111 protein-coding genes, 1 tRNA gene and 2 pseudogenes (1 of these 114 running past the window's edge) are annotated in these 115,343 nt (G+C 58.2%); 30 read left to right on the top strand and 84 right to left on the bottom strand.

Going from position 1 to position 115,343, the window contains the following annotated elements; translation table 11 throughout:
* The 11 genes from crcB to rplO form a co-directional block, all read right to left on the bottom strand.
* Positions 1 to 214 carry the 5' portion of a fluoride efflux transporter CrcB gene (crcB, locus tag BMY36_RS06730; protein ID WP_050521193.1) on the bottom strand. The gene continues 164 nt to the left of window position 1, outside the view, so the window shows 214 of its 378 coding nt (coding positions 1-214); the start codon lies at positions 212 to 214; its stop codon lies off the left edge, out of view.
* A gap of 55 nt (positions 215 to 269) precedes the next feature.
* Positions 270 to 1,577, bottom strand: coding sequence for a replication-associated recombination protein A (locus tag BMY36_RS06725; RefSeq protein WP_050521192.1), 1,308 nt, complete (start codon positions 1,575 to 1,577; stop codon positions 270 to 272).
* A 105-nt stretch (positions 1,578 to 1,682) separates the two neighbouring features.
* A complete protein-coding gene (locus tag BMY36_RS06720; protein WP_050521191.1) occupies positions 1,683 to 2,270 on the bottom strand; it encodes an acyl-homoserine-lactone synthase in 588 nt (195 codons plus the stop codon).
* A 52-nt stretch (positions 2,271 to 2,322) separates the two neighbouring features.
* Positions 2,323 to 2,934, bottom strand: a complete 612-nt coding sequence (locus BMY36_RS06715; protein WP_050521190.1) for an autoinducer binding domain-containing protein — start codon at positions 2,932 to 2,934, stop codon at positions 2,323 to 2,325.
* Between the two features lie 182 nt (positions 2,935 to 3,116).
* Entirely contained in the window at positions 3,117 to 3,536 is a 420-nt protein-coding gene (gene rplQ, locus BMY36_RS06710; protein ID WP_050521189.1) for a 50S ribosomal protein L17, read from the bottom strand.
* A 132-nt stretch (positions 3,537 to 3,668) separates the two neighbouring features.
* Positions 3,669 to 4,685 (bottom strand): DNA-directed RNA polymerase subunit alpha, encoded by a 1,017-nt coding sequence (locus BMY36_RS06705; RefSeq protein WP_050521188.1) that lies wholly within the window; start codon positions 4,683 to 4,685, stop codon positions 3,669 to 3,671.
* Between the two features lie 121 nt (positions 4,686 to 4,806).
* Positions 4,807 to 5,196 carry a 30S ribosomal protein S11 gene (rpsK, locus tag BMY36_RS06700; protein ID WP_022704897.1) on the bottom strand — a complete coding sequence of 130 codons (390 nt, stop codon included), beginning with the start codon at positions 5,194 to 5,196 and terminating at the stop codon, positions 4,807 to 4,809.
* Between the two features lie 14 nt (positions 5,197 to 5,210).
* Positions 5,211 to 5,579 carry a 30S ribosomal protein S13 gene (rpsM, locus tag BMY36_RS06695; RefSeq protein WP_028914100.1) on the bottom strand — a complete coding sequence of 123 codons (369 nt, stop codon included), beginning with the start codon at positions 5,577 to 5,579 and terminating at the stop codon, positions 5,211 to 5,213.
* Positions 5,580 to 5,756: 177 nt separating this feature from the next.
* Positions 5,757 to 6,410 carry an adenylate kinase gene (locus tag BMY36_RS06690; RefSeq protein WP_050521187.1) on the bottom strand — a complete coding sequence of 218 codons (654 nt, stop codon included), beginning with the start codon at positions 6,408 to 6,410 and terminating at the stop codon, positions 5,757 to 5,759.
* A 9-nt stretch (positions 6,411 to 6,419) separates the two neighbouring features.
* A complete protein-coding gene (secY, locus tag BMY36_RS06685; RefSeq protein WP_050521186.1) occupies positions 6,420 to 7,775 on the bottom strand; it encodes a preprotein translocase subunit SecY in 1,356 nt (451 codons plus the stop codon).
* Between the two features lie 110 nt (positions 7,776 to 7,885).
* The gene (gene rplO, locus BMY36_RS06680; protein WP_050521185.1) at positions 7,886 to 8,365 is read right to left on the bottom strand and encodes a 50S ribosomal protein L15; all 480 of its coding nucleotides are present in this window, start codon (positions 8,363 to 8,365) and stop codon (positions 7,886 to 7,888) included.
* A 158-nt stretch (positions 8,366 to 8,523) separates the two neighbouring features.
* Between rplO and BMY36_RS19425 the strand changes: the two genes are divergently transcribed.
* Positions 8,524 to 8,826, top strand: coding sequence for a hypothetical protein (locus BMY36_RS19425; protein ID WP_139193956.1), 303 nt, complete (start codon positions 8,524 to 8,526; stop codon positions 8,824 to 8,826).
* Positions 8,827 to 9,206: 380 nt separating this feature from the next.
* Here the strand turns inward: BMY36_RS19425 and rpmD are convergent, their stop codons facing one another.
* From rpmD to rplB, 16 genes are all read right to left on the bottom strand, one after another.
* The gene (gene rpmD / locus BMY36_RS06675) at positions 9,207 to 9,404 is read right to left on the bottom strand and encodes a 50S ribosomal protein L30 (protein ID WP_050521184.1); all 198 of its coding nucleotides are present in this window, start codon (positions 9,402 to 9,404) and stop codon (positions 9,207 to 9,209) included.
* A gap of 2 nt (positions 9,405 to 9,406) precedes the next feature.
* Positions 9,407 to 9,970 (bottom strand): 30S ribosomal protein S5, encoded by a 564-nt coding sequence (rpsE, locus tag BMY36_RS06670; protein ID WP_050521183.1) that lies wholly within the window; start codon positions 9,968 to 9,970, stop codon positions 9,407 to 9,409.
* 102 nt (positions 9,971 to 10,072) lie between these two features.
* The gene (gene rplR / locus BMY36_RS06665; RefSeq protein WP_050521182.1) at positions 10,073 to 10,432 is read right to left on the bottom strand and encodes a 50S ribosomal protein L18; all 360 of its coding nucleotides are present in this window, start codon (positions 10,430 to 10,432) and stop codon (positions 10,073 to 10,075) included.
* Between the two features lie 11 nt (positions 10,433 to 10,443).
* Positions 10,444 to 10,977 carry a 50S ribosomal protein L6 gene (gene rplF / locus BMY36_RS06660; RefSeq protein WP_050521181.1) on the bottom strand — a complete coding sequence of 178 codons (534 nt, stop codon included), beginning with the start codon at positions 10,975 to 10,977 and terminating at the stop codon, positions 10,444 to 10,446.
* A gap of 10 nt (positions 10,978 to 10,987) precedes the next feature.
* The gene (gene rpsH, locus BMY36_RS06655) at positions 10,988 to 11,386 is read right to left on the bottom strand and encodes a 30S ribosomal protein S8 (protein ID WP_022705620.1); all 399 of its coding nucleotides are present in this window, start codon (positions 11,384 to 11,386) and stop codon (positions 10,988 to 10,990) included.
* A gap of 12 nt (positions 11,387 to 11,398) precedes the next feature.
* The gene (gene rpsN, locus BMY36_RS06650) at positions 11,399 to 11,704 is read right to left on the bottom strand and encodes a 30S ribosomal protein S14 (protein ID WP_050521180.1); all 306 of its coding nucleotides are present in this window, start codon (positions 11,702 to 11,704) and stop codon (positions 11,399 to 11,401) included.
* A gap of 17 nt (positions 11,705 to 11,721) precedes the next feature.
* Positions 11,722 to 12,282, bottom strand: a complete 561-nt coding sequence (gene rplE, locus BMY36_RS06645) for a 50S ribosomal protein L5 (protein ID WP_050521179.1) — start codon at positions 12,280 to 12,282, stop codon at positions 11,722 to 11,724.
* Positions 12,282 to 12,587: a 50S ribosomal protein L24 gene (gene rplX, locus BMY36_RS06640; protein ID WP_050521178.1), complete on the bottom strand. Its 306-nt coding sequence runs from the start codon at positions 12,585 to 12,587 to the stop codon at positions 12,282 to 12,284. Before rplX ends, rplE begins: the two co-directional genes overlap by 1 nt.
* Before the next feature lies 1 nt (position 12,588).
* Positions 12,589 to 12,957: a 50S ribosomal protein L14 gene (gene rplN, locus BMY36_RS06635; protein WP_038073566.1), complete on the bottom strand. Its 369-nt coding sequence runs from the start codon at positions 12,955 to 12,957 to the stop codon at positions 12,589 to 12,591.
* Positions 12,958 to 13,027: 70 nt separating this feature from the next.
* The gene (gene rpsQ / locus BMY36_RS06630; protein WP_050521177.1) at positions 13,028 to 13,261 is read right to left on the bottom strand and encodes a 30S ribosomal protein S17; all 234 of its coding nucleotides are present in this window, start codon (positions 13,259 to 13,261) and stop codon (positions 13,028 to 13,030) included.
* A 13-nt stretch (positions 13,262 to 13,274) separates the two neighbouring features.
* Positions 13,275 to 13,526 (bottom strand): 50S ribosomal protein L29, encoded by a 252-nt coding sequence (rpmC, locus tag BMY36_RS06625; RefSeq protein ID WP_050521176.1) that lies wholly within the window; start codon positions 13,524 to 13,526, stop codon positions 13,275 to 13,277.
* Between the two features lie 676 nt (positions 13,527 to 14,202).
* Complete coding sequence (gene rplP / locus BMY36_RS06620; RefSeq protein WP_050521175.1) at positions 14,203 to 14,616, bottom strand: 50S ribosomal protein L16; 414 nt, start codon at positions 14,614 to 14,616, stop codon at positions 14,203 to 14,205.
* Positions 14,617 to 14,628: 12 nt separating this feature from the next.
* Positions 14,629 to 15,339 carry a 30S ribosomal protein S3 gene (gene rpsC / locus BMY36_RS06615; RefSeq protein WP_050521174.1) on the bottom strand — a complete coding sequence of 237 codons (711 nt, stop codon included), beginning with the start codon at positions 15,337 to 15,339 and terminating at the stop codon, positions 14,629 to 14,631.
* Entirely contained in the window at positions 15,339 to 15,719 is a 381-nt protein-coding gene (rplV, locus tag BMY36_RS06610) for a 50S ribosomal protein L22 (RefSeq protein WP_050521173.1), read from the bottom strand. The genes rpsC and rplV overlap by 1 nt, the downstream gene beginning before the upstream one ends.
* 3 nt (positions 15,720 to 15,722) lie before the next feature.
* Positions 15,723 to 16,001 carry a 30S ribosomal protein S19 gene (gene rpsS, locus BMY36_RS06605; RefSeq protein WP_050521172.1) on the bottom strand — a complete coding sequence of 93 codons (279 nt, stop codon included), beginning with the start codon at positions 15,999 to 16,001 and terminating at the stop codon, positions 15,723 to 15,725.
* Positions 16,002 to 16,004: 3 nt separating this feature from the next.
* Positions 16,005 to 16,844, bottom strand: coding sequence for a 50S ribosomal protein L2 (gene rplB / locus BMY36_RS06600; protein WP_050521171.1), 840 nt, complete (start codon positions 16,842 to 16,844; stop codon positions 16,005 to 16,007).
* A gap of 268 nt (positions 16,845 to 17,112) precedes the next feature.
* Here rplB and BMY36_RS06595 point away from each other — a divergent pair, with 268 nt between their 5' ends.
* On the top strand, positions 17,113 to 17,826 hold the full coding sequence (locus BMY36_RS06595; RefSeq protein WP_074818516.1) for a hypothetical protein: 714 nt from the start codon (positions 17,113 to 17,115) through the stop codon (positions 17,824 to 17,826).
* Positions 17,827 to 18,142: 316 nt separating this feature from the next.
* Here BMY36_RS06595 and BMY36_RS06585 read toward each other — a convergent pair whose 3' ends face one another.
* The 26 genes from BMY36_RS06585 to BMY36_RS06460 all read right to left on the bottom strand — a co-directional run bounded on the left by BMY36_RS06585 (position 18,143) and on the right by BMY36_RS06460 (position 49,849).
* Complete coding sequence (locus BMY36_RS06585) at positions 18,143 to 18,439, bottom strand: 50S ribosomal protein L23 (protein WP_050521169.1); 297 nt, start codon at positions 18,437 to 18,439, stop codon at positions 18,143 to 18,145.
* Positions 18,436 to 19,056 carry a 50S ribosomal protein L4 gene (gene rplD / locus BMY36_RS06580; RefSeq protein ID WP_050521168.1) on the bottom strand — a complete coding sequence of 207 codons (621 nt, stop codon included), beginning with the start codon at positions 19,054 to 19,056 and terminating at the stop codon, positions 18,436 to 18,438. The genes BMY36_RS06585 and rplD overlap by 4 nt, the downstream gene beginning before the upstream one ends.
* A complete protein-coding gene (gene rplC, locus BMY36_RS06575; protein WP_074818513.1) occupies positions 19,046 to 19,897 on the bottom strand; it encodes a 50S ribosomal protein L3 in 852 nt (283 codons plus the stop codon). Before rplC ends, rplD begins: the two co-directional genes overlap by 11 nt.
* A gap of 11 nt (positions 19,898 to 19,908) precedes the next feature.
* Complete coding sequence (gene rpsJ, locus BMY36_RS06570; protein WP_050521166.1) at positions 19,909 to 20,217, bottom strand: 30S ribosomal protein S10; 309 nt, start codon at positions 20,215 to 20,217, stop codon at positions 19,909 to 19,911.
* Positions 20,218 to 20,295: 78 nt separating this feature from the next.
* A complete protein-coding gene (tuf, locus tag BMY36_RS06565; RefSeq protein ID WP_050521165.1) occupies positions 20,296 to 21,471 on the bottom strand; it encodes an elongation factor Tu in 1,176 nt (391 codons plus the stop codon).
* Between the two features lie 82 nt (positions 21,472 to 21,553).
* Entirely contained in the window at positions 21,554 to 23,677 is a 2,124-nt protein-coding gene (gene fusA, locus BMY36_RS06560; RefSeq protein ID WP_050521164.1) for an elongation factor G, read from the bottom strand.
* Positions 23,678 to 23,686: 9 nt separating this feature from the next.
* Positions 23,687 to 24,157, bottom strand: a complete 471-nt coding sequence (rpsG, locus tag BMY36_RS06555; RefSeq protein WP_050521163.1) for a 30S ribosomal protein S7 — start codon at positions 24,155 to 24,157, stop codon at positions 23,687 to 23,689.
* A gap of 11 nt (positions 24,158 to 24,168) precedes the next feature.
* Positions 24,169 to 24,540 (bottom strand): 30S ribosomal protein S12, encoded by a 372-nt coding sequence (gene rpsL, locus BMY36_RS06550; RefSeq protein ID WP_050521162.1) that lies wholly within the window; start codon positions 24,538 to 24,540, stop codon positions 24,169 to 24,171.
* 266 nt (positions 24,541 to 24,806) lie between these two features.
* Positions 24,807 to 25,727 (bottom strand): DMT family transporter, encoded by a 921-nt coding sequence (locus BMY36_RS06545; RefSeq protein ID WP_050521224.1) that lies wholly within the window; start codon positions 25,725 to 25,727, stop codon positions 24,807 to 24,809.
* Between the two features lie 146 nt (positions 25,728 to 25,873).
* On the bottom strand, positions 25,874 to 30,085 hold the full coding sequence (gene rpoC / locus BMY36_RS06540) for a DNA-directed RNA polymerase subunit beta' (protein WP_050521161.1): 4,212 nt from the start codon (positions 30,083 to 30,085) through the stop codon (positions 25,874 to 25,876).
* A gap of 71 nt (positions 30,086 to 30,156) precedes the next feature.
* Positions 30,157 to 34,290 (bottom strand): DNA-directed RNA polymerase subunit beta, encoded by a 4,134-nt coding sequence (gene rpoB, locus BMY36_RS06535; RefSeq protein WP_050521160.1) that lies wholly within the window; start codon positions 34,288 to 34,290, stop codon positions 30,157 to 30,159.
* A 253-nt stretch (positions 34,291 to 34,543) separates the two neighbouring features.
* Positions 34,544 to 34,915 (bottom strand): 50S ribosomal protein L7/L12, encoded by a 372-nt coding sequence (gene rplL / locus BMY36_RS06530; protein ID WP_050521159.1) that lies wholly within the window; start codon positions 34,913 to 34,915, stop codon positions 34,544 to 34,546.
* A gap of 71 nt (positions 34,916 to 34,986) precedes the next feature.
* Positions 34,987 to 35,502, bottom strand: coding sequence for a 50S ribosomal protein L10 (rplJ, locus tag BMY36_RS06525; RefSeq protein WP_050521158.1), 516 nt, complete (start codon positions 35,500 to 35,502; stop codon positions 34,987 to 34,989).
* A gap of 311 nt (positions 35,503 to 35,813) precedes the next feature.
* The gene (gene rplA, locus BMY36_RS06520) at positions 35,814 to 36,512 is read right to left on the bottom strand and encodes a 50S ribosomal protein L1 (RefSeq protein ID WP_050521157.1); all 699 of its coding nucleotides are present in this window, start codon (positions 36,510 to 36,512) and stop codon (positions 35,814 to 35,816) included.
* A 3-nt stretch (positions 36,513 to 36,515) separates the two neighbouring features.
* Entirely contained in the window at positions 36,516 to 36,968 is a 453-nt protein-coding gene (rplK, locus tag BMY36_RS06515) for a 50S ribosomal protein L11 (protein WP_050521156.1), read from the bottom strand.
* Positions 36,969 to 37,073: 105 nt separating this feature from the next.
* Complete coding sequence (gene nusG / locus BMY36_RS06510) at positions 37,074 to 37,607, bottom strand: transcription termination/antitermination protein NusG (RefSeq protein WP_050521155.1); 534 nt, start codon at positions 37,605 to 37,607, stop codon at positions 37,074 to 37,076.
* 210 nt (positions 37,608 to 37,817) lie between these two features.
* The gene (gene secE / locus BMY36_RS06505) at positions 37,818 to 38,015 is read right to left on the bottom strand and encodes a preprotein translocase subunit SecE (protein WP_050521223.1); all 198 of its coding nucleotides are present in this window, start codon (positions 38,013 to 38,015) and stop codon (positions 37,818 to 37,820) included.
* Positions 38,016 to 38,126: 111 nt separating this feature from the next.
* The gene (locus tag BMY36_RS06500) at positions 38,127 to 40,247 is read right to left on the bottom strand and encodes a 3'-5' exonuclease (protein WP_050521154.1); all 2,121 of its coding nucleotides are present in this window, start codon (positions 40,245 to 40,247) and stop codon (positions 38,127 to 38,129) included.
* A gap of 24 nt (positions 40,248 to 40,271) precedes the next feature.
* The gene (locus tag BMY36_RS06495; RefSeq protein WP_050521222.1) at positions 40,272 to 40,652 is read right to left on the bottom strand and encodes a response regulator transcription factor; all 381 of its coding nucleotides are present in this window, start codon (positions 40,650 to 40,652) and stop codon (positions 40,272 to 40,274) included.
* 10 nt (positions 40,653 to 40,662) lie between these two features.
* On the bottom strand, positions 40,663 to 41,184 hold the full coding sequence (locus BMY36_RS06490) for a hypothetical protein (protein WP_050521153.1): 522 nt from the start codon (positions 41,182 to 41,184) through the stop codon (positions 40,663 to 40,665).
* 13 nt (positions 41,185 to 41,197) lie between these two features.
* Positions 41,198 to 43,015 (bottom strand): DUF294 nucleotidyltransferase-like domain-containing protein, encoded by a 1,818-nt coding sequence (locus BMY36_RS06485; RefSeq protein WP_050521152.1) that lies wholly within the window; start codon positions 43,013 to 43,015, stop codon positions 41,198 to 41,200.
* A 67-nt stretch (positions 43,016 to 43,082) separates the two neighbouring features.
* Complete coding sequence (locus BMY36_RS06480) at positions 43,083 to 44,852, bottom strand: sodium:solute symporter family protein (protein WP_050521151.1); 1,770 nt, start codon at positions 44,850 to 44,852, stop codon at positions 43,083 to 43,085.
* 13 nt (positions 44,853 to 44,865) lie between these two features.
* Positions 44,866 to 45,123 carry a DUF4212 domain-containing protein gene (locus BMY36_RS06475; RefSeq protein WP_050521150.1) on the bottom strand — a complete coding sequence of 86 codons (258 nt, stop codon included), beginning with the start codon at positions 45,121 to 45,123 and terminating at the stop codon, positions 44,866 to 44,868.
* 65 nt (positions 45,124 to 45,188) lie between these two features.
* Positions 45,189 to 45,872: an adenylate kinase gene (locus BMY36_RS06470; RefSeq protein ID WP_050521149.1), complete on the bottom strand. Its 684-nt coding sequence runs from the start codon at positions 45,870 to 45,872 to the stop codon at positions 45,189 to 45,191.
* Position 45,873: 1 nt separating this feature from the next.
* Positions 45,874 to 47,838, bottom strand: coding sequence for an acetate--CoA ligase (gene acs / locus BMY36_RS06465; RefSeq protein WP_050521148.1), 1,965 nt, complete (start codon positions 47,836 to 47,838; stop codon positions 45,874 to 45,876).
* Between the two features lie 337 nt (positions 47,839 to 48,175).
* Positions 48,176 to 49,849, bottom strand: coding sequence for a SulP family inorganic anion transporter (locus BMY36_RS06460; RefSeq protein ID WP_050521147.1), 1,674 nt, complete (start codon positions 49,847 to 49,849; stop codon positions 48,176 to 48,178).
* An 85-nt stretch (positions 49,850 to 49,934) separates the two neighbouring features.
* Between BMY36_RS06460 and BMY36_RS06455 the strand changes: the two genes are divergently transcribed.
* Both BMY36_RS06455 and BMY36_RS06450 read left to right on the top strand, forming a co-directional pair.
* A complete protein-coding gene (locus BMY36_RS06455; protein WP_050521146.1) occupies positions 49,935 to 50,414 on the top strand; it encodes a HugZ family pyridoxamine 5'-phosphate oxidase in 480 nt (159 codons plus the stop codon).
* 51 nt (positions 50,415 to 50,465) lie between these two features.
* The gene (locus BMY36_RS06450; RefSeq protein ID WP_050521145.1) at positions 50,466 to 50,771 is read left to right on the top strand and encodes a hypothetical protein; all 306 of its coding nucleotides are present in this window, start codon (positions 50,466 to 50,468) and stop codon (positions 50,769 to 50,771) included.
* Between the two features lie 63 nt (positions 50,772 to 50,834).
* On the opposite strand, the gene BMY36_RS06445 is transcribed toward BMY36_RS06450, so the two are convergent.
* Positions 50,835 to 51,458, bottom strand: a complete 624-nt coding sequence (locus BMY36_RS06445) for a GcrA family cell cycle regulator (RefSeq protein ID WP_050521144.1) — start codon at positions 51,456 to 51,458, stop codon at positions 50,835 to 50,837.
* Between the two features lie 355 nt (positions 51,459 to 51,813).
* On the opposite strand from BMY36_RS06445, the gene BMY36_RS06435 reads away from it, so the two are divergent.
* The 5 genes from BMY36_RS06435 to BMY36_RS06415 all read left to right on the top strand — a co-directional run bounded on the left by BMY36_RS06435 (position 51,814) and on the right by BMY36_RS06415 (position 55,986).
* On the top strand, positions 51,814 to 52,986 hold the full coding sequence (locus tag BMY36_RS06435; RefSeq protein ID WP_050521142.1) for an aspartate aminotransferase family protein: 1,173 nt from the start codon (positions 51,814 to 51,816) through the stop codon (positions 52,984 to 52,986).
* 74 nt (positions 52,987 to 53,060) lie between these two features.
* Complete coding sequence (gene argF, locus BMY36_RS06430; protein ID WP_050521141.1) at positions 53,061 to 53,987, top strand: ornithine carbamoyltransferase; 927 nt, start codon at positions 53,061 to 53,063, stop codon at positions 53,985 to 53,987.
* Between the two features lie 3 nt (positions 53,988 to 53,990).
* Complete coding sequence (locus BMY36_RS06425; protein ID WP_050521140.1) at positions 53,991 to 54,539, top strand: isochorismatase family protein; 549 nt, start codon at positions 53,991 to 53,993, stop codon at positions 54,537 to 54,539.
* A 178-nt stretch (positions 54,540 to 54,717) separates the two neighbouring features.
* Positions 54,718 to 54,990 (top strand): NIDO-like domain-containing protein, encoded by a 273-nt coding sequence (locus BMY36_RS06420; RefSeq protein ID WP_050521139.1) that lies wholly within the window; start codon positions 54,718 to 54,720, stop codon positions 54,988 to 54,990.
* A gap of 6 nt (positions 54,991 to 54,996) precedes the next feature.
* The gene (locus tag BMY36_RS06415; RefSeq protein WP_331458151.1) at positions 54,997 to 55,986 is read left to right on the top strand and encodes a Hint domain-containing protein; all 990 of its coding nucleotides are present in this window, start codon (positions 54,997 to 54,999) and stop codon (positions 55,984 to 55,986) included.
* On the opposite strand, the gene hrpB is transcribed toward BMY36_RS06415, so the two are convergent.
* Entirely contained in the window at positions 55,960 to 58,413 is a 2,454-nt protein-coding gene (hrpB, locus tag BMY36_RS06410; protein WP_050521137.1) for an ATP-dependent helicase HrpB, read from the bottom strand. The genes BMY36_RS06415 and hrpB overlap by 27 nt on opposite strands.
* 7 nt (positions 58,414 to 58,420) lie before the next feature.
* Positions 58,421 to 59,152 carry a DUF3108 domain-containing protein gene (locus BMY36_RS06405; RefSeq protein ID WP_050521136.1) on the bottom strand — a complete coding sequence of 244 codons (732 nt, stop codon included), beginning with the start codon at positions 59,150 to 59,152 and terminating at the stop codon, positions 58,421 to 58,423.
* Between the two features lie 146 nt (positions 59,153 to 59,298).
* Between BMY36_RS06405 and meaB the strand changes: the two genes are divergently transcribed.
* A complete protein-coding gene (gene meaB / locus BMY36_RS06400) occupies positions 59,299 to 60,282 on the top strand; it encodes a methylmalonyl Co-A mutase-associated GTPase MeaB (protein WP_050521135.1) in 984 nt (327 codons plus the stop codon).
* A gap of 134 nt (positions 60,283 to 60,416) precedes the next feature.
* The gene (locus BMY36_RS06395) at positions 60,417 to 62,714 is read left to right on the top strand and encodes a glycosyl hydrolase family 28-related protein (RefSeq protein WP_050521134.1); all 2,298 of its coding nucleotides are present in this window, start codon (positions 60,417 to 60,419) and stop codon (positions 62,712 to 62,714) included.
* A 37-nt stretch (positions 62,715 to 62,751) separates the two neighbouring features.
* Here BMY36_RS06395 and lepA read toward each other — a convergent pair whose 3' ends face one another.
* From lepA to BMY36_RS06355, 8 genes are all read right to left on the bottom strand, one after another.
* A complete protein-coding gene (gene lepA / locus BMY36_RS06390; RefSeq protein ID WP_050521133.1) occupies positions 62,752 to 64,551 on the bottom strand; it encodes a translation elongation factor 4 in 1,800 nt (599 codons plus the stop codon).
* 366 nt (positions 64,552 to 64,917) lie between these two features.
* The gene (locus BMY36_RS06385) at positions 64,918 to 66,114 is read right to left on the bottom strand and encodes an SPOR domain-containing protein (protein WP_050521132.1); all 1,197 of its coding nucleotides are present in this window, start codon (positions 66,112 to 66,114) and stop codon (positions 64,918 to 64,920) included.
* Between the two features lie 69 nt (positions 66,115 to 66,183).
* Entirely contained in the window at positions 66,184 to 66,816 is a 633-nt protein-coding gene (upp, locus tag BMY36_RS06380) for a uracil phosphoribosyltransferase (RefSeq protein ID WP_050521131.1), read from the bottom strand.
* Positions 66,809 to 67,810: an adenosine deaminase gene (locus tag BMY36_RS06375; RefSeq protein WP_050521130.1), complete on the bottom strand. Its 1,002-nt coding sequence runs from the start codon at positions 67,808 to 67,810 to the stop codon at positions 66,809 to 66,811. The genes upp and BMY36_RS06375 overlap by 8 nt, the downstream gene beginning before the upstream one ends.
* Complete coding sequence (locus BMY36_RS06370; RefSeq protein ID WP_050521129.1) at positions 67,807 to 69,003, bottom strand: phosphopentomutase; 1,197 nt, start codon at positions 69,001 to 69,003, stop codon at positions 67,807 to 67,809. The genes BMY36_RS06375 and BMY36_RS06370 overlap by 4 nt, the downstream gene beginning before the upstream one ends.
* On the bottom strand, positions 69,000 to 70,319 hold the full coding sequence (locus tag BMY36_RS06365) for a thymidine phosphorylase (protein ID WP_050521128.1): 1,320 nt from the start codon (positions 70,317 to 70,319) through the stop codon (positions 69,000 to 69,002). Before BMY36_RS06365 ends, BMY36_RS06370 begins: the two co-directional genes overlap by 4 nt.
* A complete protein-coding gene (cdd, locus tag BMY36_RS06360; protein ID WP_050521127.1) occupies positions 70,309 to 70,710 on the bottom strand; it encodes a cytidine deaminase in 402 nt (133 codons plus the stop codon). The genes BMY36_RS06365 and cdd overlap by 11 nt, the downstream gene beginning before the upstream one ends.
* A gap of 138 nt (positions 70,711 to 70,848) precedes the next feature.
* A complete protein-coding gene (locus tag BMY36_RS06355) occupies positions 70,849 to 71,925 on the bottom strand; it encodes a cupin domain-containing protein (protein WP_050521221.1) in 1,077 nt (358 codons plus the stop codon).
* A 170-nt stretch (positions 71,926 to 72,095) separates the two neighbouring features.
* Between BMY36_RS06355 and BMY36_RS06350 the strand changes: the two genes are divergently transcribed.
* From BMY36_RS06350 to BMY36_RS06330, 5 genes are all read left to right on the top strand, one after another.
* Entirely contained in the window at positions 72,096 to 74,375 is a 2,280-nt protein-coding gene (locus BMY36_RS06350; protein WP_050521126.1) for an NADP-dependent malic enzyme, read from the top strand.
* Positions 74,359 to 75,093: a hypothetical protein gene (locus BMY36_RS06345; protein WP_050521125.1), complete on the top strand. Its 735-nt coding sequence runs from the start codon at positions 74,359 to 74,361 to the stop codon at positions 75,091 to 75,093. Before BMY36_RS06350 ends, BMY36_RS06345 begins: the two co-directional genes overlap by 17 nt.
* 129 nt (positions 75,094 to 75,222) lie before the next feature.
* On the top strand, positions 75,223 to 77,121 hold the full coding sequence (locus BMY36_RS06340) for a propionyl-CoA synthetase (protein WP_050521124.1): 1,899 nt from the start codon (positions 75,223 to 75,225) through the stop codon (positions 77,119 to 77,121).
* A gap of 130 nt (positions 77,122 to 77,251) precedes the next feature.
* Positions 77,252 to 77,680, top strand: a complete 429-nt coding sequence (locus BMY36_RS19420; protein WP_074818510.1) for a hypothetical protein — start codon at positions 77,252 to 77,254, stop codon at positions 77,678 to 77,680.
* A complete protein-coding gene (locus tag BMY36_RS06330) occupies positions 77,677 to 79,164 on the top strand; it encodes a sigma-54-dependent transcriptional regulator (RefSeq protein ID WP_074818507.1) in 1,488 nt (495 codons plus the stop codon). Before BMY36_RS19420 ends, BMY36_RS06330 begins: the two co-directional genes overlap by 4 nt.
* A 57-nt stretch (positions 79,165 to 79,221) precedes the next feature.
* On the opposite strand, the gene BMY36_RS06325 is transcribed toward BMY36_RS06330, so the two are convergent.
* Positions 79,222 to 79,992: an alpha/beta fold hydrolase gene (locus BMY36_RS06325; RefSeq protein WP_050521123.1), complete on the bottom strand. Its 771-nt coding sequence runs from the start codon at positions 79,990 to 79,992 to the stop codon at positions 79,222 to 79,224.
* A 99-nt stretch (positions 79,993 to 80,091) separates the two neighbouring features.
* On the opposite strand from BMY36_RS06325, the gene BMY36_RS06320 reads away from it, so the two are divergent.
* Complete coding sequence (locus tag BMY36_RS06320) at positions 80,092 to 80,463, top strand: hypothetical protein (protein WP_050521122.1); 372 nt, start codon at positions 80,092 to 80,094, stop codon at positions 80,461 to 80,463.
* Here the strand turns inward: BMY36_RS06320 and BMY36_RS06315 are convergent.
* Positions 80,460 to 81,299, bottom strand: coding sequence for a DUF817 domain-containing protein (locus BMY36_RS06315; protein ID WP_050521121.1), 840 nt, complete (start codon positions 81,297 to 81,299; stop codon positions 80,460 to 80,462). The two genes, BMY36_RS06320 and BMY36_RS06315, sit on opposite strands and share 4 nt — an antisense overlap.
* Before the next feature lie 42 nt (positions 81,300 to 81,341).
* A complete protein-coding gene (gene glyA / locus BMY36_RS06310) occupies positions 81,342 to 82,649 on the bottom strand; it encodes a serine hydroxymethyltransferase (RefSeq protein WP_050521120.1) in 1,308 nt (435 codons plus the stop codon).
* 217 nt (positions 82,650 to 82,866) lie between these two features.
* Between glyA and BMY36_RS06305 the strand changes: the two genes are divergently transcribed.
* Entirely contained in the window at positions 82,867 to 83,628 is a 762-nt protein-coding gene (locus BMY36_RS06305) for an NAD kinase (protein WP_074818504.1), read from the top strand.
* 11 nt (positions 83,629 to 83,639) lie between these two features.
* On the opposite strand, the gene BMY36_RS06300 is transcribed toward BMY36_RS06305, so the two are convergent.
* From BMY36_RS06300 to BMY36_RS06240, 14 genes are all read right to left on the bottom strand, one after another.
* Positions 83,640 to 83,819, bottom strand: a complete 180-nt coding sequence (locus BMY36_RS06300; RefSeq protein WP_050521220.1) for a hypothetical protein — start codon at positions 83,817 to 83,819, stop codon at positions 83,640 to 83,642.
* Between the two features lie 73 nt (positions 83,820 to 83,892).
* The gene (locus BMY36_RS06295) at positions 83,893 to 84,762 is read right to left on the bottom strand and encodes a dimethyl sulfoxide reductase anchor subunit family protein (protein WP_050521118.1); all 870 of its coding nucleotides are present in this window, start codon (positions 84,760 to 84,762) and stop codon (positions 83,893 to 83,895) included.
* On the bottom strand, positions 84,762 to 85,496 hold the full coding sequence (locus BMY36_RS06290; RefSeq protein ID WP_050521117.1) for a 4Fe-4S dicluster domain-containing protein: 735 nt from the start codon (positions 85,494 to 85,496) through the stop codon (positions 84,762 to 84,764). The genes BMY36_RS06295 and BMY36_RS06290 overlap by 1 nt, the downstream gene beginning before the upstream one ends.
* The gene (locus BMY36_RS06285; protein ID WP_050521116.1) at positions 85,493 to 88,255 is read right to left on the bottom strand and encodes a molybdopterin oxidoreductase family protein; all 2,763 of its coding nucleotides are present in this window, start codon (positions 88,253 to 88,255) and stop codon (positions 85,493 to 85,495) included. The genes BMY36_RS06290 and BMY36_RS06285 overlap by 4 nt, the downstream gene beginning before the upstream one ends.
* Positions 88,252 to 89,379, bottom strand: a complete 1,128-nt coding sequence (locus BMY36_RS06280; protein WP_050521115.1) for an acetate/propionate family kinase — start codon at positions 89,377 to 89,379, stop codon at positions 88,252 to 88,254. Before BMY36_RS06280 ends, BMY36_RS06285 begins: the two co-directional genes overlap by 4 nt.
* Entirely contained in the window at positions 89,379 to 90,125 is a 747-nt protein-coding gene (locus BMY36_RS06275; RefSeq protein WP_050521114.1) for a sulfite exporter TauE/SafE family protein, read from the bottom strand. Before BMY36_RS06275 ends, BMY36_RS06280 begins: the two co-directional genes overlap by 1 nt.
* Positions 90,122 to 91,612, bottom strand: coding sequence for an aminotransferase-like domain-containing protein (locus BMY36_RS06270; RefSeq protein ID WP_050521113.1), 1,491 nt, complete (start codon positions 91,610 to 91,612; stop codon positions 90,122 to 90,124). Before BMY36_RS06270 ends, BMY36_RS06275 begins: the two co-directional genes overlap by 4 nt.
* 66 nt (positions 91,613 to 91,678) lie before the next feature.
* Positions 91,679 to 91,855 carry a hypothetical protein gene (locus BMY36_RS19865; protein WP_156215297.1) on the bottom strand — a complete coding sequence of 59 codons (177 nt, stop codon included), beginning with the start codon at positions 91,853 to 91,855 and terminating at the stop codon, positions 91,679 to 91,681.
* Positions 91,845 to 92,210, bottom strand: a complete 366-nt coding sequence (locus tag BMY36_RS06265; RefSeq protein WP_050521112.1) for a hypothetical protein — start codon at positions 92,208 to 92,210, stop codon at positions 91,845 to 91,847. Before BMY36_RS06265 ends, BMY36_RS19865 begins: the two co-directional genes overlap by 11 nt.
* Entirely contained in the window at positions 92,207 to 92,404 is a 198-nt protein-coding gene (locus tag BMY36_RS06260) for a hypothetical protein (RefSeq protein ID WP_139193955.1), read from the bottom strand. The genes BMY36_RS06265 and BMY36_RS06260 overlap by 4 nt, the downstream gene beginning before the upstream one ends.
* A gap of 356 nt (positions 92,405 to 92,760) precedes the next feature.
* Positions 92,761 to 94,143, bottom strand: coding sequence for an aminotransferase family protein (locus tag BMY36_RS06255; protein ID WP_244888658.1), 1,383 nt, complete (start codon positions 94,141 to 94,143; stop codon positions 92,761 to 92,763).
* A 144-nt stretch (positions 94,144 to 94,287) separates the two neighbouring features.
* Positions 94,288 to 95,784 (bottom strand): TRAP transporter large permease, encoded by a 1,497-nt coding sequence (locus tag BMY36_RS06250; protein WP_050521218.1) that lies wholly within the window; start codon positions 95,782 to 95,784, stop codon positions 94,288 to 94,290.
* Positions 95,781 to 96,356: a TRAP transporter small permease gene (locus tag BMY36_RS06245; protein ID WP_050521110.1), complete on the bottom strand. Its 576-nt coding sequence runs from the start codon at positions 96,354 to 96,356 to the stop codon at positions 95,781 to 95,783. Before BMY36_RS06245 ends, BMY36_RS06250 begins: the two co-directional genes overlap by 4 nt.
* Positions 96,357 to 96,427: 71 nt before the next feature.
* Positions 96,428 to 97,462 carry a TRAP transporter substrate-binding protein gene (locus BMY36_RS06240; protein ID WP_050521217.1) on the bottom strand — a complete coding sequence of 345 codons (1,035 nt, stop codon included), beginning with the start codon at positions 97,460 to 97,462 and terminating at the stop codon, positions 96,428 to 96,430.
* A 166-nt stretch (positions 97,463 to 97,628) separates the two neighbouring features.
* Here BMY36_RS06240 and hmgA point away from each other — a divergent pair, with 166 nt between their 5' ends.
* The 4 genes from hmgA to BMY36_RS06220 all read left to right on the top strand — a co-directional run bounded on the left by hmgA (position 97,629) and on the right by BMY36_RS06220 (position 102,209).
* Positions 97,629 to 98,942: a homogentisate 1,2-dioxygenase gene (hmgA, locus tag BMY36_RS06235; protein ID WP_050521216.1), complete on the top strand. Its 1,314-nt coding sequence runs from the start codon at positions 97,629 to 97,631 to the stop codon at positions 98,940 to 98,942.
* Positions 98,943 to 99,009: 67 nt separating this feature from the next.
* Complete coding sequence (gene msrB / locus BMY36_RS06230) at positions 99,010 to 99,450, top strand: peptide-methionine (R)-S-oxide reductase MsrB (RefSeq protein WP_050521109.1); 441 nt, start codon at positions 99,010 to 99,012, stop codon at positions 99,448 to 99,450.
* A gap of 105 nt (positions 99,451 to 99,555) precedes the next feature.
* A complete protein-coding gene (locus tag BMY36_RS06225; RefSeq protein WP_050521108.1) occupies positions 99,556 to 100,905 on the top strand; it encodes a glutamine synthetase family protein in 1,350 nt (449 codons plus the stop codon).
* A complete protein-coding gene (locus BMY36_RS06220; RefSeq protein ID WP_050521107.1) occupies positions 100,905 to 102,209 on the top strand; it encodes an NAD(P)/FAD-dependent oxidoreductase in 1,305 nt (434 codons plus the stop codon). Before BMY36_RS06225 ends, BMY36_RS06220 begins: the two co-directional genes overlap by 1 nt.
* Before the next feature lie 63 nt (positions 102,210 to 102,272).
* Here BMY36_RS06220 and BMY36_RS06215 read toward each other — a convergent pair whose 3' ends face one another.
* Complete coding sequence (locus BMY36_RS06215; RefSeq protein WP_050521106.1) at positions 102,273 to 104,564, bottom strand: arginine/lysine/ornithine decarboxylase; 2,292 nt, start codon at positions 104,562 to 104,564, stop codon at positions 102,273 to 102,275.
* 256 nt (positions 104,565 to 104,820) lie between these two features.
* Here BMY36_RS06215 and BMY36_RS06210 point away from each other — a divergent pair, with 256 nt between their 5' ends.
* The 6 genes and pseudogenes from BMY36_RS06210 to BMY36_RS06185 all read left to right on the top strand — a co-directional run bounded on the left by BMY36_RS06210 (position 104,821) and on the right by BMY36_RS06185 (position 112,259).
* A complete protein-coding gene (locus tag BMY36_RS06210; protein ID WP_050521105.1) occupies positions 104,821 to 105,777 on the top strand; it encodes a carbon-nitrogen hydrolase family protein in 957 nt (318 codons plus the stop codon).
* Positions 105,778 to 105,858: 81 nt separating this feature from the next.
* Positions 105,859 to 108,585: an aminotransferase class I/II-fold pyridoxal phosphate-dependent enzyme gene (locus tag BMY36_RS06205; protein ID WP_050521104.1), complete on the top strand. Its 2,727-nt coding sequence runs from the start codon at positions 105,859 to 105,861 to the stop codon at positions 108,583 to 108,585.
* A gap of 15 nt (positions 108,586 to 108,600) precedes the next feature.
* A complete protein-coding gene (locus tag BMY36_RS06200) occupies positions 108,601 to 110,058 on the top strand; it encodes a biotin carboxylase (protein WP_050521103.1) in 1,458 nt (485 codons plus the stop codon).
* A 4-nt stretch (positions 110,059 to 110,062) separates the two neighbouring features.
* Entirely contained in the window at positions 110,063 to 111,034 is a 972-nt protein-coding gene (locus BMY36_RS06195) for a C45 family autoproteolytic acyltransferase/hydrolase (protein ID WP_050521102.1), read from the top strand.
* Positions 111,035 to 111,117: 83 nt separating this feature from the next.
* A tRNA-Ser gene (locus BMY36_RS06190) sits at positions 111,118 to 111,207 on the top strand.
* A gap of 344 nt (positions 111,208 to 111,551) precedes the next feature.
* Positions 111,552 to 112,259 (top strand): annotated as a pseudogene (locus BMY36_RS06185) (IS6 family transposase).
* Between the two features lie 134 nt (positions 112,260 to 112,393).
* Here BMY36_RS06185 and BMY36_RS06180 read toward each other — a convergent pair.
* Together BMY36_RS06180 and BMY36_RS06175 are read right to left on the bottom strand one after the other, a co-directional pair.
* Positions 112,394 to 114,037, bottom strand: coding sequence for a BCCT family transporter (locus tag BMY36_RS06180; RefSeq protein WP_050521100.1), 1,644 nt, complete (start codon positions 114,035 to 114,037; stop codon positions 112,394 to 112,396).
* Between the two features lie 42 nt (positions 114,038 to 114,079).
* Complete coding sequence (locus BMY36_RS06175) at positions 114,080 to 114,532, bottom strand: universal stress protein (RefSeq protein WP_231579786.1); 453 nt, start codon at positions 114,530 to 114,532, stop codon at positions 114,080 to 114,082.
* Between the two features lie 296 nt (positions 114,533 to 114,828).
* Between BMY36_RS06175 and BMY36_RS20420 the strand changes: the two genes are divergently transcribed.
* Positions 114,829 to 115,137, top strand: coding sequence for an IS3 family transposase (locus BMY36_RS20420; RefSeq protein ID WP_050520777.1), 309 nt, complete (start codon positions 114,829 to 114,831; stop codon positions 115,135 to 115,137).
* A pseudogene (locus BMY36_RS20220) lies at positions 115,134 to 115,343 on the top strand (hypothetical protein); the annotation flags it as partial. The gene BMY36_RS20420 and the pseudogene BMY36_RS20220, both read left to right, overlap by 4 nt.

Genomic DNA, 115,343 nt, shown 5'->3' with positions numbered 1-115,343 from the left:
CGCCCGTCATCAGAAAGGGCGCAAACCGTGTGCCACTTTTATACGCCAAGACGACGACCAGCACACCCACCAGGAATGACCCGGCCACGTTGACCAGCATCGTGCCATAGGGAAACCCCGGCCCGATCCAGCGCATCACCGCTGCATTGGTCAAAAAACGGGCCGAAGCCCCGATTGCGCCGCCAAGCGCCACTTGGAAAAGGGTTGGTATCATGGGCGCTATCTGTGCCCGCCACGCGGTTTTGTCAACCTTGCAAGGGGTGGGTGCGTTACGGCTGCCGTTTGGCGCGCAGTTTGGCAAAATAATCAATCCGCTTTTTCAATTCGCGTTCGAACCCACGTTCGGGGGGGGCGTACCAAACCGGGCGCTTCATACCGTCGGGAAAGTAGTTTTGGCCAGAAAACCCATCCTCGGCGTTGTGATCATAGGCGTAATCGGCACCATAGCCGATATCTTTCATCAGCTTGGTGGGGGCGTTCAGGATATGCTTGGGGGGTGGTTCGGACCCGGTTTGTTTTGCTGCTGCCCGCGCCGCTTTATAGGCGACATAAACCCCGTTGGATTTTGGGGCAAGCGCGAGATAGACCACGGCCTGCGCCAAAGCCAATTCGCCTTCGGGGCTGCCCAGACGTTCATAGGTTTGCCAGCTTTGCAGGCACACATCTTGTGCTTGCGGGTCGGCAAGCCCGATATCCTCTACGGCCATGCGGGTGATGCGGCGGGCAAGGAAACGCGGATCCTCGCCGCCTTCAAGCATGCGGGCGAACCAATACAGCGCTGCGTCGGGGTCAGAGCCACGGACGGATTTGTGCAAGGCAGAGATAAGGTTGTAATGCTCCTCTCCCGACTTGTCGTATTTGGCGGCGCGGCGCATCAGGCGGGTGGAAAGCTGATCGCGGGTCAGGCTTTCGGTGGTTTTCCACGCAGCAACCTGTTCGATCAGATTGAGAAGCGCGCGCCCGTCCCCATCTGCCATTTCCAGCATCGCCTCGCGCGCTTCGCCTTTTAAGGGCAGCGCGCGGCCAAGGTCCATTTCGGCGCGTTGCGCGAGCAGTTCGAGTTCGACCAGCGACAGACGTTGAAGGATGATCACTTGGGAGCGCGACAAAAGCGCAGCGTTCAATTCAAAGCTGGGGTTTTCGGTGGTGGCGCCGACCAAAAGGATGGTGCCATCCTCCATATAGGGCAAAAAACCGTCTTGCTGCGCCTTGTTGAAACGGTGGATTTCATCCACGAACAGCAGGGTGCCTTGGCCATTTTGCCGACGGATTTTGGCGGATTCGAACACTTTGCGCAGGTCTGGGACGCCGGTAAAAATGGCGGAGATTTGGACGAAGCTGAGGTCGGTTTCATCCGCCAAAAGGCGGGCGATGGTGGTTTTGCCAACCCCGGGCGGGCCCCAAAAGATGAGCGACGACAGCGACCCGGCCGCCAGCATCGCGCCCAAAGGACCGTCGGGGGAAAGGACTGCTGTCTGCCCGATCACCTGATCCAATTTGCGCGGGCGCAAGCGGTCGGCCAGCGGGCGCGGGCCTGTGGGTGTTTGTAACGGGGTTTGATCAAACAGGTCGGTCATGGCGGGTATGTTACGCGCCCTTGGGTGGGTTAGGAAGGGATTTGAAGGCGCCGCCGACCCCACACGGTCGACGGCAGCACAATGACCACTCACCCCTAAGTATGTTTAGTGCAGTTTTGCCGACATGTTAATGGCAACACAGACGCAGTCCACGCCGTCAATATCCATGATCGGGCCTGCGGGTTCACAATCCAGCCCCACGCGGCGGCCCAAACGGCGCGAATTTTCCGGGATAAGACCCAAGACCGAGGTCGCACCCACATTGCGCGCCGCAATCACCATTTCATGGCGCAGCTGCAACTGGACCCGCAGGCGCAGATTGGCCGGGACCAAATCCGACACGAACACCCGGCTGCTTTCCCAGATATGATCTGCGACTGGCGCATCTTCATACAGCAAAGTGGGCGGGATGGAGGCCAAAAGCCCCATCTGCGCATCACGAATCATGTAGGAATAAATCCCACAGCGGTGCGTCGTCGGCGTCAAACGGATACCCGCCAAAACCTGCCCCCCTTCATGCACCGCCACCCAGCGGCTTGCGGGGGTATCATACTGGTCGAATTCCATGCCATTCGCTTGCGGCAAATCCCATTTGTTTTGCAAGATGAACGACCGATGCCGCGCGCGAAACATATTCGCGAACAATTCACCATGGTTATGAAGATTCTCGTAAGAGAGTGTAGTAACTTCCATTTTAGTGCTCCTTCTGGGGTTTAGAACCGGTCAGAGGGGGCGTCCTACACTCTTAAAGCAATCGGTACTCTCGCGCTATGCGCAACGCCTCGGACGTGGTTCGTGCCTCAAGGCGCAATCGCGCAGATGTTAAGCGCGCCTTAAAGGCACTTTCCGAAATCCCAAGTTTAGCGGCGGCAGCAGTGTGACGGTCCCCATCGGCGATGCATTGCAACGCCTCTATCTGTGCTTTTGTCAGTTCAGAGGACGGCTTTGCCTCTATGTGCAAACGGGCTGTAATTTCAGCCAAACGTGCCATCTCTTCATCTGAAAACTCACGATCAGACCGGCAAATCCCAGCCATCGAACGTGAGGTTATGGGCCCGTAAGACGACACAACCCCGAAGTTCATCCCATGCGCCGCAGCTTTTTTCAGCACATTGAACGGGTCAGGCAGCGGAATCTCGCTCCACCGGGCCGTTCCTGCGGTTCCTATGCCCCAAAAAACAAGCGGATCGCGCAGGTAGTATGAATTTGCGTTGTAGTAAGCCACCCAATCAGACGGGTAGCAGCTGTGATAAATCAAAGGTGATGCGAATCGAATATGCAGCCCAACTGCATAGCCTTCGGGTGCCAAATGATCCAATTCTTTGTACAATTCACCCAACCGCTTTTCTACTGACATCAACTTTAACAGAGCCCTTTTAGAATCTACTCAACTCTAAATATACCTCTTCCCCTATTCCAGCACCTTTGTTAAGATTCCATTAACTAGGGGACATATTTTTGCCACATTCACACGGAGGGGCGCATGGAAAAGGCCCGCCTGTGACAGCGGGCCTTTGAAATTACAAAGAAAAATTGGGATTATTCGTCAGCGACTTCGAATGCTGCGACGCGGGCCTTGTCGGCGGCGCCTTTTGCGTTCGGATCGCGGTCCACAAATTCGATGATCGCCATTGGCGCCATGTCACCATAACGGAAACCAGCCTTCAACACGCGGACGTAACCGCCCTGACGCTCTTTATAGCGGGGACCAAGAATTTCGAACAGGCGGGCCACATACTGGTCCTGCTTCAACTGCGCCGCAGCCTGACGGCGGGCGTGCAAATCGCCGCGCTTTGCCAGTGTGATCAGCTTTTCGATGATCGGACGCAATTCTTTTGCTTTTGGCAAAGTGGTCTTGATCTGCTCATGTTCAATAAGCGAGCCGCACATGTTGGCAAACAGCGCTTTGCGGTGTTCATGTGTACGGTTTAGACGGCGGTAACCACGGGCGTGACGCATTTTATATCTCCTAAAGTCGCGTTTTGCTTTGTCCGGCAGCCCTACGATTGGGCCGCTCACCTTGGGGCGTTTTGCCCATATCTTCCCCGGCAGATCCGGGCATTTCGGGGGGCATTGCTGCCCCCCTAAGTCTTAGAACTGGTCTTCGAACCGCTTAGCCAAATCTTCGATGTTTTCTGGCGGCCAATCTTCGACGTCCATCCCCAAATGTAAGCCCATACCCGACAGCACTTCCTTGATTTCGTTCAAGGACTTGCGACCAAAGTTTGGTGTGCGCAGCATTTCGGCTTCGGTTTTCTGGATCAAATCGCCGATGTAAACGATATTGTCGTTCTTCAGGCAGTTTGCCGAACGCACCGACAATTCCAACTCGTCGACCTTCTTCAGCAGCAGCGGGTTGAATTCCAGCCCGTCATCTACGTCCGAACGTGTCGCCGATTCCGGCTCATCAAAGTTCACAAAGATCGACAGCTGGTCTTGCAAAATACGCGCGGCATAGGCCACGGCGTCATCTGGCGTCAACGAACCATCGGTTTCGATTTTCATGGTCAGCTTGTCATAATCCAGAACCTGCCCCTCACGGGTTGGCTGCACTTCATAGCTGACTTTTTTCACTGGCGAATAGATCGCATCAATCGGAATCAAACCGATCGGCGCATCTTCGGGGCGGTTTTTGTCAGCAGAGACATAGCCTTTGCCGGTGTTTACGGTCAGTTCCATGAACACGTCTGCGCCATCATCAAGGTGACAGATCACATGGTCCTTGTTCAAAACCTCAATCCCGGAGGATTCGGAGATGTCGCCAGCGGTCACAACGCCCGGTCCTTTGGCAGAAATCGACAAGCGCTTTGGCCCTTCAACTTCCATCCGCAGGCTGACGCCTTTCAGGTTCAACACGATGTCGGTGACGTCTTCACGCACACCAGAAACGCTAGAAAATTCGTGCAATACATTGTCGATCTGCACCGCAGTGATGGCCCCGCCCTGCAGCGACGACATCAAAACGCGGCGCAGCGCGTTGCCGAGCGTCAGGCCAAAGCCACGCTCCAGCGGTTCTGCAATCACGGTTGCGGTGCGCTGTGCGTCCGGGCCGGGGTGAACCACCAGCTGCGTCGGTTTGATCAGCTCGGCCCAATTTTTGTGGATCATGCGTGTAGCCTCCATACTAGTCTTCTGCTCATGTCCCTAAGCAGTCGACGCCCGAGGATGTAGAAATACCCAAAACCGGGCCATGCGCAAAACGCGCGCGGCCCGGCTGGAAAGAATAATTTTAAACGCGGCGGCGCTTTGGTGGGCGGCAACCGTTATGCGCCATTGGGGTCACATCACGGATAGAGGTGATGTTCAAACCAGCAGCAGCCAACGCGCGCAATGCGGATTCACGGCCCGAACCGGGGCCCTGCACTTCGACTTCCAGCGTTTTCACGCCGTGTTCTTGTGCTTTGCGCGCGGCATCTTCGGCTGCCATCTGGGCTGCATAAGGGGTCGATTTGCGCGAACCCTTAAAGCCCATGGTGCCCGAGGAGGACCATGAAATTGCGTTGCCCTGAACGTCAGAAATCAGGATTTTGGTGTTGTTGAACGAGGAATTCACATGCGCAACGCCAGCGGCGATGTTTTTGCGTTCCTTTTTCTTCATACGAGTCTTATCGCGTGCCATATCTCAACGCCCCCTTATTTCTTCTTGCCAGCAATGGCCTTTGCGGGGCCTTTGCGGGTACGAGCGTTGGTGTGCGTGCGCTGACCGCGCACTGGCAGACCGCGACGGTGACGCAGGCCACGATAGCAACCCAAATCCATCAAACGCTTGATGTTCATGGATGTTTCACGACGCAGATCGCCTTCAACGGTGAAGTTTGCGTCAATATGTTCGCGGATCGCAAGCACTTCGGCATCCGAAAGCTCGTTCACGCGGCGGGCCCGGTCGATGCCGACAGCCTCACAGATCAACTCAGCGGTGTGGGAACCAATCCCAGTGATATAGGTCAATGCGATGGGGACACGTTTCCCCGTCGGAATGTTTACGCCAGCAATACGAGCCACGCGCGCTTCCTTTCGTTGCGGTTCCGTTGTGCCAGAACCTTTTTTCACAACCCAAAGACGGCGTCTCCGCCTTTGATGTTTTCGTTCACGTTTCAGAAACCCAAAATGCAGAACGATTCCCATGCGGGACGCCGTGCAATATGGGGTTTTAACCTGCCCGTCAAGGGCGCAGGCGCTTTATTCGCTATGGTCCAGCACCGCAGCAATTTCTGCCGCAACCACATCCATTTCGGCAAGCCCGTCCACCACAGACAACGCCCCTTTGGCATAGTAATACCCAATCAGCGGCGAGGTCTTTTTGTAATATTCCATCAGACGCGTGCGCAGCGCCTCGGCAGTATCATCGACGCGGCGCATCATCTTGTCCGATCCGCAATCGTCACACACCCCGCCCACCTCGGTCGGATGTGTCTTGTCGTGATAGACCGCACCACAGCCACCGCAAGTGTAACGCCCCGTGATCCGCGCAACCAATGCGGCGTCATCCACCTGCATTTCAATGACCGCATCAAGGCGCATGCCCATATCGGCCATCAACGCGCCCAAAGCATCTGCTTGGCCCAGCGTGCGGGGGAAGCCGTCAAAGATGAACCCGCCGCCTGCATCGCTTGACAGTTTTTCGCGGATCAGGCCGATTACGATCTCATCCGTGACCAACTGCCCCCGCGCCATCACGCCCGCCACCATCCGGCCCATTTCAGAGCCGGAGGTTTTCGCCTCGCGCAGCATATCGCCGGTGGAAAGCTGCACCATGGCGCGTCCCTCCACCAACCGCTTTGCTTGTGTGCCTTTTCCTGCGCCGGGTGGTCCCAGTAAAATGATATTCGCCATGATCCCCCCTTAGCGGCGCGCAGGTGCGGGCTTGCCGCGCTTTTTGCCCCGAAGATTCGATTTCTCAATCAGCCCTTCATACTGATGAGCCAACAAATGCGATTGCACTTGGTTGATCGTGTCCATCGTGACCGAAACCACGATCAGCACCGACGTACCACCAAAATAGAAGGGGATTCCCAACTGGTGGCGCAGGATTTCCGGCAACAGGCAAACCAAGGCCAAATAGCCAGAGCCCAAAACCAACACGCGGTTAACCACATATTCCAGATATTCCTCGGTCTTTTTGCCAGGACGAATGCCGGGCACAAAGCCGTTCTGATTTTTCAGGTTATCGGCTACATCCTCTACCTTGAATGCCACGTTCGCAGTGTAGAAATAGGCAAAGAACACAATCATCCCAACAAAAAACAACAGATACAGCGGCTGCCCGGGGCCGAAATAGGCCAGAATTGTTGACATGATCGGTCCCGTTTGCGCGCCCGAGAATGTCGAAACCGTAACGGGCAACAAGAGCAACGAGGAGGCAAAGATCGCGGGGATCACGCCAGCGGGGTTGACCTTGACGGGCAAATGGCTGGAGCCACCGTCATAAACCTTCATGCCGACTTGGCGGCGGGGATATTGGATATGGATCTTGCGCAGGGCGCGTTCCATGAACACCACAAAGGCGATCACGACAATCACCATGATGATCACGCCGATGATCACCGCAGGTGACAAAGCGCCCGAACGGCCCTGGCTAAAGAACTGAGCCAATGCGGCGGGAATTTCGGCCACAATGCCGACGAATATGATCAACGAAATGCCGTTGCCGATGCCGCGCGCAGTGATCTGTTCACCCAGCCACATCAGGAACATGGTGCCGCCCACAAGCGTGATCACGCAAGCGCCGATAAAGAACCAACCCGGCGTCGTCACCAACCCGCCACTTTGCAGACTGACCGCGATGCCGTAAGCCTGAAACGTCGCCAAAACCACAGTGCCATAGCGCGTGTATTGGTTGATTTTCTTTTGGCCCTGCTGGCCTTCCTTTTTCAACTGCTCCAATTTCGGCACCATGGCCGTCATCAGCTGCACAATGATCGACGCGGAGATATAGGGCATGATCCCAAGCGCAAAAATCCCCATCCGGGAAATTGCGCCCCCGGTGAACATGTTCAGCATGCCACCGATGCCGGTGGACAGATCGGCCATAAATTCACGCAGTGCTGTGCCATCAATGCCCGGCACAGGGATATATGTCCCGACGCGGTACACGATCAGCAAGCCGATGGTGAAAAAGATCCGTTGGCGCAGGTCGGTCGCCTTACCCAGCGCCCCCCAGCTCAGATTGGCCGCCATTTGTTCCGCAGCTGAAGCCATGGTTAAATTTCTCCGCAGGCGCTAAAGGAAGCGCCGCCAAACCGTTTTCCGGTCGGCGGCGCGAGAAAACTTATAGGGATGTAAGCCGCTTTGGCGCGGCTCACAACCTCTTATTCAGCCGCAGCCGCGTGTGGTGCCGCAACCGTGAGGCTGCCACCCAACTGCGCCACCGCTTCAATCGCGGATGCAGATGCGCCCGTGACGATCAAAGTGACCTTGGAGGTCAGCGCACCCTTGGACAAGACGCGGATACCGTCCAGCTTGCCCTTGGTCAGACCAGCGGCGATGATCGCATCTTCGGTGATGTCGGCTTTGATGTCCAACTTGCCGGCGTCGATGAACTTTTGGATCAGGCCCAGGTTCACAACGGCGTAATGCTTTTGGTTCGGCTTGGTAAAGCCGCGCTTTGGCAAACGACGATAAAGAGGCATCTGGCCGCCTTCGTAGCCGCCAATCGAGACACCCGAACGCGATTTCTGGCCCTTGATACCACGGCCAGCAGTTTTACCCTTGCCCGAACCCGGACCACGCGCTTTGCGCTTTTGCTTTTTCGCCGCACCGGCGTTGTCGGAAAGTTCATTCAGTTTCATGTCGCTTCTCCTATTGCCGGATGTGACCCCCAGCGACGGGAGCGGCCAAACGCGGCGTTTCTTGATTCTTTGCGAGCCGGAAGGACCACTCGCGGCATGTATTTGCAATACCGTCTTGTTTCAAGTCTAATCGAACTTAATCGAGGAAAGAGCATGAAATGAACCCCCCTGAACACTGGGGCAATTTGGTACCAGCGCATCTTAACCTTGCTAAAGATTTTTTGCAAAGCGCCGAATTGCTTGAAAAAAGGAGATCAAAGCAAGAGCCGCTCTCACTTCATGCGCCCCAACTTGTACTCTTGGCGCACTCCCTAGAATTGACGCTAAAGGCTATTTCTCTTTGGCAAGGGAAGTCGCAGGAAGATGTTCGGGCCAATGGACACAACCTGCGTGGGCCATACAGTCGCGCTAAAGGCCATGTTAAATCAAAACTTCTAATAGCCGCACCGAAAAAACTGTAAAAGGTCATTGGAAAGTTCAACTCCGTGATGATCGGGAACTATACCTTGCGAACACCCACGGGGCATTCGCAGACCAAACGCCCAGCAACTATGATATAGGCCAGGCCATCCCAAAACTCTCTGACGCGGTAGATTGGTTAGACGATCATCACGCACATGATGGCGGAGCATTACGTTACTACGAAACAAGGCTAATTCGATTGCCCGTAGTTTCGTGCTCCGGAATGAATCGTTTGGTCGTTCAACAAACTACGCATTGGGCTTGCAACTTTATTCTCTTTGAGTTGGAAAAGGAAATGAGAAAGCAAAACCAAAACGCCCCACGGTTTCCCGCAGGGCGCTCTCATCTAACGTAGCGTGCGTTTCAACGCACCGCCACTTCAACCACGCTCTTCGATGATCTCAACAAGATGCGAGATCTTGTTGACCATGCCGCGCACGGAAGGAGTATCTTCCAATTCGCGGGTGCGGTTCATTTTGTTAAGGCCAAGACCCTTGAGGGTCGCGGTCTGGATTGCAGGGCGGCGTGCAGCAGATTTAACCTGCTTCACAACGATTGTTTTTTTGCCATCAGTCATAATCAAGCCTCCACAGTTTCTGCAGCTTCAGGCTTGGTGCCCAAAATCTCAGCCACTTTCTTGCCGCGACGCTGCGCGACCTGACGGGGGCTGGCTTCTTGCTTCAAGCCATCAATCGTAGCGCGGATCATGTTGTAGGGGTTCTGCGACCCGATGGATTTCGCCACTACGTCCTGCAAACCCAACATTTCAAATACCGCACGCATTGGACCACCAGCGATGATCCCTGTACCGGCAACAGCAGTCCGCATGACCACCTTACCTGCGCCATGACGGCCTTCCATGTCGTGGTGAAGCGTGCGGCTGTCCTTCAACGGCACACGAATCATCTGACGCTTGGCCTGCTCGGTGGCCTTGCGAATGGCCTCAGGCACTTCTTTGGCTTTGCCTTTGCCGAAACCGACACGGCCACGCTGATCGCCCACAACCACGAGGGCTGCGAAACCAAAGCGCTTACCACCTTTTACGGTTTTGGAAACACGGTTGATCGCAACCAAACGATCTGCAAACTCCGGGGTTTCTTCGCGGCCACCGCGATTGTCCCGACGGTTATCTTCTCTTGCCATTAGGCATTCCTCGTATCATGCGCGGGGTTCGCGCCAAATGAACCAATCCTAGTGGGCAAGGCCCCCGGATCATCGGGGTGGCGCGAACGCCACCCGCTGGTATCAGAACTTCAGGCCACCTTCACGGGCAGCGTCGGCCAAAGCCTTGATCTTACCGTGAAAAAGGAAACCACCACGGTCGAAGTAAACATCTTCGACCCCAGCCTTTTTAGCCCGCTCGGCAATCGTCGCACCAACTTTCGTCGCCGCTTCGATGTTGTTTTTGCCCACAAAGCCCAAACCCTTTTCGAGGGTAGAAGCGGCGGCCAAAGTCACACCGTTGAGGTCGTCGATCAGCTGGACGCTGATATTCTTGCTAGAACGATGGACAGACAGACGCGCGCGCCCATTTGCCATCGCCTTGATTTTGTTCCGTGTGCGCAAGCGGCGCTTGAGGAACAACTCGCGTTTTGTGTTCGCCATTTTTACGCCCCTTACTTCTTCTTGCCTTCTTTGCGGAATACGAATTCACCCTTATAACGGATGCCTTTGCCCTTGTAGGGCTCAGGCTTGCGCCATTCGCGGATGTTCGCAGCGACTTGGCCAACAACTTGCTGGTCAATGCCTTCCACAATGATTTCGGTCTGCTTTGGAACCACAACGGTTACGCCGTCAGGAACCTCAAAGTTCACATCATGGCTGTAGCCCAGAGACAGTTTCAAGATGTTGCCGGTGATCGCAGCACGATAACCAACACCCTGAATTTCCAACTCTTTTTTGAAGCCAGTGGTCACGCCAGTCACCAGATTTTCGATCTGGTTGCGGGTCATGCCCCACTGCGAACGGGCACGCTTGGACAGGCCGCGCGGTTTTACCGTCACAACATTGCCGTCAATCGTGATCGTCACATCATCCGTTGCAGCAAAAGTGCGGGTGCCTTTCGGCCCCTTCACTTCGATGGTCTGGCCGGACAGCGACGCCGAAACGCCTGCTGGCAGGTCAACCGGTTTTTTACCAATACGAGACATCTTGCCCTCCTTAGAACACGGTGCAGAGCACTTCGCCGCCAACATTGGCGGATCGTGCAGCTGCATCGGACATGACGCCCTTAGGCGTGGAGACAATTGAAACACCAAGGCCATTGCGCACCGAAGGGATATCCTTCGACGCCATATAGACCCGGCGGCCTGGCTTGGAGACGCGCTTGAGGTCACGAATGACCGGCGTGCCTTCAAAATACTTCAGGCTGATTGTGATTTCGCCCTGACCGTCTGCGGTCTCAGCTTTTTCATAACCACGGATGTAGCCTTCGGAGGCCAGCACATCCAAAACCCAAGCGCGCAATTTGGACGCTGGTGTTTTAACGGTCGATTTGCCACGCATCTGCGCATTGCGGATTCGTGTCAGCATATCGCCGATAGGATCATTCATCATCATCGTTCGATCTCCTTACCAGCTGGATTTGACCATGCCGGGGATCTGGCCAAACGAGGCCAAATCACGCAGCATGATGCGCGAAAGTTTAAGCTTGCGGTAATACGCATGCGGGCGACCCGTCAGCTGGCAACGATTGTGCAAACGCACGGCCGAGCCATTGCGGGGAAGTTCTGCCAATTTGATGGTCGCCTTAAAGCGCTCTTCCATCGGCAGCTCTTGGTTCTTGATCACCGTTTTCAGTGCAGCACGCTTGGCAGCATCGCGTGCCACCAATTTTGCGCGCTTCACTTCGCGGTTTACCATGGATTTTTTAGCCATATCTCTATTCCTCCCGCTTACGACGTGAAGGGCATGTTGAAATTCTTCAACAGTGCCTTCGCTTCCGCGTCTGTTTTCGCGGTGGTGCAGATGATGATGTCCATACCCAAGACTTCATCGACTTGGTCGAAGTTGATCTCTGGGAACACGAGCTGTTCTTTCAGACCCATGGCATAGTTGCCACGGCCATCAAACGATGTCGGCTTCACACCCCGAAAGTCGCGCACGCGCGGCAATGCGATGGTGATCAGACGGTCCAAAAATTCGTACATCTTGTCGCCGCGCAAAGTCACCTTGCAGCCAAGCGGCATCTCTTCGCGCACTCGAAAACCCGCGATGGATTTCTTGGCGTGGGTGATGACAGCCTTTTGGCCAGCGATCAGGGTCAGCTCGTCTGCTGCCTTTTTCACTTTTTTGGTGTCCTTGACAGCTTCGCCAACGCCCATGTTGATCACGATCTTGTCCAGACGCGGGATCTGCATGTCGTTCTTGTAACCGAATTCTTCTTTCAAGGCCGCACGGATGGTGTCCTTGAAAACGCCCTTCAAACGCGGGGTGTATGTTGCTTGGTCCAGCATCAGATAACATCCCCCGTGGTCTTGGCGAAACGCACCTTTTTGTCGTCTTCCATGCGGAAGCCAACGCGGGTGGCCTTACCATTGGTATCAATCAGCGACAGGTTCGACAGTTGGATCGGCATCGCTTTCGAGATGCGCCCTCCCTGTGTGCCCTGGCTTTGCTTGGTGTGACGGATGGCCATGTTGATGCCATCCACGATTGCCTTGCCAGCATCAGGGTTCACGGACGAGATTTCGCCCTCTTTACCCTTGTCTTTGCCAGTCAGCACGACGACTTTATCGCCTTTTTTCAATTTAGCAGCCATATCACAGCACCTCCGGTGCGAGCGAAATGATTTTCATGAAGTTTTTTGCGCGCAATTCGCGGACCACTGGCCCAAAAATACGCGTGCCAACAGGCTCGCCCGCGTTGTTCAGAATGACAGCAGCGTTGCGATCAAAACGAATGGCGGTGCCGTCTTCGCGACGGACTTCTTTGGCGGTACGAACAACGACGGCTTTGCGCACGTCACCCTTCTTCACGCGACCGCGCGGAATGGCTTCTTTTACCGACACTACAATAATGTCGCCAACCGAAGCATACCGACGGTGCGAACCGCCCAAAACCTTGATGCACTGTACACGGCGCGCGCCGCTGTTGTCAGCAACATCCAGGTTGGTCTGCATCTGGATCATTTGGTTTCTCCCGACCTTTGGGGGACCATCCCCCAGGGTTTCGTAAAATGGCTAAAGATGGCAGGCTGCGTTATGCAGTCAAAACCACCGTCCAGCGTTTGGTTTTCGAAATTGGCGCGCACTCTTCAATACGAACAGTGTCACCAACTTTGAATTGGTTTTGTGCGTCATGCGCGCGGTACTTCTTGGACTTACGAACAGTCTTGTGAAGCAGCGGGTGCTTGAAGCGGCGCTCAACAGACACAGTGATGGTCTGGTTGTTTTGGTCGCCAGTTACGGTGCCTTGCAGGATGCGTTTGGGCATATTTCAGGCTCCCTTAATTCGCGATGGCGGCTTCGGCCGCCTTGAGGTTCAACACAGTCATGATGCGTGCCACGTCACGACGGACGGTGCGCATACGCGATGTGTTTTCAAGCTGACCAGTCGCTTGTTGAAAGCGCAGGTTGAAGGCTTCTTTCTTCAAAGCCACCAAGCTGTCACGCAATTGGTCAGGTGTTTTTGTCTTAAGCTCGGAGGCAGAGTGCGACGACACTGCCTTCGTTACTTTTGCGGTGGCTTTTTTGGCCATGAGCGATCTTCCCTTTTTCACATCACCGGAAGGCCCGCGAGGGTTACCCTTTGCCCAGTGGAGTCAATGATAGACCAACGAATCCGGTCACCCGGAATCGATAGATAGGGCCGTATAGGTGGATGGGAGTGGAAGGGCAAGGGGGAAGTTGACATAGGCGAGTATCGCGTTTGCCTCAATGCACCAAATGCCTGATATACTGACGTTGGTGCCAATATATAGAAAAAGAGGCCGCCCCAAAGGGCTGCCTTTTTCAGTCTTAAAGCCCGAAGGACCCTAGAAGCCATCCAAAGAACACAAGTCCCAAGGAAAACTCAAAACGGTACTTCGTACCGCAGGGTTTCGTGGCTTCGAGGATGAATGATGCACGCATAACGTACCCCTACATCTCGTGTGTGCGTACCCTTATAGAAGCCACATAGCACACTTGCCAACATTTCCTCTTTTTCAGTCAGATGCCGTCGGCCAGCGTGACTTTGTCGGTGCCCCATTTGAGCGCTAGTTTTCAGCTGGTAATTGATCACTGAAAATTCAAAGGGGCGCTATCAGTTGGCACCAAATTTTAGGCAGGGACCCTCCGTCAAGTCAGTTAAACCCACTCATAGCAATACAAAACAAAAAGCCCCGCCGTTTCCAGCGGGGCCTTCTAAGTAGGGTGGGTTTCAACCCACCGCCCTTACCAATCTTCGCGTTGAACAACGCGCGTCAGGACGGGAAGCTTCATCGCACCAAGGCGCAGGGCCTCGCGCGCAATCACTTCCGAAACGCCGTCGATTTCAAACATCACGCGGCCAGGTTTCACCTTGGCTGCCCAATAATCAACGGAACCTTTACCTTTACCCATCCGCACTTCAGTCGGCTTAGACGTGACAGGAACATCCGGGAAAATCCGGATCCAGACACGGCCTTGACGCTTCATGTGGCGGGTGATGGCGCGGCGTGCCGCTTCGATCTGGCGCGCGGTGACACGCTCCGGCTCGGTGGCTTTCAGGCCGTAGGTACCAAAATTCAACAGAAAGCCGCCTTTGGCCTCGCCGCTGATCTTGCCTTTGAACTGTTTGCGGAACTTAGTCCGTTTAGGTTGCAACATGTTTATGCTCCCTTACGTGCGTTCGCGGCGCGGTTGGCGCGGAACAGCGCCTTCCTGTGCCTCGGCGTGGCGACGATCATGTGCTTGTGGGTCATGCTCAAGGATTTCGCCCTTAAAGATCCACACTTTCACACCAATGATACCATAGGCGGTGGTCGCCTCGTGGTGTGCATAGTCGATGTCAGCGCGCAATGTGTGCAAAGGCACGCGGCCTTCACGGTACCATTCGGTCCGCGCAATTTCTGCGCCGCCCAGACGGCCCGCCACGTTCACACGGATGCCCAAGGCCCCCATGCGCATCGCGTTCTGTACGCCACGCTTCATGGCGCGACGGAAAGACACCCGGCGTTCCATTTGCTGTGCGATCGATTCTGCCACCAGCTTGGCATCCATTTCCGGCTTGCGGATCTCAACGATGTTGAGGTGCAACTCGGAAGCAGTGAACACCGACAGCTTCTTGCGAAGCGTTTCGATATCCGCGCCTTTTTTGCCGATGATGACGCCCGGACGCGCTGTGTGAATGGTCACACGGCACTTTTTGTGCGGACGTTCAATGATGACTTTGGAAATACCAGCCTGCATACATTCTTTGTGAATGTATTTGCGCATGCGCAGATCTTCCAGCAACAGGTTGCCGTAATCTTTGCTTTCCGCAAACCAGCGGCTGTCCCAGGTCCGGTTGACCTGGAGGCGCATACCGATCGGATTGACCTTCTGACCCATTATGCGGACTCCCCTTTTTGACGTACCAGAATCGTCAGCTGGCTGAACGGCTTCATGATCTTGCCGAACCGGCCACGCGCACGCGGGCGGCCGCGCTTCAGTGTCAGGTTCTTGCCGCAATACGCTTCGGCAACGATCAATTCATCCACATCAAGACCGTGGTTGTTTTCGGCGTTGGCGATTGCGGACTGCAAGCATTTCTTTACGTCCTTTGCGATCCGCTTTTTGGAGAAAGTGAGGTCAGCCAGAGCCTTGTCCACCTTCTTGCCGCGGATCAAACCAGCAACGAGGTTAAGTTTTTGCGGCGAGGTGCGAAGCATTTTAGCAAGCGCCATTGCTTCGTTATCGGCCACGCGGCGCGGATTTTTTGCCTTGCCCATGACTTATTTCCTCTTGGCTTTTTTATCGGCAGAGTGACCATAGTAGGTCCGTGTTGGCGAATATTCGCCAAACTTCTGGCCGATCATTTCTTCGGTCACGTTGACGGGAACGTGCTTTTTGCCGTTATAGACACCAAACATCAAACCCACGAACTGTGGCAGAATGGTGGAACGACGCGACCAAATCTTGATCACTTCGTTTTTGCCACCTTCGCGCGACTTCTCGGCCTTTTTCAGGACGTAGCCATCGACGAACGGGCCTTTCCAGATTGAACGTGCCATCTATCAGCGGCCCTTCTTCTTAGCGTGACGCGACCGCAGGATGTATTTATCCGTGGTCTTGTTCGAACGGGTACGATTGCCCTTGGTGCCCTTGCCCCATGGCGTAACCGGGTGACGGCCGCCCGAGGTACGGCCTTCGCCGCCGCCATGCGGGTGGTCGATTGGGTTCATCGCCACACCGCGAACGGTTGGGCGGATGCCCTTGTGACGCATGCGGCCCGCTTTGCCGAAGTTCTGGTTCGAATGGTCTGCGTTGGACACGGCACCAACCGTTGCCATGCATTCTTGACGCACCAGACGCAGTTCGCCCGAAGACAAACGGATCTGTGCGTAACCACCATCACGACCCACGAACTGTGCATATGTGCCCGCCGCGCGTGCAATCTGCCCGCCCTTGCCTGGCTTCATTTCCACGTTGTGAACGATCGTACCGATCGGCATACCCGAAAACGGCATCGCATTGCCCGGCTTTACGTCAGTCTTGGCGCCAGCGATAACGCTGTCCCCAATGGCCAAACGCTGCGGCGCAAGGATGTAGTTCAGGGTGCCATCTTCGTATTTGATCAAGGCGATAAACGCAGTGCGGTTGGGATCGTATTCGATCCGCTCTACCACAGCCGCCATATCACGCTTTGTGCGTTTGAAATCAACGATACGGTACAGGCGCTTTGCCCCACCGCCGTGATGCCACATTGTAATACGCCCGGTGTTGTTCCGGCCACCCGATTTGCTCAAACCCTCAGTAAGGGCTTTGACCGGACGGCCTTTCCACAGCTCCGAACGGTCGATCAGAACCAACCCTCGTTGGCCAGGCGTCGTCGGTTTGTACGACTTGAGTGCCATGCTCTCTGTCTTCCGCTAGCTTGAGGACCGCAGTTTGCGGCCCTAGGTTACAGGGCCCCGAAGGTCCCCAACATAAATTCCAAAGCCCCGGAACGAATCCGGGGCCATTGGAATAACGGGGAAGTAACAGGAATGGTTGGGGCTGTCCATGCGGGGCAACGCTTTTTCCGTGCAATGCTTCAGAAATCAGCGAGGGCGGATTGTCCATGATTGGCAACTCGCCCCGCACCTGCCAATCTGACGCTTCACCCCCTCTGGAGGCCCTAAAATGCACGATGCCGCCAAGGCGATGTTTCAAAAGGTCTGTCTGGCCAATATCGACCATATCCCAACCCTTCCGCGTGTCCTGCCTGAAATGGGTTTCGTTGAAACCCACAGGCTTGGCCATAACACTGGCCCCGAAGATACATCAACCCTGTTTCAGAACCCCTATATGCCCTTTGCTTTTAGTTGCTTTGAGGGCCGCAAGGATTGGCCGCGTGTCGTCAATCTTGTTGTTTCCGATACGTCAGAGGCGCGCGAGGGGCTTCTCACTTTCGTAAAGTCCCAATCCGCTTTGACGGAAACCACCCAACAAGTTTGGAAAAAAAACGGCGTGGTTTCCTCCGCCGCGCCACAGCCCGTTATACAAAGGTCGGTTCTGGTCGGCCAAGCCGATTGGCGGGCGCGGGATGGATTTAGGGATCCTGCCCTCCCTGTTCACGTTGAATGGCGGCCCTGCGGTAGAGTTGAGCCTCGAGCAAAACATCTGGCTAAAAGATCGCCCCCCCCAGCCGAACAGGCGGCGCTTATCGCCGAAGGCACCCCTTTGCAAAAAATGGTCAGTCTGTTCATGGAGGTCGCGGTCGACAACGCACCGGACCTGTGTGCCATCGCAAATGCGGCGCGCGCGGGGGTTTGCGGCCGAAACCAAAGATGCCACCTCTGGCTTGTTCTGCGGCGGACAAGGCGCAGAGTCCAAACTTATGGACATCTTTGTTAAATTTGAAATCAATCACTATAATTCAGAAAACAAAAGAAAATTTGAGTGTAAAGTGACCTTTAACTTTCTATGAAACAATTATGTCCTGCGAAACGAAGGCGTTTCCAATACGCAAATTCGCGGGGCCTTGTTCCGCGCGATTGGCATCAGTCACAACGATAGGGAAGACCGCGCCACCCTCATCCTGAAAGGTGAGACATACCGCGTCAAACACTGGGCTGTCAGCGAATTGCTTGGAAACCATTATTTCCTGTTGCAGAAATAACGAAAAAGGCCCCCGCACTCGCAGGGGCCTTCCTTTGCAGCTATGTGCCGATCAGAGCCCGGTGGACACGTCGATCGTATTGCCTTCTTCAAGCGTCACATAGGCTTTCTTCTTGTCGGAACGAACGCCGGGGCGCCCTTTGAACCGCTTTACCTTGCCTTTGGTGATGGTCGTGTTCACGGCCTTCACCTTGACGCCAAAGACAGCTTCAACAGCTTCTTTGATCATCGGCTTGGTTGCATCCATCGCCACTTGGAACACAACAGCGTTGTGTTCAGAGGCCATAGTGGCCTTTTCAGTGATGATCGGCTTGCGGATCACATCGTAATGGTTTGCTTTAACGCTCATTTCAAACGAGCCTCCAGTGCTTCGATCCCTGCTTTGGTGATCACAAGTTGATCCCGCTTCAAGATATCATAAACGTTTGCACCCATGCCTGGCAGAACATCGATGGTGTCGATGTTGCGCGCGGCCAGAACGAAGTTTCCGTCCAGCTCAGCACCGTCGATGATCAGCACGCGCTTCCAACCCAATTCCTTTGCCATCTTGGCAAGGGTAGAGGTTTTCGCATCGGCCATCATGGCGGTGTCCAAGATGATCAGCTCACCCGCTTTGGCCTTGGCCGACAGCGCGTGACGCAACCCAAGGGCGCGGAACTTCTTTGGCAGATCATGGGCGTGGCTGCGTGGAACCGGGCCTTTGTAGATACCACCGTGACGGAAGATCGGCGCGCCTTTGTCACCATGGCGTGCGCCACCGGTGCCTTTTTGGCGATAAATCTTCTTGGTCGAGTAGCTTACATCGGAACGGCCCAGTGTCGAATGTGTGCCAGCTTGGGCTTTCGCCCGCTGCCAACGCACAACGCGGTGCAGAATGTCGGCGCGTGGCTCAAGGCCAAAAAGCGCGTCATTCAGGTCGATGGAACCGGCTTTGCCGCCGTCCAGGGTGATGACATCAGCCTTCATTCTTTTCGCCTCCATCGGTCGTCGCCGGGGCATCTACTGCCGCTGCTGCTTCTGCTGCTTCTTCGGCTGCTGCCGCTTCTGCTGCCATCGCCGCTGCGCGGATCGCTTCTTCCTCAGCTGCCGCTGCTGCTGCTGCTTCAGCTGCCTTCTTGGCCGCTTCACCCGCCGAACGCAGGGCCGCAGGCATGATCACGTTATCCGGAACGGCTTTCTTTACCGCGTCCTTCATCGTCACCCAGCCACCTTTGGAACCGGGCACTGCGCCCCGTACCATGATGATCCCGCGCTCGCTGTCGGTCTTTACGACCTGCAGGTTTTGCGTGGTAATGCGTGTCGAACCCATGTGGCCCGCCATCTTCTTGCCTTTGAACACTTTGCCCGGATCCTGACACTGGCCCGTGGACCCGTGCGAGCGGTGCGACACCGACACACCATGCGACGCCCGAAGGCCCCGGAAGTTGTGACGCTTCATCGCCCCTTGGAAACCTTTACCGATCGAAGTGCCGGCGATGTCCACAAACTGACCTTCAAAGTAATGGTCAGCGGTGATTTCTTCGCCCACATCAATCATGCAATCGGCAGTCACGCGGAACTCAGCGATCTTGCGCTTTGGTTCTACGTTTGCCTTGGCAAAATGGCCGCGCATTGCGGCGGTGGTCCGCTTGGCTTTGGCCAAACCAGCACCCAGCTGCACGGCGGTATAACCGTCGCGATCAGCGGTGCGCTGTGCCACAACCTGCAAGTTGTCGAGTTGAAGAACGGTTACAGGAATCTGCTTACCATCTTCGAGAAACAGCCGGGTCATGCCCAACTTCTTTGCAATAACGCCAGAGCGCATAATCTGATGCCCCCTTATACTTTGATTTCGACGTCAACACCGGCAGCGAGGTCGAGCTTCATCAGCGCGTCCACGGTCTGGGGTGTTGGATCGACGATATCGAGAAGACGCTTGTGCGTGCGGATTTCCCACTGGTCGCGCGACTTCTTGTCGATGTGCGGACCACGGAGAACCGTGAATTTCTCAATTTTGTTGGGAAGCGGAATCGGGCCGCGCACGGTAGCGCCGGTACGTTTCGCGGTGTTTACGATTTCCTGTGTGGACGCATCCAACACCCGGTAATCGAAGGCTTTCAGCCTGATACGGATCGTTTGACTTGACATATTTGGTGCCCTTTAGGCTTGGCGGGAAATCAGGCCCGATGGTTTGCACCACCGGACCCGACCCCTCTGCCAGAAAAATTAAGCAAGAATTTTCGAAACAACGCCAGCGCCGACGGTACGGCCGCCTTCACGGATGGCGAAGCGCAGTTTTTCTTCCATGGCGATTGGGGCGATCAGTTCAACTTCGAACTTCAAGTTATCGCCTGGCATAACCATTTCAGTGCCTTCCGGCAGGTTCACTGTGCCCGTCACGTCTGTCGTGCGGAAGTAAAACTGTGGACGGTAGTTTGCAAAGAATGGCGTGTGACGGCCACCTTCTTCTTTGGTCAGAATATAGGCTTCTGCTTCAAACTTGGTGTGTGGCTTTACCGAAGATGGCTTGCACAGCACTTGGCCGCGCTCGATGCCTTCACGGTCAACACCGCGCAGCAACAGACCAACGTTATCGCCAGCCTGACCCTGATCCAGCAACTTGCGGAACATTTCCACACCGGTACACACGGTTTTCTTGGTATCGCGGATGCCCACGATTTCCATTTCTTCGCCGACTTTGATGATACCGCGTTCGATACGACCGGTGGCAACAGTACCGCGACCCGAGATCGAGAACACGTCTTCGACTGGCATCAAGAACGGCTGGTCAACAGCGCGTGCTGGGGTTGGGATATATTCATCCACAGCCGCGATCAGCGCACGGATCGAAGTTTCGCCGATTTCCGGACGGGTGCCGTTCATTGCGTGCAATGCGGAACCACGAATGATTGGGATATCATCGCCGGGATAGTCGTACTTGGACAGCAGCTCGCGGATTTCCATTTCCACCAGTTCCAGCAATTCCTCGTCGTCCACTTGGTCGACCTTGTTCATGTAAACAACCATGAACGGAATACCAACCTGACGGCCAAGCAAGATGTGCTCGCGTGTTTGTGGCATCGGGCCATCGGCCGCGTTCACCACCAAGATCGCGCCGTCCATCTGCGCAGCACCGGTGATCATGTTCTTCACATAGTCAGCGTGGCCGGGGCAATCGACGTGCGCGTAGTGGCGGTTTGCGGACTCGTATTCCACATGTGCTGTGGAAATCGTGATCCCACGCGCTTTTTCTTCCGGCGCGCCGTCGATCTGGTCGTAGGGCTTGAATTCGCCGAAATACTTGGTGATCGCTGCGGTCAACGTCGTTTTGCCGTGGTCAACGTGACCAATCGTGCCGATGTTGACGTGCGGTTTGTTACGTTCAAACTTTGCCTTTGCCATGATGGCCTCCTGATTTGGATAGATGCGGTGCGCGAAAGCTCACCCTACGGAATGGAGGGCGGGGTTTCCCCCGCCGCACCGATTAAGCGTATTTTTTCTGGATCTCATCCGAGATGTTCTGCGGAACCGAGTCGTAGTGATCGAAGCTCATCGAGAACACGGCACGGCCCGAAGTCATGGACCGCAACGTGTTAATATAGCCGAACATGTTCGCCAAAGGCACCATCGAAGCGATGACGTTCGCGTTGCCGCGGCTGTCTTGCCCCGTGACCATCCCACGACGGGAGGTCAAGTCGCCGATCACGCCACCGGTATATTCTTCCGGCGTCACAACTTCGACTTTCATGATGGGTTCCAACAACTTGGCCCCTGCCTTTTTCAGACCTTCGCGCATCCCGGCACGCGCCGCGATCTCAAAAGCCAGAACCGAACTGTCCACGTCGTGGTATGCACCGTCGACTAGGACCACTTTGAAATCGATCACAGGAAAGCCAGCCAAAGGACCTGAATCCATAACGGACTTGATGCCTTTTTCGACGCCGGGGATGTATTCCTTTGGAACAGAACCGCCAACAACCTTGGATTCGAACGAATACCCTTCGCCCGGCTCGGTTGGCGAGATAATCAACTTGATGCGCGCGAACTGACCGGTACCACCGGATTGCTTTTTGTGCGTGTAGTCGATTTCCGCTTCGCGAGAGATCGTTTCGCGGTAGGCCACCTGTGGCGCGCCGATATTCGCCTCAACTTTGAATTCGCGGCGCATACGGTCCACGAGAATGTCGAGGTGAAGTTCGCCCATGCCCTTCATGATCGTCTGGCCCGACTCGAAATCGGTTTCCACACGGAAGGATGGATCCTCAGCTGCCAAACGTGCCAACGCGATACCCATTTTTTCTTGGTCAGCCTTGGTCTTCGGCTCGACAGCGATTTCGATCACTGGCTCGGGGAAGGTCATGGTTTCCAGCACGACCTGATGGTTCGGGTCGGACAATGTATCACCGGTGGTCGTTTCTTTCAGACCGGCCAGCGCGATGATGTCGCCCGCAAAGGCTTCATCAATCTCTTCGCGGTTGATGGCGTGCATCATCATCATACGGCCAACGCGCTCTTTACGACCTTTGGTGGTGTTCACCATCTGGTCGCCCTTTTTCAACACGCCGGAATAGATCCGTGTGAAGGTCAAGGACCCAACAAAGGGGTCGTTCATGATTTTGAACGCCAGACCCGAGAAGGGCTGTGCGTCGTCTGCCGAACGGGGTTGGTCGCGGGTTTCTGTCTCATCGCCGGCCTTGAAGCCCATATAGGCAGGCACGTCCAGCGGCGAGGGCAGATAGTCGATAACCGAGTTCAACAGCGGCTGAACGCCTTTGTTTTTGAACGCCGAACCCGCAGTCACGGGAACGAAGGTCAACGACAATGTGCCTTTGCGGATCAAACGGCGAATGGTCGCTTCGTCAGGCTCGTTGCCTTCCAAATACGATTCCATAACAGCGTCATCCTGCTCGACAATGATTTCCAGCAGGTTGTGACGCCATTCCTTGGCGTTTTCCAACAGATCAGCGCGGACCGGCTTACGAACCCAGCCTGCGCCAAGATCTTCTCCCTCATAGACCCACTCTTCCATCTTCACGAGGTCGATGATGCCTTCCAGCTTGTCCTCAGCACCGATCGGCAAAGCGATTGGCAACGGGGTCGCACCAGTGCGGTCTTTGATCATCTTAACGCAGTTGTAAAAGTCAGCGCCGATCTTGTCCATTTTGTTGACAAAAACGATACGCGGCACTTTGTACCGGTCGGCTTGGCGCCAAACAGTTTCGGTCTGCGGCTCTACACCAGCGTTGGCGTCCAGCAAGCAGATCGCACCATCAAGCACAGCCAGCGAACGCTCAACTTCAATCGTGAAGTCAACGTGGCCGGGAGTGTCGATGATGTTGAAACGGTATTTCGTTTCATTGGTGCCTTCGGTGGTCGGATCTTCTTGGCGCTGCCAGAACGTGGTTGTCGCAGCGGAAGTGATCGTGATCCCACGCTCCTGCTCCTGCTCCATCCAGTCCATAGTTGCCGCACCGTCATGCACTTCGCCCAACTTGTGCGACTTGCCTGTATAGTAAAGGATCCGCTCAGTCGTCGTGGTTTTACCCGCGTCGATATGCGCCATGATTCCGATATTGCGGTAACGGCGGAGTTCGTATTCGCGTGCCATGAGGCCCCCTTACCAGCGGTAATGGCTGAACGCTTTGTTTGCGTCGGCCATTTTATGGGTGTCTTCCCGCTTTTTAACGGCGGTCCCACGGTTGTTGACGGCATCCGAAAGCTCGGCAGCCAGACGTTCTTCCATGGTGTTTTCGTTGCGCTTGCGGGCAGCGATGATCAGCCAACGGATGGCCAAAGCTTCGCGACGTTCAATGCGCACATCAACCGGCACCTGATAGGTGGCACCACCAACGCGACGCGACCGGACTTCGACCGATGGCTTCACGTTCTCAAGGGCTTCATGAAAGCACTCGATGGGGGCGCGCTTCAGGCGCTGCTCAACGCGGGTCAGCGCGTTGTATACGATGGATTCGGCGACAGATTTCTTGCCGTCGATCATCAGGTTGTTCATGAATTTTGTCAGAACCTTATCGCCATACTTGGCGTCAGGCAGAATCTCGCGTTTTTCAGCGGCGTGACGACGTGACATATTTTAATCCCTCACTTCGGACGCTTCGCGCCGTATTTCGACCGGCGCTGACGACGCTCTTTAACACCCTGGGTATCCAACACACCGCGCAGGATGTGGTAACGGACACCCGGAAGGTCTTTGATACGACCGCCGCGGATCAGGACCACAGAGTGTTCCTGAAGGTTATGTTTTTCACCCGGAATATAGCAGATAACCTCAAAACTGTTGGTCAGACGCACTTTGGCGACCTTCCGCATAGCTGAGTTCGGCTTTTTCGGGGTGGTTGTGTAAACGCGGGTACATACGCCGCGTTTTTGCGGGCAGGATTCCAAGTGCATGGACTTGGACCGCTTGACGCGCGGTTCGCGCGGCTTGCGGATAAGCTGTTGGATCGTTGGCATTCACGTTCCTCGTGTTGCAACTGTCAATACTCGCACCGGATCGGTTCCGGCACACTGCTTCTCGACGGCATCTTGTGCCTTCACAAAACACCAAAACCGCATTCGTCGCCCAAACGGGTGACGGTGCGGTGGAATTCCAGAGGATCGGGGTTTTTAAGGCCCGGATCGTGACCACTTTAGTCTTTGAGACCCTTTTCCCGCTTGCGCAAGTGTCAGGTGAGGCGGCGTATAAGGGGAGTCGCGGGGGATGTCAACACGCAGGCCCGCTACCTATCGGGGGTGGCGGTCCCCGTCATCGACGCCGCAGTGGCCGCGATTTTGCGCTGCACCTGATGTTCGCGCAGGTAGGTGTAAAGGCCGGTTCCCACCACAATGGCCGCCCCCACAAAGGTCAGCGCCTTGGGGATTTCACCAAAGGCCAACCACCCGATCAGAATTGCCCAGATCAGCGCGGAATAGCGGAACGGGGCCACAATCGCCACATCCCCTACCCGCATTGCCATCACAATAAACAGATACCCCATGATCAGCATCGCAGCGGCGGCCGCCAGCATGGCAAGCGCGCGCGGCGGCACCGGGATCCAATCTTGGATAAACAAGCCCGCCAGCCCCATCAACGTCACGGAAACCGAAGTGTAAATCGCAATTGTGACCGACGGCAGACCTTTTGAAAACTGCCGCGTGGTTAAGTCGCGGACCACCACAAACGCGACGGAAATAAGGGCAAGCACCGACCAGACGTTAAACCCCTCGGTCCCGGGGCGCACGATCAGCAAAACCCCCGCAAGCCCCACACCAATCGCCGTCATCCGCCGCCAGCCCACAGGTTCGCGCAGCGCGATCACCGCCCCCAAAGTCACCGCCAGCGGCAAGGATTGCAAAATTGCCGAGAGGTTGGCGAGAGGCATGTTCATCAATGCCAACAAAAAGGTCAGCGTGGCCCCAAGTTCCGCCACAGTGCGCCAGCCCAGCAATTTGCGGTCCACCTTTGCCACGCGCAACGTGCGCACCCCCATAACACGGGCCAGCACCAAAAGGGCAACGATGGTTAAACCGCCGCGAATAACGATGGCTTGTGACAAGGGCAAAATCTGGGTTGCAGCTTTCATGAAACTGTCGTTCACGGTAAAGGTCGCCATTGCCACGGCCATGAAAATGATGCCGCGTGTGTTGTCTGTGACTGCCACGATGCCCCCCTGCCCGCTGGTGTTCAACCTGTCCGCGCGGGTTGCATTGGGTCAAGCCCCCTGCCCCGCGAATTTTGTATCCCACACAAAACAAAAAGGCCCCACACAGTCACCTGTGAGGGGCCAAATCAATGTTCTAGAACAGATTATTCCTGTTCGTCGCTTGTCGCTGCCGCCACCGTTTCGGGTGCCGCCAAAGCGGCTGCATGTTCCGCATCCGAACGACGTGCATCGACAACCTTCAAGTCACGCTCAGCGGCGATGCGCTTCACGCGGCTGGTGGCCCCGCCCGTCCCTGCTGGGATCAAACGACCCACAATGACGTTTTCCTTCAAGCCGACCAGTTTGTCGCGCTTGCCCTGGACCGAAGCCTCGGTCAGAACCCGCGTGGTTTCCTGGAACGACGCCGCCGAGATGAAGCTGCGCGTTTGCAACGACGCCTTGGTGATGCCCAGCAAGATCGGTTCTGCCGTGGCCGGACGCACACCAAGTTTGTGTGCACGCGCGTTGGCTTCTTCCAACTCTTGCTTATCGACGTTTTCGCCCTTCAGCAGCGTTGTTTGGCCTGAGTCCAAGACCTCAAACTTTTGCAACATCTGACGCACGATCACTTCGATATGCTTGTCGTTAATCTTCACGCCTTGCAGACGGTACACGTCCTGCACTTCGTCGATCATGTAGTTGGCCAGCGCCTCGACCCCCAAGATCCGCAAAATATCGTGCGGGGCTGGGTTGCCGTCCATGATGTAATCGCCCTTTTGAACGAAATCACCTTCCTGAACTGGAATATGCTTGCCCTTGGGCACCATGTATTCCAGCGGCTGCAAGCTGTCATCGATCGGCTCCAGCGTAATGCGGCGCTTGTTCTTGTAGTCTTTGCCAAACCGTACATAGCCATCGGATTCCGCGATGATCGCGTTGTCCTTTGGACGGCGCGCCTCGAACAATTCCGCCACACGGGGAAGACCCCCGGTGATGTCCTTGGTCTTGGCACCTTCGCGCGGAATACGTGCAACCACGTCACCGGGGCGAATGTCCTGACCGTCTTCGACCGACAAAATCGCGTCAACCGACATTGGATAGGAAATCGGGTTCCCGGCCTCGTTGCGCACAGGCTCGCCGTTGGCATCCATGATGATGACCTCTGGCTTCAAGTCGTTGCCTTTTGGCGCGGAACGCCAATCGGACACGATCCGCTGTGTCATGCCTGTCGCATCATCCGTATCTTCGCGCACCGAAATGCCCGAGATCAGGTCGACAAACCGTGCAACGCCCGCCTTTTCGGCGATGATTGGCAAAGTGTAGGGGTCCCATTCAAACAGCTTCGCGCCGCGTTTGACCTGCTGGCCATCCTTGACGTGAACCTTGGCACCATAAGACACCTTGTGCGCAGCACGTTCCTGCCCCGCCTCATCGACAATTGCGATCTGCATCGACCGGCCCATAACGACCTGTTCGCCACCAGCATTTTCCAGCAAGTTGGCGTTGCGGAACTCCACCTTGCCTTCTTGGCTGGCTTCCAAAAACGACTGCTGGCCACCTTGCGCAATACCGCCGATGTGGAACGTCCGCATCGTCAGCTGTGTGCCCGGTTCACCAATCGACTGCGCAGCGATAATACCAACAGCCTCGCCTTGGTTCACCAACGTACCCCGGGCCAAGTCACGGCCATAGCACTGGGCGCAAACGCCCTCTTCGGCTTCGCAGGTCAATGGGCTGCGGATACGCGCCGACGCCACACCGGCCTGATCAATCAGATCTGCCTTGCGTTCGTCAATCAACTCGCCACGCGCCACGATCACTTCGTCCTGACCGGGGACCAGAATATCCTCAGCTGCAACGCGACCCAGCACCCGCTCGGACAAGGAAGAAACAACCTCCCCATCGTTCACAGCCGCCGAAGCGGTGATGCTGTTTTCCGTGCCACAATCATGGGCGCGAATGATGCAATCTTGTGCCACGTCCACCAAACGGCGGGTCAGATAGCCAGAGTTCGCCGTTTTCAAAGCCGTATCGGCCAGACCCTTACGGGCACCGTGGGTGGAGTTAAAGTACTCCAACACGGTCAGACCTTCTTTAAAGTTCGAAATGATCGGCGTTTCAATGATCTCGCCGTTCGGCTTGGCCATCAATCCACGCATCCCGCCCAACTGCTTCATCTGGGCAGGCGAACCCCGCGCGCCCGAATGCGACATCATATAGACCGAGTTCGGCTCCTGTTCGACGCCCGCATCGGTATGACGCACAGCCGAGATTTCTTTCATCATCTCGCTCGCAACGGTGTCCGAACACTTGGACCAGGCATCAACGACTTTGTTGTACTTTTCGCCCTGCGTAATCAGGCCGTCCATGTACTGCTGTTCAAAGTCCTTCACCTGATCGCGCACGCCGTTCACGATGTCCCACTTGGTGTCGGGGATCAGCATGTCGTCTTTACCAAACGAAATGCCAGCCTTAAACGCCTCACGGAAACCCATGGTCATGATCTGATCGCAGAAAATAACCGACTCTTTCTGACCGCAATAGCGATAAACAGTGTCGATGACGTTCTGCACGTCTTTTTTCCGCAGCAAGCGGTTGACCAAATCAAACGGTGCTTTGGTGTTCACGGGCAACAAGTTGCCAAGGCGCAAACGGCCGGGTGTGGTGTCAAACCGCTTCCAAACCTCGTTGCCTTCGGCGTCGATCTGCTTGATCCGCGCTCTAATCGAGGCGTGCAAATGCACGGCCCCGGCCGCCAGCGCATGTTCCACTTCGGTCACATCCGCAAAGGCCATACCCTCACCGATCATGCCCTTACGCTCCATGGTCGTGTAGTACAGACCCAAGATCATATCCTGCGACGGCACGATAATCGGCGCGCCGTTTGCAGGGGAAAGCACGTTGTTGGTGGACATCATCAACACGCGGGCTTCCAACTGTGCCTCTAACGACAAGGGAACGTGGACTGCCATTTGGTCACCGTCAAAGTCGGCGTTAAAGGCCGAACAGACCAGCGGGTGCAGCTGAATGGCCTTCCCTTCGATCAAGATCGGTTCAAACGCTTGGATGCCCAAACGGTGCAAGGTTGGCGCACGGTTCAACAGCACTGGATGTTCGCGGATTACCTCATCCAAGATATCCCAAACCTCGGGACGCTCTTTTTCGACCAGCTTTTTGGCTTGCTTGACGGTGGACGACAGGCCCTTCGCCTCCAAACGCGAATAGATGAACGGCTTGAACAGTTCCAACGCCATCTTTTTCGGCAAACCGCACTGATGCAGTTTCAATTCCGGCCCGGTCACAATCACCGAACGGCCCGAGAAGTCGACGCGCTTGCCGAGCAAGTTCTGGCGGAAACGACCCTGCTTACCCTTCAGCATATCGGACAACGATTTCAACGGCCGCTTGTTGGTGCCCGTGATCACGCGGCCCCGACGGCCATTGTCAAACAGCGCATCAACCGCTTCTTGCAGCATCCGCTTTTCGTTGCGCACGATGATGTCAGGCGCGCGCAGTTCAATCAAACGCTTCAGACGGTTGTTGCGGTTGATCACGCGGCGATACAGGTCGTTCAAATCCGAGGTCGCAAAGCGGCCTCCATCGAGCGGCACCAAGGGGCGCAGTTCTGGCGGAATAACCGGCAGAACGGTCAAGATCATCCATTCCGGGCGGTTGCCGGATTCAAGGAAGGATTCAACGATCTTCAAACGCTTGATGATCTTTTTTGGCTTCAATTCGCCAGTCGCTTCTTTCAGCTCCTCGCGCAACTGCTCCGCAGTGGCGTCCAGATCAATCGCGGCCAGCATTTCGCGAATGGCCTCCGCACCAATGTTGGCGGTGAAAGCATCGGCGCCGTACAGATCTTGGGCGTCCAAAAACTCTTCTTCGGTCATCAACTGGCCATAGGTCAGGTCGGTCAGACCCGGCTCAATCACCACATAGTTTTCGAAATACAGGATGCGTTCCAGATCCCGCAGCGTGGTGTCCAGCATCAAACCAATCCGGCTTGGCAGGGACTTCAAAAACCAGATGTGCGCGACGGGGGCGGCCAATTCGATATGGCCCATCCGTTCGCGGCGCACTTTTTGCAGCGTGACTTCCACGCCGCATTTTTCGCAGACAACGCCGCGATATTTCATGCGCTTGTATTTGCCGCACAGACATTCGTAATCTTTGATCGGGCCAAAGATACGCGCGCAGAACAAACCGTCACGCTCGGGCTTGAACGTGCGATAGTTGATGGTTTCCGGCTTTTTGATCTCACCATAAGACCAGCTCAAAATCCGCTCTGGCGAGGCCAGGCTGATCTTGATTTCGTCAAACGTTTTGACAGGGGCAACCGGGTTGAACGGGTTGGTCGAAAGTTCCTGGTTCATATCTCAATCCTTGAAAGGGGCGTCGAAAGGGGAATGGGGTGCCCCGGCTTTTGCAAACCGGGGCCGCCCGCTTATTCTTCTTCCGAGTCCAGGAGTTCCATATTCAGGCCGAGGCCGCGCACTTCCTTCACCAGAACGTTGAAGCTTTCAGGCACGCCGGCCTCAAAGTTATCTTCACCCTTCACGATGCTCTCGTACATTTTCGTGCGGCCTGCCACGTCATCCGACTTCACGGTCAACATCTCTTGCAAGGTATAAGCGGCACCGTAGGCTTCAAGCGCCCAGACCTCCATCTCCCCAAGACGCTGGCCACCGAATTGCGCCTTACCACCCAGCGGCTGCTGGGTCACAAGCGAATACGGACCAGTTGAACGTGCGTGCAGCTTGTCATCCACAAGGTGGTGCAGCTTCAGCAAGTACTTGACGCCAACGGTAACCGGACGGGCAAACTGTTCACCCGAACGGCCATCAAACACGATGGACTGACCGGATTCTGCGAACCCTGCCCGTTTCAACGCATCATTGATGTCCGCCTCTTTGGCACCGTCAAAGACGGGCGTTGCAATCGGTACACCGCCGGTCACGTTACCTGCCAGTTCAAGGAAAGTTTCCTCGTCCTGATGGGCAAACGCCGCCTCATACGTCTCATCGCCATACGCCAGACGCACCGCGTCCTTGACCGGGGTCATATCGCCAGAACGGCGGTATGCGGCCAAAGCCTCGTCAATCTTCATCCCAAAGCCGCGCGCGGCCCAACCCATGTGGGTTTCCAGAATCTGACCAACGTTCATGCGCGATGGCACGCCCAGTGGGTTCAAACAAATGTCCACGGTCGTCCCATCCGAAAGGAACGGCATGTCCTCTTGTGGGACCACTTTCGACACAACGCCCTTGTTGCCGTGACGACCAGCCATTTTGTCCCCCGGTTGCAGCTTACGCTTCACCGCCACGAACACTTTGACCATCTTCATCACGCCGGGGGGCAAATCGTCGCCGCGGCGTACTTTTTCGACCTTGTCGTCGAAACGGTGATCCAAAGCACGCTTTTGCGCCTCAAACTGGTCGTGCAACGCTTCCACGTCTTTGGCCTCGGCTTCTTCGCCCAATGCCAACTGCCACCACTGGCCACGCGACAGCGTGCCCAACAATTCCTCATCAATGGTCGAACCGGAACGGATGCCTTTCGGTCCCTTTACCGCGGTTTTGCCCGTGATCAGGGTTTTCAGACGGGCATAGATGTTACGCTCCAAGATGACCAATTCGTCATCCCGGTCGCGTGCCAAACGCTCCACTTCTTCACGCTCGATCTGCAGCGCACGTTCGTCTTTGTCCACACCGTGACGGTTGAACACACGCACTTCAACAATCGTACCGAACGCGCCGGGGGGCAGACGCAGCGATGTGTCGCGCACATCCGATGCTTTTTCCCCAAAGATCGCGCGCAGCAGCTTTTCTTCTGGCGTCATCGGGCTTTCGCCCTTTGGCGTGATTTTACCAACCAGAATGTCGCCCGACTGCACTTCGGCGCCGATATAGACAATTCCGGCTTCATCCAGATTGCGCAGGGCTTCTTCGCCCACGTTCGGGATGTCACGCGTGATTTCCTCTGGCCCCAGTTTCGTGTCGCGTGCCGCAACTTCGTATTCGTCGATATGGATCGAGGTGAACACGTCGTCTTTCAGAATACGCTCCGAAATCAGGATCGAGTCTTCGTAGTTGTAACCATTCCAAGGCATAAACGCGACGATGACGTTCCGGCCAACGGCCAATTCGCCCATGTCGGTGCAAGGACCATCGGCCACCACTTCGCCACGCACAACCGTGTCGCCAACTTTCACCAACGGACGTTGGTTGATGCAAGACGACTGGTTGGACCGCTTGAATTTGCGCAAACGGTAGATGTCGACGCCGGGTTCACCCGGTTCCATCATCTCGGTTGCGCGCACGACGATACGCTGCGCATCGACCTGGTCGATGATGCCCGCACGCCGTGCCATAATCGCAGCACCACTGTCACGCGCCACGATGCCTTCAATCCCGGTGCCCACATACGGCGCATCGGATTTGACCAAAGGCACAGCCTGACGCATCATGTTCGAGCCCATAAGGGCGCGGTTGGCGTCGTCGTTTTCAAGGAACGGAATCAAAGATGCCGCAACAGAAACCAACTGTTTTGGACTAACGTCGATCAGATCGACAGCCTCCGATGGGTTCAGCATGAATTCACCCGATTTCCGTGTGGAAACGAGATCATTCACAAAGCGGCCTTCTTCATCCAGAACCGCGTTGGCCTGCGCAACGGTGTGGCGCATTTCCTCGGTCGCGGACATATAAACCACTTCGTCGGTCACTTTGCCGTCGATCACCTTGCGGTACGGTGTTTCGATAAAGCCGTACTTGTTCACCCGCGCAAAGGTCGCGAGAGAGTTGATCAAGCCGATGTTCTGACCTTCTGGCGTTTCAATTGGGCACATCCGGCCATAATGGGTCGGGTGAACGTCCCGCACTTCAAAGCCCGCACGTTCGCGTGTCAAACCGCCTGGCCCCAGCGCCGAAAGGCGGCGCTTGTGCGTCACCTCGGACAATGGGTTGGTTTGGTCCATAAACTGCGACAGCTGCGAGGAGCCGAAGAATTCACGCACCGCAGCCGCGGCTGGTTTGGCGTTGATCAGGTCTTGCGGCATGATCGTGTCAATCTCAACGCTGGACATGCGTTCCTTGATCGCCCGTTCCATGCGCAGCAAACCAACGCGGTACTGGTTTTCCATCAATTCGCCAACCGAACGAACACGGCGGTTGCCAAGGTGGTCGATGTCGTCAATCTCGCCCTTGCCATCGCGCAATTCGGTCAAGGCTTTGATACAGGCCACAATATCGGCACGGTCCAATGTGCGCTGAGTATCGGGGCGACCCAGATCCAAACGCATGTTCATTTTCACGCGGCCAACGGCCGACAGGTCATAACGTTCGCTGTCAAAGAACAGCGTGTCGAACAGGTTCGACGCCGCTTCAACCGTTGGAGGCTCACCCGGACGCATAACGCGGTAGATGTCCATAAGTGCTGTATCGCGGCCCATGTTCTTGTCCGCCGCCATGGTGTTGCGGATGTAGGGACCGACGTTGACGTTGTCGATGTCCAGCACCGGAATGTCGGTGATGCCTTGGTCGAGCAACACTTTCAGGGTGCCGCCTTTGACTTCACCATCACGGTCATATTCCATCGTCAACTCGTCGCCGGCCTCGACCCAAATCTCGCCGGTTTCTTCGTTGATGATATCCTTGGCCACATATTTGCCAACGATCTGGTCGTAAGGCAGCAACAGCTCCTTGACCTTACCATCGTCAATGATCTGCTTGACCATCCGCGGTGTCATCTTCTCGCCCGCTTTGCACAACACTTCGCCAGTGTCGGCATCTACGATGTCAAAGGTCGGACGGGTGCCGCGCACGCGCTCGGGGAAGAACTTGGTGACCCAGCCCTTGTTCTTCAGATAAGTATAGCTGACGGTGTTGTAATACGCGTCCATGATCTGCTCTTGGCCCATGCCAAGCGCATACAACAGCGTGGTGACCGGCAGTTTGCGACGGCGGTCAATGCGTGCGAACACAATGTCCTTTGCGTCAAATTCAAAATCCAACCACGACCCGCGATAGGGGATAATCCGGCAAGCAAACAACAGCTTGCCCGAGGAGTGGGTTTTGCCTTTGTCATGGTCGAAAAACACGCCGGGCGAACGGTGCATCTGAGACACGATCACGCGTTCCGTGCCGTTCACAACAAACGTGCCGTTATGCGTCATCAAAGGCATATCGCCCATGAATACGTCTTGTTCTTTGATGTCCTTAACCGACCGCGCGCCTGTATCTTCATCGACATCAAACACGATCAACCGCAGCGTCACCTTAAGCGGTGCCGCATAAGTCATATCGCGGGACTGACATTCGTCCACGTCATATTTCGGCTTTTCAAGTTCGTATTTCACGAACTCCAAAACTGCCGTCTCATTGAAATCCTTGATCGGAAAAACCGATTGAAACACGCCCTGAATACCATCCCCATCGGTTGGCTTCGGGCCTTCGCCCGACTTCAGGAACAAGTCATAGGAGGATTTCTGAACCTCAATAAGGTTCGGCATCTCCAAGACTTCACGAATTTTGCCGAAATAACGGCGGATACGCTTTTGACCTACGTAGCTCTGAGCCATGCTCATAGTACCTTTCATCGTTTCGCCGGCGCGTAACAGTCGGGCCACTGTCATGCGCCGCACGGCGATAGGGGTTATGTGGTTCCATTCATGCTTTTCGTCCCACCGAAAAGCTCCCGAACCACAAACGCTCCTTGGAAGGGGTTTTAGGGCAAATCCCTGCCAAGACACGCTTTAACACGCATTTGGCTGGGCGCGAATTGATCGCACCCAGCCCTATTTTCAAGCGGTGCCTTACGGCACTAAGGCTAAATTACTTCAGCTCTGCCTTGGCGCCAGCTTCTTCCAGCTTCTTTTTGAAGCCTTCGCCGTCAGCTTTGGAAACGCCTTCTTTTACCTTGCCGCCTGCTTCAACCAGGTCCTTGGCTTCTTTCAAGCCAAGACCGGTGATCGCGCGCACTTCTTTGATGACGTTGATTTTGTTCGCGCCAGCATCGGTCAGAACAACGTCAAATTCAGTCTGCTCTTCAACAGCTTCAGCAGCTGCTGCAGGGCCTGCCATCATCACAGCGCCGCCAGCAGCGGGCTCGATGCCATATTCATCCTTCAGGATGGTTTTCAGTTCTTGTGCCTGAAGAAGGGTCAAACCTACGATTTCTTCAGCGAGTTTTTTCAGATCGGCCATTTTCTGTTCCGTTCAATTTTAAGTTGGGTTCCAACGAAGGTCATAACAACCACGCCGGATCATGGGATTGCTCAGGCGGCAGCCTTGTCCTCAATCGTGGACAAGATACCGGCGATGTTAGATGCAGGCGCGCCAATGGCACCGGCGATGTTTGCGGCAGGTGCAGCGATACAGCCCACGATCGAAGCGATAAGCTCCTCACGCGACGGCATTGCGGCAACGGCTTTCACACCAGCGGCGTCCAACAACGTGTCACCCATAGCACCACCAAGAATAACGAACTTGTCGTTCTTCTTGGCGTACTCTTCCGCGACCTTCGCAGCTGCGACAGGGTCATCGGAATAGGCCATCACGGTCATACCCGTCAGAAGGTCGGCCATCTTTGCAGCTGGCTTTCCATCAAGGGCGATCTTGGCGAGCTTGTTCTTGGCAACGCGTACAGAACCACCGACAACACGCATTTTTGCGCGCAGGTCCTGCATCTGTGCAACCGTGATCCCGGCGTAGTGGGCTACCACGACGACGCCAGAGCGCTCGAAGATTTGGCCGAGTTCCTCGACCACTTTCTCTTTTTGTGCTCTATCCACAGTTTCACTCCAAGTTTGGGGGTTTCCCCCCGGCTCATATTAGTCCCTTTCGAAAAAGGAACATTCGGGTCCTTTACGGGTCCCGAGGCCAGATCACCCGAGGAAAACACCCTCAGAAAATTGTCTCGTTCCCCATCTCAGGCAGGAAGATTAAGGGCAGATGCCCCCCCACCGTCTCGGACAGGACAGGGCCGTTTTGGCGGCCCCGCCATCCCTTCCTCGAAAGGTCAGGAATTCTTTGCGGGCGGTGGATTTACACCCACCCTACCCATTAAGCGTAGGGTGGGTGTAAATCCACCGCCCCGCCCGTATTACTTCGCAGCGGTCGATGCCAGATCAACAGCAACGCCCGGCCCCATCGAGGAAGAAAGCGACACTTTCTTCACATAGGTGCCTTTTGCGCCAGCAGGGCGCGCACGCGTCACAGCATCTACAAAGGCGCGGATGTTTTCGGCCAATTGGGCCGCATCAAACGATGCTTTGCCAACACCAGCATGGATAACGCCAGCTTTTTCGACCTTGAACTGCACTTCACCGCCCTTGGCATTGCCAACAGCGCCAGCCACATCCATCGTCACGGTACCAACCTTAGGGTTTGGCATCAAGTTGCGTGGGCCCAAGATTTTGCCCAAACGACCGACCAACGGCATCATGTCCGGTGTCGCGATACAGCGATCAAAGTCGATCTTGCCCGCTTGAATAGCTTCCATCAGGTCCTCAGCGCCAACGATGTCAGCACCAGCAGCGGTTGCTTCATCGGCCTTTGGGCCGCGTGCAAACACAGCCACACGCACCGTTTTGCCCGTGCCATTCGGCAAGGTCACGACGCCACGCACCATCTGGTCTGCGTGACGCGGGTCAACACCCAAGTTCATCGCAATTTCCAGCGTTTCGTCAAATTTTGCTTTTGCGTTGGCTTTCACCAATGCAACGGCATCTTCCAAAGAAACCATATCTTTGCCAGCAAAGGCTTCCCGCGCCGCGCGCGTCCGTTTTCCAAACTTTGCCATGATTTACCCTTTAATCTCGATGCCGCAGGACTTGGCCGAGCCGAGAATGATCTGCATAGCGCCCTCAACGTCGATGGCGTTCAAATCTTTCATCTTCGTCTCTGCGATCTGGCGCAATTGTGCCAGTGTGATTGTCCCGACCGTTTCACGGCCCGGCTTCACAGACCCCTTGGCGCGGTTGCGCTTGCCAACGGGCGGCAGGCCAGCGGCCTTTTTCAACAGGTAAGACGCCGGGGCGACTTTGGTTTCCAAGCTGAAAGACTTGTCTTGGTAATAGGTAATGATCACAGGTGTCGGCGTGCCCGGCTCCAGATCAGCAGTCTTTGCGTTGAACTCCTTGACGAATGCCATGATGTTCAAGCCGCGCTGACCCAATGCTGGGCCGACGGGTGGGGAAGGGTTGGCTTGCCCCGCTTTTACTTGCAGCTTCAGCTGCCCGATAATCTTCTTGGCCATGTGGCCTCTCCTTTAATCACCGCGCCCCACCTTGGGTCGCATGGTTTAGTGGTTCGGCCTGCCCGTGCAGATAAACTGCAAAAGCGCGCCTCCCACGGCAATACGTCAGGCCGTTTTGGTGACCTGCGTAAATTCCAATTCGACCGGGGTCGCCCGGCCAAAGATCGAGACAGTCACTTTCAAGCGGCTGTGATCTTCGTCAACTTCTTCAACCATGCCCGAAAAGCCTTCAAACGGCCCATCAGACACGCTCACCTGCTCGCCAATTTCAAAGCGGATCAGGTTGCGTGGGGCGGCTTCGCCTTCTTCCACACGGTTCAAAATCGCGTTCACTTCCTCATCCCGCATCGGCATCGGCTTGCCTTGTGGGCCCAAAAAGCCGGTGACGCGGTTGATCGACGTGATCAAGTGATAGCCTTTGTTCGACATTTCCATCCGCACCAGAACGTAACCCGGCATAAAGCGACGTTCAGACGTCACCTTCTTGCCGCGCCGCACTTCCAGCACTTCTTCTGTCGGAACCAACACTTCTTCAATTTCTTCGCCCAGATTGGCTTCAATCACGGCTGTTCTGATCTGCTCAGCGATCTTCTTCTCAAAATTTGAGAGAACGCTCACCGAATACCAACGCTTCGCCATGCCTGCTTCACCTATCTGATCCAAGACCTAAGCCACGGAAATTCCTGTATTTTCGTGCCGTTCAACCGCCACGACCAGAACAAAAAACAACGCGCGGCACCGAATCGCCGCGCGTTTTTTCGTCCTGATTAGGGAACCGGATACAGCGCCAGCCCCGTGATTTCAAGGGGGTACGCCACGCTCCGGCAGGTTTTGACCAAACCGAAAGGTTTAGCCGAGGGCGTTGATCACCTGGCTCAACGCGGTGCGGATGCCCAGATCAACCAAGGAAAAGAACGTGGCTGTCAGGGCCGCCATGATAAACACCATAATCGTGGTCAATACGACCTCGCGGCGGTTTGGCCAGACGACCTTGGAAACTTCGCTGCGCACCTGCTGGATAAACTGGAGAGGGTTGGTTTTTGCCATGATCGCATCCTGACGTTTCACTTGATTACTCGGCCAACTACGCGCTTGCGGGCCAAGTTTCAAGCCCGCAGAATTTGGCCCCCTTGGCCTGAAATGCAAAACCGGTCCGCGTCAGTTCAAATCTTTCAACAAACGGCCATGCCGGCGCATTTCGGTCAGCACCGCGCCAAAACTGCGCAGCCCCCGGCCCTGCAGCATCGGCAGCAGTTTCAAGAACGCATCGGCGGTCGCCACGCTGTCGCCAATGGCTGTGTGCCGCGCCTCCTCGGGTATCGTAATCGCCAAACGATGCGTCAGCGCATCAAGGCTGTGGGTTTCATGCTGACCAAAAACCACTGCAGACAAAAGCACAGTGTCCAAAATGGGATGGTCAAACTGCTGCCCAATCGCGCTTTCATGGCGGCGCAAGAACGCCATATCGAACGGCGCGTTATGCGCAATCAAAACCGCCCCTTCCGCAAATTTGTGAAAGGCGCGGCCTGCGCTGGCAATGTCGGGCGCACCCCGCACCATCGCATCCGTAATCCCATGCACGGCCGTAGAGGCGACCGGAATCGCGCGGCCCGGATCAACCAGCATGTCAAACACTTCGGCCGCCACGCGCTTGCCATTCACAATGCGCACGGCAGCGATTTGCACAATCTCATCGCCTTGGTCGGGGCGCAGTCCGGTGGTTTCCGTGTCAAACACCACATAGGTCAGATCGGTCAGCGCCGTATCCACCACGGCGGCGTTGCGCGCCCGACCCAAAAGCTCAAAATCATAGACCACAGCCCGGCTGATCGGTTTGGGGCGTGGCCCGGTGCGGCGCGCAATCCGCAAAGGCAAACACAGGGCTTGGGTGCCACCTGCCAGGGTTTCAGGCCAAATTTCGGTCGCATGTCCTGTCAGCACATGGCGGCCCGTAACCCCCGGCACATCGGCATCCAGCGCGCCGTTCAACCACGCCTCCAACGGCCCAATCCGCAGCGCCTCCCCCTGCCAACACAGGCGCAACAGGGCGGTGCCGCTGTCCTCAGTTACGGTGAAATCAAAGGCGGTAATGAGGTGCTGCCCCACCAACCCTTGCCCCGCACCCTCTTGCTCCGCCACATCTTGCCCCGCAATCCCTTGCGCAACACGGGCCAACAGCATCACCACCTCAAACCCATCGCAGCGCAGCAACAATGGCGCATCGGCAGCGGTCAAGGTCAGGCCCATCGCCTCCATCCGGGCGCGCAAACTGTCGGCCAGATCGGTCATGCGCAAAGGGGTGCGCGCAAACACCTCGCCGCGCCCCTCCTCGGCCCGCTGCGCCACGTCCGTTACCGCGCGGCTCAGGCTGTCAGCCTCAGCGCGCAGCGCGGCATCCATAGCGGGTGGGGTGGGCGTTCCTTCGGGAATAACGGCCAACAACGCGCGCAAATTAGCAGCGGGGCGGCGCACACGGTCCAGCACCTCCGCCAACAAGGCCTCTCGCGCGGCATGGGTGGCAAAATCGGCAGTGACATCGCGCAAGGTCAGCACATATCCGGGCGGACCGTCGTTGGCAGGCAAAAGGCGCATGCGGGCGGCCAAAATATCCGCGCCATTGCGGGTGGCACATAACAGGTCCGACGCAGCATCCGCATCGGCCGTGTCAATCAAACGACGATAAGCGTGCAAAATCGGCCCCTCGCGCAGATAATCAAACAGGCGGCGGTCCAGCCCCGCGCCGATCAAACCCGCCGCCACCCCATTGTAAAACACCAATTGATGGTCGCCCGAACATAGAACCACCCCCACAGGCACGTCCGATAACAACGCCGCCAACCGAGTGTTTTCCGCTGACAATCGGGTGGTTTCGCGCGCCACCGCCTCGGCCAACGCATTGCGAGTGTCCGACAGAGTCAAGGTGGTTGCCTGCGCCGCCGGGGCCAAATCCCCCAGATATTGCGCCATATCTGCGTCCAACGCCGTGCCAACATCGGCATGGGCCCGCACGCGCAACGCCCCCGCCAAAACATCAATCGGTTTGGCGACGTTCACATCGAACAAATACCAAACCGCCGCCACCAACCCCACCGTGCCAAAGCCACCAATCACCCCTGCCTGCACAAAGGCGTTCAGGCCATCGGGCGCACCCAGCCTGCGAAACCCCACCATCAGACCCAGCGCCAGCAACCCCAGCGCCCCCAACGCCAATGCAGCAAAGAACAAAAACACCCGCATCCGCAGGCCAAGCCGGGACAGCGCAAAAGGTCTTTGTGTCATCTGCCCCCCCTTGTCCCCGCGCGGTCAGCTTTCCAGCAGCCGCCGCACCTCTGCCCGCAATTCACCCAACTCAAACGGTTTGGAAATGAACCCATCCGCGCCCAGCGCCAGCCCCTTTTTGCGTTCGATCGCCGATCCGCGCGCGGTCATCATCAAAATCTTGATGCCCGCCAGATCTGGGTCTAGCCGCATCGCCTGACAAATTTCATAACCCGACATTTCGGGCAGCATCACGTCCAGCAAAACCAGATCGGGCCGCATATCCCGGATACGCGCCAGCGCCGCCCCACCATTGGCCACGCGGTCATGCGCATAACCTTCGCGGGTCATCAGATAATCCAGCGCAAGGGCAATGTTATCTTCATCCTCCACCACCAAAACGCTGTACTGTTTAGCCCCGTCCATCGGCATGGTGCTACCCCCCTGCGCAGGCCGCGCGTTGCAATTCATCCTCCACCCCGACATCGTCCCAAATGCCTTTGGTCAAGGTGCCATCGGGTGACAGTTCCGCGCCTTCAATCAGGTCTGCACGCCGCCCGCCTGCGCAATCAAACGCAACAGGCACACGCTGTGTCGCACTCCAACGGCGAACAAACAGCACTTCACCCATGCGGAAATTGTCATTCTCCGGGCTTTTCACCATGCCTGTGCCATCAAACGCGGCAAAACGGGTCGCAACCGGAAACAGATAGGTCCAAGGGCGATACCCCACCTTGTCGGCGGGTGAGGTGAGGATGATCACCTGTTCAGGCAGCGCCGCAGTGGTGCGGCTGTACCAAGTATATTCATTCCAAATCGAAAACAGCAGCATCCCCAGACCGATCGACGCCGGGATGGTCCATTTTGGTAAGCGCCCCTTGGACAGGTGCCGTACGATCACGACAAAGCCCACAAGGCCAAGGCCTGCGGCAAAGGTGGCGATATAATCCATCAGCATAAAGGCGTTTCTTTCACGAACGGGCACCACGGGCTTGACCAATGGCAGATTGCATTGTGCGCACCACAACAAACGCATCGCGCAGGTGCGAGCGTTCAAAGTCTGACAGATCAGACGGTGCCATGAAGTTATCGGGCTTGCGCCCAGACCGGATCAAACGCGCCTGACTTTCCAGCCGGATCTGGGCAATCACATCATACGCCTCCACCAAATCCCGCGCGCCCGAGGTGGAGATGACGCCCGCATCCTCCGCCGCAAGCAACCTTGCGCGGGTATTGACAGCTGCCAACTTGCCAATCAGCGCATAGACGCGGCCAAGGTCTGTGATGGGCACCACGCCTGAATGTTTCAAATCAATGTGGTTCTTAAACTCACCAGACCGGATGGTGGCAAAACCGCGCAACAAGCCAAGCGGTGGCGAGTGGGTCAAGCTGTTGCCGATCATATGCGCAACAAAGATCGAATTCTTCGACGCCATGTCCAGCATTTCCGTTTGCAGATCGCGAAACAGGCTGGCCGCGCCACCAATGGGGCGCAGATCAAACATCACCGATGCCAGCATTTGCGCCTTTGGGTCCGGCGTGGCGACCCATTTGCGAAAATACTCGCGCCACACGTGCACGGGCTGGCACCACATCGGATTGGTGGCCATCATATCGCCGGGGCAATAGAAATATCCAACCCCGTCCAACCCATCGCTAACAAATTTCGCGAGGGCTGCGAAATAGGGCATATCGGCAGGCGTCACCGCGTCGTCCAGCATCAGGCAATTGTCCTGATCCGACACCCCGGTTTGTTCCTGCCGCCCTTGGCTGCCGCAGGCCAGCCACAGATACGGCACCGGCGGCGGGCCAAACTGCGCCTCGGCCAGTGCCAACAGGCGGCGCGTGACGGTATCGGCAATATCGGTGATCAGCCGCGTCACCACTTCATGCGTGTTGTTCGACCCAACCAGTTGCGCCAGCAGCGCAGGGATACGTTTGGTCACAGCGGCCATATCCGCCATGGTTTCGGCAACCGCCGCATCCCGCACCAAACTGGCCGACGATACGGCAGCAAATCGGGTCAAATCGGTTTGCGTGACCATGCCAACCAACCGCGTCCCTTCAACCACTGGTAAATGGCCAATGCGACGTTCCAGCATGATGTGCAAAATATCGGACCCAAGATCGTCCGGCGTAAGGGTTACGGGGTCACGGCTCATGATGCCCGACACCGGGCTGGCAGGGTCCAACCCCAGCGCCAAAACTTTGTTCGACATATCGCGGATGGTGACAATGCCCAAAAACACCTCACCGGCGACAATCCCAAGGCTGGACACATGGCTATCTCGCATTTTAATAGCCGCAGCGCGGATGGTGGCATCGGGGCCAAGGGTGACAGGCTTGCGCGCCATCAGATCGGCGACCTTTTGCGTGGTCAAATCGGCGCCGCGCGCCTCATGTCCCCTGCCCCGGCTGAAAAACCGGGCAAATGCGGGTGAATTAGCGATCAGGCGTTTAAATTCCAGCGTGGGCAGCATCAGCGCCACGGTGCTTTCCGTCGCGCGGGCGGTGGTCACAGCCAACCCGTCCCGCATAATCCCGCGTTCGCCGAACGAATTGCGCGGACCCAGCAACGATACCAGCCCGCCCGACGGCTCCAACACCTCGACCGAGCCGCGCTTGACCAGATAGATACCTGCAAGCGGTTGGCCTGTGTGGTAAATCTCATCTCCGGCGGCATATTCGCGGCGGTCAAACAGACCGCCCACGCGCACCAGATCATCCCGAGACAGCGTGTCATAGGGGTGGACGGTTTCCAGAAAGCTGATGATCGCGGGTTGCGTCATATCTTGGTCCAGCGTCCTTGGCTAAATGGGAAACGCCCCCCGGTCAAACCGGGGGGCGCCGTATTGCTTAGTGGCTGGAAGCCGCCCCTGCACCTTTCGGCACGCGGATGGATTCAACCAAGTCCTGCACGTCTTTTGGCGGCGGTGCTGTCATCATCGACACAATATACGCGACACCAAAGTTGATCAGCGCGCCAATTGGGCCAAAGGATGCTGGTGGAATACCGAACAGATAGTTCGCTGCCACTGGCTCCAACAGGTTCGTGCCGGGGATAAAGAACATGCCCAAGTAGGTGAACAGATACGCGCAGGTCACAACCAGACCGGCCAGCATACCCAAGGTCGCACCCCAAGCGTTGATCCGCTTGGAGAAGATCCCCATCATCAAGGATGGGAAGATCGTCGCCGCTGCCAGACCAAAGGCCAAAGCAACAGTCTGCGCCGCAAAGCCGGGGGGGTTAAGCCCCAACCATGTCGCCACCACAATCGCCCCTGCCATCGAAATCCGGGCAGCCAACAATTCACCCTTTTCCGAAATGCCGGGGTTCAGGTAGGATTTGATCAAGTCGTGGCTGATGGCCGACGAAATGGCCAACAACAAGCCCGCTGCGGTCGACAAAGCAGCCGCCAGACCACCCGCCGCGATCAGCGCAATCACCCAGCCTGGAAGCTGTGCAATTTCGGGGTTTGCCAACACCAAGATGTCGTTGTTGTAGGTGAATTCGTTGCCTGTCCAGCCGCGCTCGGTTGCGGTGGCAGCAAAGCCTTCATTCTTGTCGTTGTAGAACTGGATCCGACCGTCGCCGTTCAAGTCCTCAAACTTCAACAGGCCCGTCACTTCCCAGTTGCGCATCCAGTCTGGACGTTCTTCGTACAGAACCGCATCAGCTTGGGTGCCCTGTGGATAGATGGTGGAGATCACGTTCAAACGCGCCATAGCACCAACGGCCGGGGCCGAAAGGTACAGCAAAGCGATGAACACCAATGCCCAACCCGCAGACCAACGTGCATCAGAAACCTTTGGCACGGTGAAAAAGCGGATGATGACGTGCGGCAAACCCGCAGTACCGATCATCAAGGACAAGGTGAACAAGAACATGTTGAACATCGAGGAGTTCAGCGTGGTGTACTGGGCAAAGCCCAATTCGGTCACAACTTGGTCCAGCTTGGTCAGCAATGGCAAACCGGATTCAATGTGCGTTGAAAACAGACCCAAGCCTGGGATCGGGTTACCCGTCAACTGCAACGAGATGAAGATCGCCGGAATGGTGTAGGCGATAATCAAAACGCAATACTGTGCCACCTGCGTATAGGTGATGCCCTTCATGCCGCCAAGAACGGCATAGATGAACACGATGGTCGACGCGATATAAAGGCCCGTGTCGCTCGACACTTCCAAAAAGCGCGAAAACGCAACGCCTGCGCCAGTCATCTGCCCGATAACGTACGTCACCGAGATGATGATCAACGAAACAACGGCCACCATGCGGGCTTTTTGACTGTAAAAACGGTCGCCAATAAACTGTGGCACCGTGAATTTACCAAACTTACGCAGATAGGGGGCCAGCAACAGCGCCAGCAAAACATAGCCGCCCGTCCAACCCATCAGGAAGGTCGAGTTGCCATAACCAACGGTGGCGATCAAGCCCGCCATCGAAATAAAGGACGCTGCAGACATCCAGTCCGCTGCGGTGGCCATACCGTTTAGAATGGGGTGAACGCCCTGGCCTGCTGCATAAAATTCGGCGGTGCTGCCTGCACGCGCCCAAATGGCGATCCCGATGTAGAGGGCAAAAGAGCCGCCTACAAAGATCATGTTAAGTGTAAATTGATCCATGTTTCCCCGTCCCTTATTCTTCTACGCCATGTTCGGCGTCGAGTTTGTTCATTCTCCAAGCATAGAAGAAGATCAGCGCGAGAAAGACCAGAATGGACCCCTGCTGCGCGAACCAGAACCCAAGATCCGTGCCGCCGACCGAAATGCCTGACAGCATGGGCCGAAGCAGAATGCCGAAGCCAAAGGATGCAACGAACCAAATCACCATGCAGGTCATGATGATACGGATGTTTGCGCTCCAATAGGCGTTGGACGATGATTTGTCCGCCATTTGTGTAACTCCCTGTTTTTGTTCTCTCAACCGCCCCGCCAGAATGACCGGGCAGCCCCTTCCCCTTAGTCGCCCATCACCCGTTTTACGCGGGCCTGCAAAGCGTCACGGACTGCGGCGATATCTGCCATCGCATCAACCCGTTCCAAAACACCCCGGCCCTCGTAATAGGCGATCAGCGGCGCTGTCTGGGCATGGTACGCAGTCAAACGCGCCCCTGCCGTTTCAGCATTGTCGTCGGGGCGGCGCTTGAAATCCGCCCCGCCGCACTTGTCGCAAACCCCGGCTTTTGCCGGTTGCTTGAACATATCATGATACCCTTCGCCGCAACCGGCACAGGTGTACCGCCCGGCCACGCGGGCAATCATTGGACCATCTTCGACATCCATCGAGATGACCGAATTCACCTGCTGGTCGGTGCAGGCCAGCAACCCGTCCAGCGCCTCGGCCTGCCCCGCTGTGCGCGGAAAGCCGTCCAAAATCACGCCGCGCTTGGTGTCTGCGTCGCGCATACGGTCCTTCAAGATCGCCAGCACGACGTCATCTGGCACCAACGCCCCCGCCGCCATCACGGCCTTTGCCGCCATACCCGCATCTGTACCCGCCGCCACCGCCGCGCGCAAAAGATCGCCCGTAGACAGCTGCACAAGGCCAAACGCCTCCTCGAGCATGCGCGCTTGGGTGCCTTTGCCGGCCCCGGGCGGGCCCAACAGGATTAGAACAGCGGGGATTGTTGTCACATCCGACATGTCACACCCGGTTCATGCGATTGTTGATCAAATCATCCACCACCGACGGATCGGCAAGGGTCGACGTATCCCCAAGGGTCGCAAAATCATTCTCGGCGATCTTGCGCAAAATGCGGCGCATGATTTTGCCCGAACGGGTTTTCGGCAAGCCGGGCGCCCATTGGATCAAATCAGGGCTGGCAATCGGGCCAATTTCTTGGCGCACCCATTTCACCAAATCCTTGCGCAAATCATCGGTGGGTTCGACATCATTCATCAAGGTCACATAGGCATAGATGCCTTGGCCCTTGATTTCATGCGGATAACCCACAACCGCCGCCTCGGCCACCATCGCATGGGCAACCAGCGCAGATTCAACCTCGGCAGTGCCCATACGGTGCCCGGATACGTTGATCACGTCATCCACGCGCCCCGTGATCCAGTAATACCCATCGGCATCACGGCGACAGCCATCGCCTGTGAAATAATAACCGGGATATTGGCTGAAGTACGCCTCTTCAAACCGGGCATGATCGCCCCACAGGGTGCGCATTTGGCCCGGCCAGCTGTCGGAAATGCACATCACCCCCTCGGCCACGGTTTCAGTTTGCAACGCAGCGGTGGCGGCATCTAAAACAACTGGCTTTACCCCAAAAAAGGGCAATGTCGCAGACCCCGGCTTTTGCGGAATGGCCCCCGGCAACGGCGTCACGATGTGACCGCCGGTTTCGGTTTGCCAGAATGTATCAACAATCGGGCATTTGCCCTTACCGACATGGGTGTTGTACCAATTCCACGCCTCTGGGTTAATTGGCTCGCCCACCGACCCCAGCAGTTTCAGGCTGGAAAGGTCATGTTTTGCGACCCATTCATGCCCCTGCGCCATCAGCGCACGAATGGCGGTGGGCGCGGTGTAAAACTGGTTCACTTTGTGCTTGGCGCACACTTCCCAAAACCGGCCTGCGTCGGGGAACGTCGGCACCCCTTCAAACATGATCGTGGTCGCACCATTCGCCAGCGGGCCATAGATGATATAGCTGTGCCCCGTGACCCAACCCACATCGGCGGTACACCAAAACACATCGCCATCATGATAATCGAACGTCATCTGATGTGTCATGGCGGCATAAACCAAATACCCGCCCGAAGTGTGGACAACCCCCTTGGGCTTACCGGTGGAGCCAGAGGTATAAAGGATAAACAGCGGGTCCTCAGCGTTCATCTCAACATACGAACAATAGGGCGCTGCGGCAGCCATTTCGGCCTTTACGTCCACATCGCGACCCTCAACCCAAGTGGTCTGATCGCCTGTGTGCTTTACAACCAAGCATTTCACCCGATCATCGCAATGCAACAGCGCCGCGTCCGTGTTGGCCTTCAACCCAGTTTTGCGGCCACCACGGGGCGCAAAATCAGCGGTGATCACCACCTTCGCCTCAGAATCGTTAATCCGGTTGCCCAATGCATCGGGGGAAAAGCCCGCGAACACGATGGAATGGATCGCCCCAACCCGCGCGCAGGCCAGCATCGCATAGGCCGCCTCGGGGATCATCGGCAGATAGATCACCACGCGGTCGCCTTTGGCAACACCGTGGGCCTTCAGCACATTGGCCATGCGGCACGTGTTTTCAAGCAGTTGCGCATAGGTGATGTGCTGGGCGGGTGTATCAGGGTGGTCCGGCTCCCAGATAATCGCGGTCTGGTTGGCGCGGGTGGTCATGTGGCGATCCACGCAATTGGCCGAAACGTTCAGATTGCCATCCTCAAACCATTTGATCGACACTTCACCAAGCGTGAAGTTGGTATCTTTGACCTTGGTATAAGGCTTGATCCAGTCGATGCGCTTGCCCTGTTCGGCCCAAAAGGCAACAGGATCGGCGGCAGACGCCGCATACATCGACGCATATTGCGCGGCGTTGACATGGGCACCTGCGACGAAATCATCTGATGCGGGGTAAACCAAAGCGGCCTGCGTGGGGTGCGACATGACTGTTTCTCCTCAAACGGTGGGGGGCTGCTTTGCCATGGGGCCTGCGCGGCTTGCTGCGCGACCAACCCCTCCCCATTTCGGTACTATAGCGCAATAGTCAATTTTTGCGTAACTCTTTTTAATACAATGGTTTTTCTGTAAATTTATTTACCCGCTGCGGCCATATTTTGTAAACTTAGTGAATTGTGTCAAATTTTTGGCATTGTTTTTCAATCAACTAACCGTTCACAAACTGGTGAAGGATTGGGCAGGGCTGCACATTCGGCAAGCAACAAGGGGAAAGGGCGCAGTGTTTCGTCATATCCGCGCCGCATCAGCGAAAGGTCGCCAACGCTCAGTGCCGCGCAGATGATTCGGGTGATTCTGCCTGCGCCAAAACAGCGCGTACCGCCGCCAAATCGGGCAAATAGGTGACATATGGCGCGCGCAACCCATGGCTATGCAGCATGGCGCGCACATCGGCATTGGTTGCGGTGAAAAATAACCTGCCGCCCTTGCGCGCGGTCTTGCGGGCCAACAATTCAAACGACCGCGCGCCCGAGCTGTCGATGAACGGCACGTCCGTAAAATCCACCGCAAAGCCGCGCGGCGTATCGGCGATTTGATCCAAAACGAAACCTAGCCGTGCCGCCGCGCCAAAGAAAAACGGTCCCCGCAGATGGCACACTACCAAATCACTGGCAGCGGCATCAAGGCCCGGTCGCTCCTCCAAGGGGTCCTCAGGCTGGTGCAGGCTGGCGGCATCCGACATGCGGCGAATAAACACCGCCCCACCCAGCGCACAGCCAACCACAATGCCCGTGGTCAAATCGCGAAACACAACCAGCGCAAATGTGACCAGCACCACCATCGCATCCGCCCGACTGGCGCGGATCAAGGCCCAAGCCTCCTCCTTCTCGGCCATATTCCACGCGACAATCGCCAACACCCCGGCCAAGGTCGCCAGCGGAATATACGCGGCCAAAGGGGCGGCCAGCAGCATAAACCCCAACACAAACAACGCGTGCAGCATCCCCGATATTGGCCCCACAGCCCCGGCGCGCACATTGGTGGCGGTGCGCGCAATGGTGCCCGTGACACAAAACCCACCAAACAGCGCGGACCCCATATTGGCCACCCCTTGCGCCACCAGCTCCGCGTTGGACCGGTGCCTGCGCCCCGTCATCCCATCCGCAACCACCGCAGACAACAGCGATTCAATCGCCCCCAGCAGGGCAAAACTGGCAGCCCACGGCAAGGCCTGCATCACGGCCGCCACCGACAAATCGGGCAAGGCAGGCGCAGGCAAATGCGACGGCAACGCCCCAAAACGGGTGCCAATCGTATCAACAGGCAGGCCCAGCGCGAACACCACACCCGACGCCACCACAACCGCCAGCAACATCCCCGGCCAGTGCGGGCGCCAGCGTTTCACCCCCAAAATCACCACGATGGTCAATGCGGCCACCGCACAGGCCGCCCCGCTGATACTGCCCCGCGCCGCCCACAGGGCCGGGATTTTCTCTACAATCTCACCCGGCTCGGCGGTCAGGGACAGACCCAACAAATCACGCAACTGGCTGGCAAAGATGATCACAGCAATGCCGGCGGTAAACCCAACCGTCACCGGATAGGGTATAAACCGGATGTAACTGCCCAGCCGCAGCGCCCCCACCGCAATCAACATCAGCCCCGACAGGAACGTGGCCAGCAGCAACCCCGACACCCCCGTGGCCGCAACGCAGGCCGCAACCAAAACGATGAACGCCCCCGCAGGCCCCCCGATCTGAAACCGCGATCCCCCCAGCATCGACACCAAAAACCCACCAACAATCGCTGTGTACAGCCCCCGCTCCGGCCCTACCCCGCTGGCAATCGCAATCGCCATCGACAAAGGCAACGCCACGATCGCCACGGTCAGACCTGCAAGCGCGTCGGCACGCAACTGCGCCAACCCATAACCTTCGCGCAGCACTGTTACCAGTTTGGGAACAAATTCGGGCGGGGTAGGGCGATTGGTTTGGCGCATGTGCGGCCTTTATATCCGTTGCCCGCCACAAGAAACCGCGCGCATGATAGTGTCAAGCAACCACCGCACGCAAAGGCCCATAGTCATGGAAAAACGTATTGATCCCACACCCTCCGCAACAACCGAAGCCCTTGCGATGGTTCAGGATTTTCTACAACTGGGTCACTGCGCGCTGTCATACACCTCGGCAGATGGTTGGCCCGGCATCAGCCGCATCGCTTTGGGGCGGGATGGGGCGGGCGTGCCGCTAACTCTGGTGTCCAGTTTGGCGCCGCATGTGGCGGGCCTGCGCGCACACCCCACTTGCGCGCTGATGCTGGGCGAACCGGGGCCAAAAGGCGATCCGCTAACCCACCCGCGCGTGATGCTGCGCGCAAATGCCGAATTTGCCAGCACAGACGAACGCGCCGCCCTGCGCGGCCTGTGGTTGGCCACCCATCCAAAAGCCAAACTCTATGTCGATTTCGCAGATTTCGCCTTTGTGCGCTTACGTCCCCTCAACGGTTTGCTCAACGCAGGCTTTGGAAAAGCGTTTTCGCTGACGGCGCAGGATATATTGGCGTAAAGCCCTGCGTGGTTAACCAATTTTTAACCAAACCTGCAGCATCCTTAACGCATGATGAAAATTGTCCCCCTCCTTTGCCTCGCCCTCGCCGCCTGCGGCGCACAGCCCACCCCGCAAATGTGGGGGGCCGAACGCACCGATGTAACGCGCGACGGCCGCGCCTACACCGTGTTTCAAAAAGACCGACGGGTAGAGGTGATACGCCTTGGCTGGGCATCACCAGGCGACCACCAAGGCATCAGGGCCACCATGATCGCACTGATCCCAGAGGTGACGGGCTGCCGTTTGGTCGAAAGCACGCTGCAAGGCGACAGCGGTGAAATGCGGGGCCGCATCAACTGCCCCAAACCCAAATAAGCCAAACATAAACAAAAAGCCGCCCAAAGGCGGCTTTTGTCCATGGCGCATGGAAACGCTGTTTTAACGACGGCGATCACGCCGCGCGCTCATTGGCTGGAACGCCACACCCACATGCGCATCGCAATAAGGTTTACCCGTAGCCGATGGCAGACCGCAAAACCAAAAATCCTCGGTCGCGGGGTCACCAATCGGCCATTTGCAAGTGCGCTCGGTCAATTCCATCAGGCTAATCCGCTTGGCATGCTTTTCAACCTCCCGCACCGATGCCAGCGCTTCGGGGCTGATCTCATTCGCCGATGGTTGCGGTGGCAATGGCTGGCCCGCAGGCACAATTGACTTGCGCAACGGCAACGGGGTCACGTTGTTAACCACCTGCGCCATTTTTGGATTGACGGGGGCCGATGCAGGCCGCGGGGTGGGTGCTGCGGGCTTTACCTCCGTCCGCACAGCCGCCGCTTCCACGGGGCGCACAACAGGCTCTTCCCGGACCGGGGCTGCGGAACTTGCCTCCGCCTCCTCCTTTTCCGCACCGCCAGCAACACGGTTCGACAGGCCCAAACGGTGGACCTTGCCAATCACCGCATTGCGCGTAACCCCGCCCAATTCCTTGGCAATCTGGCTGGCGCTTTGGCCATCCGCCCACATTTTCGTCAGCGTTTCAACACGCTCATCTGTCCAGGACATGCCTATCTCCGGTGTTGGGGGCGGGCAAAGTGGCCGCGCCTGCGCCAATTATCTGTGACGGGCCTAGATACAATCCCAGCGCGGCGGATACAAGGCCCGCAGTACCCTTACCGCGAAAACAAAGGGCAAAACCCACAAAATCACACGTTACAAGGTCCCGCCCCCCCCTTAGCAAGATGAACATGATCACGCAGGCACTCCATTTCCAACTGCCCCGACGCCGACGCTAATCAACGCGTTTTCGGCCGATCTACCATGCCCGACAGGCACGCCGCCCCGTTTCCCCATGACATAGACGTTGACTTGGCGGCCCGCCTTTGGCACGGCTAAGCATCCCCACCAAAAGGACAACACCATGATCCCCGCCATTTTGCCCACCTACAACCGTGCTCCCTTGGCGTTTGCCAAAGGCGAAGGCTCATGGCTGACCACAATGGATGGCGCGCGATACTTGGATTTGGGGGCAGGCATCGCAGTAAACGCGCTTGGCCACGCCAACCCCGCATTGGTCGAGGCGCTGACGGAACAGGCCGGCCAATTGTGGCACGTCTCCAACCTCTACCAAATCCCCCAGCAACAAAAACTGGCGGATTTGCTGGTCGAACACACCTTTGCCGACACGGTCTTTTTCACCAATTCCGGCACAGAGGCCGCCGAACTCGCCATCAAAATGGCCCGTAAATATTGGTACGACAAAGGCCAACCAGACCGAGTGGAAATTTTAACCTTTACTGGTGCATTCCATGGCCGCTCCACCGGGGCCATTGCTGCCGCAGGCTCCGAGAAAATGGTCAAAGGCTTTGGCCCCTTGATGCCCGGCTTCAAAACTCTTGATTTTGGCGACCATGACGCCCTGCGCGCGGCCATGACAGACAATGTCGCCGCCGTCATGCTCGAACCAATCCAAGGCGAAGGCGGCATCCGCGTGCTGCCCGATGCTTGCCTGAAAGGGCTCCGCGATCTGTGCGATCAAACCGGCGTCCTGATGATTTTGGACGAGGTGCAATGCGGCGTGGGCCGCACGGGCAAACTGTTCGCGCATGAATGGTCCGGCATCACTCCCGACATCATGATGGTCGCCAAGGGCATCGGCGGCGGCTTTCCCATCGGCGCGCTGCTGGCCACCGAAAACGCTGCCGCAGGCATGGTGCCGGGCACCCACGGCTCTACTTATGGTGGCAATCCTTTGGGCTGCGCCGTTGGCGCAAAAGTGATGGAAGTGATCACGGACCCCGCCTTTCTGGCCGAGGTGAACCGCAAAGCGGGCCTTTTTCGCCAAGGGCTAGAAGGGCTGGCGGCCAGCCATCCGGAAGTGTTTGAAGGAGTGCGCGGCGCAGGCCTAATGCTAGGCCTAAAGTGCAAAGCGCTCAATACGGACGTGGTCAAAGCCAGTTACGGCCAACACCTGCTGACAGTGCCCGCCGCCGATAACGTGGTCCGCCTGCTGCCCGCACTCAATATCACCGATGCCGACATAACCGAAGCATTGGCCCGTCTTGATCACGCAGCCGCTTCGCTCGCGTCCTAAATCCTATTCATCTTAGTAAAAATACCTCGGGGGGTCCGGGGGGCTGGCCCCCCGGCGCTTTCCAGAAAGCAAAAATGGCTCATTTTTTAGACATCCACACCACCTCCGCCACCGACCTGCGGTCTATGATCAACAGCGCCCATGCGATGAAAACCGCCCGCAACGGCCGCCCCAAAGGCACACCCGATGATGACCAACCCTTGGCAGGCCACATGGTCGCCTTGATCTTTGAAAAACCATCGACCCGCACGCGCGTGTCCTTTGATGTCGGCGTGCGCCAACTTGGCGGGCAAACGATGGTGCTGTCAGGCAAGGAAATGCAGCTCGGCCACGGCGAAACCATCGCCGACACCGCCCGCGTTTTGTCGCGCTATGTCGATCTGATCATGATCCGCACGTTTGAAGAGGCGACACTCTTGGAAATGGCCGAACACGCCACCGTCCCCGTGATCAACGGCCTGACCAACCGCACGCATCCCTGCCAAATCATGGCCGATGTGATGACCTATGAAGAACAGCGCGGACCGATCGCTGGCAAAAAGGTCGTCTGGTGCGGCGATGGCAACAACGTTGCCGCCAGCTTTCTGCATGCCGCTGGCCAGTTCGGCTTTGATTTCACCTTCACCGGCCCCCAAACCTTGGACCCCGAGGCGGAGTGGATCAACTTCGCCCGCGCCAAAGGCGTGACCGTGGCGATCGAACGTGACCCAGCCCGCGCTGTGGCAGGCGCTGATCTGGTGGTGACAGACACTTGGGTGTCGATGCACGACCCCGAATCCGCAAAGGAACGCCGTCACAACCAACTCCGCGGCTATCAGGTGAATGAGGCGTTGATGGCCCATGCCAAACCTGATGCTTTGTTCATGCATTGCCTGCCCGCGCATCGCAACGATGAGGTGACAAGTGCGGTTATGGATGGCCCCCATTCGGTAGTATTTGACGAGGCGGAAAACCGACTTCACGCCCAAAAAGCGGTGATGCGTTGGTGCTTGGGGGTTTAGGCCATGACAACGGCGCTGGTGGTGATTGACTGCCAAATGGAATTTGCGCGGCGCACGGCGGCAGGCCAGCCCCGCTCCAACCCGCTGGCAGAAACCGCGATTGCCGAAACTTTGGCACAGTTTCGGGCTGCGGGGTTGCCTGTTGTCCATATACACCATGATGATCCGCGCCCCACGTCCCGCTTTCGGATTGGCACGCCCGGCGGCGTTGTCATGCCTTGCGCGGCCCCTTTGCCGCCCGAGGCGGTGTTTATTAAAACCGGCTCCTCCGCTTTTATCGGCACCGAACTGGCCGCGCATTTACAGGCTTCTGGCATCACCCATCTGGTCGTGATCGGCGCTGCGGTAAATTACTGTGTGTCCAGCAGCGTGCGGATGGCGGCCAATCTGGGGTTTGCGGTCACGGTGGTGCAGGATGCAGTCTTTGGCTTTGGTATTACCGGCCCGGACGGTGTGGCGCATGATCCGGCCACGGTTTTATCCGTGACCTTGGGCACACTCGCTGACTTTGCCGCCATTGTTTCCAGCAGCGATGTTATGGAACGGCTCTAACGCTCCCGTTCACGAAATCTGGAAACAGTGCGCGGCCCATAGGCCAGATTGTTCGCTATTTAGGCTAAATCGCACCCCTATTGTTTCCAAATTCACACAAATGCCACCTTTCGCACAAAGATTAAACACAGCCAGCCCCTATCCCTAAGCTTAGAAATTTTTGGGATGCGGTGCCAGAATGGCTGCGATCAACACAGGACTGGGCGGGCCGCAAGGCGTGGGCGAAGGCAGCGTGCGCGGCGGCCCTTTGACCACTGGTAACTATGATGACGGCGCGCTGCGCCTCAACATTACCTCCGTGTTTGGGCCATCCGGCATCAATTATTTCGGCACAAATTACACCAGTATTTTCATCAATACTAATGGATTGATTACCTTCAACAGCGCCGTGACCAGCTATACCCCGACCGCGCTATCTGCCCTAACCTATCCTGCGATTGCGGTGTTCTAGTCGGATATTAACATCACCAGCGGCACGGCCAATGGCACCAATAACATCTATTATGACCTCGACCCAGCATCGGGGCGCGTCACGATCACTTGGCTGGGCGTGCGCCCCTATTCGGGCTCTGGCACCAACACGTTTCAACTGGTGCTGGAACACACGGGCAACGGTAATTTTGAAATCGACTTCATCTATCAACAGGTGCAATGGACCAACGGTTTTGCGGGCGTGGCGCAAACCGGCATGACAAATGGCGGCGCAATCGACTATGTTATCCCCGGATCGGGCAATGCGGCCGCGTTGACAAACTTCCCCAACGCCGTGTTGGATCCAAATGACCCCAACGGCATCTGGTCCACCCGGTTTTTGAATGGCAACCCCGTGTGTTTTGTCGCAGGCACCCAAATCGCCACCCCAACAGGCCCGCGCGCCGTTGAAAGCTTGAAAGCGGGCGATTGGGTGGAAACGCTGGACGACGGCCCGCAGCCCCTGATCTGGGCGGGCGGCGGCAGCGTGATCGCGGCAGATGCGGCGCGCCCTGTCTGCATCAGCGCGGGCGTGTTGGGCAATGACGCCGATCTGTGGGTATCGGGCCAACATTTGATGCTGCTGTCAGGGGCCGATTGCGAACTGCTGTTTGGCGAGGCAGAGGTGCTGGTCGCCGCCAAACATCTTCTCGGGTTGGCGGGCGTTTTCCAAGCGGTGGGGGTGTGCAAAGTCAGCTACCACCACCTGTTGCTGTCGCGCCATCAATTGGTGATCGCCAATGGCACCGCCGCCGAAACCCTTTTCCCCGGCCCCCAAGTGATTGAGGCTTTGCCCCACCGCGCCGCCACAGACCTAACCAAAATCTTGCAAGCCGATGCGCGCGTCACCCATCTGCACGCCACCGCCGCCCGCCGTATCCTGACTGCCCATGAAGCACGGGTATTGTTGGCACGCCGCCACGCACAGCATGCAACACCCCCCGCAATATCACGTCCCGCGCGGCTTTGCGCGTAAGGTTGGGTCCGCCACACGCGGGTCATCGGGCCAGGGGTGGCGCGGATACCGGCCCCGCATATCCTTGCGCACATCATCATAGGTGTTGGTCCAAAACCCCGGCAAATCCATCGTGGTTTGCAAAGGGCTGCCCCCCGGCGACAGCAAAGTAACCCGCAACGGCAAGGATTTCGGCCCCACAGTCGGGTGCTGTGTAACGCCAAACATCTCTTGCAACCGCAACGCAATGCCCGGCGCTTCGCCATCATAATCAATCGGGATGCGGCGGTCCAACGGGGTGGTGAAATGGCTGGGCGTCAAACGGTCCAGCAATTGCATGCCGTCCCAGCCAATCAGCGCGCGCAGCGCCTCTGTAAGGTCCAGCGCGCGCAACTGTCCTTCAGTTTTCAGACCACTTAAATACGGCAACAACCAATCCGCACTGTCCATCAACGCCGCGTCCGTAAGGTCCGGCAAATCGCTGCCCTCCTCTCGGCACAGCACCACACGGGCGCGCAGACGGGCCGCAGCAGGCGTCCACGGCACCCCCAAAAGGCGCAAACCGTCAAACGCCGCACGCGCCACAGCCTCCGCTGGGGCATCGGGCCACACGCGATCATCCAACACCAGCGCACCAAAGCGTTCTTGCCGCCGCGCAATCACTTTCCCCTCGCGCCGCGACCAATCGCACACGTCAACCCACGCAATCTGCGGCCCAAACAGCGCGCGCAGCTCCGCCTCCGTGATCGGGGCGGCTTGGCGTATCCGCGCTTCACGGGCATCGCCGTCAAGGTCCGTCGCGATCATCAAGCGATGGCCCGCCAGCGGCGTTCCTGCCTCCATCACGGCCCCTTTGCCCCCTGACAGAATAAACCGCGGCGCATCACCTTTGCGCCGCAGCGCCACCCGGTCGGGATAGGCCAGCGCTGCAAGCTGTCCGGGGGAAAATGCGCTGCGCGCCTCACCCCGCTTCAGCCGCTTTGCCTCGGCCTTTATGCGCTCCACCACGCCACGGTCCACCGCAAAGGGATGGTTTTCTTCAAACCCGCGCGGGTTGGCAATCGCAGCCAGCCGCAGGTTAAGGTCGGGCGGCGCACCGCGCACAGGGTCACGTTCGGCCAAAACCGCCGCCAAGGTGGCCGCATCTGGCCCGCCCCCCGCCATTTGCAGCATATGGCCAAGGCGCGGATGCAACGGCAACGCAGCCAGCGCACGACCATGATCGGTAATCCGCCCTTGGTGCAACGCGCCCAATGATGCCAACAACGCCTGCGCCTCGGCCATCACCCCCGGATTGGGCGGCGTCAAAAACGCCAACCCCTCCGCACTGCCCCACAGCGCCAGTTCCAGCACCAGCGGCGTCAGGTCCGCCGCCTCAATCTCTGCTGGCGGAAAGGCGGCCATGCCCCCCTCCTCGCCCTTGGTCCACAACCGATAACAGGTGCCGGGGGCCACACGCCCCGCCCGGCCCCGCCGCTGTTCCGCCTCGGCCTTTGTCACCCGTTCCGTTACCAACCGCGACATGCCGGAATTGGGGTCAAACCGCGCACGCCGCGACCGCCCCCCATCCACCACAACCCGAATATCCGGCAAGGTCAGCGAGGTTTCGGCAATCGCGGTGGCCAACACAATCTTGCGCCCCGATGCTTGGGGGGCCAGCGCCGCGCGTTGATCGGCAAAGGGCATATTGCCAAACAGCGGGCGCACTGTGCAATCGGGCGGCAAACGGCCCGCCAACGCCGCCTCCACCCGCCGAATTTCGCCTTCACCCGGCAAAAACGCCAACAGCCCCCCTTCGGGACACTCCTCCAGCGCTTGAACAATAAGCGCGGCCATTTCAGGTTCCAGCCGCGCGCGAGGCGGCAGCGGGCGCGCCAACCAACGGGTTTCAACCGCAAAGGCTCGCCCCTCAGACGTGATCAACGGCGCATCGCCCATCAACGCGGCCACCGGGGCCGCATCCAACGTGGCCGACATCACCAAAATCATCAAATCATCGCGCAACGCCCCTCGAATTTCCAAGGCCAGCGCCAACCCCAAATCCGCGTTCAAACTGCGTTCGTGAAATTCGTCAAAGATCAGCGCACCAATGCCATCAAGGCCGGGATCAGACTGAATCATCCGGGTCAAAATGCCTTCGGTTACCACCTCAATCCGCGTGGCGCGGCTTACCTTTGCCTCGCCGCGCACACGGTATCCCACGGTTTGGCCCACAGGCTCGCCCAGCGTTTCGGCCATCCGTTCGGCCGATGTGCGCGCAGCAAGGCGGCGCGGTTCCAGCATCAAAATCCGGCCCGCAACCAGCCCCGCCTCCAGCATCGCCAACGGCACACGGGTGGTTTTGCCCGCACCGGGCGGCGCTTGCAGCACAGCCTGACCATGGGCGCGCAAGGCGTCCAAAAGGCGGGGCAGCGCCTCATCAATCGGAAGGGGGTCGTTTGGGTTCACAGCAGCTCTATCGGCGTTTCATCGCCGCTTTGCCATAGATGGAATCCAGCGCCACCTCCGTCACCCGCATCCGGCCGTTGCCCGCCGCGCGGTACGTCAGCGTGAACGGAAAGGTCGTGCGCTCTGCCATCTCCGCTGGCTTGAAGCCCGCAATGCGCTTGTATTGGCCCGAACAGGTTACGCTATCCCCCGACTTCACCGGTTTTGACAACACGATGGAACTTACATAACGCCCATCATACATCGGCAAATTGACCCGACATTCCTGCCCCATATCAACATCGCGCAAAATGGCATAAAGGGCGGTCAACGTGTCCACTGTGCCGCCTTGGCTGGCAGGGTCAATCTCGCGGTCACGCCCTTCACGCGGGGGCGTGTATTGCACCGCACGCGGCACGCCGCGCGTATAAGTCATTGTGCTGGATGATTTTTTCTTGCCAGTGTCCGCCTGCTCCACATAACTGGACGGGATATAACGCGCACCATTCACGGTGCCTTTGACGGTCGCAGTATAACTGATCTTGCGCAACAATGCCGCCAGCCCCGCACTTTTCAACACGCCAGACACGGCATATCGGTTGCCGTCCTGCACGCCCGAAAAACTCAGGCTTGCCGCACTGATCCCGCGGATCACCACATCAAAAACCGCCTTATCCTCCATCCGTTGGGCATGGGCGGCGGCGGGCAACATCGCCCCAATCACAAGGGCCGTCGCAAGGGCACGAAGGGGTTTTATCATGGGATCAACACTCCTTTCCGGCGTTTTGTTCCGTTTCCACTGGCATATACGGAATGGGCGGTGCAAAAAACCCTAAAGCGGGGGGGAAAGGTGACAATCGCGTCACCCACCCCCCCCAAACAGTGAAACTTTGCCGGAGCCGCCGCATGGATGTTTCAGAAATCGCAGAAAAGCTGGTCTTGGGCGACAGGCGGGCCTTGGCGCGCGGCATCACACTGGTGGAATCGCGCCGCGCCGATCACCGCGCCCAAGCGTTGGATTTGGCAAGTCGGTTGCGTGGCACGGGCCGCCAAGCCTTGCGCATCGGCCTATCCGGCACGCCCGGCGTGGGCAAATCCACCTTCATCGAATCCTTTGGGTTGATGCTGGTGGCCCAAGGGTTGCGGGTGGCGGTGCTGGCGGTGGACCCGTCATCGGCACGGTCGGGCGGCTCCATCTTGGGCGATAAAACCCGCATGGACCGCCTCAGCCGCACGCCTGCGGCCTTTATCCGCCCCAGCCCCAGCCAAACCCATCTGGGCGGTGTGGCGCGCCGCACGCGCGAGGCGGTGGCCCTGTGTGAGGCGGCAGGGTTCGACGTGGTCCTGATTGAAACTGTCGGCGTGGGCCAATCCGAAACGGTGGTAGCGCAGCTGTCCGATCTTTTCATCCTGCTGCTGGCCCCGGCAGGCGGCGATGAATTGCAAGGCGTCAAACGCGGCATCATGGAAATGGCCGATATGATTTTGGTGAACAAGGCCGATGGCGATCTAAAATCTGCCGCCCTGCGCACTTGCGCCGATTACGCGGGGGCCCTGCGCCTGCTGCGCCGCCGCCCCCAGGACCCGCCCGATTTCCCCAAGGCAATGACCGTCTCTGCGCTGCACGATTCCGGCCTTGCCACGGCTTGGGGTGAAATGCGCACCCTAAACGACTGGCGCCGCAGCCACGGCCACTGGGACCAAAACCGCGCCGAACAATCACGCCACTGGTTTGAAGATGAAGTGCGCCAAGGCCTGCTGGCCGCGCTGACCGAAAACCCAGACATGCGCGCCAAAATGCGGGCCGCAGGCGATGCGGTGGCCCAAGGGCAAACAACACCCGATGCCGCCGCGGCCACGTTGCTGGCAGCCCTTGCGGCACGCCCTTAACCCGTTGCACATACCACCCCAACACCGCGCGCTGGCCTTAATCTGAATTAACCTAAACCCCCTAATTCTGGCCCGGCGATGGCAACCCCACGGGTTTGCCTTACGAAATGCACAAAACGTGAGGGTTTGGATCAATGAACAAAGCGATTACCGACGGGCTGGTACTGATGCCGCCACCGTTTTCGGCCGGCCTCAATCTGTGGTCACGCGGCGATGGGGTGCCCGGATCGGCCAGCTATCTGGGCCAATCCAACGTGGCGCTTGTGCCCGCAGATGCCGATTTCGGCGGCTGCCTGGAAATGCAAAAAACCACGACCACGCAAAAACTGCGATCCTACGCGCAAACCTCCATCATTCCGGGGCTTTATTTGCGCGTGTCGGCGCGGGTCAAAGCGATTTCGGGCAACCTGCCCACCGTGCGCATCGCGGGCTGGGCCGGATCATCCACCAACGCCAACGTGCTGAACGTGCCCCAAATTGGCCCCGCCGTCACGCTCACCACCTATGGTGAGGTTGTCACGGTGTCTGCGATCATCGCCACAGGCAACCGCCCTGGCGTCAATATGGCTTGGGGCGCCACCCCAGTGTATGGCTATTTCGGGCTGGACCTGATCGGGCCAAACGGTGGTATCGTACGGATTGATGATATCGTGATCGAAGATATCACCTCTGCCTTTCTGCGCGATTTGATGGATTGGGTGGATGTGCGCGATTTCGGCGCGCGCGGCAATGGCATCACCAATGACGCCGCCGCCTTTGATGCCGCCGACACCTATGCCCGCCTGAACGAAGTGTCGGTTTTGGTGTCCAAAGGCACCTATTTGCTCAACACCAACGTCACCTTCACCGCCAAAGTCCGGTTTGAAGGCACGGTTATCATGCCGCCGCAATTCCGGCTGTCTTGTACCCGCGATTACAATCTTGATACCTATCAATCCGCTTTTGGCAATGAGGAGGCAGGCTTTCGTCGCGGCCTGCAAGTGCTGTTTTACTTCACCGATCACGCCAGCTTTGATTTGAACGGGCGGCGCGTTTTGCTGTCCAGCCCGGTGGATGTGGCGGCGGTGGCAGGGCTGACAACGCTGGTGCAGCGCCGCGTGCTGACCAATGGCCAGATTGAGGCGGATAATTCCACCGCTTGGGCCGATGAAACCACCACATCCGTCGCCACCTACACGCCCAACAGCAATGCGTTTCGTTTAACGGGCGTGTCAAACGTGGCCAACATCATCGTCGGGTCACGCATGACAGGTACCGGGGTTGGGCGTGAAATCTACGTCACCTCCAAGGACGTTGGCGCAGGCACCATCATGATCAGCCGCCCTTTGTGGGGGGCCGCAGGCACGCGCACCTACACCTTCCGCCGCCATAAATACCTGTTGGATTTCAGCGGCTTTGCCAATTTGGGCCGGTTTGAAATTACCGATATGGAACTGCAATGCGGTGGCCGTTCCAGCGCGGTCATGTTACCCCCCGCAGGGATCGGGTTTCGCTTTGCCGATTGCACGTTTAACCGCCCCAAGGATCGCGGCATCACCTCCATCGGCGAAGGGTGCCAAGGCCTGTTCGTCGATCAATGCCAGTTTTTGTCAAACGAACAGCCCATCCCGGCGCAAAACCGCACATCGATTGCGATGAACGTCAACTCCAACGACCCCAAAATCCGCGACAACCGCGTGGTGCGCTTTGCTCATTTCGCCATTCTGGCAGGGTCGGGCAACATCATCAGCGGCAACCACTTTTTCCAAGGCGATGATCAAACCGCAGGGGTACGGCGCGCGGGCATTGTGTTCACCTCCACCAACATCAAAACTCTGGTCATCGGCAATTACATCGACAATTGCTTCCTTGAATGGTGCAACGAACACGACAGCGCGCCGGGCTTCAGCAGCGAGTTTTCCTTTGGCGGGCTGACGGTGACAGGCAACATCTTCACCTCCACCGACACGGGCACATCGTTCAAATACTTCATCATCACGCCTTATGGGCCGGGCCATTTTATCAACGGCCTTGCCTTTACCAACAACGTGTTTCGCACCGTGGCGGGCAATATCGACCGGATTGAGGCGGTCGATACCACCTATTCCACCCTCGATTTTGCGCGCTTTCGCAACATCACCTTTGACGGAAACGCCTATAATGGCGTGAACCAAATCACGCAAAGCCCGGTGACGATCCAACACGATCAAAACACGGCGTCCAGCACTTGGGTGGTCGATACGGCGGGCTATCTGCCCTTTGGTGGGCGCGCGCGCAGCGTGGCGTCTGTGGTGGTGGAAAACGGGGTGCGCACCGCGGCCAATGCGCTGGATTACTCCAACCCGTTTGTTGAAACGGAAATTGGCCCAAACCAGCGTCAAATTAACCTGCGTTGGCCGCAAGCCTTGCGCGGGCGGGTACACGCAACCATCCGCTGTGACACCCCGAACTGAATCAAGTCACAAAGGCGGGCTGGAAACGGCCCGCCTTTCAGCTGTCCATCTTCAAGGCGCTGATAAACGCCTCTTGCGGGATTTCGACTTTGCCAAACTGGCGCATCCGCTTTTTCCCGGCTTTTTGCTTTTCCAACAGTTTTTTCTTACGGCTGGCATCCCCGCCATAACATTTCGCGGTCACATCCTTGCGCATCGCAGACAAGGTTTCGCGCGCAATCACCCGCCCTCCAATCGCCGCTTGGATTGGAATTTTGAACATGTGGCGCGGAATAAGGTCTTTCAACTTTTCGACCATCGCGCGGCCCCGCATATCGGCACGGTCGCGGTGCACCATCATCGACAGCGCATCAACCGGTTCATCGTTGACCAAAATCGACATCTTAACCAGATGGTCCTCACGGTACTCCGAAATCACATAGTCAAAACTGGCGTAGCCTTTGGAAACCGATTTCAACCGGTCGTAGAAATCAAAAACCACCTCGGCCAGCGGCAAATCATATACCACCATCGCGCGCGGCCCGGCATAGGACAGATCCATCTGGATGCCCCGGCGGTCTTGGCACAGCTTCAACACATCGCCCAAATATTCATCCGGGACCAAAATCGTCGCCTTGATACGCGGCTCGTCAATATGGTCAATCAGCGTCAGGTCGGGCATGTCGGCGGGGTTGTGCAAATCGCGCACCTCGCCGTCTTTCATGTGCAAATGGAACACCACTGACGGCGCTGTGGTGATCAAATCCAGATCATATTCACGCTCTAACCGGTCGCGAATAACCTCCAGATGCAAAAGCCCCAAGAACCCACAACGAAAGCCAAACCCAAGCGCCGCCGATGTTTCCATCTCGGAACTAAAACTTGCATCATTCAGTTGCAGCTTTTCGATCGCATCGCGCAGATCGTCGAAATCATTGGCATCGACCGGGAACAGACCACAGAAAACAACAGGTTGCGCGGGCTTAAACCCCGGCAGCGGTGTCTCACAGCCTTTTTTCTCAGACGTAATCGTATCGCCCACACGGGTGTCGCGCACTTGCTTGATGGACCCGGTCCAAATCCCAATCTCGCCCGGCCCCAGTTCCGCAATATCCACCATCTGCGGCTTCAACACGGCCAGCTTATCCACGCCATACACCGCATTGGTCTGCATCATCTTGATGCGGTCGCCCTTGCGCACCACGCCATCGATCACGCGGATCATCACGACCACGCCCAAATAACTGTCGTACCAGCTGTCCACCAACATCGCCTTCAATGGCGCGTTGCGGTCGCCTTTGGGCGCAGGCAGCCTGGTCACAATCGCCTCCAGCACCTCGGGAATCCCAATGCCGGATTTGGCGGAAATCATCACGGCATCGGACGCATCCAACCCGATCACGTCTTCAATCTGCTGCTTCACCCGTTCCGGCTCTGCCGCAGGCAAATCAATTTTGTTCAGCACGGGCACAATTTCATGCCCCGCATCCAGCGCGTGGTACACGTTGGCCAGCGTCTGCGCCTCAACCCCTTGGCTGGCGTCGACTACCAACAAAGATCCCTCCACCGCCCGCATCGACCGGCTGACTTCATAGGCGAAATCCACATGGCCGGGCGTGTCGATCAAGTTCAGGATATATCGTTTGCCATCCTTGGCCGGATATTCAATCCGCACCGAGTTGGCTTTGATCGTAATCCCCCGCTCCCGCTCAATATCCATTGAATCGAGCATTTGCGCCTTCATATCACGTTCAGCCACCGTCCCCGTCATCTGGATCAGACGATCGGCAAGGGTGGATTTACCGTGGTCGATATGCGCCACGATGGAGAAGTTGCGGATGAGTTCAAGGTCGATCATAGACGTGGATATGATGCGGAATCACGCATTGGTCAAGGACAGATGCAGCGCAGGCCGCCGCACCCGCCAAAGCCCGTTCAAGACTTCTTTTTCAACTTCGTCAACGCCTTCGCCAACTTGGCCAACTGGCCCTCAATCTTGCTGGTGCGCTGCTTGATCTCTTTTTTCAACGCTTTGGTTTTCGCAGCCATGATCCGGCTCCTTTTTCGCTAAATTTCCATTCTGAAAACCCTACCGACAAAACCAACCCCTGTACAGGCCAGCCCCCGGAAATGAAAAACCCCCTTTGGACAGTGCCAAAGGGGGTAAGGTTTGTTCTGCCCGACTTCTTGCCAAACCCCCAACGCGGGGGCGTGGAGCCTATGCTTAACGGATAAACGCATCCCCGAACCCGGACCGCCGCGCCTGCGACAAGGCCGCCTGCGCACTGCCAGCATCCCCAAACGGTCCGGCCATTACGATTTGCATCGCGCGGCCTTTGTTGGTGATCCGCGATTTCGTCACTGGCAGGCCCATGCCTTGCAAACGGCCCACACTGCGGGCCGCGTTGCCCGCCTCACCAAAGGTGCCGACCTGCACATAATACCCACCGCGCGCACGCTGCGGCGCATTGCTGGCAGATGTCGCATATACCCGGCGTTTCACTGGTTGGTCAGCGGTCAATTGCGCGGGAACATCGCGGGTCCATACTTGGTCCTGCTGCGCCTCGCCCCAGCGCGTACCAATCCCGCGATTGGGGTTCAGACGATCATCTTTCCACGCTTTGATGTAGCCTTTTGGGACAACTGGCGCGGCTGCGGCGCTTGGACGACGCAGCGTATATCCATCATTCGCGGCCGTTGGGGCATATGTCGGTGCTGTGACGCGCGGCGCATTCACGCCCTGCGGCACCCCACCACGAACGCCAAACGCAGGGCGGCGCGGGGTGTAACCGTCATTGCCACTGGCAATCTGCGGCGCATAGGCTTGGGTTGCCGATCGGGCCAATGGTACATTGCGCTGCGCCTGCAAAGCATTCAGCGCGGCCTGTACATTGAAATTCGGGTTCGACGAACACATCAGCGACCGCCGACCATCCGCCAGCGTCACCGGCGCACCATAAGGCGACGATGCGGGGCAACCCTTGCGGCGCTGTACGGCGTTTGGCAGAGGAATATCAACCCGCGTGGCGGCGCGCTGTGGGGCCTGCACGCGCGAAACGGGCGCTGTAGCGCGCGGCAACTGACTGGCGATGGTGCGCATTGGCGCGCCAACTGCCTCACGCGGGGCTTGGCGCGGCACGGGTGCGGCAACCACGGGTGCCGCAACAGCTGCGGCCACTTCACGCGCGGCAGATGCTGGCGACGGCCCGCACAATGCTTTGCGATCACGCGAAATTCTCGGGACCCAGCTGACGCGCCCACCGATACCTGCGCGCAAAAACACGCACCCCCGGCTGTCAACATATTGCGAGCCTTTGAAGCTGGATGGCGGATTTTCGGCAGGCCCGGCCATGGATTGGGCGGACGCGGCAGATACAGTAGCAAGTGCCACCAAAGCCGCAACGGCAAACACTTTGAACATAACTACCCCCAAGGTCGTATCGGGTCGATAATGGTCAAGGTTTGCACGCGAGTAAAGGCCAAAAGGCCGCTATTTTGTACCAAACATGCGGTCACCCGCATCCCCTAGCCCCGGAACAATATATCCATGGTCATTCAAATGGCTGTCCAAACTGGCCGTGACAATCGGCACATCGGGATGCGCGGCCTTCATCCGGGCCACACCTTCGGGGGCTGCCAGCAAGCACAAAAACCGAATATTAGTGGCCCCTTGCGCCTTTAGCAGGTCAATCGCCGCCACTGATGAATTGCCCGTAGCCAGCATCGGGTCCACCACAATCGTCATCCGGCTGTCCAGCGCGTCCGGCACTTTGCAATAATATTGCACGGGTTGCAGCGTTTCGGGATCGCGGTACAGCCCCACAAACCCCACCCGCGCCGCCGGGATCAATTCCAAAATCCCGTCCATCAACCCATTGCCCGCCCGCAAAATTGATATCAGCGCCAGCTTTTTACCCTCCAGCACCGGCGCATCCATCGGCTCCATCGGTGTTTCAATCCGCCGCGTGGTCATCGCCAAATTGCGCGTCACCTCATAGGCCAACAGCAAACTGATCTCTCGCAGCAGCCGCCGAAAGCTGCTGGTCGATGTGTCCTTGTCGCGCATCAAAGACAATTTGTGCTGCACCAAAGGGTGGTTCACGATGGTCAAATGGTCAGTCATGGGCGGTCTCCAATCGTTTGCGCAGCTTTGTTTTGGTATCCGCGTCACAAAACGCCGCGTCAAGCGCGGTCTGGGTGATTTCGGCAAAAACCCCGTCATCCCAATCGAACGCTGCGTGCAATCCGGCATATTCCGCCTGCATGGTGGTGTGGAAAAACGGCGGGTCATCGGTGGAAATGGTCACTTTCACCCCGCGCCGGTACAATTCCCCAATCGGATGCTTGCGCAAACTGGGGTACACGCCCAGCGCCACGTTCGACCCCGGACACACCTCCAACACCACGCCTTGTTCGGCCAATTGGTCCACCAGCGCCAAATCCTCAATCGCGCGCACGCCGTGGCCCACCCGCGACACGCCCAAATCGGCCAACACCGCCCGCACACTTTCCGGCCCGCCCCATTCGCCCGCATGCGCCGTCAAATGCAGCCCCGCCTCACGCGCGCAATCAAACGACCATTTGAAATCGGCAGGCGCGCCCGATGTCTCATCCCCCGCCAACCCAAAACCAACGATAAAATCCCCCACCGTTTCCGCAGCGCAAACCGCTGTTTGCCGCGCCTTATCGGGGCCAAAATGCCGAATGGCGGTCACAATGCCGCGCAAGGTAATCCCCATATCGCGCTCCGCCGCCTCCGCCGCCTCACGCATTGCCAGCAGGTATTCGCGCCACGCGCCAACATCACGCCCCCCGCAAAAATCGGGGCTTAAAAACGTCTCGCAATAAATCACGCCCGATTTGGCGCTTTCTTCCAACACCGCCCGCGTCAGGCGCGCGTAATCCTCAGGGCTTTGCAGCGTCGATGTTGCCGCCTCATACACTTTCAGAAAATCCCAGAAATCGACGTATTTATACGCCCCCTGCGCATCGAATATCCCGCTGATATCCATATGCTTTTCTTTCGCCAACCCGCGAATGAACGCAGGCGGTGCGGCCCCTTCCAAATGGTGGTGCAATTCCAACTTTGCCGGATTGGCGCGCGACACATAGCTCATAAAAACGACCTTCCGGGTCCATGGGCCGTAACCCCCAAATGCGCGGCAACACTTGCCGCCACATCGACAAAGGCACAATGCCCAATCGCCCCCGCACCCACGCCTGCGCAGAGCACAGGCACCCGTTCGCGCGTATGCTCGGTCCCGCGCCACGTCGGGTCATTGCCATGATCGGCGGTGAAAATCGCCAAATCACCGGGCCGCATACCTGCCAAAAACACAGCCACGCGCGCATCAAACCATTCCAGCGCGCGCGCATATCCCGCCACATCGCGCGGGTGGCCATAAAGGCTGTCAAATTCCACAAAATTCGCGAATGTCAGCGATCCCTCCTCGGCACTGTCTTGCAACCCCAGCAACACCTCAAACAAATCGGCATCCGACTTGCCTTTGTGCAGCGTTCCAATCCCGCGCCCCGAAAAAATATCGCCAATTTTCCCCACCGCATGGGTGGCGCGCCCCGCATCTTGCACCCAATCCAGCAGCGTTGGCCCCGGCGGGTCCATCGCAAAATCGCGCCGGTTCGCCGTGCGCTTGAAATCGCCACAAACCCCGGTAAAGGGCCGCGCAATCACCCGCCCCACTTTGCGCGCGTGCAAATAGGGGGCCAACGCTTCGCACAGCGCGATCAACCGCTCCAGCCCAAACGCCTCCTCATGCGCTGCGATCTGGAACACGCTGTCGGCGGAGGTATAGCAAATCGGCCACCCCGTGCGCAGATGCGCCTCGCAATGCGCGGTGATGATCGGCACGCCGGACGCGTGGCAATTGCCCAAAATCCCGTCCGTCCCCGCCAAGCGGCACACTTCGGCCACCAGATCGGGCGGAAACGCAGGCGTGGTGTCGGGGAAATACGACCACTCCCACGGCACAGGCACCCCCGCCAATTCCCAATGCCCCGATGGCGTGTCCTTGCCGCGCGACACTTCCGTGGCCGCCCCCCAACGGCCCGCAGGCGTGACCGCATCAAAACTGGCCCCGGCATCGGCCAATTCCATCGCTTGGCCCAGCCCCAACCCCATCAAATGCGGCACCTGCAACAGCCCCGCGCGCCCCACATCGGCCAAACCCGCCGCACAGGCCTGCGCGATATGCCCCAGCGTGTTGGCCCCCGCATCGCCAAAATCGGCAGCATCCGGCGCGCCGCCAATGCCCACCGAATCCATCACCACCAAAAACGCGCGTTTGTTCATGTTACTTTTCCAATGATCAAAGGCAGGGTGTCGGGGGCCACATCGCCAATCCGGTACGCCTGCGCCAAACGCGCCAACGCCGCCTCTGCCGCACCAAGGCTTGCGGCATGGACCATCGCCAACGGCTCGCCCGCCTCCACCGCCTCGCCCAACCCCATCAACTCGGCAAAGCCCACCGATGGGTTAATCCGCGCGCCCTCGCGCAAGCGGCCACCGCCCAGATGCACCACCGCCTCGCCCACCGCTTGGGTGTCAATCGACATCACAAAGCCTGCGCGCGGCGCGCAAAATTCCACCATCACCGGGGCGGCAGGCAAACGGTCGGGCCAACGGTCAACGAAATCCGCAGGCCCCCCTTGCGCCGCAATCATCCGGCCAAAATACTCAGCGGCGGCCCCGGATTCCAACGCCTCCTCCACCCGCGCGGCCCCCTTGGCGGCATCGGCGGCCAGCCCGCCCAGCGCCAACGCCTCCCCCCCCAGCGCCACGGTCAAATCCCACAAATCGGGGTCAATCGCGTGGCCTGTCAGGGTTCCCATCACCGCGATCACCTCCAACGCATTGCCCGCCGCACTTGCCAGCGGTTGCGACATATCGGTGATCAGCGCGGTCGTCATGCAGCCCGCCCCTTGCGCGGTACGCACCAAGGCTTGCGCCAAAACCCGCGCCTCGGCCTCCGTCTTCATAAACGCGCCAGACCCGCATTTGACGTCCAGGACCAACCCCTCCAACCCCGCTGCCAGCTTTTTCGACAGGATGCTTGCGGTGATCAAATCCACGCTGTCCACCGTGGCCGTGACATCGCGAATGGCGTAAAGACGGCGATCGGCCGGGGCAATATCGGCCGATGCCGCGACAATCGCACAACGCCCCTGCACCAACTGCGCGCGCAAATCATCGGGCGTAAGATCAACCCGCAGCCCCGGTATCGCCTCCAGCTTGTCCAGCGTGCCGCCCGTATGCCCAAGGCCGCGCCCCGAAATCATCGGCACATAAGCCCCGCAGGCCGCCAGCGCGGGCGCGAGCAACAGCGACACACAATCACCAATCCCCCCGGTGGAATGTTTGTCCAGAACCGGGCCGGGCAAATCCCATTCCATCTGCATCCCGCTGGTTTGCATCGAACGGGTCAAGGCAACGCGCCCATCCGCATCCAGCCCCCGCAGACAAATCGCCATAGCAAACGCACCCGCCTGCGCATCCGTCACCTCACCCGATGCCAAGCCCCGCGCGAACCAATCCAGCGCCCCCGGCGCAGGCGACAACCCGGCACGCAGGCCCGCGATAATGCCGCGGGCCTCAAATTCACTTGCCATCGACATTGGCCATATGGGTCATGCTAAACGCCCCCGGCAGCAAATCTGCGACCGTGACAGACGCCGAAACACCCCCCTTTGTCACCATTGTCACCACCACCTCCGGCCCCGCAAATTCCGCGATTTTTTGGCGGCACCCGCCGCAGGGGGTGACGGGTGTCGGGCTGTCGGAATAAACCACCAATTCGGCAATTGCATAATCCCCACCCGCGCACATCGCCGCAATCGCCGCCGCCTCGGCACAGGTCCCTTCGGGATAGGCCACATTTTCGGCGTTCACGCCAACATAGACCTTGTCATTCGTGCTGCGCAGGGCCGCCCCCACTTTGAAACGGGAATAAGGGGCATAGGCGTTTTCACGCACAGCTTTGGCGGTATCGAGCAAGGACATATCAGCCTCCGGTTTGGGGTTGGTTTTCGGGCAGTCTGGATCCGGGGCGCGCAAGTTTCAAGCGGTGACGTATGGGGCACGCGCCGGGGGTTTCACACCCCCGGACCCCCGTGAGGTATTTGGACCAAGCCGAATGGGTCAGAGGACCGTTGTGGTGAAATCACCGGGCAGCGTAACCTCTAGCAATTGCAAGTCGGGAGTGGTGTCGATGTATTGCGTGGCCATGCCAGGCGGGACGACAAAGGCATCGCCCATGGTTAGTCGGTAGGAGGGCTTGCCCGCGCCTGTCAGTGTCATCTGGCCTGACATCACATAGGTGAACAAAATATCGGTGTCGTGTTTCGTGGCGGGGGCTGGCCCTGTGGGGCGGACGACCATGACGCTTGCCACGCCTTTGGTGCCTGCGTTGATGGTGGTATCGCGCGCCTCAAACCCCGGAATGCGGAAAGGGTGGAACGCGGCATTTGCGCCTTTGTTATGCACAAACCGCTGGCCCTGCCATTCGCGATCCGGGCGCAGATACGGGGTCGGCAACCGCAGGTCATGGTCAATTTCGGTGACATGTTCGGCGGGCACGCCAATTTCGATCACTTCAATCCCATCAGACGCCTCCAACACGCGGTGGCGGATTTCGGGCGGTTGGATAAAACAATCCCCCGCATGCAGGCGCAAGATGCCACCCTGATCTTCATAGACCACATCCACCCATCCTTTGACGCAAAATATCAACTGGAACCCGACTTTGTGAAAATGCACCATGTCGGGCACCGGGCCACCATCGGGGATGCGGATATGGCTGGCGATAATCGCCCCACCCAGTCGCGATGGCACCAGATCGCGGTATTGCATGCCCGCGCGCCCAATCACCCAAGGCGCTTGATCGGCCAAACGCCGCACAACAAACGCATGATCGGTGGCGGGCAAGACCAAAGGTGGGTTCAACGCCTCAATCTCTACCCGCGTTCCATTCGGTGCTGTCAGCCTGCGCGCAGGAAACGCCCCCACATCATCCGTCAAAATGCGGATTGTGCCCGGCGCTTCAACCGCGCCCTTTTGGATGCGCAACCGCAGGCCATGCCCGGACAGCACCGCCACCTCCGGGTCATCCGCCGGATAAATCATATCCAACCGCATCCCCAACACGCCCGTGAAAAACGGCAAATCATCGCGCAGCTGTTGCGTGGGCAGCCGCATTTCGGCACGGATTTCAGGCATCGTTTCCCCCATGTTTTCCCCTGCGATCACGCCCGCAGCATGCAAAGGCCCGGCCAAAAGAACAAGACCCCGCGCATTATCAAATTTATCCTGAAATTGCCCCACATTCCCACGGGCTTGCGGCAAACGCAAAATAGTTTAAGCCTAAACCACCTATCGGGAGGGGTCACATGGACGACACACGCAACGACAACCAACGCCAAGCCGCCTTGGATTATCACGAGTTTCCGAAACCCGGAAAGCTGGAAATCCGCGCCACCAAACCGCTTGCCAATGGCCGCGACCTTGCGCTTGCCTATTCCCCCGGCGTCGCCGAAGCGTGTTTGGAGATTAAGGCAGACCCCGCCACCGCCACCCGCTACACCTCCAAGGGCAACCTTGTGGCCGTCATCACCAATGGCACCGCCGTTCTGGGCCTTGGCAATATCGGCGCGCTCGCCTCCAAACCCGTGATGGAAGGCAAGGCGGTTTTGTTCAAGAAATTCGCCAATATCGACTGTTTCGATATCGAAGTGAACGAACCCGACCCCTATAAACTCGCCGAAATCGTCTGCGCGCTGGAACCCACGTTCGGTGCGGTGAACCTTGAAGATATCAAAGCCCCCGATTGCTTTATTGTGGAGGAAATCTGCCGCCAGCGCATGAACATTCCCGTGTTCCACGATGACCAGCACGGCACGGCCATTGTGGTGGGGGCCGCCGCCACCAACGCGCTGATTGTGGCGGGCAAAAAGTTCGAAGATATTAAAATCGTCTCCACCGGCGGCGGCGCTGCGGGCATCGCCTGCCTGAACATGCTGTTGAAACTGGGCGTCAAACGCGAAAACGTCTGGCTGTGCGATATCAAAGGGCTGGTCTACGAAGGCCGGACCGAGGATATGACCCCCCAAAAGGCCGAATACGCGCAAAAATCCGATCTGCGCACGCTTGCTGATGTGATTGGCGGCGCGGACCTGTTTTTGGGCCTGTCTGGCCCCGGCGTTTTGAAACCCGACATGGTCGCGCGCATGGCCAAACGCCCCATCGTCTTTGCCCTTGCCAACCCCTCACCCGAAATCTCACCTGCTGATGCGCGCGCGGTGGTGCCCGATGTGATCATGGCCACCGGGCGCTCCGATTTCCCGAACCAAGTCAACAACGTGCTGTGTTTCCCGTTCATCTTTCGCGGTGCGCTGGATGTCGGTGCCACCACCATCAATGATGAAATGAAAATCGCCTGCATCGAAGGCATCGCAGCCCTCGCCCGCGCGACCACAAGTGCCGAGGCCGCAGCCGCCTATCAAGGCGAACAACTGACCTTTGGGGCCGAATATCTGATCCCGAAACCGTTTGATCCGCGCCTAATCGGTATCGTCGCAGGGGCCGTGGCACGCGCCGCGATTGAAACCGGGGTCGCCACCAAAAAAATCGACGATTTCGACGCCTATAAACGCAAACTCGACGGGTCGGTGTTCCGTTCCGCCCTCATCATGCGCCCGGTGTTCCAAGTCGCCGCCACCGTCACCCGCCGCATCGTCTTTGCCGAAGGCGAGGATGAACGCGTGCTGCGCGCCGCCAACGCCATGATTGAGGAGACGACCGACAAACCCATCCTGATCGGCCGCCCCGATGTCATCGCCAACCGCTGCGAACGCGCAGGGCTACCCATCCGCCCCGGCCGCGATTTTGATCTGGTGAACCCCGAAAACGACCCCCGCTACCGCGATTATTGGGAAACCTATCATACCTTGATGGCCCGCAAAGGGGTCAGCCCCGATATCGCCCGCGCCGTGATGCGCACCAACACCACCGCAATCGCCGCCGTGATGGTCCATAGGGATGAGGCGGACAGCATGATCTGCGGCACCTTTGGCCAGTATCTGTGGCACCTGAACTACGTCAACCAAGTGCTTGCCACCGATGGTCGCCACGCCATCGGCGCGCTGTCGCTGATGATATTGGAGGATGGGCCTTTGTTCATCGCCGATACTCATGTCCACACCGAACCCACCCCCGCACAAATCGCGGAATCGGTGATCGGGGCCGCGCGCCACGTCAAACGCTTTGGCATGACGCCCAAAATCGCGCTCTGCGCTGGGTCACAATTTGGCAATCTTGACAGCGATACAGGCCGCCGGATGCGCGGCGCATTGGCGATCCTCGACAGTGCCCCCCGCGATTTCTTGTACGAAGGGGAAATGCACACCGATGCTGCCCTCGACCAATCCTTGCGCGACCGCATTTTCCCGGGTGGCCGCTATGATGGGGCTGCAAACGTCCTGGTGTTCGCCAACACCGATGCGGCAGGCGGCGTGCGCAACATCCTAAAAATGCGCGGCGGCGGGTTGGAAGTGGGGCCAATTCTAATGGGCATGGGCAACAAGGCCCAAATCGTCACCCCGTCCATCACCGCACGCGGGCTGTTGAACATGTCCGCGCTGGCAGGCACCCCGGTTGCGACCTACGGCTAAAATCATCGGGCATGGGCTGGCGGTGCTGGCCCTGACCCTGATCACCCAAATCGGCGGGGTGGCATGGCTGCTTGCCCTGCCCTTCCGCCGCTTTTGGCTCGCATTGACAGCCACTTACGCCCTTCTTTGGCTCACAGCCTTCACCCTCGCCCCCCTCACAGGCCGTGTGGCACTGCCGTGTTTCGGTGACAGCCTGCGGTCGCAAAGCGTGCTTTATTGCGCGCTAAACCGCCATTACGTTACCCCCACCCTCCTCACCCTCACCACCGATTTGGCCGCCCATATGGCCACCACCCATCCCGGCAGCGTCACCCTCACGCTGGATGCGGGCTTTCCTTTCACCAACCTGCCTTTGCTCCCGCATCTCAGCCATGATGACGGTGAAAAACTTGACCTCGCGCTTTATTGGGAAAACCAACCGGGGCGCAGCAAATCCCCCATCGGCTATTGGGGCTATGCGTCCGGCCCCACCAATTGCCCCACCCGCTGGGCCGATCTGCGCTGGGATATGGCCCTGCTCAACGCAGCCCTGCCCAATTGGCCCCTTGATGCCCCCCGCATGAAAACCGCCCTCACCTTCCTTGCCAACGACCCGCGTACAGGCAAGATCCTGATCGAGCCGCACATCCCTGCCGCCCTTGCCGTTGCCCATCCCAAAATCCGGTTCCAAGGCTGCCGCGCCGCCCGCCACGACGACCACATCCACCTGCAGCTTTGACCCCCGTTTGCGCTAAACGTGACCATTCGGCACACCCCAAGTCAAAAACACCGCCTAAACACCCCCGCAACAATCTTGCAAGATAGGCTGCCGCAGCGTAACAAGGCGCAAAGCGCATGGGGGTATACAATGGCATACGCAGACGTTTACGCAGGCTGGAAGGCCAATCCCGAAGCCTTCTGGATGGAACAATCCAAATCCATCGACTGGCACAGCGCCCCCACCCACGCCCTCAACGCCACCCGCGCGCCGTTTTACGAATGGTACACGGACAGCATGGTCAACACCTGCTGGAACGCGGTGGACCGGCATGTGGAGGCAGGGCGCGGCGCGCAAATCGCCATCATCCATGACAGCCCCGTCACCCGCACCAAACACTCCATCACCTATGCCGAATTGCGCAACCGCGTCGCCTCGCTCGCGGGCGCATTGCGCGCCAAAGGCGTGGAAAAAGGCGACCGCGTCCTCATCTACATGCCCATGGTCCCCGAAGCGCTAGAGGCGATGCTGGCCTGCGCCCGCCTTGGCGCGGTCCATTCGGTCGTGTTCGGCGGTTTCGCCGCCAGCGAACTCGCCGTCCGCATCGACGATTGCAAACCAAAGGCCATCATCGCCGCCTCCTGCGGGGTAGAGCCGTCCCGCGTTATCCATTACAAACCGCTGCTGGACGGGGCCATCGACATGGCCACCCACAAACCCGATTTCTGCGTGATCTTTCAACGCGAACAAGAGGTTGCAAAGCTGATTGAAGGCCGCGATGTCAGCTGGCACGGCTTTCAATACGGCGTCGAACCCGCCGATTGTGTGCCCGTCCCCGGCAACCACCCCGCCTATATCCTTTACACCTCCGGCACCACAGGGGCACCCAAAGGCGTGGTGCGCGCCACCGCGGGCCACCTTGTCGCCCTGAACTGGACCATGAAAAACGTCTATAACGTGGACACGGGCGATGTGTTCTGGGCCGCCTCCGATGTGGGCTGGGTCGTCGGCCACAGCTACATCTGCTACGGCCCCCTGATCGCAGGCTGCACCACGATCGTGTTTGAAGGTAAACCCGTCGGCACCCCCGATGCAGGCACCTTTTGGCGCGTCATCGCGGAACACAAAGTCAAAAGTTTCTTCACCGCCCCCACGGCGCTGCGCGCCATAAAACGCGATGACCCACAGGGCAAACTGGTCGCTGATTACAACCTCAGCAACCTCAAAACCCTCTACCTCGCAGGCGAACGCGCCGACCCCGACACCATCAATTGGGCCATGACCGCCCTCAAAATCCCCGTGATCGACCATTGGTGGCAGACCGAAACCGGCTGGGCCATCGCCGCCAACCCCATGGGGATTGAGGCGCTGCCTGTCAAAATCGGCTCCCCCTCCGTCCCCATGCCCGGCTATGATGTCCAAGTGTTGGATGAAGGCGGCCACCCCGCCCCCCCCGGCACCCTTGGCGCAATCGCGGTCAAACTGCCCCTGCCCCCCGGCACCCTGCCAACCCTGTGGAACGCCGAAGATCGCTTTGAAAAATCCTACCTCACCACATACCCCGGCTATTATGAAACCGGTGACGCAGGCTATATCGACGATGATGGCTACCTCTATATCATGGCCCGCACCGATGACGTGATCAACGTCGCCGGCCACCGCCTGTCCACCGGTGCTATGGAGGAGGTGCTGGCCTCCCACCCCGATGTCGCCGAATGTGCGGTAATCGGCGTCGCGGACCAACTCAAAGGGCAATCGCCCTTGGGCTTTCTTTGCCTCAACGCAGGCACCACCAAATCCGATGCCGATGTGATCGCGGAATGTGTAAAACTGATGCGCGCCCGCATCGGCCCCGTGGCCGATTTCAAACGCGCGCTGGTCATCCAACGCTTGCCCAAAACCCGGTCGGGCAAAATCCTCCGCTCCACCATGGTGAAAATCGCCGACAGCGCCCCGTTCAAAGCCCCCGCCACGATCGAAGACCCCGCCGCGCTGGATGAAATCCGCACCGCCCTGCAAACCTTGGGCCTCGCCAACGGCACAGCGTAACCCCCCCGTGGCGCGCAGGGCACCCCCAGCGCGCCACAGGGCCGCTGGCCCAAATCCCACCGCTTTTCTCAACCCTGCCGCAAAATCCCAATTCCAAAACGCGGCTTGGTGTGAAAAGGTCGAGAATAGCATGAACACCAAAACGCCCCCACACAGCGCCCCCCCCACTCCGCCCCCGCGCGGCACAGATGCCACGCCCGCCTTTGACCCGGCCATTTTCACCCGCCTCCTCACCCTCGCCGGCCCCGATTTCGCCGCCGAACTGGTCGCGCGCTATCACGCCGATCTGGCGCAAGTGCAAGCCCAGTTGCGCGCGGCCCTGCCCCCGCAAAACGCCCCCGATTGGCCCACCCTCGCCCACGCCTCCCATGTCCTAATTGCACTTGCAGGCACCGCCGGGGCAACCGCGCTTGAAACCACAGCCCGCCACCTCAACCACGCGGCCACGGCCCAAAACCCCACGGCCACACGCGCCCATCACGCCAAAACCCTCCACGGGCTGGCCCATCTCATCACCTTTATCACCCAAATCACCCCCCAAGGGCACACCCCACCATGACGCCCCCCGCCAAAACCGCCCCTCCCCACCCCCCGATCTTGCTGATCGAGGATACGATGTCGCTGCAACTCGTCTACCGCGCCACGCTGATCAACGCTGGCCACCGCGTGTCCTGCGCCGCCACCGCTGCCGATGGCTACGCGCTGTTTCGCAGCGAACAGCCCCGCATCGTGCTGCTCGACCTTACCCTGCCCGACCGCGACGGGCTGGACCTGATGCAAGATATGCTGGCCCACCAACCCGACACTTGCGTGATCATCATCACCGCCAACGGCTCCATCAACAAAGCGGTCGAGGCGGTGCGCGCCGGGGCTCATGAATTTCTGGTCAAACCCTTTGACGAAGGGCGGTTTTTGTCCTGCATCGACAACGCATTGCGTGAGGGGGCTCTGCGTGAAGGCGCCCAACGCGACGGCGCCACACGCGACACCACCTCAACCAACAGGCCCCCACGCCCCAACCAATCCCTCAGACCGCGCGCACCCTCAAACCACCCCCCCCCCCTCCCCGAAGGCTCGTTTATCGGCTCCTCCCCCCCCATGTCCCGCGTGCAGGAAAAAATCGCCGCCTGCGCCCAAAGCATGGCAACCGTGTTCATCACAGGCGAAAGCGGCACGGGCAAAGAACTCTGCGCGCTCGCCGTTCACCAACAATCTCCACGCCACTTTGGCCCTTTCATCGCCCTAAACTGCGGCGCAATCCCCGCCGACCTCTTGGAATCCGAGGTGTTCGGCCATGTCAAAGGCTCCTTCACCGGGGCCGTCGCCGATAAAATCGGGGCCGCCGCCGCCGCCGATGGGGGCACGCTGTTTCTGGATGAAGTCTGCGAAATGCTGCCCGCCCTGCAAACCAAACTGCTGCGGTTCTTGCAAACCTCCGCGGTGCAACCCGTGGGGGCCACCCGCCCGCGCAAGGTCAACGTCCGCATCGTCTGCGCCACCAACCGCGACCCCGCCGATGCCGTGCGCCGTGGCCAGTTCCGCGAGGATTTGTATTACCGCCTCTACGTCATCCCCATCCACATGCCGCCCCTGCGCGACCGTGGCCTCGATGTGATCGAAATCGCCGAAACCGCCCTGCACCGCTTTGCAGCCGAGGAAGGGCGCGCCTTCACCACCCTCGCCCCCGATGTGCGCGCTCTGTTTCAATCGCTGCCGTGGCCGGGCAACGTGCGCCAACTTCTCAACGTGATCCGCAACGTCACAGTGCTTTATGATGGCCCCCAGGTGCTGGCCTACATGCTGCCCGGCGATCTGACCACCCCACCCCCCACGCCAGAAACGCCAAGCCCCCCCGAAACAGCCGCGCTTCCAAACCTCGACGCCCTGCTGGGCCTGCCGCTGGCCGAGGTGGAACGCCGCATCATCCAAGCCACCATCGACATGCACGCAGGCTCCATCCCCCGCGCAGCCCGCGTGCTGGATGTCTCGCCCTCCACACTTTACCGAAAACTCGAACAATGGGCAAAACCGGGCAAAACCTAATGCCCCCGCTTCGGCTTGGTCCAAATACCTGACAACACCAGCCCCAAAACCCGGCGTTTACCGCGTCAAAAACACCCGCAACGTGTCCTCAAACTCGCGCGGTTTTTCGGCGTGCAACCAATGCCCCGCGCCCGGAATTTTCGCAAACCGCGCGGCGGGAAACAACGCGCGCATGTCGGCGCGGTATTCGGGCTTTACATAATGGCTACCTGCCCCCGCCAAAAACAACACCGGGCCGTCAAACACACCTTTGGTCCCCGGCCAGCCCACAATCGCGGGCATCTGCTCCGCCAACACGTCCAAATTCAACCGCCACCGCACCGGGTCCGCCTTCAAATCCAGCGATTGCAGGAAAAACGCGCGCAGCCCCGGGTCCTCCATCACGCCCGCCAACCGCGAATCCGCCGCCCCGCGCGTGGTAATCCCGGCCAAATCCAGCCCCTGCATCGCGCGCACATGCGGGCTTTGATCGTGGTCATAGGCGACAGGCGCAATATCCGCCACAATCAAGCGGTCCACCAAATCCCCATGCGTCAGCGCCAGTTGCATCGCGGCCTTGCCACCCATTGAATGGCCCATCACATCCATCCGCCCGCCATGTGCCGCAATCACCGCCGCCAAATCCGTCGCCATATCCGCATATGTGTGGCTGTCAGCCCAAAAGCTGTCTCCATGGTTGCGCATATCCACCGCCACTACATCGCGGTCAGCGGCCATGCGCCGCGCAATCACCCCCCAATTGCGCGCCGACCCAAACAGGCCATGCACAATCAACAAAGGCGGCAAACCAACGGGGCTTTGGGCGGGGTAAAAGACCGAATTCAACATAATTAAGTCATACCCCAACCCATCCCACCGCACCAGAGCAGTTGATCCGCACACTGTCCCGGCGTAAACAGGGGCAAATCATCAAAGGGACAACAGCCGATGGGCTTGGTTACAATCCAACAAATGGCCTACCGCATTTCCGATCTGTTGTCAGACCGCCTTGGCATCAAGGGCCAAGATCTGTCCGAAAAGCTGTCCCACGGCGGTGCCCGCCTGCCCCGCCGCGTCCAAACCGCGGCATTGGCCTTGGCCGAGGCTGCTGAAAACGCCCCCAACCCCAAACTCCTGATGCAGATCGACCACGAGGCGGTCGCCAAAAATTACGACATCTGCGTGCGTCACCTGCGCCCGTTGAATCGCGCCCACCGCCTGCGCGGCAGGCTTTTGGGGTTCTCGACCTCGGTCCTTTTCGGATTGCTGACCATGGGCGCGCTGATCGCCGCCTTTATGGTCTGGCGCGGGCTTATCTAACGGCGCGACAACGCCGAACGGCTGACCACTGTCACCGTCGCAAACGCCACATACAGCAGCAAATACCACGACCCCAGTTTGGCAAAACTTACCCATTGCCCCGAGATTTGCCCAGAATACAGCCACGTCCCCGTGGCCGTGCCCACATTTTCCGCCATCCACAGCGCAAAACTTGCCAAAAATGCGGCCAGAGGCATCGGCATCCATCGCGCTTTGACCGTGTTCACAAACCAAACCTTCGTGCGCGCAAACAATACAATCGTCGCGACGAACAGCCCAAGCCGAATATCCATCACAAAATGATGCGCAAAGAAATTCACATAAATCGCCACCGCCAAAACCATCGTCATCCAAAACGGCGGGTAAGGCGCAAACCGCATCGCAAAAATCCGAATAACCCGCGCGATGTAGCTGCCCACGGCGGCATACATGAACCCCGAAAACAGCGGCACCCCCATCAGCTTGAACAGCGCAGGCTCCGGATATCCCCACGACCCCGCATGCACCTTGAACCACTCCATCGCCGTGCCCGTGGCGTGAAACAGCAAAATCACCCGCGCTTCCTCCCACGTTTCCAGCTTGAACCGCAGGAACAAAACTTGCACCAAAATCGCGAATATAAACAAGAAATCATAGCGTTGGATCACCCAATCGGGGTTCCAAACCAGCTTGGTGACAATAATCATCGCCAACAACAAACCGCCAAAAAAACAGGCCCAGGCCTGCTTGCACAAAAACATCACCAACTCGCCCGCAACACCGGGCATCCGCGCACGCACAAAGTCGCCCAAACGGCGCTCTATGCCCAGGTTGTCACGGTGAAGGTGCAGCGCCATAACGCGAAAAAAGGGCGCGGGTGTGACCCCGCGCCCCTTAAATCACAGCCCCGGGTAGATCGGGAAACGCGCGCAAAGTGCCGAAACCTTCGCCTTCACGGCCGCTTCAACCGCGCCGTTGCCATCCTCACCATTGGCGGCCAACCCATCGACCACTTCGACAATCCAATCGCCAATCTGGCGGAACTCCGCCTCGCCAAACCCGCGCGTGGTCCCCGCAGGCGTGCCCAAACGGATGCCCGATGTTACCATCGGCTTTTCCGTATCAAACGGGATGCCGTTTTTGTTGCAGGTGATGTGCGCACGGCCCAACGCCTTTTCGGTCGCGTTGCCCTTCACGCCCTTGGGCCGCAAATCGACCAGCATCAAATGCGTGTCGGTGCCGTTCGTCACGGTGCCAAGCCCGCCCTTCATCAACTGGTCCGCCAACGCCTGCGCATTGCGAATAACCTGCCCCTGATAGGCCTTGAACTCTGGCCGCAACGCCTCGCCAAACGCAACCGCTTTTGCCGCGATCACATGCATCAACGGCCCGCCCTGAATCCCCGGAAAAATCGCCGAGTTCACCTTTTTCGCAATTGCCTCATCATTCGTCAAAATCATGCCACCGCGCGGCCCGCGCAGGGTTTTATGCGTGGTCGTGGTCGCCACATGCGCGTGCGGGAACGGGCTTGGGTAATGGCCAGACGCGATCAACCCCGCGAAATGCGCCATATCCACCAGAAAATACGCGCCCACCTTATCGGCAATCGCCCGGAACCGCGCGAAATCCAAAATCCGCGGAATCGCCGACCCGCCCGCAATAATCAGCGCGGGCTTATGCTCCAACGCAAGCGCTTCGATCTGGTCATAATCAGGCAGCAGGCTGTCTTGCAAAACCCCGTATTGCACGGCGTTAAACCACTTGCCCGACTGGTTCGGGGCCGCGCCATGCGTCAAATGCCCGCCCGCATCAAGCGACATCCCCAAAATCGTGTCGCCGGGTTTGATCAGCGCAGTAAACACGCCTTGGTTGGCCTGCGACCCCGAATTGGGCTGCACATTGGCAAACTCACAGCCGAACAATTCCTTGGCGCGGTCAATCGCCAAAGTTTCTGCAATATCAACATATTGGCAACCACCGTAATAGCGCCGCCCCGGATAGCCTTCGGCATATTTGTTCGTCATCACGCCGCCCTGCGCTTCCATCACGGCGCGCGACACGATGTTTTCAGATGCAATCAACTCAATCTCATCGCGCTGGCGGCCCAGTTCCAGCGTCATCGCATGGAACAACTCGGGGTCACGCGTGGTCAGGCTTTCGGTGAAAAATCCAGCGTCACGGTGCGCGGTATCTGCGGCGGCGTTCATGGGCGTCTCCTGTTCAATCCTAGGGGCTTTGCCCAAGGTTTAACCCGGCTTGGCCCCTACGGAAAGCCAAGAATCCGCCATGCTACCCGGTTTGCGCGACATTCCCACACAGGCGCACCCGCTTTTCAGGCCCCGCCACACGCTAAGGGGTTGAAACTGCCCGCCCCTGTGCCTCAAACTGCCCCTGCCCACATATCGCGGGCCATGGGGGAACGTTTTGTCGCACCGGATTGCATTTTTGGCCAGTGACGCCCCCGCCGCCCAAACGGCCCTCGCCACCCTGACCGCCCTTTACGGCAACCACCCCTTGCCCGGCGCCACCCATATCGTGGCTTTGGGCGGTGACGGTTTCATGCTGCAAACCCTGCACAAAACCCAGTCGCGCGATCTGCCCGTCTATGGCATGAACTGCGGCACCATCGGTTTTTTGATGAACGCTTACGGAATCGACAACCTGCACCAACGGCTGGAGGAGGCAGAGGAGACCGTGGTCAACCCCCTCACCATGCGCGCCGAAACCGCAGATGGCGGCGTTGAATACGGCCTTGCAATCAATGAAATCAGTATGTTGCGCTCTGGCCCCCAAGCCGCCAAACTGCGCATATCGGTGGATGGCCGGGTTAGGATGGAGGAGCTGGTTTGCGATGGCGCCCTCGTCGCCACCCCCGCAGGCTCCACCGCCTATAACTATTCCGCGCATGGTCCCATCGTGCCCATCGGCTCTGATGTCCTCGCTCTTACCGCGATCGCCGCGTTCCGGCCCCGGCGCTGGCGCGGCGCACTGCTGCCCAAATCGGCCGTCGTGCGGTTCGACGTGCTCGAGGCGGAAAAACGCCCCGTTCGCGCCGATGCCGACTCTATCTCTGTGCCCAACGTGCTGGCCGTCGAAATCCGGTTGGACCCTAAAATCCGCCACCGCATCCTGTTTGACGAAGGCCACGGCCTAGAGGAACGTTTGCTGCGCGAACAATTCGCCTAATCGCGCCAAAATCACCCGGCGATTTGTTTCGCAATAATCCAACTCGCCGGAATCGACACCACAAACCCAATGCCAATCGCAATCAAAAGCGGGTTTAACGTGTCATATCCCATGACCAACGACACAATCATGCCCACCCCCATCAAGGTGGTGGAAATCATCGAAAACAAAATCAACATCAGGCGGGGCATCGCATTCTCCATATCCAAGCTTGTGGGGGCAGATTAGCAGCCCCGCGCACGCCCCGCCTTGATATGGCTCAACTCACCGCTTGCCGTAATACAGACCCACCACATGTTCGGCCTGCGCAAAAAACAACCAACGCGCCGCGAACGCGCCGACCAAATGCACAAAAACGGCGGCCAACAACAGCCCGGCACCGCCCACCGCCGCCATCAGCGCGGGCAACACCGCCGCACACAGAACCGCGATCATCCGCAGCTTTTGCCCATGCTTGCGCCCCACAACAAAAATCATCTCACGCAGCAGATAGTTTTCGCCGGTATGCGGCTGTTCAAACACCGCAACTTTGCCAATCCGCCCCAATCCTGTGGCCGTTTCCATGCTTTGCCCCGCGCGCGCAAACTGGCGGTCGCCCACATAAAACAAGACCAACATCACCACCGCCAACCCCAGCAACAACACAAAGGCCAGCACCGCCTGCAACGCCAACAGCGCACCGCCGGCCAGCGAAAACGTCATAAACATCACGGGCGTCAACCAATGATGCCAACGCGGCACCGCCTTGATCTGCGCATAAATCATCGCTGTGCAAAACACCGTCACCAACGCTAACGCCGCCGCCAATCCGCGCCAAACAAACGGCACGCCAAACCCCAACCAATCGCCCAGCGCAATCGGGGCCATCACAAAAAGCGCCAGCACCGCCGCCCAGCCTTCACGGCTCAACCAACTGCTGCGCCACTGGGAAAACGCCTTTAACGCCCGCTGCGGGTTGCCCAAATGCGCCGTCGCCGCGATCAATCCGCCAACTGCAAGCGCATATCCAACGCCCCAAATCCAAAACGCCGCCCCCCCCGCCACGGGCAAAAATCCCAGCGCCAAAAACACCATGAACCCAAAGCCAAGCCCCGACAGGACCGAAAATATGATAACAGACGGTGCCGGATGCATCAGATTTTCCCCAAAACACGGTCCAACCAACCGGCAAACCCTTTGGCCTCAATATCCAGCAATGGTGCCAGCAACGACGCCTCGCTCCGCTTATCTTTTGGCCGTGGGGCCAAATACTTGTTCACCGGGCGCGTTCCCATATCTGGCATCAAATCAAACCCGCGCTTGGCCGCCAGTTGCGACACTTTGCTGTCCGGATCCGCGAAATCCCCAAAATGCCGCGCACCGGTTGGACAAGTGCGCACACAGGCAGGCTCTCGGTCCTCCTCCGGCAAATTCTCATTGTAAATCCGATCCACGCACAGCGTGCATTTTTTCATCACCCCCGCGTCAGCATCCATTTCGCGCGCGCCATACGGGCAGGCCCAGGCGCACAAACCACAGCCAATGCAATCGCTTTCATTGACCAGAACAATCCCATCCTCCTCTCGCTTATAACTCGCCCCCGTTGGGCAAACGGTGACACAAGGCGCATCCTCACAATGCAAACATGACCGGGGAAAGTTAATAATCTGTGCAAAACCCTCATCAGGTTGCACTTGATAGGAATGGACCCGGTTCAAAAACGTCCCCGACGGCTGCGCCCCATACGCATCTTGATCGCTCAACGGCGCACCATACCCCTGATCGTTCCAACCCTTGCAGGCCGTCACGCAGGCATGACACCCCACGCAAGTGTCCAGATCAATCGCCAATCCCAGCTTTTTCTGGGTATGTCCCGGAAGGCATGTCATACCTGCACCCCTTTCAAACTCAACGCGGGAAAGGCGGGCTGCGCCTCCTGCGGGGCGTCCACTTTTTCAATTTTCACACGCAAATCAAACCATGCGGCCTGCCCGGTCACCGGGTCGGAATTGCTCCACCGCATCCCGTCACCCTTTTCGGGCAGCAACTCCGAGATCAAATGGTTCAGCAAAAACCCCTTTGTCGCTTCGGGCGCATCCGGGTCCAACCCCCACGCGCCTTTGCGTTTGCCAATCGCGTTCCAAGTCCAAACCGTATGTTCATTCAGCGCCGCCATATGCGCCACCGGCACCACAATCGCGCCATTGGGCGATGTCACCCGCGCCCAATCGCCCTCCGCAAACCCATGCGCAACCCACACCGTCGTCGGCACATACAGCGGGTTCTGCCCATGAATTTGCCGCAGCCACGCGTTCTGCGACCCCCAAGAATGGTACATCGCCATCGGCCGTTGCGTCAGCGCATGCAGCGGATATCCCCTCACATCATCGCCAAACGGCGCATACCATATCGGCAACGGGTCCATCGCCACCCGCAGCCGTTCGCGCGCGGCCTCGGGCGGCTGGCGGTCGCCAAACCCTTCGGCAGCCAATTGAAACTTCCGCATCGGCTCGGAATAGATCGAAAACAAATACGGCTGCGGCGCATCATACAGCCCAATCTTCACCGCCCAATCCTGATAGGCCTTGTTCCACGGCTTATAAAATTCCGCCCCTTCCGGCACATGCGCCTGAAAAAACGCGCCGTTGTCGATGTACCGCTGCAACTGATCGGGGTTCGGTGCGCCGCGCCCAACGTCGTCGCCATCGCCGCGAAATCCCATCAACGGCCCCACGCCGGGCCTGCGCTGGTGGTTTACAATATAATCCGCATAATCGCGGTACATCGCCCCCCCCTTATCATCCACAAACCCCGGCAGGCCCAACCGCGCGCCAAGGTCAATCAGCACCGACTGAAACCCCCGCACCTCGCGGTCAGGCTCCACCACCGGCCAGCGAATACTGTCACCCGCCGCACCGGGTTCCGAAATCGGCCGGTCCAGCAAGGATATACAATCATGCCGCTCCAGATACGTCGTATCGGGCAAAATCAAATCAGCATAGGCAACCATCTCACTCGCATAAGCATCCGAATATATGATCCGCGGGATCACATATTCCTCATCGTCGCCTTTGTCGGTCAACATCTCCATAACGGCCGCCGTGTTCATCGACGAATTCCACGCCATATTCGCCATATACAAAAACAACGTGTCAATTTTATACGGATCACCAGCATGCGCATTGGCGATCACCATATGCATCACCCCATGTGCCGACAGCGGATTTTCCCACGAAAACGCCTTGTCAATCCGCGCCGGATTTCCCTCCGCGTCCAAACACAAATGCTCCGGTCCGCGCGGATAGCCCAAGTGCGGCCCGTCCAGCGGCTTGCCGGGCGTCACCTTGCAATGCGGGGCCGGATGCGCCTCGGCGGGCTTGGGGTATGGCGGCTTGAACCGGTATCCGCCCGGCGTCTCCACCGTCCCCAAAACCACCTGCAACAAATGCAGCGCCCGCGCGGTTTGAAACCCGTTGGAATGCGCCGAAATCCCCCGCATGGCGTGAAACGACACAGGCCGCCCCACCATCCGGTCATGCGCATCGCCGCGAAAATCGACCCACGGCTGCGCAATCTCAATCGCCTCATCAAACGCCACGCGCGCCAACTCCGCCGCCAGCGCCCGTATCCGCACCGCCTCAATCCCCACCCGCGCCGCCACCGCCTCCGGCGCATAATCCTTGCTCAAATACCGCTCGGCCATATGCTGAAACACCGTCCGGTGGCCCTCATAAACCGCACCCAAATCCGGCCGCACCCCCGGCGCATCAAATGGCACCAAAACGCCGCCAGACATCACAACCGCCTTGCCCGCAGCATCCCGTAAAAACAGCCCCTTTTCCGCGCCTTCATCGCTGCGCACCAACAACGGCGCATTGGTGAACCTTGCGAGGTAGTCCAGATCAACCTTCCCCGCCTCCAGCAAACAATGGATCAACGCCAAAATCAGCAACCCATCCGCCCCCGGCGTCACCCCAAACCACTCATCCGCCACAGCGTTATAGCCTGACCGAATAGGGTTCACCCCAATCACGCGCGCCCCCCGTTCCTTCAGTCGCCCCAACCCCATCTTAATCGGGTTGCTGTCATGGTCTTCAGCCACGCCAAACAGGATAAACAGCTTCGTACGCTCCCAGTCGGGCTGGCCAAATTCCCAAAACGCGCCACCCACCGTGTAAATCCCGCCTGCCGCCATGTTCACCGAACAAAACCCGCCATGCGCCGCATAATTCGGGGTGCCATAGTTTTGCGCCCAAAAGCTGGTCAAACTCTGGCTCTGGTCACGCCCGGTGAAAAACGCCAGCTTTTGCGGGGCCTCGGCGCGCAACGGCCCCAACCACTCCACCGCAATCCCCAGCGCCTCTTCCCAGGAAATCTCCTCAAACGCGCCAGACCCGCGTGGCCCCACCCGCCGCATCGGGGCCCGCAGGCGCGAGGGCGCATAAACCTGCCGAATTCCCGCCGCCCCCTTGGCGCACAAAACCCCTTTATTCACCGGATGCGCGCGGTTCCCTTCAATATACGTCACCTTGCCCGATGTCAGATGCACATCAATCCCGCAGCGGCACGCGCACATGTAACAGGTGGTCTTGCGCACCTCGTCCGACACGCGCGGCGATGTATCAATTTTCGGCTGCACCACCCTCACGCCCCTTTGTCCATCAACTGGCCCGCCTCATGGGCAATCCACGCCTCCTCTGCCGCAGGGATCACCCAAGCCCGCACCAAGGATTTGATATCATGCAGGTTTTCCGCGCCCGCCGCATTGGCCTGCGCATCAAAACGCAGCCCCGTAAACGCCAAACCATCCATGATCGCCCCCCGCATTTGCACATCATTCTCACCGATCCCCCCGGTAAAGGCCAGCGCATCAATCCCGCCCATCGCTGCAATCATCGACCCCGCGTGGCGCACCGCCCAATAGGCGAAATGGTCGCGCGCAAACTGCGCCTGCGCCGTGCCCGCCTGCGCCAAAACCCGCATGTCGGACGCACCAGCCAGCCCCAACAGCCCGCTTTCCAAATTCAAAATCCGGCCCGCGCCTTCAATCCCGTAAACTTGCGCCAGTTTCAAAACCGCGTTGCCGTCAATCATCCCCGCCCGCGTGCCCATCGTCAGCCCTTCCAGCGGCGAATACCCCATCGTATGCCCCACCGATTGCCCGTTCAAAATCGCACACAGCGACGCGCCATTGCCCAAATGCAGCCCCAACAACCGCCGCGGCACCTGCCCCGGCACCGCCCGCACCATGCTGGCATAAGAAATTCCGTGAAACCCGTAGCGCCTAATCCCCAACGCCTCCACCGCGCCCGGCACGGCGTACCGTGCGGCAACCTCAGGCTGGGTCGCGTGAAACGCCGTGTCAAAACTGACATATTGCGGCAAGGCGGGCACCAACGCCGCCAACGCGCGAAGGCCCGCCAAATTCGCCGGATTGTGCTGCGGGGCCAGCGGCACGCAGCCCTCAATTGCGGCCATCACGGCAGGCGTCACACGGCAGGCCGCCACCAAATCGCGCCCGCCATGCACAACCCGGTGCGCCGCCGCCGCAAAGCCCGCAACCGCAAAACCCGCCTCTGCCAGTGCCGCCAAACACAGCGCCACCGCCGCACGGTGGTCAGGCGCATCCACCGCCCGCGCCACACCGCCAAATTTCAACTGCGCCGCCCCGCCCACTTCGGATACCGCGCCTGATGCAACTTGCGCCCCACCCGCAAACACCGCGAATTTAACGGATGATGACCCCGCATTGATCACCAAAATCTTGCGCATCACAAAACCGCCTTTGCCAACCCCATACACGCCAAAACGGCCAATAACCCAATCGCAAACCGCCGAAAATCCTGCGGGTCCGTGCCAAAGAAATGCCGCCCCCCCAGCCAAACCCCCAACACCGCGACAGGCAACCCCGCCACAACCCCAACCACCGCATCCGCCCCAATCAACCCATGCCACCACATCAACGGCAACGTCACGGCGTCCAACAGCGCAAGATACACAATCAACGTCGCCCGAAACGCCCGCGCGCTCACCCCTTGCGCCGCAAAATAAGTGGCCACCGGCAGCCCCCCCATCCCCACCGCATTTGCCAACCCCGAGATAACGCCCATCCCCCCATGCGCCCGCACCCCCTGCGGGGCAGTCACCACAAACCCCCGCATCAACACGGCGCACATCACCAACACATAAACCGCAATCACCACCCGCGCGGCATCCGGCGGCACTTGGGTGATCGCCCACAACCCCAATGGCAAGGCCACAACCGCCCCGCATAACAGCGGCACCACGCGGTTCCACGCCACATCCCGCGCCACACCGCGCCATTGCTGAAACGTCAGCAAAAAGTCCAAACACAACACCACACCCACCATCATCATCGGGTTCATCACCAGTGACGCCCCTGACACGGCCAGCGCCGCAAATCCAAACCCGGAATATCCCCGCACAAACGACGCCACAAACAAAACCACCAGCATATAGGCGGCGCTGCCAATGCTCAGATCAAAAGGGATGCTCATACGGGCCGCACCGGCTTGCACCTGTCGGCCCGCGCAATCCCCGCCGCAATCAACCCCACCCCTTCGGCAATCCGCCCCACCGGAATCGTGGAATACGCCAGCCGATAATAATTGCGCGGCGCGCGCGCGGGGTCAAAAAACACCCGCCCCGGTTCAATCAACACACCCTGCGCATGCAACCCGCGCGCCAAGGCTTCGGTGTCCACCCCCTCCGGCGCCACCATCCAAAAACTCGACCCACCAACCCCGCCCTGCCCCGCCACTTGCAACCCTGCCGCCTCCATCGCCTCGCCCATCGCCAAACGCCGCCGCTTGAACGCCTGCTTCATCCGGTTCACCAACGCATCATAATGCCCGAGGCTTAAAAAATACGCCGCCGTGCGCTGAATATGGCCGGGCGGGTGGCGCAACGTCAGCGCCCGCAACGCCCGCGCCTCGCGGATAAACCCTTCGGGGGCCACGATATACCCCAACCGCAACCCCGGAAAGATCGACTTGGAAAACGACCCGACATGAACAACCCGCCCCTCACGGTCCAGCGATTTCAACGCCGGCGACACCGCCTTCAGGAACGACATCTCGAACTCATAATCATCCTCGACAATCACAAAATCCCGCGCGCTTGCGGCCTCAATCAGCGCCCGCCGCCGCGCCATCGGCATTGTCGCATTGGTCGGGCAATGATGGCTGGCGCTGGTGAACACCACATTCACCCCCGCAGGAATTGCATCGGGTGGCAACCCGCCTTCGTCCACATCCACCCAGTCCACAGCCGCCCCCGTCTGCGCCAAAATCCCGCGCAAACTGGGGTATCCGGGGTTTTCCACCGCCGCCCGCACGCCCGGCCGCGTCAAAACCTGCCCCGCCAACCACAGCGCATTTTGCGCGCCCATCGTCAGCAACACCTCCGCCCCGGTCGCCTCAATCCCACGGCGCGGCAAGATGTTGCGCAAGATATATTCGATCAGCAACGGATCATCACGGTCGTAATAATCGCTGGTCAGCGCTTCAAAATCCCGCTTGCCCAGCGCGCGCACCGCACATTGCCGCCAGTTTTGATGGTCAAACAAACTGGCATCCGCCTGCCCATAAATGAACGGATAGCGAAAGCTGGCCCAATCCGCAGGCCTGCGCAACATCTCTGCGCCCGAAAACCGCTGGCCCGTGCGCTGCGCATAATCCACCTGCACGGCCAGCGCGCGCGGCCCCACCTCAAATTCAGGCTGCAACGGCGCGCTGGCAGATACAAAATACCCCGACCGCCCCTTTGATGTCAGATAATCAGACGCCACCAAATCGGTATAGGCCAGCGTCACGGTGATGCGCGACACCCCCAACTGCGCCGCCAACCCCCGGCTGGATGGCATCTTGTCACAAGCGCGAAACCGCCCCGCCACAATGCCCTCGGCCACCAATTGCCGGATACGCTGCTGCAAAGTGCCATTCAAATTGCCATGCAAAAAGAACGCTTCCGGGGGGATCGCCATTCTGGCCTCATGTCACACCAAATCTGGACCTATCCCGCGCCCAGCCCGCGCAAAAGTCAAGCAGCCTTATCGCCGGACCACCCCAATATAGGCCACAGCCAACCCTTGCCCACCCGTGACGCGCGCAATCACCTCTGCGCCCGCCAACACATCCGCGCCCCGCCCGTCGGCCCAAACCTGCATCGACAACGCGGCCCCCGGAACCAAGGTCGCGCCACCCACCGTGATCACATCATCGCCCACCCCCGCCCGACAGCGTGCTGTTGGACCCGTTGCCCAGCAACGTGTTCGACCCCGGCCCATCAAACAAATTGATCGGCCCGGCGTCCGCCCCGCCGCGCACAAACAGGTCAATCATCGCGGGGTCCATGCCTTGCGCCCCGCCAATTTCGGCCACCAAATCATCGCCGTAAAACAAATCCGCGCCGGTTCCATCGGCCCAATCGCGCAGGGTCAACGGCCCGGCATCGCCCGCGCCCACGTCAATCCAAACCCGCAGGCTGTCTTGGCTGCGGTCAAAATCGGTGATCTGCGCCACCGCATCATCGCCCAAAATGTCAAACAGCGTCAGCACATCACGGCCCTCGCCGCCTGTCACGCCGCTGGCCCCTCCTCCAGATAGGTGTCGCCGCTAAAAATCGTGTCATTGCCACCCCGCCCGTCAATCACATCGGCCCCCACGCCACCGTCAATCCGGTCTGACGCGGCGGTGCCAAAAATCGGCGCATTGGGCAAAACGGGTGCCGGAACAACAGGCGCAAGCAAAACAGGCGGGGGCAGGATTGGTGCCACATTAACGGGCCCCCCGGCCTCACCCGGCACCACAACGCCCGGCTCAACGTCTCGACCGTGTCCACCTCTGGGGCAGTCTCCACCGGCACGGGTATCGTCGCCGCAGGGGCCGCAACGGGCCCGCTATCGGGCGCGGCATCACTCTCCGCGCTATCCCTATCGGAATTCATCATCATCGACAGGCCAATAAACCCACCCACCAGCAGCAACAATTCCAACACAACACCCCACCCCAACCCGCGATGCCGCGTTAAAATTCAGTTAACACAAAAACAAATATCATTACATACCAATGAAGTACCCGGAAAATCGCGCGCGATTTTCCGGGTACTTCGTGCGATGTATCGCGGTTGCGATCAGGAAAAAACCTTGGTCAGCGCAATATCCACCGCATGGGTGATCGCATCAATATCATCTCCCGTGGCGATCAAAGGCGGCGCAAACGTCAGGGTGTTGTTCAGCCCCGTCAAACTCCGGTTTGTCATGCCAATCAACACGCCCTGCGCCGCACAATCGGCCACCACAGCCGCCACTTTCTTTTCATCCGCAGGCTCTTTGGTCCCCCGGTCCGCGACCAATTCGGCCCCACAAAACAGCCCCTTGCCCCGCACATCCCCAATCACCCGATGTTTGTCCATCAGGTTGGACAGGTTTCCCATCAACCGCTTTTCCATCCGCAAGGTGTTGCCCAGCAGGTCCTCATCCTCCAAAATCCGCATGTTTTCCAACGCCGCCGCAGGCCCCGCCGTGCAGCCGCCAAAGGTGGAAATATCGCGAAAATACGACAGCGGGTCGTTCGGGTCGTCCTTGAACATGTCAAACACAGCCTCGGTCGTGACCATGCACGAAATCGCCGCATACCCCGACGCAACCCCTTTGGCGAGGCTGACAAAATCCGGCTTAATTCCGTAATTTTGATAGCCCATCCAAGTGCCCGTGCGCCCCATCCCGCACACGACCTCATCAATATGCAGCAAAATATTGTATTTCTGGCAAATCTCTTGCACCCGGTCCCAATACCCCTCAGGCGGCGTAATCACGCCCCCGCCCGCTGTCATCGGCTCCAAACACAGGCCGCCCACCGTGTCCGGCCCCTCGCGCAAAATCACCTCTTCGATCGCATCCGCAGCGCGCAGACCGTAATTTTCCACGTCCCACTGCTTGCGATATTCCATGCAATGCGGCACCTCCACAAACCCCGGCGCAAAGGGGCCATACTGGGCGTTCCTCTCATTCTGCCCCCCCGCCGACATGGTCGCCAAAGTTGACCCGTGATAGTCGCGGTTGCGGTACAAAATCTTGTATTTCTTGCCGCCATGATGCCGGGCCGAGATTTGGCGGATCATCTTGAACGCCTTTTCATTCGCCTCCGACCCCGAATTGGCATAATAAACCCGGCTAAGGCCCGGCATCTTCGCGATCAGTTTTTCCGCAAACAACGCGCCGGGCACGGACCCCGCCGCCCCGCCAAAAAAGTTCATCTTCAAAACCTGATCGTAAATCGCTTTGGCAATCGACTCGCGGCCATAGCCCACGTTGACGGTCCAAACCCCGCCCGACACGGCATCAATATGCTCCTTGCCCTTGGCATCCCAAACGCGCAGGCCCTTGCCCTCCACGATGATGCGCGGATCGACCGTTTCAAACGGTTTGTGCTGCGCCAGATGGTGCCAGATATGCGCGCGATCTGCGGCGATCACCCCGGACATATCGTTGAACGTATCGTTGCTGCGGGTCATCGCATCCATGGGAACACCTTTGGGAAAACGCGGGCAGGCCATCGCCCCCGCACAGAAATCAGATGATGTATCATGCCCGAATATCGGAATTTGCCAAGCCACCATTTAACGCCAGACCAAACGCCCTTTTAAGTCCAGAAAAGATCAAAACCCTACCAACACCAGCGTGATCACCGGGAACGCCACCAAAACCGCCACCCGCAGCACATCGGACGCGACGAAAAACAGCACCGCCTTATACGTCTCCACAATCGGTGTTTTGCGGTCCATCGTGTTGATGATGAACAGGTTCATCCCCACCGGGGGCGTGATCAGACCCACCTCCACCACGATCAAAACCAAAATCCCGAACCAGATCGCGGTCTGTTCCATATTGATCCGCGCCAGCGCACCCGCATTCACCCCGCGCAAACCCAAAGCGGCGATTTGATCGCGCGTCAGCTCCACCCCTTGGGCCAATGCGGCCTGCACGCTGGCCAGCATATCGGGGGCAATGACAACCCCACCCGCCAACGTATCCAGCGCGCGGGCGGCGTGCAGATCGGCCATGCTGACCATCCCAAAATCAAGCCCCTGCACCACAGGCCAAAAGATCGGCACCGTCAGCAAAATCATCGACAGACTGTCCATCAAACAGCCCAGCAGCAGGTAAAACACCAAGATCAAAACCATGACAACCCACGGGTTCAACCCTTGCCCCGTCACCCAAATCGCAATTTCCTGCGGCACTTGGGTCAGCGCCAAAAACCCGTTGTAAAACGCCGCCCCCAGCACGATAAAAAAGATCATCGCACTGGACCGGGCCGTGACCAAAAAACTGTCGGCCAGCGTCGCCCGCGTCAAACCGCCGTTCAACCACGCAATCAATCCTGTGCCAAAAGCACCCACAGCCGCCCCTTCGGTCGGGGTGAAAATGCCGCCGTAAATGCCACCAACCACGGTGACAAACACCAACAAAACTGGCCAAACCTTGACCATCGCCGCCATGCGTGCGGCATATGGCACCCGCGCCCGCACCCCCGCCGCATCCGGGTACAGCCGGACATAAATCGCAATCACGGCGACATATCCCAGCGCCGCCATCACCCCCGGAATGAACGCCGCCAAAAACAGCTTTGCAATGTTGGTTTCGGTCAAAATCGCATAAATCACCAACACGACCGACGGCGGGATTAATATCCCCAACGTGCCGCCCGCCGCCAATGTGGCCGTCGCAAACCCACCTGCATACCCGTTGGCGCGCAGTTCCGGCAGCGCCACGCGGCCCATCGTGGCGGCCGTGGCCAGCGATGACCCACAGATCGACCCAAACCCTGCGCAGGCCCCGATTGCCGCCATCGCCACACCGCCGCGCCGGTGGCCCAACCAGCTTTCTGCCGCTTTGAACAACGCCTGCGACATGCCGCCAAGCGTGGCAAAATGGCCCATCAACAAAAACATCGGCACGATAGACAGCGAATAGCTGGAAAACGTGGTGAAGGTTTCGGATTTCAACCGGGCCAGCGCCACGCCCGGCCCGCCCGTGATAATGCTAACCCCCACCAATCCGGCCAAAAACATCGCAAGCCCGATGGGCACGCGCAGAAATATCAGCGCCAGCAGGGCGGGAAATGACCACAGACCAATCGCCAAATCGCTCATGGTGCCGCCTGCGGCAAAAGGGGCCGGCCCAACCACGCTTCGGCCAGCCGTGCGGCGGCCATGTACAACCCAACACCCGCCGCCGCCGCCGCCCCCGACAGCGACAGCGCATAGGCCCACCACAGCGGAACCTGCAGCAGAAACGTGGTTTGCCCCGATTGCAGTTTGCTTACCATGCCTGCGCCCAATTGCACGGCGATCACGACCAGAACGGCGGCAAAAAGCCCCTCCGTTATCGCGCGCAAAATCCGGTCCGCGCGCGGCGGCAGGCGTGATGTGAACAGGTCCACCGCCGCATGCCCGCCCGTGATCTGGCACCACGGCAAAAAGGCAAAAATGGCAAAGGCGATGCCCGCCTCCATCAATTCAAAATCCCCCCGAATAGCCCCGATGCCCGCATCAAGGCCCCATTGCGCCACCCCCGGCATCACCCCAGCACCAACCATGCCATGCAGCATATCATTGGCCCAACGCCCCAACACCGACGCGCAGGTCATAAAGATCAGCGCCACCAGCATCAGCCCGCCCAAATAGGCAAACAATCGCGACAAAGTCAGGAAAAAGCGATGCATCACGCGCCTTTAATGCGGCAAAAACGGCCCGGCGCAGGGGGCTGCACCCGGGCCGCCTGTGCGATATCTCGTTACTTATAGGCCGCCATCAGGGCGCGCGCCTCGTCGATCAACGCTTGGCCGTCGATGCCTTTGGTCGCCATATCGGCCACCCAATCGGCATAGATCGGTTCCACCAGCGGCATCCAATTGGCAGCCGCATCAGCGGCGCTGATGGTGACAATTGTGTTGCCCAAATCCACCGCCACTTGCCGTGCGGGCGCGTCCGCATCCGCCTGCGTGCCCCCCGCAAAAATGGAAAACGCAAGGCCGGAATTTTTGTCAATCACCACCTTCAAATCATCAGGCAGGCCTGCGTAAACCCCTTTGTTCATCGCCAGAACAAAGGTGATGTTGTACAGCGCCGCCCCTTCAAATTCGGTATGGTTTTGCACCAGTTCCGGCACCTTCAACGACCCCGTCACCTCCCACGGGATGGTCGCGCCGTCGATCACCCCTTTGGACAGCGCCTCGGGGATTGCGGGCACGGGCATGCCCACAGGTTCCGCCCCCAGCTTTTCCAACATCTGGTTGACCATGCGCGACGCGCCGCGAATTTTCATGCCCTGCAAATCGGCGGGGGTCGCAACCGGATCAGCCGTGTGAAACAACCCCGGCCCATGCACCCATGTGCCCAGCATATGGACATCCTTGAATTCGGTATCCTTCATATGCGCTTCATACATCTGCCAATAGGCCGATGATGCAGCGCGCGCATCCGTCACGAAAAATGGCAGTTCAAACACCTCGGTCATCGGGAAACGTCCAGGGGTATAACCGACCACAGTCCAGATCACATCGGCCACGCCATCAACCACTTGGTCAATCAATTCGGGCGGCGCGCCCCCCAGTTGCATGGATGGAAAGCGGTCCACCTTGATTCGGCCCGCGCTGTCGCGTTCCACATTATCGGCCCAGACATCCAAAATCAGCTTTGGCACATTGGCCTGCGCGGGCAGGAATTGGTGCAGGCGCAGCGTCACCTCTTGCGCCATTGCACCGCTTGCCACCACGGCAGCCAAGACCGCCCCGCCAAGTGTCGCCATTGCGGTTCTGCGATTGGTCATATGCGTATCCCTTCCCAAACGGATCATGCAGCCTTCGGCGCAGTATTCGCATGGATCCCGCACATTTCAAAGCCCCCGCAAAGCCCCGGCCCTGCGGCACCTTGCGCGCCTGTGCGTTTCGGTTTCAACTGGCCCGCAAAACCCCCGTTTCCAAAAAGGCACCGCTATGGCCCAGATCGGCACCACCCCCCGTTATATGCCCGGCTTTGGCAATGATTTCGAAACCGAGGCGCTGCCGGGTGCCCTGCCGCAAGGCATGAACAGCCCGCAAAAATGCGCCTATGGCCTTTACGGCGAACAGCTGTCGGGCACCGCCTTTACCGCGCCCAGCCACCAGAATGAACGCACATGGTGCTACCGCATCCGCCCATCGGTCAAACACACCGGGCGTTTTGCGAAAATCACCCTGCCCTATTGGAAAACCGCGCCGCATATCGACCCCGATGTGGTGTCGCTGGGGCAATACCGCTGGGATCCGGTCCCCCATTCAGATGCGCCCCTGACATGGCTTACGGGCATGCGCACCATGACCACGGCAGGCGATGTGAACATTCAGGTCGGCATGGCCGCGCATGTGTATTTGGTCAACACCAGCATGGTGGACAGCTATTTCTACTCGGCGGATTCAGAGATGTTGGTGGTGCCGCAAACCGGGCGCTTGCGGTTTTGCACGGAATTGGGCGTGATAGATCTGGCCCCCCAAGAAATCGCCGTTATCCCGCGCGGTCTGGTCTACCGGGTAGAGGTTTTGGAAGGCCCCGCGCGCGGCTTTGTCTGCGAAAACTATGGGCAAAAATTTGATCTGCCGGGGCGCGGGCCCATCGGGGCCAATTGCATGGCCAACCGCCGCGATTTCAAAACCCCCGTCGCCGCGTTTGAAGATCGCGAGGTGCCAAGCACGGTGACGGTGAAATGGTGCGGCCAATTTCATGAAACCCACATCGGCCACAGCCCCTTGGATGTGGTGGCATGGCACGGCAACTACGCGCCCGTAAAATACGACCTGTCCACCTATTGCCCGATTGGCGCTGTGCTGTTTGACCACCCCGACCCGTCCATTTTCACCGTCCTCACCGCCCTGTCAGGGATTGAAGGCACAGCAAACATCGACTTTGTTTTGTTTCGCGAACGCTGGACCGTGGCGGAAAACACCTTTCGCCCGCCGTGGTATCATAAAAACGTCATGTCCGAATTGATGGGCAATATTTACGGCCAATATGAGGCCAAACTAAAAGGGTTTATCCCCGGCGGCATCAGCCTGCACAATATGATGCTGCCCCACGGCCCCGATCGCGGCGCGTTTGATGCTGCCAGTAACGCGGGCCTAAAACCGCACAAACTGGACCACACCATGTCCTTCATGTTCGAAACCCGCTTCCCCCAACACCTCACGGCATTCGCAGCATATGAGGCGCCGTTGCAGGATGATTACATCGACTGCTGGGCCGATCTTGAAAAGAAGTTCAACGGCACGCCGTGAAAGGCGCATTTGATTTTTGGCCCACGCGCCCCCAAATACGAATAACAACATCAGAAATGAGGCCAAAATGACCTATGCCAAAACAGACGAAGCCTTGGCGCGCTTAACCCCCGAAGAATTTCGCGTGACGCAAAAAAACGGCACCGAACGCCCTTATACCGGCAAATTCGACAACCATTTTGAACCCGGCATCTATGTCGATGTTGTCTCGGGTGAACCGCTGTTCGGGTCATCGTCCAAATTCAATTCAGGCTGCGGCTGGCCCGCCTTTGCCACCCCGATTGAACCCGCCAACGTCGCCGAATTGCGCGACGCCACCCTTGGCATGGTCCGCATCGAGGTGCGATCGGCACACGGCGACAGCCACCTTGGCCATGTGTTCAACGATGGCCCGCGCGATATGGGCGGCCTGCGCTATTGCATCAATTCGGCCAGCTTGCGCTTTGTGCCCTTGGACCAGATGGAGGCCGAAGGTTACGGCGATTACATCGACCAAGCCGGGGCGTAACGCCCCACCACCGCGATATTGGTTTTATTTCGGCGGCCCGCAGGATACATCTGGGGCATAACCCCGGCGCAGACTGGACTAAACCCCAACAAGGATGACCCTGCAATGACCGCAAATAATATCAGAAAATGGCTGTCCGAACGCCCCGAGGTGGAAACGGTGTTCGCCTGCATCTGCGATCTGAACGGCGCGATGCGCGGCAAACGCCTGCCAATTGAAAAGGCCAAGGAAATCATGGACGGCGGCCTGCGCATGCCGCTGTCTGTGATGAACGTCGATATCTGGGGCGAGGATATTGAAAATAACGAATTGGTGTTTGAAACCGGCGATTCCGATGGGATTTGCGATTACACTGGCCGCCCCATTGTGATGATCAACTGGACCAGCCGCCCATCAGCCCTTGTGATGTTCTGGATGAGCACCGAGGACGGCGTGCCCTTCGCCGGCGACCCGCGCCACGCCCTGTCCAACATCGTTGACCGCTACAAAGCGCTAGGAATGACCCCTGTGGTCGCGACCGAGCTGGAATTTTACCTCTGCGACCCGACCGAGGCACAACCCCGCCCCCCCGTTTCGCCCGTGACGGGCAAGCGGCTGGACAGTGACGGTGCGTTGTCACTGGATGAGTTGCAGCATTTCGACGCGTTCCTGAACGATGTCTATGACGCTTGCCACGAACAAGGCATCCCCGCCGATGCCGCGATTTCGGAAAACGGCGCGGGCCAGTTTGAAATCAATATGGTCCATGTCGCAGACCCGTTGCAGGCCGCCGATGATGCGGTTTTGTTCAAACGCTTGGTGCATGGCATCGCGCGCAAACACGGCATGGCGGCAACTTTCATGGCCAAACCCTACGGCGACCGGTCCGGCAGCGGCTTTCACGTCCATTTCAGTCTGATTGATGAAAACGGCGTGAACCTGTTTGACAATGGCACCGACCAAGGTGCGCCGCTGCTCCGGCACGCGGTCGCGGGGCTGTTGGAAACCATGCAAGAAAACACGCTCACCTTTGCACCGCACCAAAACTCCTACCGCCGCATGTTGCCCGGCGCGCATGCCCCAACAGGGGTTGCGTGGGGCTATGAAAACCGCACGGCGGCCATTCGTATTCCGGGTGGTAACCCCAAAGCGCGGCGCATTGAACACCGCGTCGCGGGTGCGGATGCGAACCCCTATTTGGTGCTGGGCAGCATCCTTGGCGGCGCACTGCTGGGGATCGAAGGCAAAATGCAACCCGCCGACCCGATTGTCGGCGATGCTTACAGCCAAAAGCTGGACCATTTGCCACTGGATTGGGCAACCGCGATCCAAGCGTTTCGGCGCGGGAAAAATGTGGAACATATTTTCTCCAAGCGCCTGCAAACCATGCTGGTCGAATGTAAAACCCAAGAAATGAAACGGTTCGCCCGCTATGTGACCGATTTTGAATATGACAGCTATCTGGAGTCTGTGTGATGGCCATTGAAACCTTTGCCACATCTGGCGAAACGAAACACACTGGCAGCTATTACGCCGCCAGCGCCAACCCATCGCCGGACCGTCCGGCCCTGCAAGGCGATCAGCAAATTGATATTTGCGTCGTGGGTGCAGGCTATAGCGGCCTGTCAACCGCGCTGCATTTGGCCGAAAAAGGCTACAAGGTCGCAATCATCGAGGGCGCGCGGGTCGGCTGGGGCGCATCGGGGCGCAATGGCGGCCAAGTGGTGAACGGCCTGAACGCCAGCCTGCAAACCATCAAAAAACGCTATGGCCAAGACACCGCAAATTTCGTGGCAGGCTTGGTCCAAGAGGGCGGCGAAATTATCCGCGAACGGGTCAAAACCTATAACATCGACTGCGACCTGAAACCCGGCAACATCTTCACCGGCCTCACCTCGGCGCATATGAAGGAATTGGAGGCGCGGCGCGCGTTGTGGGCCAGCCACGGGTTGCACAATCAAGATATGTTGGACAAGGCGCAACTGCACGACCACATCGGGTCGGACGTGTACGCAGGTGGCATGATCGACCACACGGGCGGCCACATGCACCCGCTGAATTTGGCACTGGGTCAGGCGGCGGCGTTCGAATCCCTTGGCGGCGTGATCTATGAACAATCCCCCGTCATTCATGCCGATACAGAGGCCGCCAAACCCGTGGTCAAAACCGCACAAGGCACCCTGACCTGCAACACGCTGGTGCTGTGCGGCAACGCCTATCTGGGCCATGTCATTCCGGCGCTGACATCGCGGGTCATGCCCGTGTCCACGCAAATGATGGCGACAGCGCCTTTGGAAAACGCGGATGCGCTGCTGCCCACCGATAAATGCGTAGAGGATGTGCGCTATATCCTCGATTATTTCCGCCTCAGCGGGGACAAACGCCTGATTTTTGGCGGTGGCACGGTGTACGGCGGCACGGACCCCAGCGATGTGGTGGCCAAACTGCGCCCCGCGATGGAAAAAGTGTACCCCAGCCTGAAGGGTGTAAAGATTGACTATGCGTGGAGTGGGAATTTCGCGCTGTCGTTCAGCCGGGTGCCGCAAATGGGGCGGCTGGGGTCCAGCACCTATTTCGCGCATGGATATTCCGGGCATGGGGTGACGGGGTCGCACACCTTTGGCAAGATTTTGGCGCAGGCGATTGATGGTGACAAATCCCGGTTTGACGTGTTCGCCAAGGTGCCGTGGTATCCCTTCCCCGGCGGGCGGGTGCTGCGCGTGCCTTATTCAATGGTGGGGTCGTGGTATTACGCGCTGCGCGACCGTTTGGGCGTTTGACCCCATCCAGATTGCAATAAAAAGGCCCGGTTTTCACACCGGGCCTTTTTATTTAGGTAGGCCTTAGTCCGCCACGCAATCGGCGAAATAATGGATATGCCCATCCTCGCCCACCTCTTGCACCAACCCGTGAATGTCGGTTTCGAAACCGGGACATTCACGCGCAAATTCGCGGTTAAACTTCAGGTATTGCACGATTTTGGTGTTGAACACCTCACCCGGAATCAACAGCGGAATACCGGGTGGATAGGGGGTGACAAGGCTGGTCGTTATCCGCCCTTCCAGCGCATCAATCGGCACGCGCTGCGTGGTGCGGCGGGAAATATGCGCGAACGCATCGCTGGGTGTCATCGCAGGCGTCAGATCGCTTAGGTACATTTCAGTCGACAAAATCGCCACGTCATATTTGGCATAAAGCGTGTGGACGTGCTGGCACAGATCTTGCAGACCCATCTGTTCATAGCGCGGCTGTTTTTTGCAGAAATCGGGCATGGTGCGCCACATCGGCTGGTTGCGATCATAATCATCTTTGAACTGCTGCAACGCGGTGAGGAGGGTGTTCCAGCGCCCCTTGGTGATGCCAATCGTGAACATGATGAAAAAACTGTAAAGCCCGGTTTTTTCCACCACAACGCCGTGTTCGGCGAGGTATTTGGTCACGATTGAGGCGGGGATGCCCGTGGCCCCGAACCGCCCATCGAGGTTCAGGCCGGGGGTGATGATTGTGGCCTTGATCGGGTCCAGCATGTTGAAACCCGGCGCCATATCGCCGAAATCATGCCAGGTCTTTTCGCCCTCGGCCGGCACAAAGCCTTGTTTGTCGGTGCCTTTCAGCACCCAATCTTCACCGCTGCCAATGCCTTCGTCGCCGACAACATCGGGGCCCCAGACGCGGAACCACCAATCATCATCGCCAAATTCATCATCGACCTTTTGCATGGCGCGGCGGAAATCCAGCGCCTCGGCGATGCTTTCCTCGACCAATGCCGTGCCGCCGGGGGGTTCCATCATCGCCGCCGCCACATCGCAACTGGCGATGATGCTGTATTGCGGGCTGGTCGATGTGTGCATCAAATACGCTTCATTGAACAAATGGCGGTCCAACTTGGTGGTCTGGCTGTCTTGCACCAAAACATGGCTGGCTTGGCTGATGCCCGCCAACAACTTGTGGATGGATTGCGTCACATAGGTGACAGCATGTTCCGGGCGCGGGCGTTTGCGGCCCATCGCGTGAAAGTTGTTGTAAAACGAATGGAAACTGGCATGCGGCAACCATGCCTCATCAAAATGGAAGTTTTCGACGTAGCCGTCGAGCATGTGTTTGATAGTTTCGGTGTTGTACAAAACGCCGTCATAGGTGGATTGCGTGATGGTCATAATGCGCGGTTTGATGGTGTCCGCGTCAATGTGCGACAACAGCGGATTGTCACGGATTTTTTGCTTGATCGCCTCCACATCAAACTCCGACTTCGGGATGGGGCCGATGATGCCGAAATGGTTGCGGGTGGGGCGCAGGAATACGGGGATGGCCCCGGTCATAATGATGCTGTGCAGGATGGATTTGTGGCAGTTGCGATCCACAACCACCACGTCGCCGGGACCGACGGTGTAATGCCAGACCATTTTATTGGATGTGCTGGTGCCGTTGGTCACGAAAAAGCAGTGATCGGCGTTAAAAATCCGCGCGGCGTTACGCTCGGACGCGCCGATGGCACCGTTGTGATCAAGCAGCTGGCCCAGCTCCTCCACCGAGTTGCAGACATCGGCGCGCAGCATATTTTCGCCGTAAAACTGGTGGTACATTTGACCGATGGGGCTTTTTAGAAACGCGACACCCCCCGAATGGCCGGGGCAATGCCATGAATAAGAGCCATCTTCGGCATAGTCCAAAAGCGCTTTGAAAAACGGCGGCTGGATACCTTCGAGATAGATTTTCGCCTCGCGGATGATGTGGCGGGCGACAAATTCGGGCGTATCCTCAAACATATGGATAAACCCGTGCAGCTCGCGCAAAATATCATTGGGCAAATGGCGGCTGGTTTTGGTTTCGCCGTAAACATAAATCGGCACATCCGCATTTTTGCGCCGCACCTCACTGACAAATTTGCGCAGATTGGTGATGACCGGGTCAATATCGGGGCCGGGGCTAAATTCCTCATCATCAATCGACAAGACAAAGGCGCTGGCCCGCGATTGCTGCTGCGCAAACTGCGTCAGATCGCCGTAATTGGTGACGCCAAGCACCTCAAACCCTTGGCTTTCAATGGCTTGTGCCATCGCCCTAATCCCCAGGCCCGATGAATTTTCAGACCGAAAATCTTCGTCAATGATAACGATGGGAAAGTGGAACTTCATGGCACTTAACCTTTCAGGGGGGCAAAAGGGGGGGGGCGCCGCGCGCCCCCAAACTGGATGCGACCCGCAGCATCAATTGCACCGGGCGTTGGTCTGTTTCTTTCTGGTGATGCCCCCTTAGTCAAGGGGCGGCGACAGCGCCCCACCCGCACATTTTACGTTACCCGGTTACACTTTGCCTCCGCAACAGATAGGGTGGCCTCACAATTAAAGACATAGGGCCGCCATATGCCGGCTCCACCCCAAGGAATAAAACATGACCCCTTTCGCTATCGCAGGCGTACAAATGTACGTCAACGCGCTGGAACCCAACACCGATGGCATGCTGTCGCGGCTGGATATTTTGATGCAGCGCTTTCCGTGGACGCAGATGGTTTTGTTCAGCGAAATCGCAGCCCTCGGGCCGCTGCCCGAATTTTCGCTGCCTTTGATGAACGACCACATCGCGCGGTTCCAAGAAGCGGCGGCCAAACACAACATTTGGCTGATCCCCGGTTCCATGCACGAAACCGCCCCCGATGGCCGTATCTTCAACACCTCCGTCGTCATCCGCCCCGATGGTGGCATCGAAAAAGTTTACCGCAAGATTTTCCCCTTCCGCCCGTATGAGGCGGGAACAACCGCAGGCACCGAATTTTGCGTGTTTGACGTGCCTGATGTGGGCCGCTTTGGCCTGTCAATTTGCTATGACATCTGGGTGCCCGAAACCACCCGCCAACTGACCGCCCAAGGCGTAGAGGTGTTGCTGCTGCCCGTGTTCACCAGCACCGCCGACCGCGAGGTGGAAATCGCGATTTGTCAGGCCACCGCCGCGCAATTCCAAACCTATGTGTTCAGCATCAATGGCTTGGGCGCAGGGGGCAATGGGCGGTCTTGTGTGGTGGACCCGTCCGGCGCGCTGCTGCATCTGGCGGCAGGACATGAAGATGCTTTTCCCATCGAAGTTGACTTTGACCATGTCAGGCGTCAACGTGAAACAGGGCTAAAGGGGCTGGGCCAAGTTCTGAAAAGCTTTCGGGATCGTGAGGTTGATTTTTCGGTTTATGACCGGACCAGCGGCACAGATGATTATCTGAAAACGCTGGGGCCGCTGGCAGTGCCGCACCAAGGCACCCGCGCAGGCTTGGACACAGACGCGCCCGCCACAGCCATCGCAAAACTGCACGCAGCCCCCCAAATGCCTGCGGTTCCGGGCGTGGCAGCCAAATTGTAAAACGCGAACGGGCGCGGCCCAAGGCACAATGGCTTTGGGGCCGCGCCCCCCGCACCGCGTGTGTATAAAGGAGAGATACGGTTGGACTCGGTCAGCGATTATTATTCCGCAACGCAACTGCGCTTGGATCGGTGGAGCGCGCTGCGCGAAGCCGTCAACACGATCTGCCGCGATGAAGATGCCCCCCAGATTGCCGATCTGAAAAGCACAGTCGTTGATCTGTTCGACGGTTTGGCCTTGATCGAACCCTATTGGGCCTTTCCCGGCATGGCCGCGTTTGACCACATGCGCCGCCAGTTTGAACATGATAAATTTGATGACGTGGCCTTTTCCGTGGCCCGCGTGGCGCGCGGATTGACCACAGGCGCGTATCGCCGCCGCCACATCTCGCTTGAACCCGACACCGCCGATGATGACGATCACCAAGACGAAGAAATGCTCTCCCCCGAGGCGCGCGCCACCACCCGCCCATATTTTGAGGTGCTGATCGTCGATGATGCCAGCGACCAACAGCAACGCTGGTTGACCCACAACCTAACCCACATGCGCCGCGTGGAGGATGATTTCACCTATGACACCGTTGTAGTCCCCAGCCTAGAGGATGCGCTGATCGCGGTCCTGTTCAACCACAACATCCAAGCGATTGTGGTGCGCCCCGGCCTGTCGCTGAAATCCGCCAACAGCAACGAAATTCTGACCAAATACGCGAACAATGCCAGCGGCGATGTCCATTTCGACCAGATGAAACCCGAAGATTACGGGCCGGAACTGTGCCGCCTGATGGACCGAGTGCGCCCCGAACTGGACATCTATTTGGTCACCGATCGCTCGGTCGAAGATATTGCAGACCTTGATCTGGGCGTATGCCGCCGGGTATTTTACAACCAAGAAGATTTCATGGAACTGCACCTGAACATCCTGCGCGGCGTCGAGGCGCGCTATCGCACCCCGTTTTTCACCGCCCTTGTGAACTACTCCAAACAGCCCACAGGCGTCTTTCACGCCATGCCCATCAGCCGGGGCAAATCCATCACCCGGTCGCATTGGATTCAAGATATGGGCGCGTTTTACGGCGCCAATATCTTTCTCGCCGAAACCTCCGCCACCTCTGGCGGGCTCGACAGCTTGCTGCAACCCCACGGCCCGATCAAAGAGGCGCAAGAACTCGCCAGCCGCGCTTTCGGGTCCAAACAAACGTTTTTCGCCACCAACGGCACATCCACCTGCAACAAAATCGTGGTGCAAGCCTTGGTGCGCCCTGGAGATATCGTGCTGGTGGACCGCGATTGCCACAAATCCCACCACTACGGGCTGGTGCTGGCCGGGGCCGAAGTGGTCTATCTCGACAGCTATCCGTTGAACGAATATTCGATGTATGGCGCGGTGCCCCTGCGCGAGATCAAAGCACAGCTTTTGGCGCTGCGGGCGGCGGGCAAACTGGACCGCGTGCGCATGCTGTTGCTGACCAATTGCACCTTTGATGGTGTGGTCTACAACGTGCAGCGCGTGATGGAAGAATGTCTGGCGATCAAGCCCGATCTCGTGTTTTTGTGGGATGAAGCGTGGTTCGCCTTTGCCCGCTTCAGCCCAACCTACCGCCAACGCACCGCCATGCGCACCGCCAACAGCATGCGTAAAACGCTGCGCACGGACACCCACGCCGACGCCTATGCCGCCCAGCAAATCGCGCTGGAACATGCGTCCGATGATGTGCTGCTGGCCACCCGCCTTATCCCGGCCCCCACCGCGCGCGTGCGGGTTTACGCCACGCAATCTACGCATAAAACCCTGACCAGCCTGCGCCAAGGCTCCATGATTCACGTCAACGATCAGGATTTCAAAGGTGAAGTGGAACAATCCTTTCACGAAGCCTACATGACTCACACCTCCACCTCGCCCAATTACCAAATCATCGCGTCCCTCGACGTGGGGCGGCGGCAGGTGGAACTGGAAGGCTTCGAATTCGTCCAGCGCCAGATTGAAGCGGCCATGTCGATCCGCCGCGCCGTCACCAGCCACCCGCTTTTGTTGAAATATTTTCGTGTGCTGTCCGCAGGCGATATGATTCCCGAACAATTCCGCCAAAGCGGCGTGACCAGCTATTACGACACCCAACAAGGCTGGACCGATATGTGGGACTGCTGGGAAAAAGATGATTTCGTGCTGGACCCCACCCGCGTCACGCTGGCCGTGGGCGGCACCGGATGGGATGGCGACACGTTCAAAAACGATATTTTGATGGATAAATACGGGATCCAAATCAACAAAACATCGCGCAACACCGTGTTGTTCATGACCAATATCGGCACCACCCGATCGTCGGTTGCGTATTTGATAGAGGTGTTGGTGAAAATCGCCACCGAATTGGATGAACGGCTGGATGATGCCTCTCGCGCCGCCCGCTTGTCCTTTGATCGCCGCGTCAAAAACCTGATGGAAGATTACCCACCCCTGCCCGATTTCAGCCGCTTCCACGATGCCTTTCGCCCCGATAAACTGACGCCGGAAGGCGATATTCGCACCGCCTACTACCTCAGCTATGATGAAGAGAATTGCGATTACCTAGAATTAGACGGCTCGCTGCAAGCCGCAATGGACGCGAGCGATGAGGTGGTCTCGGCCAGTTTCGTCATCCCCTACCCCCCCGGCTTCCCCATTCTAGTGCCGGGTCAGGTGATCAGCCGCGAAATTCTGTCGTTCATGCGCGCTTTGGACGTCAGCGAAATCCACGGCTACCGGCCCGACCTTGGGCTGCGGGTGTTTACGCCTGCATCCTTGGCCAAATTGGTGGCCGCAAAAAAGAAATAAAACAAGGAGATACAAATGGTTACCACTCTTAGGAACATTTCGGAAATCCGTCGTTTTTTCCACCGCAATGAGGATCCGGTCTATTTCATTTCCGCCACCAACTTTAACCTGTTGGGCCTGGATGAATGGGTCAAGAACTTCAAATACATCTGCTACATCGACTGCTACGGCGGCAAACACCCCAATGTGTTCAGCCCGTCCGAACAACCCCACGCCGAATTTCAATCCATCGAAGATATCAACAACTACCTGTTGCAGCACAAAGAGGTGATTGATTTCATCAAACGCCGCGGCGGCAAACCCAAATTTGTGTTCTTGATGTTTGATGCCGAAACCGAACGCCTGTCGCGCGAACTTGGCGCCGATGTCTGGTTTCCAAAGGCCAGCCTGCGCAGCAAAATGGACAATAAAATTGAAACTGTCCGCATCGGCAACAAGGCAGGCGTGCCCTCCGTACCCAATGTGTTGTCCGAGGTGAAATCGTACGACCACCTGCGCGCGGTCTGCGAAAAGGCCGGGATCGGCCATGATCTGGTCTTGCAATCGGCCTATGGCGACAGCGGCCACACCACATTTTTCATCAAGACCGAGGCCGATTTTCGCCGCCACAGCCACGAAATCATTGGCGAGGGCGAAATTAAGATCATGAAACGCATCGACTGTCGCGGCTCCGCGATTGAAGCGTGCGTGACCTCTCAAGGCACCATCGTCGGCCCGCTGATGACCGAACTCGTCGGGTTCAAAGACCTCACACCTTATCGCGGCGGCTGGTGCGGCAACGAAATTCTGGCCACCGCCTTCCCCCCCAAAGTGCGCCAAAAGGCCCGCGACTTGACGTTTCTCTTTGGCGAACAACTGCGAAAAGAAGGCTATCGCGGCTATTTCGAACTCGATTACCTGATCGACAAGAAAACGGGCGATCTGTGGTTGGGCGAATTGAACCCCCGCATCACGGGCGCGTCGTCCATGACCAATCACGCCGCCTTTGCCCATGCCGACGCGCCGCTGTTCCTGTTCCACCTGCTGGAATTTTCCAAAAAGAAATTCAATCTGAATGTGGATGAACTCAACAACCGTTGGGCCGACCCGAATATGATTGATAGCTGGAGCCAGATGGTGATCAAACACACCGCCGACACGGTGGATATTTGCACCGATGCCCCCGAAACCGGCATCTATAAAATGCTGGAAAATGGCAGCGTGGTGTACGACCGTTTCGACTATCACCGCCGCGCGGTGGAAAGCGAAAATGAAGCATTCTTTTTGCGCATCCTGCGCCCCGGCGATTACCGCTATGAAGGGGCCGATATTGGCATTTTGGTCACGCGCGGCCGTTCCATGACCACCAGTTTCCAAATGAACGAACGCGCTAAAAAATGGATCCACGGCATCAAAAAGGCCGTGCAGGGCAAACCATTGCCCGATGCGAACGCGGGGCCCGCCGTGGCCGAACCCGCCTTCAAAATGATCTGACCCGATGCTGTGGCGCGCCATAGCCGAAGGGTCGCCCGGCCCCAAATGGGCCGGGCTTTTCGCCGAATATTGGCCCGCCTATAAAAAATGGTGGCTGCGCGAAGGCGAATCCGCGCGCCCCACCTACCGCGATTGCAGGCGCGCTTTGGTGCAGCACATGCCCGAAATCGTGCCCCATTATGACCAGCTTTGCGCTTTGGCAGGCGGTGGCGATCTCGCCGCGCGCTTTCTCAGCTTTTATTGCCCGCCCCCCTATCTTTCGGGCTGTTCCCAAGCAATCTGGACCGGGGCCGAACCCGTCTTGGTGCGCAACTATGATTATGATCCCGCGGCCTTTGATTGCCTGATCTTGAAAACCGATTGGCAAGGGCGGCGCGTCATGGGCACGTCCGACGGCGTCTGGGGGCTCGTGGACGGGATGAATGACGCGGGGCTTGCGATCTCGCTTACCTTTGGCGGCAGGCGCGTTGTGGGCGCAGGGTTTGGCGTGCCCTTGATCCTGCGCTACGTCCTGCAAACCTGCACCACAACCGAACAGGCGGGGGCCGCCTTGGCGCGCATCCCCTGCCATATGGCCTATAACGTCACCGTGCTGGACGCGCAGCGCAACTACATCACCGCGATGCTGGCCCCCGACCGCCCCGCCATTCTCACCCATGCCGCCGTGGCGACCAACCACCAAGAACAGGTGGATTGGATCAGCCATGCGCGCTTCACCTCCACCGTGGAACGCGAACGGTTTTTGCTGCACCGCCTGACCCTGCACCGCGACCCGCAGGAAAAGTTCATCAATGCCTTCCTGCGCGCCCCTCTCTATTCCACCGCCTTCGCCTCGGGGTTCGGCACCCTCTACACGGCCGTCTACCGCCCCCGCCTCCAAGAAATGGAGGTGCGCTGGCCCGGCACCGTCTGGTCCCTAACAATGGCCGATCAATGGGATACCGCCCGCCACGTCAAAATACCCACCCCCGCCTAACGCACGCGCCCCACCGCTAAATACACGCCCAGCCGTTTTTCACCCTTGTCCGCAGTCGGATGGATTGCTAGATGATGCAGGTTGGAGGCGTGGCTGAGAGGCCGAAAGCACTCGGTTGCTAACTGAGCGTGGGTGGAAGCCCACCGTGGGTTCGAATCCCACCGCCTCCGCCACTTACCCCCACCAAAGTGTTCTCCCGATCCGGCTGCGACGGAATTTTTCTGTTGTTTTCAAGGGTTATGCAGGTGGAGCTGTTAACCAGCAGTTTCCCTAGAAGGCCCAAAGGCGTTCTCTCTGGGGCGATATTCTCCAGACCTGTTGCCTTGGCTGTTTTGGTGAATTTCCATAACCGCTTGAATCAGTTTGACTAAAGTACGGTTTTGAGGTGAGTTCGACCGCAGTCGCGCCTGCGGCAGTTGTGACTGGGATCGGAATTGGTCAGGCCATTATGCGCTCCAGTGGTCTTGTCAGAGGAAACCGGCTTGATCTGGGCTGGGCGTCGGCCTAGCCTTGCCGAATGACAAAACGCTCGCCTTTTCGGTATTTCAAAACATCACCCGAGATCATCTGCCTGGCTGTGATGATGTATGTCCGGTTCCCGCTTTTACTTCGCAATGCCGAGGATCTGCTGCATGAACGTGGCATCAACATCAGCCACGAAACGGTGCAGTTCTGGTGGAACCGTTTTGGTTCGATGTTTGCCGCGGCGATCTGAGGAAAACGGGTTCAGCGACTTCGTGCTCATTCGAATTGGCAATGGCATCTGGATGAAGTGTTCGTGAAAATAAATGGGGAGTAGTACTACCTTTGGCGCGCGGTTGATCATGAAGGGGAAGTTCTCGAAAGCTTCGTTACAAAGCGCCGCGATCGCAAGGCCGCATTGAAATTCCTCAGGAAAACGATGAAACGGCATGGCGAACCGGACATCATTGTGACCGACAAACTTCGATCCTACGGTGCCGCGATGAAGGTCATCCGCAACGCCGACAAACAGGACACTGGCCGCTGACTCAACAATCGGGCCGAGAATTCGCACCTGCCGTTTCGACGACGAGAACGAGCCATACAGCGGTTCCGCAGCATGCGAACCTTGCAGAAATTCGTCGCCATACACGCCTCAGTCCACAACAATTTCAACCTGGAAAGACATCTATATTCACGTGCCAATTTCAAACTTAACCGCACCGCCGCTCTGGCTGAGTGGCGCCGGTTGGGCGTGGCATAAGGGGCAGCCTCACTGTCCTTGCAGAGACTGGTTCGCATTTGTCTGACACCACCCAAGGTTGGGATAAAGGTAACTCCAAGAAGGACGGGCACCAGAAGCCCGGCGCCCGTCGTATTTCTTCGAGGGCGTTTCGCTTATTTGCCCTCTGCCCGCTCACTTTGCAAACCACGGAAAACACAATAGCACATTACCAGCAGAACCACCGTGAACAGCAGCCCGGTCGAGATGACCATCGATTGCAGCGCAGCCAGTCCTCCGCCTATCAAAAGCGCGATAGCGACCGCGCCCTCAAAGATGCACCAGAATACGCGCTGGGTTGCAGGTGCATCGACCTTGCCGCCCGCTGTGATCGTATCGATCACCAGAGAGCCTGAATCCGAGGACGTGACGAAGAACACGATCACCAGCACGATGCCAATAAACGAAGTGATTGAGGCAAGCGGTAACTCACCCAGCATTTTGAACAGCTGCAGCGGAAGCTCTGCATCCTGCGCCCCGGAGAAATTATCCGCAATCACCTGATAAATGGCAGTGCCGCCAAAGATCGACATCCACATCACGCAGACAAAGCTGGGGATCAGCAGGACGCAGATGATGAATTCACGCACCGTCCTGCCGCGGCTGACACGGGCAATGAACATGCCCACGAACGGCGACCAGCTGATCCACCACGCCCAATAGAACGCTGTCCAGCCCTGACTAAAGTTCACGTCTTCGCGGCCGAATGGATTGGCGAGCGCAGGCAGAAATTCGACATAGGCTTTCAGGCTGTCCCAGAAGAACGAGAGTAGAAACGCGGTTGGTCCTACGATCAGGGTGAACAGTGCCAGCAAACCGGCCAGCCCCATGTTGATCTCTGACAGGATTTTGACTCCGCCGTCGAGCCCGCGCAGCACCGAAATCAGCGCCACAGCGGTGATCGCCGATATCAAAATCACTTCTGTCGTGTTGCCCATGGGAACGCCGAACAGCTCGTTCAGACCTGCGTTGGCTTGCGTGGCCCCGAACCCCAGTGACGTGGCCAGCCCGAAAAGGGTGGCAAACACCGCCAGAATATCGATGACGTGGCCCGGCCAGCCCCAGATACGGTCCCCGAAGATAGGGTAGAACGCCGACCGGATCGTCAGTGGCAATCCCTTGTTGTATGTGAAAAGCGCCAGCGCCAGTGCAACCATCGCATAGATGGCCCAAGGATGCAGACCCCAGTGAAAGATTGTCGCAGCCATGCCCAGACGAATGGAGGCTGCCTGATCATCAAGTGCGCCGCCGAGTGGTGCCCAATCGGTCCGCATATCACCATTCAGCACCGTGCCACCTGCAGAGGTCGAGAAATGCGTCAGAGGCTCAGAGACCCCGTAAAACATCAGGCCAATGCCCATACCGGCCGCGAAAAGCATCGAAAACCAGCCGATGTAGGTGTAATCGGGCTTAGCCGTTGAACCACCCAAACGGATGGAGCCGTAGGGCGAAACCACCAGCAGCAGTGCAAAGATCAGCACAATGTTAGCGGAGCCAATGAGGAACCAGTCAAAATTCTGGGTGGTAAAGTTGAACATGGCTTTGAAAATTGCGTCAGCCTGTTCGGGCAGTGCCAGTGTAAAAAATACGAATGCCACGACCGCAGCGCCGGATACGAGGAACACGGGGTTGTGGATGTCATATCCGAACGGACCAACCGTTCCGTCGACGTTATCCTGCCCGATCTCATACTCTGTCTCGATGATATCCGCAGTGCCTTGCGGCGCGGGTATGCCTTGGTTGGCGGTTTCGTCAGACATCGAATGCCTCCTCCTCGAGATTTTGGAATGCTTGGGAGCGCCTCAGTGCGCGCGCACCAGAAAAACAGACGCCCCGGTATGACGGGCCAAAGCGCCACCATGTGATGGCAGCAGCATGTCAGCCATGTTCGGAATATGCGTCGCCATGACGATCAGATCTGCGCCTAGCTCGTCGACCGTGCCCGCCAGCTTCTTGTCCAGATCAACAGTAGGATCGGAACTGACAACGCTATGGGCCGCAGTTCGGTGACCTCGTTGATCGCTTTGCGCTTTGGCAAAATCGGCGAGCTTATGGGCAAATTCTTCGGGGTTGTGGGCGATCGCACCAGGCACATTCGACGTGATTGCCACATATGTAACTATTGCATCGTAAAGTTTAGCTAAATCAGCCACGATCACAAATGCGGTTTCGGACTTGTCGATATGTGCCAGATCGACGGGGACCATAATGTGTTTGTACATGCTCATATCTCGCTGCTCGCCGAATAACGGCATGTGCGGTTGCCCTCATCGTTGGGAATTCTGGAATAGTTCATTCATGTCCTTCCTGCTGCTCCATGCAAGGCGCGCTGGTGCCCATAATTGCTGTGTGCAATCGAACTTAGAAGTGAATCATAGGGCTATCCGCCACAAATGTCGATTGCCAGTCCAAGGTTTGGTTTTTCAGTGATTGCAGCGCAAGGTTACCTTTCCCGCTCAGAGGCCATCCCAGAGCGTTCTCAACCAGAGTTGGTCGCGGAATTTCGGACCAGTTGTTAAGGTGGATCACATGATGAGAGAAGTGATCCAGAATGAAGAAACGAAAGAACCATTCGCCTGATTTCAAGGCGAAGGTTGCGCTTGAAGCGATCCGTGAGGAGCTGACGCTGGCGGAGCTGTCGAAGAAGTACGATGTTCATCCGACACAACTCGGCACTTGGAAGCGCGCGGCGATAGAGAACATGGCGACAGCTTTTGCGCGCCGAGGTGCCGCCCCGGAGCAGGTAAGTGCGGCTGAACTCGACAAGCTGCATTCCAAGATTGGCCAACTTGTGGTGGAACGGGATTTTTTGGCCAATGCCTCGCACCAGTTGCTCGGGACGCGAGGCAAAAAATGGTGAGCAAGGATAACAAGTTAAGCGTCCGTCGCCAGTGTGCGCTACTGACCCTGGCGCGGTCAAATTTGTACTATGAGCCGAAGGGTGAGAGCGCGGAGAACCTGCGGTTTATGGCGCTCATCCATTGCCCGGCAGGCGCATGGCATGGCCATGCTGCCGAGAGGGGACAAGCAGTTCTTGGAGACGCCGTGGTACGGATCGCGCCAAAT

It is taken from the genome of Pseudorhodobacter antarcticus, assembly GCF_900110135.1.
Taxonomy (GTDB): Bacteria; Pseudomonadota; Alphaproteobacteria; order Rhodobacterales; family Rhodobacteraceae; genus Pseudorhodobacter; species Pseudorhodobacter antarcticus.
The sequence above is the reverse complement of the archived record's forward strand: the minus strand, read 5'-3'. Positions and strand labels throughout refer to the sequence as shown.

Bases quoted from the DNA above. Each gene is read 5' to 3' on its own strand.
- fusA (WP_050521164.1), bottom strand. From the start codon at position 23,677: ATGGCACGCGAATACGAACTCCGCCGTTACCGCAATATCGGAATCATG.
- BMY36_RS06495 (WP_050521222.1), bottom strand. From the start codon at position 40,652: ATGGACGGGGCTAAACAGTACAGCGTTTTGGTGGTGGAGGATGAAGAT.
- rpmD (WP_050521184.1), bottom strand. From the start codon at position 9,404: ATGACTGATGGCAAAAAAACAATCGTTGTGAAGCAGGTTAAATCTGCT.
- BMY36_RS06480 (WP_050521151.1), bottom strand. From the start codon at position 44,852: ATGGATCAATTTACACTTAACATGATCTTTGTAGGCGGCTCTTTTGCC.
- BMY36_RS06355 (WP_050521221.1), bottom strand. From the start codon at position 71,925: ATGCCTGAAATCCGTGCCGAAATGCGGCTGCCCACGCAACAGCTGCGC.
- BMY36_RS06435 (WP_050521142.1), top strand. From the start codon at position 51,814: ATGATCCCCGCCATTTTGCCCACCTACAACCGTGCTCCCTTGGCGTTT.
- rplD (WP_050521168.1), bottom strand. From the start codon at position 19,056: ATGAAGGCTGATGTCATCACCCTGGACGGCGGCAAAGCCGGTTCCATC.
- BMY36_RS06585 (WP_050521169.1), bottom strand. From the start codon at position 18,439: ATGAGCGTTAAAGCAAACCATTACGATGTGATCCGCAAGCCGATCATC.
- argF (WP_050521141.1), top strand. From the start codon at position 53,061: ATGGCTCATTTTTTAGACATCCACACCACCTCCGCCACCGACCTGCGG.
- BMY36_RS06405 (WP_050521136.1), bottom strand. From the start codon at position 59,152: ATGATAAAACCCCTTCGTGCCCTTGCGACGGCCCTTGTGATTGGGGCG.
- BMY36_RS06325 (WP_050521123.1), bottom strand. From the start codon at position 79,992: ATGTTGAATTCGGTCTTTTACCCCGCCCAAAGCCCCGTTGGTTTGCCG.
- BMY36_RS06245 (WP_050521110.1), bottom strand. From the start codon at position 96,356: ATGCATCGCTTTTTCCTGACTTTGTCGCGATTGTTTGCCTATTTGGGC.
- BMY36_RS06290 (WP_050521117.1), bottom strand. From the start codon at position 85,496: ATGACATGCCTTCCGGGACATACCCAGAAAAAGCTGGGATTGGCGATT.
- BMY36_RS06365 (WP_050521128.1), bottom strand. From the start codon at position 70,319: ATGGCAAGTGAATTTGAGGCCCGCGGCATTATCGCGGGCCTGCGTGCC.
- BMY36_RS19425 (WP_139193956.1), top strand. From the start codon at position 8,524: ATGAACCCCCCTGAACACTGGGGCAATTTGGTACCAGCGCATCTTAAC.
- rpoB (WP_050521160.1), bottom strand. From the start codon at position 34,290: ATGGCTCAGAGCTACGTAGGTCAAAAGCGTATCCGCCGTTATTTCGGC.
- rplO (WP_050521185.1), bottom strand. From the start codon at position 8,365: ATGAAACTGAATGAACTTTCCGACAACGCCGGTGCGGCGAAAAAGCAA.
- acs (WP_050521148.1), bottom strand. From the start codon at position 47,838: ATGTCGCACCCCACGCAGGCCGCTTTGGTTTACCCCGCATCAGATGAT.
- rpsE (WP_050521183.1), bottom strand. From the start codon at position 9,970: ATGGCAAGAGAAGATAACCGTCGGGACAATCGCGGTGGCCGCGAAGAA.
- BMY36_RS06595 (WP_074818516.1), top strand. From the start codon at position 17,113: ATGCACGATGCCGCCAAGGCGATGTTTCAAAAGGTCTGTCTGGCCAAT.
- rpsS (WP_050521172.1), bottom strand. From the start codon at position 16,001: ATGGCACGTTCAATCTGGAAAGGCCCGTTCGTCGATGGCTACGTCCTG.
- rpsK (WP_022704897.1), bottom strand. From the start codon at position 5,196: ATGGCACGCGATAAGACTCGTATGAAGAAAAAGGAACGCAAAAACATC.
- BMY36_RS06300 (WP_050521220.1), bottom strand. From the start codon at position 83,819: ATGCCCCGCCTGATGTTGATTTTGTTTTCGATGATTTCCACCACCTTG.
- BMY36_RS06715 (WP_050521190.1), bottom strand. From the start codon at position 2,934: ATGTCAGTAGAAAAGCGGTTGGGTGAATTGTACAAAGAATTGGATCAT.
- BMY36_RS06315 (WP_050521121.1), bottom strand. From the start codon at position 81,299: ATGGCGCTGCACCTTCACCGTGACAACCTGGGCATAGAGCGCCGTTTG.
- BMY36_RS06460 (WP_050521147.1), bottom strand. From the start codon at position 49,849: ATGCGCCAAACCAATCGCCCTACCCCGCCCGAATTTGTTCCCAAACTG.
- BMY36_RS06320 (WP_050521122.1), top strand. From the start codon at position 80,092: ATGGGCTTGGTTACAATCCAACAAATGGCCTACCGCATTTCCGATCTG.
- rplQ (WP_050521189.1), bottom strand. From the start codon at position 3,536: ATGCGTCACGCCCGTGGTTACCGCCGTCTAAACCGTACACATGAACAC.
- BMY36_RS06210 (WP_050521105.1), top strand. From the start codon at position 104,821: ATGACCCCTTTCGCTATCGCAGGCGTACAAATGTACGTCAACGCGCTG.
- BMY36_RS06200 (WP_050521103.1), top strand. From the start codon at position 108,601: ATGGTTACCACTCTTAGGAACATTTCGGAAATCCGTCGTTTTTTCCAC.
- BMY36_RS06420 (WP_050521139.1), top strand. From the start codon at position 54,718: ATGGCTGCGATCAACACAGGACTGGGCGGGCCGCAAGGCGTGGGCGAA.
- secE (WP_050521223.1), bottom strand. From the start codon at position 38,015: ATGGCAAAAACCAACCCTCTCCAGTTTATCCAGCAGGTGCGCAGCGAA.
- rplB (WP_050521171.1), bottom strand. From the start codon at position 16,844: ATGGCACTCAAGTCGTACAAACCGACGACGCCTGGCCAACGAGGGTTG.
- BMY36_RS06425 (WP_050521140.1), top strand. From the start codon at position 53,991: ATGACAACGGCGCTGGTGGTGATTGACTGCCAAATGGAATTTGCGCGG.
- BMY36_RS06220 (WP_050521107.1), top strand. From the start codon at position 100,905: ATGGCCATTGAAACCTTTGCCACATCTGGCGAAACGAAACACACTGGC.
- rpsJ (WP_050521166.1), bottom strand. From the start codon at position 20,217: ATGTCAAGTCAAACGATCCGTATCAGGCTGAAAGCCTTCGATTACCGG.
- rpsQ (WP_050521177.1), bottom strand. From the start codon at position 13,261: ATGCCCAAACGCATCCTGCAAGGCACCGTAACTGGCGACCAAAACAAC.
- rplL (WP_050521159.1), bottom strand. From the start codon at position 34,915: ATGGCCGATCTGAAAAAACTCGCTGAAGAAATCGTAGGTTTGACCCTT.
- BMY36_RS06250 (WP_050521218.1), bottom strand. From the start codon at position 95,784: ATGAGCGATTTGGCGATTGGTCTGTGGTCATTTCCCGCCCTGCTGGCG.
- upp (WP_050521131.1), bottom strand. From the start codon at position 66,816: ATGACTGACCATTTGACCATCGTGAACCACCCTTTGGTGCAGCACAAA.
- BMY36_RS06270 (WP_050521113.1), bottom strand. From the start codon at position 91,612: ATGGCGATCCCCCCGGAAGCGTTCTTTTTGCATGGCAATTTGAATGGC.
- BMY36_RS06350 (WP_050521126.1), top strand. From the start codon at position 72,096: ATGGACGACACACGCAACGACAACCAACGCCAAGCCGCCTTGGATTAT.
- BMY36_RS06375 (WP_050521130.1), bottom strand. From the start codon at position 67,810: ATGAGCTATGTGTCGCGCGCCAATCCGGCAAAGTTGGAATTGCACCAC.
- msrB (WP_050521109.1), top strand. From the start codon at position 99,010: ATGACCTATGCCAAAACAGACGAAGCCTTGGCGCGCTTAACCCCCGAA.
- BMY36_RS06485 (WP_050521152.1), bottom strand. From the start codon at position 43,015: ATGACGCAACCCGCGATCATCAGCTTTCTGGAAACCGTCCACCCCTAT.
- BMY36_RS06690 (WP_050521187.1), bottom strand. From the start codon at position 6,410: ATGGCGAATATCATTTTACTGGGACCACCCGGCGCAGGAAAAGGCACA.
- BMY36_RS06385 (WP_050521132.1), bottom strand. From the start codon at position 66,114: ATGTTCAAAGTGTTTGCCGTTGCGGCTTTGGTGGCACTTGCTACTGTA.
- BMY36_RS06215 (WP_050521106.1), bottom strand. From the start codon at position 104,564: ATGAAGTTCCACTTTCCCATCGTTATCATTGACGAAGATTTTCGGTCT.
- tuf (WP_050521165.1), bottom strand. From the start codon at position 21,471: ATGGCAAAGGCAAAGTTTGAACGTAACAAACCGCACGTCAACATCGGC.
- BMY36_RS06450 (WP_050521145.1), top strand. From the start codon at position 50,466: ATGATGAAAATTGTCCCCCTCCTTTGCCTCGCCCTCGCCGCCTGCGGC.
- BMY36_RS06255 (WP_244888658.1), bottom strand. From the start codon at position 94,143: ATGACCCGCAGCAACGATACGTTCAACGATATGTCCGGGGTGATCGCC.
- BMY36_RS06490 (WP_050521153.1), bottom strand. From the start codon at position 41,184: ATGCTGATGGATTATATCGCCACCTTTGCCGCAGGCCTTGGCCTTGTG.
- rplX (WP_050521178.1), bottom strand. From the start codon at position 12,587: ATGGCTGCTAAATTGAAAAAAGGCGATAAAGTCGTCGTGCTGACTGGC.
- rplV (WP_050521173.1), bottom strand. From the start codon at position 15,719: ATGGGCAAGGCAAAAAATCCGCGCCGCGTGGCCGATAACGAAGCAATG.
- BMY36_RS06195 (WP_050521102.1), top strand. From the start codon at position 110,063: ATGCTGTGGCGCGCCATAGCCGAAGGGTCGCCCGGCCCCAAATGGGCC.
- BMY36_RS06720 (WP_050521191.1), bottom strand. From the start codon at position 2,270: ATGGAAGTTACTACACTCTCTTACGAGAATCTTCATAACCATGGTGAA.
- rplK (WP_050521156.1), bottom strand. From the start codon at position 36,968: ATGGCCAAGAAGATTATCGGGCAGCTGAAGCTGCAAGTAAAAGCGGGG.
- rpoC (WP_050521161.1), bottom strand. From the start codon at position 30,085: ATGAACCAGGAACTTTCGACCAACCCGTTCAACCCGGTTGCCCCTGTC.
- BMY36_RS06175 (WP_231579786.1), bottom strand. From the start codon at position 114,532: ATGCCGTTATTCGGCGAGCAGCGAGATATGAGCATGTACAAACACATT.
- BMY36_RS06445 (WP_050521144.1), bottom strand. From the start codon at position 51,458: ATGTCCTGGACAGATGAGCGTGTTGAAACGCTGACGAAAATGTGGGCG.
- meaB (WP_050521135.1), top strand. From the start codon at position 59,299: ATGGATGTTTCAGAAATCGCAGAAAAGCTGGTCTTGGGCGACAGGCGG.
- BMY36_RS06395 (WP_050521134.1), top strand. From the start codon at position 60,417: ATGAACAAAGCGATTACCGACGGGCTGGTACTGATGCCGCCACCGTTT.
- rpsL (WP_050521162.1), bottom strand. From the start codon at position 24,540: ATGCCAACGATCCAACAGCTTATCCGCAAGCCGCGCGAACCGCGCGTC.
- rplE (WP_050521179.1), bottom strand. From the start codon at position 12,282: ATGCTGGACCAAGCAACATACACCCCGCGTTTGAAGGGCGTTTTCAAG.
- glyA (WP_050521120.1), bottom strand. From the start codon at position 82,649: ATGAACGCCGCCGCAGATACCGCGCACCGTGACGCTGGATTTTTCACC.
- BMY36_RS06470 (WP_050521149.1), bottom strand. From the start codon at position 45,872: ATGTCGGATGTGACAACAATCCCCGCTGTTCTAATCCTGTTGGGCCCG.
- rplR (WP_050521182.1), bottom strand. From the start codon at position 10,432: ATGGCGAACACAAAACGCGAGTTGTTCCTCAAGCGCCGCTTGCGCACA.
- BMY36_RS06295 (WP_050521118.1), bottom strand. From the start codon at position 84,762: ATGCATCCGGCACCGTCTGTTATCATATTTTCGGTCCTGTCGGGGCTT.
- rplF (WP_050521181.1), bottom strand. From the start codon at position 10,977: ATGTCTCGTATTGGTAAAAAACCGGTTGACCTGCCAGCAGGCGTTTCG.
- BMY36_RS06370 (WP_050521129.1), bottom strand. From the start codon at position 69,003: ATGAACAAACGCGCGTTTTTGGTGGTGATGGATTCGGTGGGCATTGGC.
- rplN (WP_038073566.1), bottom strand. From the start codon at position 12,957: ATGATCCAGATGCAGACCAACCTGGATGTTGCTGACAACAGCGGCGCG.
- rpsH (WP_022705620.1), bottom strand. From the start codon at position 11,386: ATGATGATGAATGATCCTATCGGCGATATGCTGACACGAATCCGCAAT.
- rplA (WP_050521157.1), bottom strand. From the start codon at position 36,512: ATGGCAAAGTTTGGAAAACGGACGCGCGCGGCGCGGGAAGCCTTTGCT.
- BMY36_RS06180 (WP_050521100.1), bottom strand. From the start codon at position 114,037: ATGTCTGACGAAACCGCCAACCAAGGCATACCCGCGCCGCAAGGCACT.
- hmgA (WP_050521216.1), top strand. From the start codon at position 97,629: ATGGCCCAGATCGGCACCACCCCCCGTTATATGCCCGGCTTTGGCAAT.
- BMY36_RS06340 (WP_050521124.1), top strand. From the start codon at position 75,223: ATGGCATACGCAGACGTTTACGCAGGCTGGAAGGCCAATCCCGAAGCC.
- rpsN (WP_050521180.1), bottom strand. From the start codon at position 11,704: ATGGCTAAAAAATCCATGGTAAACCGCGAAGTGAAGCGCGCAAAATTG.
- BMY36_RS06240 (WP_050521217.1), bottom strand. From the start codon at position 97,462: ATGACCAATCGCAGAACCGCAATGGCGACACTTGGCGGGGCGGTCTTG.
- nusG (WP_050521155.1), bottom strand. From the start codon at position 37,607: ATGGCGAAGCGTTGGTATTCGGTGAGCGTTCTCTCAAATTTTGAGAAG.
- lepA (WP_050521133.1), bottom strand. From the start codon at position 64,551: ATGATCGACCTTGAACTCATCCGCAACTTCTCCATCGTGGCGCATATC.
- secY (WP_050521186.1), bottom strand. From the start codon at position 7,775: ATGGCTTCAGCTGCGGAACAAATGGCGGCCAATCTGAGCTGGGGGGCG.
- BMY36_RS06705 (WP_050521188.1), bottom strand. From the start codon at position 4,685: ATGATCCACAAAAATTGGGCCGAGCTGATCAAACCGACGCAGCTGGTG.
- BMY36_RS20420 (WP_050520777.1), top strand. From the start codon at position 114,829: ATGAAGAAACGAAAGAACCATTCGCCTGATTTCAAGGCGAAGGTTGCG.
- rpsG (WP_050521163.1), bottom strand. From the start codon at position 24,157: ATGTCACGTCGTCACGCCGCTGAAAAACGCGAGATTCTGCCTGACGCC.
- rpmC (WP_050521176.1), bottom strand. From the start codon at position 13,526: ATGGCCAAAAAAGCCACCGCAAAAGTAACGAAGGCAGTGTCGTCGCAC.
- BMY36_RS06500 (WP_050521154.1), bottom strand. From the start codon at position 40,247: ATGACACAAAGACCTTTTGCGCTGTCCCGGCTTGGCCTGCGGATGCGG.
- rplP (WP_050521175.1), bottom strand. From the start codon at position 14,616: ATGTTGCAACCTAAACGGACTAAGTTCCGCAAACAGTTCAAAGGCAAG.
- rpsC (WP_050521174.1), bottom strand. From the start codon at position 15,339: ATGGGTCAGAAGGTCAATCCGATCGGTATGCGCCTCCAGGTCAACCGG.
- BMY36_RS06330 (WP_074818507.1), top strand. From the start codon at position 77,677: ATGACGCCCCCCGCCAAAACCGCCCCTCCCCACCCCCCGATCTTGCTG.
- BMY36_RS06275 (WP_050521114.1), bottom strand. From the start codon at position 90,125: ATGAGCATCCCTTTTGATCTGAGCATTGGCAGCGCCGCCTATATGCTG.
- BMY36_RS06280 (WP_050521115.1), bottom strand. From the start codon at position 89,379: ATGCGCAAGATTTTGGTGATCAATGCGGGGTCATCATCCGTTAAATTC.
- BMY36_RS06725 (WP_050521192.1), bottom strand. From the start codon at position 1,577: ATGACCGACCTGTTTGATCAAACCCCGTTACAAACACCCACAGGCCCG.
- BMY36_RS06455 (WP_050521146.1), top strand. From the start codon at position 49,935: ATGGAAAAACGTATTGATCCCACACCCTCCGCAACAACCGAAGCCCTT.
- BMY36_RS06475 (WP_050521150.1), bottom strand. From the start codon at position 45,123: ATGGCGGACAAATCATCGTCCAACGCCTATTGGAGCGCAAACATCCGT.
- BMY36_RS19420 (WP_074818510.1), top strand. From the start codon at position 77,252: ATGAACACCAAAACGCCCCCACACAGCGCCCCCCCCACTCCGCCCCCG.
- BMY36_RS06225 (WP_050521108.1), top strand. From the start codon at position 99,556: ATGACCGCAAATAATATCAGAAAATGGCTGTCCGAACGCCCCGAGGTG.
- cdd (WP_050521127.1), bottom strand. From the start codon at position 70,710: ATGTCCTTGCTCGATACCGCCAAAGCTGTGCGTGAAAACGCCTATGCC.